The organism is Methylobacterium sp. E-012 (assembly GCF_057836545.1).
This window is the reverse complement of the sequence record NZ_JBYQEY010000001.1, coordinates 333,239-444,183: the sequence shown is the minus strand read 5'-3', so window position 1 is coordinate 444,183 and position 110,945 is coordinate 333,239. Positions and strand designations below refer to the sequence as shown.

The 110,945-nt window shown below is 71.7% G+C and carries 109 protein-coding genes and 2 tRNA genes (1 of these 111 cut by a window edge); 55 read left to right on the top strand and 56 right to left on the bottom strand.

The annotated features are described in order from the left end of the window. A protein-coding gene (gene dgcA, locus AC3IF1_RS02145; protein WP_489215483.1) for an N-acetyl-D-Glu racemase DgcA crosses the window boundary here: on the top strand, window positions 1-594 show its 3' portion. The gene continues 390 nt to the left of window position 1, outside the view; 594 of the gene's 984 nt are visible here — the last part of the coding sequence; its start codon lies beyond the left edge, outside the window; the stop codon is at window positions 592-594. A gap of 434 nt (window positions 595-1,028) precedes the next feature. Beyond that, entirely contained in the window at window positions 1,029-2,078 is a 1,050-nt protein-coding gene (locus tag AC3IF1_RS02140; RefSeq protein WP_243970102.1) for a ketopantoate reductase family protein, read from the top strand. 179 nt (window positions 2,079-2,257) lie between these two features. Here the strand turns inward: AC3IF1_RS02140 and AC3IF1_RS02135 are convergent, their stop codons facing one another. Then, window positions 2,258-2,596 carry a DUF1491 family protein gene (locus AC3IF1_RS02135; RefSeq protein ID WP_489215480.1) on the bottom strand — a complete coding sequence of 113 codons (339 nt, stop codon included), beginning with the start codon at window positions 2,594-2,596 and terminating at the stop codon, window positions 2,258-2,260. Window positions 2,597-3,073: 477 nt separating this feature from the next. Here AC3IF1_RS02135 and AC3IF1_RS02130 point away from each other — a divergent pair, with 477 nt between their 5' ends. Continuing rightward, window positions 3,074-4,207 (top strand): acyltransferase family protein, encoded by a 1,134-nt coding sequence (locus AC3IF1_RS02130; protein WP_489215478.1) that lies wholly within the window; start codon window positions 3,074-3,076, stop codon window positions 4,205-4,207. 40 nt (window positions 4,208-4,247) lie between these two features. Here AC3IF1_RS02130 and AC3IF1_RS02125 read toward each other — a convergent pair whose 3' ends face one another. Together AC3IF1_RS02125 and gcvA are read right to left on the bottom strand one after the other, a co-directional pair. After that, on the bottom strand, window positions 4,248-6,392 hold the full coding sequence (locus tag AC3IF1_RS02125; protein ID WP_489215476.1) for a helicase-related protein: 2,145 nt from the start codon (window positions 6,390-6,392) through the stop codon (window positions 4,248-4,250). Between the two features lie 146 nt (window positions 6,393-6,538). After that, the gene (gene gcvA, locus AC3IF1_RS02120; protein WP_243970109.1) at window positions 6,539-7,426 is read right to left on the bottom strand and encodes a transcriptional regulator GcvA; all 888 of its coding nucleotides are present in this window, start codon (window positions 7,424-7,426) and stop codon (window positions 6,539-6,541) included. Window positions 7,427-7,519: 93 nt separating this feature from the next. Here gcvA and AC3IF1_RS02115 point away from each other — a divergent pair, with 93 nt between their 5' ends. Next, window positions 7,520-8,752: an MFS transporter gene (locus AC3IF1_RS02115; protein ID WP_489215474.1), complete on the top strand. Its 1,233-nt coding sequence runs from the start codon at window positions 7,520-7,522 to the stop codon at window positions 8,750-8,752. A gap of 32 nt (window positions 8,753-8,784) precedes the next feature. Here the strand turns inward: AC3IF1_RS02115 and AC3IF1_RS02110 are convergent, their stop codons facing one another. From AC3IF1_RS02110 to AC3IF1_RS02100, 3 genes are read right to left on the bottom strand one after another with little or no spacing between them, the layout of a single operon-like run. Further along, window positions 8,785-10,071 carry a methyl-accepting chemotaxis protein gene (locus tag AC3IF1_RS02110; protein WP_489215472.1) on the bottom strand — a complete coding sequence of 429 codons (1,287 nt, stop codon included), beginning with the start codon at window positions 10,069-10,071 and terminating at the stop codon, window positions 8,785-8,787. A gap of 20 nt (window positions 10,072-10,091) precedes the next feature. Beyond that, window positions 10,092-10,355, bottom strand: a complete 264-nt coding sequence (locus AC3IF1_RS02105; protein WP_489215470.1) for a hypothetical protein — start codon at window positions 10,353-10,355, stop codon at window positions 10,092-10,094. 26 nt (window positions 10,356-10,381) lie between these two features. Then, the gene (locus tag AC3IF1_RS02100) at window positions 10,382-12,112 is read right to left on the bottom strand and encodes an adenylate/guanylate cyclase domain-containing protein (protein ID WP_489215468.1); all 1,731 of its coding nucleotides are present in this window, start codon (window positions 12,110-12,112) and stop codon (window positions 10,382-10,384) included. A 237-nt stretch (window positions 12,113-12,349) separates the two neighbouring features. On the opposite strand from AC3IF1_RS02100, the gene AC3IF1_RS02095 reads away from it, so the two are divergent. The 9 genes from AC3IF1_RS02095 to AC3IF1_RS02055 all read left to right on the top strand — a co-directional run bounded on the left by AC3IF1_RS02095 (window position 12,350) and on the right by AC3IF1_RS02055 (window position 21,550). After that, window positions 12,350-12,946, top strand: coding sequence for a DNA-3-methyladenine glycosylase (locus AC3IF1_RS02095; protein ID WP_489215466.1), 597 nt, complete (start codon window positions 12,350-12,352; stop codon window positions 12,944-12,946). A 144-nt stretch (window positions 12,947-13,090) separates the two neighbouring features. Continuing rightward, complete coding sequence (locus AC3IF1_RS02090; protein WP_489215464.1) at window positions 13,091-14,245, top strand: transporter substrate-binding domain-containing protein; 1,155 nt, start codon at window positions 13,091-13,093, stop codon at window positions 14,243-14,245. Beyond that, the gene (locus tag AC3IF1_RS02085; RefSeq protein ID WP_243970121.1) at window positions 14,242-14,868 is read left to right on the top strand and encodes an ANTAR domain-containing response regulator; all 627 of its coding nucleotides are present in this window, start codon (window positions 14,242-14,244) and stop codon (window positions 14,866-14,868) included. Before AC3IF1_RS02090 ends, AC3IF1_RS02085 begins: the two co-directional genes overlap by 4 nt. A gap of 170 nt (window positions 14,869-15,038) precedes the next feature. Then, the gene (locus AC3IF1_RS02080) at window positions 15,039-15,884 is read left to right on the top strand and encodes a nitrilase family protein (protein ID WP_489215461.1); all 846 of its coding nucleotides are present in this window, start codon (window positions 15,039-15,041) and stop codon (window positions 15,882-15,884) included. Between the two features lie 34 nt (window positions 15,885-15,918). Beyond that, window positions 15,919-17,073, top strand: coding sequence for a substrate-binding protein (locus tag AC3IF1_RS02075; protein ID WP_489215459.1), 1,155 nt, complete (start codon window positions 15,919-15,921; stop codon window positions 17,071-17,073). A 284-nt stretch (window positions 17,074-17,357) separates the two neighbouring features. Continuing rightward, complete coding sequence (locus AC3IF1_RS02070) at window positions 17,358-18,191, top strand: branched-chain amino acid ABC transporter permease (RefSeq protein ID WP_489215457.1); 834 nt, start codon at window positions 17,358-17,360, stop codon at window positions 18,189-18,191. Continuing rightward, window positions 18,184-19,986, top strand: coding sequence for a branched-chain amino acid ABC transporter ATP-binding protein/permease (locus tag AC3IF1_RS02065; protein ID WP_243970129.1), 1,803 nt, complete (start codon window positions 18,184-18,186; stop codon window positions 19,984-19,986). Before AC3IF1_RS02070 ends, AC3IF1_RS02065 begins: the two co-directional genes overlap by 8 nt. Next, a complete protein-coding gene (locus tag AC3IF1_RS02060) occupies window positions 19,979-20,710 on the top strand; it encodes an ABC transporter ATP-binding protein (RefSeq protein WP_243970131.1) in 732 nt (243 codons plus the stop codon). Before AC3IF1_RS02065 ends, AC3IF1_RS02060 begins: the two co-directional genes overlap by 8 nt. 6 nt (window positions 20,711-20,716) lie before the next feature. Continuing rightward, window positions 20,717-21,550 carry a DUF1028 domain-containing protein gene (locus AC3IF1_RS02055; RefSeq protein ID WP_489215454.1) on the top strand — a complete coding sequence of 278 codons (834 nt, stop codon included), beginning with the start codon at window positions 20,717-20,719 and terminating at the stop codon, window positions 21,548-21,550. On the opposite strand, the gene AC3IF1_RS02050 is transcribed toward AC3IF1_RS02055, so the two are convergent. After that, window positions 21,513-22,073, bottom strand: a complete 561-nt coding sequence (locus AC3IF1_RS02050; protein ID WP_489215452.1) for a PAS domain-containing protein — start codon at window positions 22,071-22,073, stop codon at window positions 21,513-21,515. The genes AC3IF1_RS02055 and AC3IF1_RS02050 overlap by 38 nt on opposite strands. A 196-nt stretch (window positions 22,074-22,269) precedes the next feature. Continuing rightward, window positions 22,270-24,810 (bottom strand): PAS domain S-box protein, encoded by a 2,541-nt coding sequence (locus AC3IF1_RS02045; RefSeq protein WP_489215450.1) that lies wholly within the window; start codon window positions 24,808-24,810, stop codon window positions 22,270-22,272. Window positions 24,811-25,410: 600 nt separating this feature from the next. On the opposite strand from AC3IF1_RS02045, the gene AC3IF1_RS02040 reads away from it, so the two are divergent. Beyond that, window positions 25,411-25,899 carry a response regulator gene (locus AC3IF1_RS02040; protein ID WP_243970137.1) on the top strand — a complete coding sequence of 163 codons (489 nt, stop codon included), beginning with the start codon at window positions 25,411-25,413 and terminating at the stop codon, window positions 25,897-25,899. A gap of 209 nt (window positions 25,900-26,108) precedes the next feature. Here the strand turns inward: AC3IF1_RS02040 and AC3IF1_RS02035 are convergent, their stop codons facing one another. After that, entirely contained in the window at window positions 26,109-26,465 is a 357-nt protein-coding gene (locus AC3IF1_RS02035) for a hypothetical protein (protein WP_489215448.1), read from the bottom strand. 44 nt (window positions 26,466-26,509) lie between these two features. Next, complete coding sequence (locus AC3IF1_RS02030) at window positions 26,510-27,613, bottom strand: SMP-30/gluconolactonase/LRE family protein (RefSeq protein WP_243970141.1); 1,104 nt, start codon at window positions 27,611-27,613, stop codon at window positions 26,510-26,512. Window positions 27,614-27,817: 204 nt separating this feature from the next. Between AC3IF1_RS02030 and AC3IF1_RS02025 the strand changes: the two genes are divergently transcribed. After that, complete coding sequence (locus AC3IF1_RS02025; protein WP_243970142.1) at window positions 27,818-28,042, top strand: DUF6894 family protein; 225 nt, start codon at window positions 27,818-27,820, stop codon at window positions 28,040-28,042. 304 nt (window positions 28,043-28,346) lie between these two features. Here the strand turns inward: AC3IF1_RS02025 and AC3IF1_RS02020 are convergent, their stop codons facing one another. After that, window positions 28,347-28,832 (bottom strand): hypothetical protein, encoded by a 486-nt coding sequence (locus AC3IF1_RS02020; RefSeq protein ID WP_489215445.1) that lies wholly within the window; start codon window positions 28,830-28,832, stop codon window positions 28,347-28,349. Window positions 28,833-29,000: 168 nt separating this feature from the next. After that, window positions 29,001-30,572 (bottom strand): ABC transporter substrate-binding protein, encoded by a 1,572-nt coding sequence (locus AC3IF1_RS02015; protein WP_489215443.1) that lies wholly within the window; start codon window positions 30,570-30,572, stop codon window positions 29,001-29,003. 234 nt (window positions 30,573-30,806) lie between these two features. Between AC3IF1_RS02015 and AC3IF1_RS02010 the strand changes: the two genes are divergently transcribed. The 3 genes from AC3IF1_RS02010 to AC3IF1_RS02000 are packed head-to-tail and all read left to right on the top strand — an operon-like array spanning window position 30,807 to window position 35,264. Further along, window positions 30,807-33,077 carry an ATP-binding protein gene (locus AC3IF1_RS02010; protein ID WP_489215441.1) on the top strand — a complete coding sequence of 757 codons (2,271 nt, stop codon included), beginning with the start codon at window positions 30,807-30,809 and terminating at the stop codon, window positions 33,075-33,077. A gap of 1 nt (window position 33,078) precedes the next feature. Then, a complete protein-coding gene (locus AC3IF1_RS02005) occupies window positions 33,079-33,540 on the top strand; it encodes a response regulator (protein ID WP_243970150.1) in 462 nt (153 codons plus the stop codon). Further along, window positions 33,537-35,264 (top strand): hybrid sensor histidine kinase/response regulator, encoded by a 1,728-nt coding sequence (locus AC3IF1_RS02000; RefSeq protein WP_489215438.1) that lies wholly within the window; start codon window positions 33,537-33,539, stop codon window positions 35,262-35,264. Before AC3IF1_RS02005 ends, AC3IF1_RS02000 begins: the two co-directional genes overlap by 4 nt. Before the next feature lie 152 nt (window positions 35,265-35,416). Here AC3IF1_RS02000 and AC3IF1_RS01995 read toward each other — a convergent pair whose 3' ends face one another. After that, complete coding sequence (locus AC3IF1_RS01995; RefSeq protein ID WP_489215436.1) at window positions 35,417-35,671, bottom strand: hypothetical protein; 255 nt, start codon at window positions 35,669-35,671, stop codon at window positions 35,417-35,419. Between the two features lie 289 nt (window positions 35,672-35,960). Here AC3IF1_RS01995 and AC3IF1_RS01990 point away from each other — a divergent pair, with 289 nt between their 5' ends. Both AC3IF1_RS01990 and AC3IF1_RS01985 read left to right on the top strand, forming a co-directional pair. Further along, window positions 35,961-38,393, top strand: coding sequence for a PAS domain-containing protein (locus tag AC3IF1_RS01990; RefSeq protein WP_489215434.1), 2,433 nt, complete (start codon window positions 35,961-35,963; stop codon window positions 38,391-38,393). Window positions 38,394-38,508: 115 nt separating this feature from the next. Then, window positions 38,509-38,715: a hypothetical protein gene (locus tag AC3IF1_RS01985; RefSeq protein ID WP_243971037.1), complete on the top strand. Its 207-nt coding sequence runs from the start codon at window positions 38,509-38,511 to the stop codon at window positions 38,713-38,715. Window positions 38,716-38,844: 129 nt separating this feature from the next. On the opposite strand, the gene AC3IF1_RS01980 is transcribed toward AC3IF1_RS01985, so the two are convergent. Next, window positions 38,845-39,009, bottom strand: coding sequence for a YqaE/Pmp3 family membrane protein (locus AC3IF1_RS01980; RefSeq protein WP_238249468.1), 165 nt, complete (start codon window positions 39,007-39,009; stop codon window positions 38,845-38,847). A 48-nt stretch (window positions 39,010-39,057) separates the two neighbouring features. Here AC3IF1_RS01980 and AC3IF1_RS01975 point away from each other — a divergent pair, with 48 nt between their 5' ends. From AC3IF1_RS01975 to AC3IF1_RS01965, 3 genes are all read left to right on the top strand, one after another. After that, window positions 39,058-39,384 (top strand): hypothetical protein, encoded by a 327-nt coding sequence (locus AC3IF1_RS01975; protein ID WP_489215432.1) that lies wholly within the window; start codon window positions 39,058-39,060, stop codon window positions 39,382-39,384. Window positions 39,385-39,545: 161 nt separating this feature from the next. Next, on the top strand, window positions 39,546-39,728 hold the full coding sequence (locus tag AC3IF1_RS01970) for a hypothetical protein (protein ID WP_489215430.1): 183 nt from the start codon (window positions 39,546-39,548) through the stop codon (window positions 39,726-39,728). 303 nt (window positions 39,729-40,031) lie between these two features. Beyond that, entirely contained in the window at window positions 40,032-40,193 is a 162-nt protein-coding gene (locus AC3IF1_RS01965; protein ID WP_244021839.1) for a YqaE/Pmp3 family membrane protein, read from the top strand. Window positions 40,194-40,277: 84 nt separating this feature from the next. Here the strand turns inward: AC3IF1_RS01965 and AC3IF1_RS01960 are convergent, their stop codons facing one another. Beyond that, window positions 40,278-40,907 carry a lytic transglycosylase domain-containing protein gene (locus tag AC3IF1_RS01960; RefSeq protein ID WP_489215428.1) on the bottom strand — a complete coding sequence of 210 codons (630 nt, stop codon included), beginning with the start codon at window positions 40,905-40,907 and terminating at the stop codon, window positions 40,278-40,280. A 713-nt stretch (window positions 40,908-41,620) separates the two neighbouring features. Between AC3IF1_RS01960 and AC3IF1_RS01955 the strand changes: the two genes are divergently transcribed. Both AC3IF1_RS01955 and AC3IF1_RS01950 read left to right on the top strand, forming a co-directional pair. Further along, entirely contained in the window at window positions 41,621-42,631 is a 1,011-nt protein-coding gene (locus AC3IF1_RS01955; protein ID WP_489215426.1) for a hypothetical protein, read from the top strand. Between the two features lie 49 nt (window positions 42,632-42,680). Next, window positions 42,681-43,217 (top strand): hypothetical protein, encoded by a 537-nt coding sequence (locus AC3IF1_RS01950; RefSeq protein ID WP_489215424.1) that lies wholly within the window; start codon window positions 42,681-42,683, stop codon window positions 43,215-43,217. Window positions 43,218-43,486: 269 nt separating this feature from the next. Here the strand turns inward: AC3IF1_RS01950 and AC3IF1_RS01945 are convergent, their stop codons facing one another. The 5 genes from AC3IF1_RS01945 to AC3IF1_RS01925 form a co-directional block, all read right to left on the bottom strand. Continuing rightward, on the bottom strand, window positions 43,487-43,855 hold the full coding sequence (locus tag AC3IF1_RS01945) for a hypothetical protein (RefSeq protein ID WP_489215422.1): 369 nt from the start codon (window positions 43,853-43,855) through the stop codon (window positions 43,487-43,489). An 83-nt stretch (window positions 43,856-43,938) separates the two neighbouring features. After that, window positions 43,939-44,256 carry a hypothetical protein gene (locus AC3IF1_RS01940; protein ID WP_489215420.1) on the bottom strand — a complete coding sequence of 106 codons (318 nt, stop codon included), beginning with the start codon at window positions 44,254-44,256 and terminating at the stop codon, window positions 43,939-43,941. 113 nt (window positions 44,257-44,369) lie between these two features. Continuing rightward, a complete protein-coding gene (locus tag AC3IF1_RS01935; protein ID WP_243971022.1) occupies window positions 44,370-44,735 on the bottom strand; it encodes a response regulator in 366 nt (121 codons plus the stop codon). A 168-nt stretch (window positions 44,736-44,903) separates the two neighbouring features. After that, the gene (gene hpt, locus AC3IF1_RS01930) at window positions 44,904-45,470 is read right to left on the bottom strand and encodes a hypoxanthine phosphoribosyltransferase (protein ID WP_243971020.1); all 567 of its coding nucleotides are present in this window, start codon (window positions 45,468-45,470) and stop codon (window positions 44,904-44,906) included. 193 nt (window positions 45,471-45,663) lie between these two features. Further along, a tRNA-His gene (locus tag AC3IF1_RS01925) sits at window positions 45,664-45,740 on the bottom strand. 170 nt (window positions 45,741-45,910) lie between these two features. Here AC3IF1_RS01925 and AC3IF1_RS01920 point away from each other — a divergent pair. After that, complete coding sequence (locus AC3IF1_RS01920) at window positions 45,911-47,842, top strand: chloride channel protein (protein WP_243971018.1); 1,932 nt, start codon at window positions 45,911-45,913, stop codon at window positions 47,840-47,842. A 103-nt stretch (window positions 47,843-47,945) separates the two neighbouring features. Continuing rightward, the gene (locus AC3IF1_RS01915; protein WP_243971016.1) at window positions 47,946-49,037 is read left to right on the top strand and encodes a tartrate dehydrogenase; all 1,092 of its coding nucleotides are present in this window, start codon (window positions 47,946-47,948) and stop codon (window positions 49,035-49,037) included. Between the two features lie 144 nt (window positions 49,038-49,181). On the opposite strand, the gene dxs is transcribed toward AC3IF1_RS01915, so the two are convergent. The 10 genes from dxs to AC3IF1_RS01865 all read right to left on the bottom strand — a co-directional run bounded on the left by dxs (window position 49,182) and on the right by AC3IF1_RS01865 (window position 59,060). Beyond that, the gene (gene dxs, locus AC3IF1_RS01910) at window positions 49,182-51,176 is read right to left on the bottom strand and encodes a 1-deoxy-D-xylulose-5-phosphate synthase (protein WP_489215418.1); all 1,995 of its coding nucleotides are present in this window, start codon (window positions 51,174-51,176) and stop codon (window positions 49,182-49,184) included. A gap of 43 nt (window positions 51,177-51,219) precedes the next feature. Continuing rightward, on the bottom strand, window positions 51,220-51,480 hold the full coding sequence (locus AC3IF1_RS01905; RefSeq protein ID WP_243971012.1) for an exodeoxyribonuclease VII small subunit: 261 nt from the start codon (window positions 51,478-51,480) through the stop codon (window positions 51,220-51,222). A gap of 202 nt (window positions 51,481-51,682) precedes the next feature. Continuing rightward, window positions 51,683-52,195, bottom strand: a complete 513-nt coding sequence (locus AC3IF1_RS01900) for a tyrosine phosphatase family protein (RefSeq protein ID WP_243971010.1) — start codon at window positions 52,193-52,195, stop codon at window positions 51,683-51,685. A gap of 51 nt (window positions 52,196-52,246) precedes the next feature. Then, complete coding sequence (locus AC3IF1_RS01895) at window positions 52,247-52,807, bottom strand: HD domain-containing protein (protein WP_489220301.1); 561 nt, start codon at window positions 52,805-52,807, stop codon at window positions 52,247-52,249. A gap of 38 nt (window positions 52,808-52,845) precedes the next feature. Continuing rightward, a complete protein-coding gene (locus AC3IF1_RS01890) occupies window positions 52,846-53,460 on the bottom strand; it encodes a DNA-3-methyladenine glycosylase I (RefSeq protein ID WP_489215416.1) in 615 nt (204 codons plus the stop codon). A 106-nt stretch (window positions 53,461-53,566) separates the two neighbouring features. Continuing rightward, window positions 53,567-55,711 (bottom strand): sodium-translocating pyrophosphatase, encoded by a 2,145-nt coding sequence (locus AC3IF1_RS01885; RefSeq protein ID WP_489215414.1) that lies wholly within the window; start codon window positions 55,709-55,711, stop codon window positions 53,567-53,569. Window positions 55,712-56,413: 702 nt separating this feature from the next. Beyond that, window positions 56,414-57,409 carry a thiamine-phosphate kinase gene (gene thiL / locus AC3IF1_RS01880; RefSeq protein WP_489215412.1) on the bottom strand — a complete coding sequence of 332 codons (996 nt, stop codon included), beginning with the start codon at window positions 57,407-57,409 and terminating at the stop codon, window positions 56,414-56,416. A 3-nt stretch (window positions 57,410-57,412) separates the two neighbouring features. Further along, window positions 57,413-58,018, bottom strand: coding sequence for a transcription antitermination factor NusB (gene nusB / locus AC3IF1_RS01875; RefSeq protein WP_489215410.1), 606 nt, complete (start codon window positions 58,016-58,018; stop codon window positions 57,413-57,415). Between the two features lie 11 nt (window positions 58,019-58,029). After that, entirely contained in the window at window positions 58,030-58,524 is a 495-nt protein-coding gene (ribH, locus tag AC3IF1_RS01870) for a 6,7-dimethyl-8-ribityllumazine synthase (RefSeq protein WP_489215408.1), read from the bottom strand. A gap of 227 nt (window positions 58,525-58,751) precedes the next feature. After that, a complete protein-coding gene (locus tag AC3IF1_RS01865; RefSeq protein ID WP_489215406.1) occupies window positions 58,752-59,060 on the bottom strand; it encodes a hypothetical protein in 309 nt (102 codons plus the stop codon). A gap of 107 nt (window positions 59,061-59,167) precedes the next feature. On the opposite strand from AC3IF1_RS01865, the gene AC3IF1_RS01860 reads away from it, so the two are divergent. Beyond that, a complete protein-coding gene (locus tag AC3IF1_RS01860; RefSeq protein ID WP_243970605.1) occupies window positions 59,168-59,431 on the top strand; it encodes a hypothetical protein in 264 nt (87 codons plus the stop codon). A 144-nt stretch (window positions 59,432-59,575) separates the two neighbouring features. Here AC3IF1_RS01860 and AC3IF1_RS01855 read toward each other — a convergent pair whose 3' ends face one another. The 3 genes from AC3IF1_RS01855 to AC3IF1_RS01845 form a co-directional block, all read right to left on the bottom strand. Beyond that, a complete protein-coding gene (locus AC3IF1_RS01855; RefSeq protein WP_243970604.1) occupies window positions 59,576-59,821 on the bottom strand; it encodes a hypothetical protein in 246 nt (81 codons plus the stop codon). A 153-nt stretch (window positions 59,822-59,974) separates the two neighbouring features. Then, complete coding sequence (locus tag AC3IF1_RS01850; RefSeq protein WP_489215403.1) at window positions 59,975-60,301, bottom strand: hypothetical protein; 327 nt, start codon at window positions 60,299-60,301, stop codon at window positions 59,975-59,977. A gap of 181 nt (window positions 60,302-60,482) precedes the next feature. Beyond that, window positions 60,483-61,241, bottom strand: a complete 759-nt coding sequence (locus tag AC3IF1_RS01845) for a CDP-diacylglycerol diphosphatase (protein WP_489215401.1) — start codon at window positions 61,239-61,241, stop codon at window positions 60,483-60,485. A gap of 96 nt (window positions 61,242-61,337) precedes the next feature. On the opposite strand from AC3IF1_RS01845, the gene AC3IF1_RS01840 reads away from it, so the two are divergent. The 4 genes from AC3IF1_RS01840 to AC3IF1_RS01825 all read left to right on the top strand — a co-directional run bounded on the left by AC3IF1_RS01840 (window position 61,338) and on the right by AC3IF1_RS01825 (window position 64,385). After that, window positions 61,338-61,709, top strand: coding sequence for a hypothetical protein (locus tag AC3IF1_RS01840; protein WP_489215399.1), 372 nt, complete (start codon window positions 61,338-61,340; stop codon window positions 61,707-61,709). 218 nt (window positions 61,710-61,927) lie between these two features. Next, window positions 61,928-62,458 carry a Ros/MucR family transcriptional regulator gene (locus AC3IF1_RS01835; protein WP_243970596.1) on the top strand — a complete coding sequence of 177 codons (531 nt, stop codon included), beginning with the start codon at window positions 61,928-61,930 and terminating at the stop codon, window positions 62,456-62,458. A 99-nt stretch (window positions 62,459-62,557) separates the two neighbouring features. Then, entirely contained in the window at window positions 62,558-62,818 is a 261-nt protein-coding gene (locus AC3IF1_RS01830; protein WP_489215397.1) for a hypothetical protein, read from the top strand. A gap of 88 nt (window positions 62,819-62,906) precedes the next feature. After that, entirely contained in the window at window positions 62,907-64,385 is a 1,479-nt protein-coding gene (locus AC3IF1_RS01825; protein WP_489220300.1) for a protein adenylyltransferase SelO, read from the top strand. 16 nt (window positions 64,386-64,401) lie between these two features. On the opposite strand, the gene AC3IF1_RS01820 is transcribed toward AC3IF1_RS01825, so the two are convergent. After that, window positions 64,402-64,617 (bottom strand): hypothetical protein, encoded by a 216-nt coding sequence (locus tag AC3IF1_RS01820; RefSeq protein WP_243970592.1) that lies wholly within the window; start codon window positions 64,615-64,617, stop codon window positions 64,402-64,404. A 192-nt stretch (window positions 64,618-64,809) separates the two neighbouring features. Between AC3IF1_RS01820 and osmF the strand changes: the two genes are divergently transcribed. After that, window positions 64,810-65,718: a glycine betaine ABC transporter substrate-binding protein OsmF gene (osmF, locus tag AC3IF1_RS01815; RefSeq protein ID WP_243970590.1), complete on the top strand. Its 909-nt coding sequence runs from the start codon at window positions 64,810-64,812 to the stop codon at window positions 65,716-65,718. Between the two features lie 30 nt (window positions 65,719-65,748). On the opposite strand, the gene AC3IF1_RS01810 is transcribed toward osmF, so the two are convergent. Beyond that, window positions 65,749-66,288, bottom strand: coding sequence for a YceD family protein (locus tag AC3IF1_RS01810; protein ID WP_243970588.1), 540 nt, complete (start codon window positions 66,286-66,288; stop codon window positions 65,749-65,751). After that, window positions 66,285-66,860 (bottom strand): ubiquinol-cytochrome C chaperone family protein, encoded by a 576-nt coding sequence (locus tag AC3IF1_RS01805; RefSeq protein WP_489215394.1) that lies wholly within the window; start codon window positions 66,858-66,860, stop codon window positions 66,285-66,287. Before AC3IF1_RS01805 ends, AC3IF1_RS01810 begins: the two co-directional genes overlap by 4 nt. Before the next feature lie 191 nt (window positions 66,861-67,051). On the opposite strand from AC3IF1_RS01805, the gene AC3IF1_RS01800 reads away from it, so the two are divergent. Beyond that, the gene (locus tag AC3IF1_RS01800) at window positions 67,052-67,549 is read left to right on the top strand and encodes an outer membrane protein assembly factor BamE (protein WP_243970586.1); all 498 of its coding nucleotides are present in this window, start codon (window positions 67,052-67,054) and stop codon (window positions 67,547-67,549) included. Here AC3IF1_RS01800 and AC3IF1_RS01795 read toward each other — a convergent pair. The 12 genes from AC3IF1_RS01795 to AC3IF1_RS01740 all read right to left on the bottom strand — a co-directional run bounded on the left by AC3IF1_RS01795 (window position 67,486) and on the right by AC3IF1_RS01740 (window position 77,307). After that, window positions 67,486-68,205, bottom strand: a complete 720-nt coding sequence (locus AC3IF1_RS01795) for an HAD hydrolase-like protein (protein ID WP_243970585.1) — start codon at window positions 68,203-68,205, stop codon at window positions 67,486-67,488. The genes AC3IF1_RS01800 and AC3IF1_RS01795 overlap by 64 nt on opposite strands. Window position 68,206: 1 nt before the next feature. Next, the gene (locus AC3IF1_RS01790) at window positions 68,207-70,120 is read right to left on the bottom strand and encodes a PAS domain S-box protein (protein WP_489215391.1); all 1,914 of its coding nucleotides are present in this window, start codon (window positions 70,118-70,120) and stop codon (window positions 68,207-68,209) included. A gap of 166 nt (window positions 70,121-70,286) precedes the next feature. Continuing rightward, window positions 70,287-71,378: an alkene reductase gene (locus tag AC3IF1_RS01785; RefSeq protein ID WP_243970581.1), complete on the bottom strand. Its 1,092-nt coding sequence runs from the start codon at window positions 71,376-71,378 to the stop codon at window positions 70,287-70,289. A gap of 286 nt (window positions 71,379-71,664) precedes the next feature. After that, window positions 71,665-72,513, bottom strand: coding sequence for a CAF17-like 4Fe-4S cluster assembly/insertion protein YgfZ (gene ygfZ / locus AC3IF1_RS01780; protein ID WP_243970580.1), 849 nt, complete (start codon window positions 72,511-72,513; stop codon window positions 71,665-71,667). 104 nt (window positions 72,514-72,617) lie between these two features. Continuing rightward, entirely contained in the window at window positions 72,618-72,872 is a 255-nt protein-coding gene (locus AC3IF1_RS01775; RefSeq protein ID WP_243970579.1) for a hypothetical protein, read from the bottom strand. 159 nt (window positions 72,873-73,031) lie between these two features. Next, the gene (locus tag AC3IF1_RS01770) at window positions 73,032-73,475 is read right to left on the bottom strand and encodes a TIGR02301 family protein (RefSeq protein ID WP_243970578.1); all 444 of its coding nucleotides are present in this window, start codon (window positions 73,473-73,475) and stop codon (window positions 73,032-73,034) included. After that, the gene (locus AC3IF1_RS01765; protein ID WP_243970577.1) at window positions 73,472-73,945 is read right to left on the bottom strand and encodes an NUDIX hydrolase; all 474 of its coding nucleotides are present in this window, start codon (window positions 73,943-73,945) and stop codon (window positions 73,472-73,474) included. Before AC3IF1_RS01765 ends, AC3IF1_RS01770 begins: the two co-directional genes overlap by 4 nt. After that, the gene (locus AC3IF1_RS01760) at window positions 73,942-75,093 is read right to left on the bottom strand and encodes a hypothetical protein (protein ID WP_489215386.1); all 1,152 of its coding nucleotides are present in this window, start codon (window positions 75,091-75,093) and stop codon (window positions 73,942-73,944) included. Before AC3IF1_RS01760 ends, AC3IF1_RS01765 begins: the two co-directional genes overlap by 4 nt. Continuing rightward, a complete protein-coding gene (locus tag AC3IF1_RS01755) occupies window positions 75,090-75,812 on the bottom strand; it encodes an SDR family NAD(P)-dependent oxidoreductase (protein ID WP_243970615.1) in 723 nt (240 codons plus the stop codon). Before AC3IF1_RS01755 ends, AC3IF1_RS01760 begins: the two co-directional genes overlap by 4 nt. A gap of 255 nt (window positions 75,813-76,067) precedes the next feature. Then, window positions 76,068-76,292 carry a hypothetical protein gene (locus AC3IF1_RS01750; RefSeq protein ID WP_243970575.1) on the bottom strand — a complete coding sequence of 75 codons (225 nt, stop codon included), beginning with the start codon at window positions 76,290-76,292 and terminating at the stop codon, window positions 76,068-76,070. A gap of 81 nt (window positions 76,293-76,373) precedes the next feature. After that, complete coding sequence (locus AC3IF1_RS01745; RefSeq protein ID WP_243970574.1) at window positions 76,374-76,817, bottom strand: DMT family transporter; 444 nt, start codon at window positions 76,815-76,817, stop codon at window positions 76,374-76,376. A 46-nt stretch (window positions 76,818-76,863) separates the two neighbouring features. Next, window positions 76,864-77,307: a DMT family transporter gene (locus AC3IF1_RS01740; RefSeq protein WP_243970573.1), complete on the bottom strand. Its 444-nt coding sequence runs from the start codon at window positions 77,305-77,307 to the stop codon at window positions 76,864-76,866. Window positions 77,308-78,086: 779 nt separating this feature from the next. Here AC3IF1_RS01740 and AC3IF1_RS01735 point away from each other — a divergent pair. The 7 genes from AC3IF1_RS01735 to AC3IF1_RS01705 all read left to right on the top strand — a co-directional run bounded on the left by AC3IF1_RS01735 (window position 78,087) and on the right by AC3IF1_RS01705 (window position 86,555). After that, complete coding sequence (locus AC3IF1_RS01735) at window positions 78,087-79,703, top strand: ABC transporter substrate-binding protein (protein ID WP_489215383.1); 1,617 nt, start codon at window positions 78,087-78,089, stop codon at window positions 79,701-79,703. Between the two features lie 9 nt (window positions 79,704-79,712). Further along, window positions 79,713-80,693 (top strand): ABC transporter permease, encoded by a 981-nt coding sequence (locus AC3IF1_RS01730; protein ID WP_489215381.1) that lies wholly within the window; start codon window positions 79,713-79,715, stop codon window positions 80,691-80,693. A gap of 7 nt (window positions 80,694-80,700) precedes the next feature. Then, entirely contained in the window at window positions 80,701-81,672 is a 972-nt protein-coding gene (locus AC3IF1_RS01725) for an ABC transporter permease (protein WP_489215379.1), read from the top strand. 223 nt (window positions 81,673-81,895) lie between these two features. Further along, complete coding sequence (locus AC3IF1_RS01720; protein ID WP_489215377.1) at window positions 81,896-82,987, top strand: ABC transporter ATP-binding protein; 1,092 nt, start codon at window positions 81,896-81,898, stop codon at window positions 82,985-82,987. Further along, on the top strand, window positions 82,984-83,964 hold the full coding sequence (locus AC3IF1_RS01715; protein ID WP_489215375.1) for an ABC transporter ATP-binding protein: 981 nt from the start codon (window positions 82,984-82,986) through the stop codon (window positions 83,962-83,964). Before AC3IF1_RS01720 ends, AC3IF1_RS01715 begins: the two co-directional genes overlap by 4 nt. A gap of 166 nt (window positions 83,965-84,130) precedes the next feature. Further along, a complete protein-coding gene (locus tag AC3IF1_RS01710) occupies window positions 84,131-85,099 on the top strand; it encodes a helix-turn-helix domain-containing protein (RefSeq protein WP_489215373.1) in 969 nt (322 codons plus the stop codon). A gap of 751 nt (window positions 85,100-85,850) precedes the next feature. Further along, the gene (locus tag AC3IF1_RS01705; RefSeq protein WP_489215371.1) at window positions 85,851-86,555 is read left to right on the top strand and encodes a nucleotide-binding protein; all 705 of its coding nucleotides are present in this window, start codon (window positions 85,851-85,853) and stop codon (window positions 86,553-86,555) included. Between the two features lie 17 nt (window positions 86,556-86,572). Here the strand turns inward: AC3IF1_RS01705 and AC3IF1_RS01700 are convergent, their stop codons facing one another. Then, a complete protein-coding gene (locus tag AC3IF1_RS01700) occupies window positions 86,573-87,973 on the bottom strand; it encodes a M20/M25/M40 family metallo-hydrolase (RefSeq protein WP_489215369.1) in 1,401 nt (466 codons plus the stop codon). A 225-nt stretch (window positions 87,974-88,198) separates the two neighbouring features. On the opposite strand from AC3IF1_RS01700, the gene AC3IF1_RS01695 reads away from it, so the two are divergent. The 5 genes from AC3IF1_RS01695 (at window position 88,199) to AC3IF1_RS01675 (ending at window position 92,761) form a co-directional block, all read left to right on the top strand. After that, window positions 88,199-88,723, top strand: coding sequence for a (2Fe-2S)-binding protein (locus AC3IF1_RS01695; protein WP_489215367.1), 525 nt, complete (start codon window positions 88,199-88,201; stop codon window positions 88,721-88,723). Further along, on the top strand, window positions 88,720-89,727 hold the full coding sequence (locus tag AC3IF1_RS01690) for an FAD binding domain-containing protein (RefSeq protein WP_243971074.1): 1,008 nt from the start codon (window positions 88,720-88,722) through the stop codon (window positions 89,725-89,727). Before AC3IF1_RS01695 ends, AC3IF1_RS01690 begins: the two co-directional genes overlap by 4 nt. 11 nt (window positions 89,728-89,738) lie before the next feature. Beyond that, window positions 89,739-91,991 (top strand): xanthine dehydrogenase family protein molybdopterin-binding subunit, encoded by a 2,253-nt coding sequence (locus tag AC3IF1_RS01685; RefSeq protein ID WP_489215364.1) that lies wholly within the window; start codon window positions 89,739-89,741, stop codon window positions 91,989-91,991. A 111-nt stretch (window positions 91,992-92,102) separates the two neighbouring features. Continuing rightward, window positions 92,103-92,540 carry an EamA family transporter gene (locus AC3IF1_RS01680; RefSeq protein WP_489215362.1) on the top strand — a complete coding sequence of 146 codons (438 nt, stop codon included), beginning with the start codon at window positions 92,103-92,105 and terminating at the stop codon, window positions 92,538-92,540. Window positions 92,541-92,605: 65 nt separating this feature from the next. Continuing rightward, complete coding sequence (locus tag AC3IF1_RS01675; RefSeq protein ID WP_489215360.1) at window positions 92,606-92,761, top strand: hypothetical protein; 156 nt, start codon at window positions 92,606-92,608, stop codon at window positions 92,759-92,761. A gap of 19 nt (window positions 92,762-92,780) precedes the next feature. On the opposite strand, the gene AC3IF1_RS01670 is transcribed toward AC3IF1_RS01675, so the two are convergent. The 3 genes from AC3IF1_RS01670 to AC3IF1_RS01660 all read right to left on the bottom strand — a co-directional run bounded on the left by AC3IF1_RS01670 (window position 92,781) and on the right by AC3IF1_RS01660 (window position 95,906). Beyond that, window positions 92,781-93,461, bottom strand: a complete 681-nt coding sequence (locus tag AC3IF1_RS01670) for a glutathione S-transferase family protein (protein ID WP_489215358.1) — start codon at window positions 93,459-93,461, stop codon at window positions 92,781-92,783. A 73-nt stretch (window positions 93,462-93,534) separates the two neighbouring features. Further along, window positions 93,535-95,031, bottom strand: a complete 1,497-nt coding sequence (locus AC3IF1_RS01665) for a M48 family metalloprotease (protein WP_489215356.1) — start codon at window positions 95,029-95,031, stop codon at window positions 93,535-93,537. A gap of 5 nt (window positions 95,032-95,036) precedes the next feature. Beyond that, window positions 95,037-95,906 (bottom strand): pentapeptide repeat-containing protein, encoded by an 870-nt coding sequence (locus AC3IF1_RS01660; RefSeq protein ID WP_489215354.1) that lies wholly within the window; start codon window positions 95,904-95,906, stop codon window positions 95,037-95,039. A gap of 357 nt (window positions 95,907-96,263) precedes the next feature. Here AC3IF1_RS01660 and AC3IF1_RS01655 point away from each other — a divergent pair. From AC3IF1_RS01655 to AC3IF1_RS01635, 5 genes are all read left to right on the top strand, one after another. Further along, a tRNA-OTHER gene (locus tag AC3IF1_RS01655) sits at window positions 96,264-96,340 on the top strand. A 142-nt stretch (window positions 96,341-96,482) separates the two neighbouring features. Beyond that, window positions 96,483-96,890, top strand: coding sequence for a helix-turn-helix domain-containing protein (locus AC3IF1_RS01650; RefSeq protein WP_243971253.1), 408 nt, complete (start codon window positions 96,483-96,485; stop codon window positions 96,888-96,890). 164 nt (window positions 96,891-97,054) lie between these two features. Further along, the gene (metK, locus tag AC3IF1_RS01645; protein WP_489215352.1) at window positions 97,055-98,233 is read left to right on the top strand and encodes a methionine adenosyltransferase; all 1,179 of its coding nucleotides are present in this window, start codon (window positions 97,055-97,057) and stop codon (window positions 98,231-98,233) included. A 222-nt stretch (window positions 98,234-98,455) separates the two neighbouring features. Then, on the top strand, window positions 98,456-99,232 hold the full coding sequence (gene trmB, locus AC3IF1_RS01640) for a tRNA (guanine(46)-N(7))-methyltransferase TrmB (protein WP_489215350.1): 777 nt from the start codon (window positions 98,456-98,458) through the stop codon (window positions 99,230-99,232). A gap of 364 nt (window positions 99,233-99,596) precedes the next feature. Continuing rightward, window positions 99,597-101,327 (top strand): sensor histidine kinase, encoded by a 1,731-nt coding sequence (locus AC3IF1_RS01635; RefSeq protein WP_489215348.1) that lies wholly within the window; start codon window positions 99,597-99,599, stop codon window positions 101,325-101,327. Window positions 101,328-101,345: 18 nt separating this feature from the next. On the opposite strand, the gene AC3IF1_RS01630 is transcribed toward AC3IF1_RS01635, so the two are convergent. Then, a complete protein-coding gene (locus AC3IF1_RS01630; protein ID WP_489215346.1) occupies window positions 101,346-102,215 on the bottom strand; it encodes a hypothetical protein in 870 nt (289 codons plus the stop codon). A gap of 253 nt (window positions 102,216-102,468) precedes the next feature. Between AC3IF1_RS01630 and AC3IF1_RS01625 the strand changes: the two genes are divergently transcribed. The 4 genes from AC3IF1_RS01625 (at window position 102,469) to AC3IF1_RS01610 (ending at window position 106,164) form a co-directional block, all read left to right on the top strand. Continuing rightward, a complete protein-coding gene (locus tag AC3IF1_RS01625; RefSeq protein WP_243971094.1) occupies window positions 102,469-103,068 on the top strand; it encodes a superoxide dismutase in 600 nt (199 codons plus the stop codon). Window positions 103,069-103,428: 360 nt separating this feature from the next. Then, on the top strand, window positions 103,429-104,955 hold the full coding sequence (gene murJ / locus AC3IF1_RS01620) for a murein biosynthesis integral membrane protein MurJ (RefSeq protein WP_489215343.1): 1,527 nt from the start codon (window positions 103,429-103,431) through the stop codon (window positions 104,953-104,955). A 71-nt stretch (window positions 104,956-105,026) separates the two neighbouring features. Continuing rightward, window positions 105,027-105,704 carry a haloacid dehalogenase type II gene (locus AC3IF1_RS01615; protein WP_489215341.1) on the top strand — a complete coding sequence of 226 codons (678 nt, stop codon included), beginning with the start codon at window positions 105,027-105,029 and terminating at the stop codon, window positions 105,702-105,704. Window positions 105,705-105,810: 106 nt separating this feature from the next. After that, a complete protein-coding gene (locus AC3IF1_RS01610; protein WP_409564856.1) occupies window positions 105,811-106,164 on the top strand; it encodes a hypothetical protein in 354 nt (117 codons plus the stop codon). Between the two features lie 275 nt (window positions 106,165-106,439). Here AC3IF1_RS01610 and AC3IF1_RS01605 read toward each other — a convergent pair whose 3' ends face one another. The 3 genes from AC3IF1_RS01605 to AC3IF1_RS01595 form a co-directional block, all read right to left on the bottom strand. Next, window positions 106,440-109,739, bottom strand: coding sequence for an efflux RND transporter permease subunit (locus tag AC3IF1_RS01605; protein ID WP_489215338.1), 3,300 nt, complete (start codon window positions 109,737-109,739; stop codon window positions 106,440-106,442). Between the two features lie 395 nt (window positions 109,740-110,134). Then, window positions 110,135-110,569, bottom strand: a complete 435-nt coding sequence (locus AC3IF1_RS01600) for a tellurite resistance TerB family protein (protein ID WP_243971102.1) — start codon at window positions 110,567-110,569, stop codon at window positions 110,135-110,137. 84 nt (window positions 110,570-110,653) lie between these two features. Beyond that, on the bottom strand, window positions 110,654-110,854 hold the full coding sequence (locus AC3IF1_RS01595; RefSeq protein ID WP_489215336.1) for a DUF3606 domain-containing protein: 201 nt from the start codon (window positions 110,852-110,854) through the stop codon (window positions 110,654-110,656). Between the last annotated feature and the right edge of the window lie 91 nt (window positions 110,855-110,945).

The window sequence follows — 110,945 nt, the reverse complement described above, 5'->3', positions numbered from 1 at the left end:
CCGGAGAGCATGGGCGAGGCCGCCCGCAAGGCCGCCCACCGGCCGCTCCTGAAGGTGAAGCTCGGCGGGACCGGGGACCCGGAGCGGATCGCCGCCGTCCGGGCCGGCGCGCCGGAGTCCCGGCTGATCGTCGACGCCAACGAGGCGTGGCGGCCGGAGACCGTGGAGGCCAACCTCGACGCCTGCCTGAGGGCCGGCGTCGCGCTGATCGAGCAGCCGCTGCCGGCCGACGCCGATGCGCTGCTCGCCGGGATCCCGCATCCGGTCCCGGTCTGCGCCGACGAGAGCCTGCACGACCGCGCCGGCCTCGACGCGCTCGCCGGGCGCTACGACGCGATCAACATCAAGCTCGACAAGACCGGCGGCCTGACCGAGGCGGTGCTGCTCGCCCGGGAGGCGAAGGGGCGGGGCCTCGCGATCATGGTCGGCTGCATGCTCGGCACCTCGCTCGGCATGGCGCCGGCGGCGCTCCTGGCCGAGGGGGCCGAGTTCGTGGATCTCGACGGTCCGCTGCTGCTCGCCCGCGACCGCGCGCCGCCGCTGCGCTACGAGGGCAGCCTGATGCATCCGCCGACGCCGGAACTGTGGGGATAGGGATCGCGCTGACCGGCGGATCAACCGGTCTGGGCACGGCCTCGATGACGGAGCGCCGCAGACCCCCTCTCCCGCACTGGAGAGGGGGCCGGTCGCGCTGCGTCATGAGCCGAGTGCCTTGAACGTGTGTCGCCCTTCGCCCGTGCGGGGAGGAGAGAACACCTCGGCCAGCGATCTGTGAACATCATAGCTCGTACGGGGGAGGGGACCCGCGCCGCGTTCTTTGCATCCGAGAGGCATCCGAGCGTCTCCGAACCCGCGTCTCCCATCGTCCGATCGGACATCGGAGCAGGTTGGGATCAGGTATACCAGAAGGCTTGCCTTCTCCCCGCCCCGCTGCCATCCATCGGTCAAGCGATGGGGCCGAGCGTCGACGCCCAGGACCCCGGCAGCCCGACAACAACAGCAAAACCAATATGCTGGGGAGGACCGACATGGCCAAGAACATCCTGATCCTGGGGGCCTCCTACGGCTCGCTCCTGGGCACCAAGCTCCTGATGGCCGGTCACAACGTGACCCTGGTCTGCCGCAGGAAGACCGCCGACCTGATCAACCGCGACGGCACCGAGGTCCGGATCAAGCTCCGCGACGAGAAGGAGCACCGGTCGATCCATTCGCGCGACCTGCCGGGCAAGGTCGACGCGATGCCGCCGGAGGACGTCGACGTGGCGCGCTACGACCTCGTCGGCCTCGCCATGCAGGAGCCGCAATACAACAACCACACGATCCGCGTGCTGATGATCAAGATCGCGGCAGCGAAGCTGCCGTGCCTGTCGATCATGAACATGCCGCCGCTGCCCTACCTCAAGCGGATCCCGGGGCTCGCCGCCATGGATCTCGAGGACGCCTACACCAATGCCGGCGTCTGGGACCGGTTCGAGCCGGGTCTGGTGACGCTCTGCTCCCCCGATCCGCAGGCGTTCCGGCCCCCGGAGGAGGAGGCCAACGTCCTCCATGTCGGGCTGCCGACGAACTTCAAGGCCGCGACCTTCGCGGACGAGGGCCACAACGCGCTGCTCCGGGAGCTCGAGGCCGATATCGACGCCGTCCGCCTCGACGGGCACGACGTGCCGGTGAAGCTCAAGGTGTTCGACTCGCTGTTCGTGCCGCTGGCGAAGTGGTCGATGCTGCTCACCGGCAATTACCGCTGCATCACCCCGGGCGAGCCGCAATCGATCCACGACGCCGTGCACGGCGATCTCGCCCGCTCGCGGGCGATCTACGAGCATGTCGACGGGATCGCCCGGAAGCTCGGTGCCGACCCGGCCGATCAGGTGCCGTTCGAGAAATACGCCAAGGCTGCCGAGAGCCTGCTGAAGCCGTCCTCGGCCGCCCGCGCGGTGGCGAACGGCGCCCCCTACATCGAGCGGGTCGATCTGCTGGTGAAGCTGATCTCGCATCAGCTCGGCGAGCCCAGCGCCGAGATCGACCGCACGGTCGCGACCGTCGACCGCAAGCTCGACGAGCGCATCATCGAGGGCTGACGGATCCCGTCGCGTGCGGGCCGGGCGCGACGCCGAGCGGTGTCGCGCCATCCACTCCGTCATCACGAGCGCAGCGAAGTAACCTGGGGCGAAGTAACCTGGGGCGGCCCGACACCGGTCGCCGGGGTGCCACGGGATCGCTTCGCTGGACGCGCAGAGGCGGTCAGCGGGCCTTCATATCACTCCGCCAAGTCCAGGAAATGGCGGCCCTGGCGGTCGTCGATCTCGACGATCCAGAGGTCGGAATCGAATCGGATCTCCTTGGTCAGGCGCTCCTCCACGTCGAGCGGGCTGCCGCCGGTGACGATGGCGGCGAAGCGGCGATCCCCGCTCTCCTCCGCCTCGAACAGGGCCTGGGGCGCCGGCCCGTAGAGATCGGCGCTGCCGTCGAGGCGGTCGACCTTCACGAAGATCGCCCCCGCCTCCGGCGAACCGCGCCGGCGCAGCACCGCCGGGACGCCCGCGACGCCGAGGCGGCGCAGATGGGCCGAGACCCAGAAATCGGAGCGCAGGCGCATGCGGCGTTAGACCTTTCGAGATGCCGGTTCCGGCGCGGTGACCAACGCCCCAGCGGCGATGGATCGGCCTGCACCGCGGGACGCGACGCGGGGCCGCGTCCGGGGGGCGACGAGAGTCACACAACGTCCGCCGCGTGTCTCCCTCTCCCCGCACGCCTACGGGCTACACAGGTTCAAGGCACGCGGCTCATGACGCGGCGCGACAGGCCCTCTCTCCCGTGCAGAAGAGGGGGGGGGCCTGTCGCGCCGTCCCGAACCGATCTGCGAGCATCGTCGCCCCCCGGTCGGGGCCGGTCCCGTATCCCGCCCGCGATGCGATCGATGGACGGGATCTCGCCCGGCGCTCTTAACCGTCCCGATACAGTTTCGGGGATGAACATCGATTCGCCCGTCACGGTGCAGGGAACCGATTTACTGTGCCCGGACCGGTTCGCTGCCCACGATGCAGCCCGACCCTCCGGTTGCACGGGTGGAGCGATGCGCGGCACACGGCTCGGCTATATCGATACGATCCGCGGCCTGGCCGCCCTGGCGGTCATCTACTTCCACGTCGCCGATCACCTGCTGAAGACCGGCCAGGCAGGGGCGGGGATCGAGTCGGTCCTGTTCGTGGCGCTCACGCAGTGGATCGATCTCGGGAAGGTGGCGGTGGTGATGTTCTTCGCCGTCTCCGGCTTCGTGGTCCCCTACTCGCTCGACGGGCGCAGCCGGACCCCCGTCCGGGACTTCGCGATCAGCCGGTTCTTCCGCCTCTATCCGGTCTACTGGCTCTCGATTCCGCTCGGGATCTACGCCTTCTACGTCGTGCCGGGCCGCGGCATCCCGGTGGCGACCGTGCTGGCCAACCTGACGATGCTCCAGCAATTCGCCGGGATCGAGAACGTCATCGGCCTGTACTGGACCCTGCAGATCGAGCTGATCTTCTACGGCCTCTGCGTGCTGCTGTTCTGCGCCGGGCTCCTCCAGCGGACGCGCGGCGTCGCCGGCGCCGCCGTGGCGATGCTGGGCGCGGCCATCCTCATGGCGGTCGCCCGCCACCAGCTCGGCAAGGCCCTCCCGGTGGCGCTCCCCCTCGCCCTGGCGATCATGCTCTGGGGAACCCTCTGGCGCCGCTGGCACGTCGAGGGGCAGGCGGAGGCGCGGCGCGCCGCCCTCGGCGTCCTGGCCCTGATCGTTCTCGCCGTCCCGGTCGTCTCGGTGCTGGCCTACGGGCGCGATCTCGGATTCGGCGAGACGTGGTACCGCTACACCGCCACCTACTGGGCGGCCCTCGGGCTGTTCGCCCTGATGACCACGCGCGGCCGGATCGAGGCGCCGGTCTTCGCCTGGCTGGGGGCGCTGAGCTACGGCCTCTACCTGTTCGGCCCGATCGCGCAGGAGGCGGTGAGCGCCGCCGCCCGGTCCGTGGGGCTCACGGGCCACGGCCACGCGCTGATCGCCGCGGCGATGCTGGTGGCCGTGGCCTGCGCGGCGCCGGTCCATCGCTTCGTCGAGCGGCCCAGCATCCGCCTCGGCCGGCGCCTCATCGCGGACCTCCACCGGGACCGGGCCGCCGGGGCCGTATCACCGTCCCCCGCGGGGGCTTCGTCCCGCGTCGGGACGGCGTCCTGACCGGGTCTCGCGTCGGAACCCCGCGCGCCGCAGCCGTCGGTCACCGCGCCCCGGCGCTGCGGCGGGTGCGCCGTTCCGCCTTGCGGGTCGCGGTCTCCCGCAGGTGCTGCTCGATGGCGTCGTTGGCCCGGCCGCGCATGTGCCGGATCGCCTCCACGTCGTCGAAGGTCTCGGGGAAGCGCCGCGACAGCCAGAGATAGGCGCTCGCGAGCTTCACGGTCCGCTCCTGGTAGTCGAGGGCGCCGGTGAGGTTCCCCCGCAGCGCCGGCACCGTCTGGCCGCCCGCCCGCGCCTGACACCAGCGCTCCAGCAGGCCCATGGCGATCTCGTCGCGCCGGTTGATCGGGCAGACCGAGAAGGCGAACTTCTCCTCGATCGGCAGCCGCGCCCGGTCGACCGTGCGGGCGACCTCCAGCACCTCCTCCAGGGCCGAGGGCTGGAACGGCGAGCCCGCGTAGAAGGTCGCCCGGGCGAAATGCGTCAGCACCTCGTGGAGGCTGTGCGTGCGCATCTCCGCGGCCACCGAGCGGATCGCCCCGAGATCCGGGCGGACATAGAAGCGCGTGTCGGCCGCCGGCGCCGTGGGCGCCCCCGACAGGGCGGTCCGGATCGGCTCGACGGCGACGGGGTCGGTCGCCGCCACGTAGCCGACATCCTGGTGGCCGTAGCGGCCCGCCCGGCCGGCGATCTGCCGGATCTCGGAATGGGTGAGCGCCCGCTCGGCGCTCCCGTCCCACTTGCGCACCGCCGAGAACACGACCCGCTTGAGCGGCCCGAGGTTGAGCCCCATGCCGATCGCGTCGGTGGTGACCAGCACGTCGGCCTCGCCCGCGCGGAAGCGGGCGGCCTCGGCCCGGCGGACCTCCGGCGACAGGGCGCCGTAGATCGTCGCCACCCGGTGGCCCCTGGCCACCAGGATCTCGCGGTTCTCGTGCACCGCCCGGCGGGAGAAGGCCACGACCGCGTCGCCGGGCTCGACCTTCTCCAGGGGCACCGGCGCCTCCAGCAGGAGCAGCGGCGACTTGCGGGTGAAGGGGATCACCTCCAGGGATTCGTTGGCCGCCTCCGCGGCGCGGCGGACATACGACAGGGCGTCGTCGGAGCCGCAGACGATCACGGTCCGGGCGGCGACGCCGAACAGGGCGTTGCTCCAGGCCCAGCCCCGGTCGGGATCCGACAGCATCTGGATCTCGTCGATCACCGCCACGTCGATCGGCCGGGTCAGGTCGGCGGTCTCGATGGTGCGGGCGGTGTGGGTCGGATCGGGCTCGCCCAGCACCTCCTCGCCGGTGATCATGCCGGCGCGCAGGCCCCGCTCGCGCAGGGCCTCGTAGTTCTCCAGCGCCAGGAGCCGCAGCGGCGCGAGGTAGGCGCCGGTCTCCGCCGCCGTCAGGTGCTGGAGCGCCACGTAGGTCTTGCCGGAATTGGTCGGCCCCATGTGGAACAGGATTTTCCGGTTGAGGCGCCGGGCGGCGGTGAACCGCTCGATATAGGCGCCGAAGCCGACCTGATCGCGCAGGCGGCGCAGGCGCGAGCCCTCGCGGGCCACCGCCTTGGCGTGCCGGCGCACGGGGGTGAGCGTGTCGTTCAGGGCACGGGCGAGCTTCGGGCCGTAGGTGAACACCCGGGACCGAAGCGACCGGTCCATATGGGCGATGTAGGCGGCGGCATCCGCCCCGACCTCGCGCAGGTCGACGAGGATCTGCGCCCGCAGCCCGTCCACGGGCTTGTGCAGGGCGCGGACCGCCTGGAGCGCGGTCTGCGCCACGGCGGCGCGCAGGGCCTCCAGGCGATGCGCCGGGTCGTTCCGGGCCGCCATCCGGGCGAGGATCTCGGCCGCCTCCGGGTCGGGGGCGATGTCGAGCCGCAGGTCCAGGCGGCCGTTGTCGAGGAGCGGGATCTCGGTCCGGATCAGCCACGTGATCCGGTGGTCCTTCGTGACGACGGCCCGCAGGGCGGGAATCGCCCTCCGGACCGCCGGGACCCCGGTCTCGGCGAAGACCCGGGCCGCCCGCATCGCGCGCAGCGCCCCGGCGACCCGCGCGTCCTCCACCTCCGCGCCGTAGTCGGGCAGTTCGAGATGGGCGAGCAGCCGGTCGAGATCGACGGCGTCCGGCGACAGGCCGAGCCGCCCCAGGGATTCGATCAGGCTGTCGATCGTCGGGCGGAGACGCTTGCGCGCCATGCGGTCACCTCTGGCAGCGGCGTCTCACGCCAACCCGGACGTGGTCGGGGGCGTTCCGAGCGCCACCATGCGCCGGGACGCGCCGGCGCGCCACGCCGGATTCGCCGCCGCTCCGGGTCGCTTCGCTGCGCGCGCGAGGACGACCCTCATGGCCGCCGGGCCGCTTCGGCGAGCCACCCGCAGAAGGCCCGGACCGCCGGATCCTCCGCCCGGGGCTCCGGGACGTAGGTGTAGTAGCTCCGCGCCGGCAGCGCCGGGCCGGCGAAGGGCAGGGTCAGACGGCCGGCCGCCACGTCGTCGGCGATCAGGCGCTCGGGACCCATGGCGACCCCGAGCCCGTCGAGGGCGGCCTGGAGCGTCAGGTAGAAATGCTCCAGCGTCACCGAGGCCTGGGGCTCCAGGTCCGGCACCCCCGCCGCCCGCAGCCAGTCCGGCCAGACCCGCGGCAGCGTCGCCGCGTGCAGGAGCGTGTGCCGGGCGAGCTGTTCCGGCGTCGCGAGGGGGAGGCGCCGCAGCAGTGCCGGGCTGCAGACGGGGATGCGCCGCTCCGAGAGGAACGGCTCGGCGACGTGGCCCGGGCGCGCGTCCGGGCCGCCCCGGATCGCCACGTCGAACGGGTCCGTCAGCTGCGCCAGGGGCACGTTGGAAGTGGTCAGTCGTACCTCGATCGCCGGGTTGGCCCGCTGGAACCCGGACAGGCGCGGGATCAGCCAGCGCAGGGTGAAGGTCGCCAGCGCGTTGACGTGCAGCAGGCGCGGGCGGCCCCGCTCCGCCTGCCGGGCGGTGGCGAGGGCGATCCGGTCGAGGGCGGCGCCGATCTCGGCGGCGTAGGCGGTGCCGGCCTCGGTGAGGACGACGCGCCGGTTGTGGCGCTCGAAGAGCGGCAGCCCCAGCCAGGCCTCGAGCATCTGCACCTGCCGGCTCACCGCCCCGTGGGTGACGTGCAGCTCGTCCGCCGCGCGGGTGAAGCTGCCGTGGCGGGCGGCGGCCTCGAAGGCCTTCACGGCGTTGAGCGGCGGCAGGCGGCGATGCACAGGTCAGGTTTCCTCACGCGAGCGTCAGCATAAGTCGTTTGTCAGGCGCGAACCAGGCGGCCATCCTGCGACGCCAGCACGGATGGTGACAGGATGTCCTTCGCGTCGGACCGGACCGCGTCCCCCGATCACGCCCGCCCGCAGGAGGCCCGCCAGACCCTCGCGGTCACGGGGCTCAACCACGCCCTGCACGACGGCTACACGGATCTCATCTACGTGCTGCTGCCGGTCTGGCAGGCGGAGTTCGGCCTCGACTACGCCGCCCTCGCGCTGCTGCGCTCCCTCTACAACGGCGCGCTGGCGGCGCTGCAGATGCCGGCGAGCCGCCTCGCCCAGTCCCTCGGGGCGCGGACCGTCCTGGCGCTCGGCACCCTGCTTAGCGCCGGGGGCTACGCCGTCGCGGGTGCCTCGGGCGGCCTAGTCGGCCTCGGCGCCGGATTGCTGCTCGGCGGTGCCGGCAGCAGCACCCAGCACCCCCTGGCCTCGGCGGTGATCGCCCGGGCCTACGGCCCTGGGGCGCGGGGGCCGCTGGGCACCTACAATTTCACCGGCGATCTCGGGAAGGCGGCGGTTCCGCCCCTGGTCGGGATCCTGCTGACCCAGTCGGGCTGGCGGCACGCGCTCTGGGCGGTCGCCGCCGCGGGGGTGGTGGTGGCGCTCGCCGTCGTGCGCCTGCTGCCACGTGATCCGGCCTCACGCGGTCCCGCGCCCGGCACGGCCGTCCGGACGGCCGTGCCCGCCGATTCCGGGGCGGCCGGCGGCGGCGGCTTCAGGCTGCTGGTCGCCATCGGCATGCTCGACAACGCCGCGCGCCCGGCCTTCCTGATCTACCTGCCGTTCCTGATGCAGGAGAAGGGCGCGGCGCTGACCACGGTGGGCCTCGCGCTCGCCCTGGTTTTCGTCGGCGGTGCCCTCGGCAAGGCGATCTGCGGACGCGTCGGGGCGCGCCTGGGCGTGACCCGCACCGTGATCCTCACCGAGACCGGGACCGCCCTGACGATCCTGGCGGTAATCGCGCTGCCGCTCGCCCCCGTGCTGCTCCTGCTCCCGGTCCTGGGCGTGATGCTGAACGGCACCTCGTCGGTGCTCTACGGGACCGTGCCGGAACTGGCCCCGGGGGGCCGCGTCGAGCGGGCCTTCGCGGTGTTCTACACCTGGACCCTCGGCGGCAGCGCGCTGGCGGCGCCGCTGCTCTACGGGCGGCTCGGCGACGCGGCCGGGCCGCACTGGGCGGCGGTCGCGGCGGCCGCGACGGCTCTGGCCGCGGTGCCGCTCATGCTGGCCCTGGCGCCGCGCCTCCGGGTGGCGCCCGCGCGACGGCCCTGATCGGCGCGATCCGGCGCCGGTCCCGATCGGCTTCAGGCGGCCCGAATCCGCCCGAGGAAGTCGTGGACGGCGGTGCCGAGACGCTCGGCATGGGTCGACAGCTGCAGCGCCGCGTTCAGGACCCCGTCGGCGGCCGAACCGCGCGCGCCCGCGTTCGACGCGATCTGCCCGATATTGTGCGTGACGTCCCCGGTGCTCGAGGCGGCCTGTCCGATCGTGCGGACGATCTCCTGCGTGGCGGCCTGTTGCTCCTCCACGGCGGCGGCGATCGAGGTCGTGGTCGTGTCGATCTCCCGGATGCGGCCGGCGACGCCGCCGATCGCCGCCACCACGCGCTGCGTGGCCGCCTGCATCTGGCTGATCTGCGTGGTGATCTCCTCCGTGGCCTTGGTGGTCTGGCCCGCCAGCTCCTTCACCTCCGCGGCGACGACCGAGAAGCCCCGGCCGGCCTCGCCGGCCCGCGCCGCCTCGATCGTGGCATTGAGCGCCAGCAGGTTCGTCTGGCTGGCGATCGACGAGATCACCGCGATGACGGTCCCGATCTTCGAGGCGGCCGCATCGAGGTCCGTGATCAGGCCCGTCGCCTGCTCGGCCTCCGTCACCGCGGTGCGGGCGAGCCGCGCGGAGCCGTCGACCTGCTGGCCGATCTCCGAGACGGACGACCCGAGCTGCTCGGCCGCCGATGCGACGATGCCGACGTTGTCCGACGTCTGCGTGGCCGCCTTCGCGACCTCGCCGGTGCGCTGCGTGTCCTGCTCGGCGAAGCCCGTCATCCGACGCGCGACGGCCTCCATCTCCGCCGCCGCCGCCGACAGGGCGGCGACCACCGACGACGCGTTCGCATCGAACTCGGCGATCAGCGCCTCGAGCTGCCGCGAGCGCAGCGTGCTGGAGTGAAGCGCCTCGACCTCGGCATGGATGTCGACGAGGGAGCCGCAGGCCCGCTGCGCGACGCCGGCCCGATCGAACGCGACGCCGCCCGTCGCGCGGAACCAGCGATACGTGCCGTCGGGCATCCGCAGCCGGTACTTGACGTCGTACGCGCCCCGGTTCGTGACGTTCTTGAGCGCGGCACCGAAGGCCGCGAAGGTCGGGCCGGCATCGTCGGGATGCAGGCGGCTCGACCAGGACTCCATCGTGTTCGGATACTCCGCCTCCGATTTGTAGCCGACCAGCCGGCGGAATTCGGCGCTCCACGTCCAGCGGCTCTTGGGATGCGCGGGATCACCGTTGTGCAGGATCGCGTCCCACAGGCCGACCCCGGAATGGACCTGGAGCAGCGCGAGCAGTTCCGACGTGTCCCGACGCTTTGCAAACATTTTCCGCCCCTCGATAGTGATCAATCGTCGGTGCACTTGCCGTATTCCGGCGTCGATTTTATTTTTGATCGATTAATCGAGATATCTTTTTCATTTGTGATGGAAATTTGAGGATGTGATTTCGCTTTTAGCCAGTTAAACATTGGGTATGATGCAAGATCTGCTATCACACGATTCCCTGTTGCGGAAGCGTTGCGGCCCGGGCCGGAGGGCGTGGCGGGCCGGCCGAAACGCCGTTCGGCTATGCCCTCCGGACGTACCGTCGGAGCCGTTTCGCTCGGCACCAGCGGCGCTCGGCCCCCGCGAGGCCTTACCGGCGCCCGAGCACGTTGACCCGCACGGCCTCGGAGCGGCCGTCCACCGCGACGTCGCGGATCGTCTCGGGGGCGAGGCTGGCCGCGCGGTACACCGCCTCCGACACGACCGCCACGCAGCCGAGGCCCTTGGTCAGCCCCTGCAGGCGCGAGGCGACGTTGACGGTGTCGCCGAGCGCCGTGAAGCGGGCATCGGTGGCGTCCCCCATCTCCCCGACGATCGCCGGGCCGGCATGCACGCCGATCCCGTACCGCAGGGTGTGTTCCAGGTCGGCCGCCAGCAGCCGGTTCAGGGTGGCGACGGATTCAGCGATGCGGTCGACCGCCCGCAGGGCGTCCCGGGCGGCCTGTTCGGGCTCCGTCTCCAGGCCGAACAGGGCGAGCAGCCCGTCGCCCAGGAACTGGTTGGTCGAGCCGCCCGCCTCCCGCACGGCGTCCCCGACCGCGCCGAGGAAGCGGTTGATGATGAACACGGTGTCGTAGGGCAGCCGCTCCTCGGCGAGCCGCGTCGAGCCGCGCAGGTCGACGAACATCGCCACGATGAAGCGCTCCTCGCCGGATTCCGCCCGGTCGAGCAGATCCGCCTGACGCACCCGCGGCTGCGGCGGCAGCAGCGGCACCACGGCGAGGTCGGTCTCGGGCCGGAACTGGCAGGCGAGGCGCACCCCCGGCCCGGCGGCGATCCGCTCCAGGACGGCCCGCTCGGCCCGGCCGGGGTCCGGCGCGCCGTCGCTGCCGTCCGTCACCCGGATCCGGCAGGTTGAGCACCGGCCGCGGCCGCCGCAGACGCTGGCATGCGGGATCCGGTTGCGGCGGCTGGCCTCCAGGACGCTGGTGCCCCGGGGCACCCGGACCACCCGCCCGTCGGGGTAGCTGAGCCGGACCGTCCCGCGGGTGACCTCCGCCAGGCTCCGCAGCCCCCGCGCCGCGACGAGCGCCGCCACCAGCCCCGCATAGGTCAGGAGCATCCCGTCCCGGATGCCGGCGAGCCGCGCCACCTGGTCGGGCCGCCCGACATGGACGGGCTGGAGCGCCGTCGCCCGCCAGGCCGGATCCTGCGCCAGGGCGAGGATCGCCCGGCCGCCCTGCACGAAGCCCAGCAGCGCCAGCACCGGCACCAGGACCGCGAGGGCCAGCAGCACCGGCGCCGCGCGCCCGAAGCCGGGCTTCAGCCGGAGCCAGAAATGCAGGCCCGCGCAGCCGTGGATCCAGGCGACGATCAGCACGGCCGCCTGCATCAGGCCGAGCGGCGGGGAGGCCACCCAGAAGGTGTAGAGTTCCTGCGCGTAGCCCTTGTCGAGATCCTCCGTGACGAAGGCGATCCGGGTCCCGGCGATGTGGCTGACGAGCAGCGGCGGGATGAGCAGGCCGGAGACCAGCTGCAGGATCTCGGAGGCGCGCCAGCGGAAGAAGCGGGCGGCGTAGAGGGCCTGGAGCCCGAGGAGCAGATGGGCGAGCAGCGCGCCGTACAGGAGCGTCAGGCCCAGGGGGTTGAGCCACAGGGCTGTGACGAGGTCGAGGCCGTCCTCCATGGCGGCGAGGGAGACGTTGCCGAGCGCGTGGTTGGCGAGGTGGCTCAGCACGTAGCCGAACAGCACCAGACCGCTCGCCAGCCGGAGGCGGCGCAGGGTCAGGGGCCGCCACGCCCGCGCGGCGGCCGCGGCCGGCCGCCCCTCGGCGTTCCCGTCGGCGGATCGCAGCGTCGCGACCGAGGCTGTGCGCGTCATGCTGGGAGGTCCGATGGGATCGGCCGCGGGCCCGCAATTCGCCGACCTTCGTACCAGCAAGACTTCCACCGCGTCCGATTTATTTCGCTTCGCCGGTGGAACACGGCGTCGATGTCCGCGGGCACTGCGCGCGGTCGCGGCCCGTCGCGGGTGACGGGATCGGTCGGATCGGGCCAGCCCGAAGGGCCGGCTGTGCGTTGCCCGTGCCGGATGGCGCCTGCCGGACCCGGGGACCCGATGCTGGATTTCGACTTCGCCCGACCGGCCGCCGCGGTGGCGGCGGACCTGATCGGCGCGCACCTCTTCGTCGACGGGGCGGGGGGCCGCATCGTCGAGACGGAGGCCTACGACCGGACCGACCCGGCCTCCCACAGCTTCAACGGTCCCACCCGGCGCAACGCCAGCATGTTCGGTCCGCCCGCACACGCCTACGTGTATCGCTCCTACGGGCTGCACTGGTGCCTGAACCTCGTCTGCGCGCCCGGCAGCGCGGTGCTGCTCCGGGCCATCGAGCCGACGGAGGGTCTGGCCGCCATGGCGGAGCGCCGGGGCCAGGGCAATGGCGAGAGCAAGGGCGAGCGCGAGGCGCGGCTCCTCTGCGCCGGGCCCGGCCGCCTCTGCCAGGCGCTCGGCGTCACCGGCCTGCTCGACGGGGCGCCCCTCGGACGACCGCCGTTCCGGTTCGAGCCCCGCACCCGGCCGGTCGCGGTGGTGAGCGACCGGCGGATCGGGATCACCCGCGGGGCCGGCACCCCCTGGCGGTTCCTGCTCGCCGGCTCCCGGTTCGTCAGCAGGCCGGTGCGCCGGGGCGGCCCGGGGGAGGAGGCCGCGTGACCGGGATCGCCCGGCCGGTCGGGGACCGCCGTCCGGATCGGCGGCGGTGCCCCCCGTCCGGCGGCGCCCCCGTCGGCTTTCACCCCGCGGGGTTCGTCGGGTAGGACGGGTCGGCCGCGCGGCCGGCGCCGATCGGGAGGAACCATGGCGGGCAGGGATGAGGCGGCGTGGCGGGTCGGCGTCCTGTTCTCCCGCAGCGGGGTCAGCGGCGTCACCGAGACCGAGCACTTCCTCGGCACCGCCCTGGCGATCGAGGAGATCAACACGGCCGGCGGCGTGCTCGGGCGCCCGATCGAACCGGTCTGCTACGACCCGGCCGGCGACAACGCGGCCTACCGCGTGCTGGCCCGGCGCATGCTCGGCGAGGACGGGGTCGAGGTGGTGTTCGGCTGCTCGCTCTCGGCGAGCCGCAAGTCGGTGCTCTCCACCGTGGAGCGGCACAACGGCCTGCTCTGGTACCCGTCGATCTACGAGGGCTTCGAATACTCGGAGAACATCATCTATACCGGCGCGACCCTCAACCAGAACGTCTTCGCCCTGGCCGACTATCTCCTGCAGGCGCACGGCCCGCGGATCTTCCTGATCGGGTCGGACTACATCTACCCGCGCGAGTCGAACCGTGTGATGCGCGACCTGATCGAGGCCAAGGGCGGGACGATCGTGGGCGAGCGCTACGCGCCCCTCGACGGGGACGATGCGGCCCACGCGGCGATGATCGCCGAGATCCGCCACGCCGGGCCGGACGCGGTGTTCTCCACCGTGGTCGGGCGCGGCGCCGAGCGGCTCTACCGGGCCTATGCCGGGTCCGGCCTCGACCGCGCCCGCTGCCCGATCGCCAGCCTGACCCTGGCGGAGGGCCAGATCCGGGTGATCGGCCCCGAGCTCTGCACCGGCCATGTCCTGGCGGCTTCATACTTCGCCGCCCTGGCGGGCGAGGAGAACCGGCGCTTCGTGGCCGCCTTCCAGGCCCGGTTCGGGCCCGGGCGGCCGACCAGCATGTGGTCGGAGACCGCCTACGCGCAGGTCTACCTCTTCGCCCGGGCGCTCGCGGAGGCCGGCACCCTCGACGCCGAGCGCCTCGGCGCCGCGGCCCTGCGCCAGCGCCTCGCGGCGCCGGAGGGCGAACTCGCCTTCGACGGCGAGACCCGGCACCTCTGGCTGACCCCCGGCATCGGCGTCGCCCGCGCCGACGGGCAGTTCGACGTGGTCTGGCGGGCGCGCCGGCCGGTGCGGCCCGATCCCTACCTGGCGTGGTCCCGGTTCGAGACGAACGGGCTGGAGGAGGGTGTCGCCGCGTGACCGCCTCCGCCCGCAAGATCCTGGACGACCTGAGGCGGGCCCGCGCCCTCGTGATCCATCCCCGGGACGAGGAGGGCGCCGCGCTCCTGGAGCAGCTCCGGCGCCTGGGCTGCGCGGTCTCGCTGGCCTGGCCGCCCCCCGCCGCCCTGCCGGGCGACATCGACACCCTGTTCATCCAGCTCGACGACGCCCAGGTGATGCACCTGCTGCCGTCGATCGAGGCGATCGAGCCCGCCGTCATCGCCATCGTGGCCTACGAGAGCCCGACCTCCCTGAAGGCCATCGCCGACGTCAACGCCCACGGCGTGCTGAACAAGCCGCTCCACCCGCGGGGCGTGCTCACCCAGTTCGCCCTCGCCCGCTACCGGCGCGGCTACGAGGGGCGGCTCACCAGCAAGATCAACCGGCTCGAGGAGACCATGAAGGGCCGCCGCACCGTCGAGAAGGCGGTCCGGCTCCTCGTGGAGCTCAACCGGATCGACGAGGACGCCGCCTACCGGATGCTCCGGGACCGGGCGACCGCGTCCCGGGTGCCGATGGCGAGCGTCGCCGAGGGCGTGGTGACGGCCCACGAGGCGATGAGCGGTCTCGGTCTGCGCATCGCGTTGGCGGACAAGACCTGATCGCAGCAGCGTGACGCAATTATAGTCTTGCGGTCCGTGTCTCGGGGCGTATCGTTCGACCGGGCAAGGGTGCCCCGCAGCAGGATTGCTGCACCACATCTCGGCTTTGGAGCCTCTGGTTCGCGGATGATCCGTCCGCGTCCAGGGGCTTTTTGCGTTTTGGAGCTTTCATGATCCAAGCGAACGGTCCCGCGCGCCCGCCGATACGGGTGTCCTGCATCCAGTTCGAGCCGCGGATCGGCGCGGTCGCGGCCAATATCGCCGGCGCGTCGGATCTCGTCCGCGCCGCCGCCGCCGGGGGCAGCCGGCTGATCGTCCTGCCGGAACTCGCCAGCACCGGCTACGTGTTCGAATCCGAGGCCGAGGCGCGCTCCCTCGCCGAGCCGGTGCCGGACGGCCCGACCACCCGGGCCTGGGCGGCGCTCGCCGCCGAACTCGGCGTGCACATCGTCGCCGGGATCGCCGAGGCCGCGGGCGACGTCCTGTACAACGCCGCCGTGGTCGTCGGGCCGGAGGGCTATATCGGCACCTATCGCAAGGCCCATCTCTGGGACCGGGAGAACGTGTTCTTCGCCAAGGGCGACCTCGGCTTCCCGGTCTTCGCCACCGCGCTCGGCAATGTCGGCGTCGCGATCTGCTACGACGGCTGGTTCCCCGAGACCTTCCGGCAGCTGGCGCTGGGCGGCGCCGAGATCGTCTGCATCCCCACCAACTGGGTGCCGATGCCCGACCAGCCCGCGGGCGAGGCCGCCATGGCCAACACCCTGCACCGGGCCGCCGCCCATTCGAACGGGATCTTCATCGCCTGCGCCGACCGGGTCGGGATCGAGCGCGGCCAGCCCTTCGAGGGCCAGAGCCTGATCATCGGGCCCAAGGGCTGGCCGCTGGCCGGTCCGGCGAGCCGCGACCGGACCGAAACGCTCTCGGCCCTCGTCGACCTCGACGCGGCCGGCCGCAAGAACCTGAACGCGTTCAATTCCCTCCTGCGCGACCGCCGCACCGACATCTACGGCTGAGCCGCGATCCCTTACCCTCCCAAGGAGTTCGTTCATGGTGAAATGGTCCCTCCTCGGCGCCGCCGCGCTCGTCCTCGCCGCCCCGGCCGCGCGGGCCGCCGACGGCAAGCCGATCGTCATCGGCGTGCCCGTCGGCCTCTCGGGGGCCAACAGCGTCGTGGCGCCCTCGGTGGTGCAGTCGGCCGAACTCGCGGTCGAGGAGATCAACGCCAAGGGCGGCGTGCTCGGCCGCAAGCTCGCCCTGGAGGTGGCCGACGACGCCTCCGGGGCCGCCGGCGCCCAGAAGGCTTTTGACGGGCTGATCTACCAGAAGAAGGTCGACGTCCTGATCTCCATGGAGACGAGCGCGGCCCGCAATGCCGGCCTGCCCGCCGTCACCAAGGGGAAGGTGCCGTTCCTCTACACCTCGTTCTACGAGGGGCATTCCTGCAACAGGAACCTGTTCGTCGATGCCTGGGTGCCGGAGCAGCAGGTGCCGCCGGTGGTCGACGCCTTCAAGGCGAAGGGCGCCAAGACCTATTTCCTGATCGGCAGCGACTACGCCTTCGGCCGCGGCATGCTGGGCTTCACCCGGAGCTACGTCGAGAAGACCGGCGGCAAGGTCCTCGGCGAGGAATACCTGCCGATGGACGGCAGCGACTGGACCGCGATCGTCTCCAAGCTGAAGGAGGCCAAGCCCGACGCGCTGATCACCTCCACGGCCGGGGGCGCGCCGAACGTGACGCTGACCAAGCAGCTGCGCGGGGCGGGCGTGGCGCTGCCCTTCGCCAACCTCGCCCTGGACGAGGGCACCGCCAAGAGCATGGGCGCCGACGCGGAGGGGGTCTACCTCTCGGCCTCCTACGTCACCGGGATCGACAGCCCGGAGAACAAGGCCTTCCTGGCCGCCATGAAGAAGAAGTTCGGCGCCGAATTGCGCACGCCCAACGACCTCTCGGTGCCGGAATACGAGGCGATCTACCTCTACAAGGCCGCCGTCGAGAAGGCCGGCGGCACCGAGACCGCCAAGGTGCTGGAGGCGCTGCCGACGGTGAGCTTCACCGGGCCGCGGGGCACGATCACCATGAGCAAGCAGCACCACGCGCCGCTGACCATGTATCTCGGCCAGATCCAGGCCGATGGCACGGTGAAGGTCGCCGGCACCTTCAAGGATGTCGATCCCGGCGCGCAATGCCCGAAGCTGCCGTGAGGGGACGGGGGCTGAGGAAGCCGCGCATCGCCCTCGCCGAAGAGCACCGCGCGTCTCCCTCCCCCCTCTGTGGGGGAGGGTGGCCCCCGAAAGGGGGTCGGGAGAGGGGAGCGACGGTGCAAAATGAAGCCCTGCCCCTCCTGAAAGTCGCGCCCTTTCCCGAACCCGGGCTCCCCTCTCCCGACCCCTGCTGACGCAGGGGCCACCCTCCCCCGCAGAGGGGGGAGGGGGCGCAGCGGCGCTCGCCGCGTCCCTTGCCGATCCCGCCCACCCGGAACGCCCCGATGCTGCTCACCCTCGACATCCTGACCACCGCGGCGATCCTGTTCATCGTCGCGATCGGCCTGCTGGCGATCTTCGGCGTCCTGAAGATCATCAACTTCGCCCACGGGGCGTGGCTGACGGTCGGGGCCTATTGCGCGGTGGTGACCGCCCGGCTCGGGCTCAACCCCTGGGCGGCGCTGCCCCTGGCCTTCGTGGTCGGGGCCGTCCTCGGCGGCTTCGCCGAGCAGATCATCATCCGGCCGCTCTACCGGCGGCCCCTGGACGCGATCCTGGCGACCTGGGGCCTCGGCATCGTGGTCGGCCAGCTCATCACCCTGGGCTTCGGCCGCGACGTGCAGCTCACCCCGAACCTGCTCGCGGGGACCGTGACGATCCTCGGCGTCGACTATTCCGCCTACCGCCTCGTGGCGCTGGGTATCGCGCTGGCCATCGGCCTCCTGTTCGCGCTCACCATCGAGCGGACGCGGCTCGGGCTCTCGGCCCGGGCGGTGATCATGAACGAGACGCTCGCCCGCAGCCTCGGCATCGACACCGGCCGGGTGCGCCTCGTGGTGTTCATGATCGGCGCCGGCTTCGCGGCGCTGGCGGGCGTCCTGCTGACGCCGCTCACCAGCGTCGATCCGAACATGGGCGTCTCCTGGCTGATCGGCGCCTTCATGCTGGTGATGGTCGCCGACGCCTCCTACCTCGCCCTGGCGGCGGCCTGCCTGGTCTTCGGCGCCGCGCAGGTCCTGATCAGCACCTTCGTGAGCCCGATCCTGGGCAGCATCGCCGTCGCGGTGCTCGCCGCCCTGGTGCTGCGGATCAGCCCGAAAGGATTCTCCCGTGCTTGAGAGCGTCCCCGTCGCCCGGCGCGACGCCGCGGCCCCGCGCCGGCGCCTGTCCCGCGCAGCGCCCTTCGTGGCCGCGATCCTGGCGGCCCTGGCGCTCTGGATCGCGCCGCGCGTCCTCGACACCTTCGCGGTCAACGTCCTGACCCGCTCGATGATCTACGCGGTGCTGGCCGTCACGGTGGACCTGCTCTGGGGCTTCGCCGGGATCCTGACCTTCGGGCAGGCCGCCTTCTTCGGCGTCGGCGCCTACGCGACGGCGATGATCCTCGCCGCCTACGGGGCGACGCCGCTGGGGATCGCCGCGGCGCTCGCGGCGGCGCTCGCCGCCCCGGCCCTGCTCGGCCTCGCGGTGGGGTGGCTGTCCTTCTACCACCGCTCGACCCCGCTCTACGCCTCGGTGATCTCCCTGGTCGTCCCGATCGTGGTGACGCAGCTCATCTACTCGGGGGGCGAATGGACCGGCTCCAGCAGCGGCCTCGTCGGCTTCGACGTGCTGCCCCTGGAGATCGAGGGCTATTTCCGCCTCGCCGCCCTGGTCCTGATCGCCGTCACCCTGGCGGCCTGGATCCTGGTCCGGGCCGATGCCGGGCGCGCCCTCGTGGCGCTCCGGGACAACGAGGCGCGCTGCGCCTATCTCGGCCTCAACCCGCGCCGCCTGCAGATCCGGCTGACCGCGGCGCTCGCCGCCGTGGCCGGGCTCGCGGGCTTCCTGTTCGCCAACGCGTCGGGGGTGGTCGCCCCGGAGAATGCCGGCTTCCTGTTCGGGACCGAGCTGGTGATCTGGGTGGCGCTCGGCGGGCGCGGCACGCTGCTCGGCCCGGTGCTGGGCACCATCGCCATCGACTACCTCGCGGCGAACCTCTCGGGGGATCTGCCGTTCCTCTGGCAGCTCCTCCTGGGCACGGCCTTCGTGGTCATCATCATCCTGCTGCCGGGCGGGCTCGCCGACCTCGTCGGCCGCCTGTGGCGGGCGCTGCCCTTGGGCCGGCAGGAGCCCGTGCCGCCGCGCCTCGTCGCCCGGGCCGCCGAGACCGGCGCGGCGGCGGCCGGTCCCCCGATCCTCAAGGTCGCGGGCCTCGCCAAGGCCTATGGCAGCCTCACCGTGCTGGAGGCCATCGACCTGGAGATCCGCGCGGGCGAACTCGTCAGCCTCGTCGGCCCCAACGGCGCCGGCAAGACCACGCTGATGCGCTGCCTCAGCGACGGCACCGAACCCTTCACCGGCGCCATCGCGATCGGCGGCATCCCGACCACCGGCCTGACGCCGAACCGCATCGTCGGCCTCGGGGTCGGGCGCAAGTTCCAGGTGGCGAGCGTGTTCGAGAGCCTGTCGGTGGCCGAGTGCCTCCGGCTCGCCCGGGCGCCGCATGACGGCCTGAGCCCGGTCGGGCAGGCCGAGACGCTGGGCCTGCCGCAGCCGGCCCTCGACGTCCTGCGGATGACCGGCCTCGACCGCCTGCTGACCCGGCCGACGCGGCTCCTGTCCCACGGCCAGAAGCAGGCGCTCGAACTCGCCATGGTGGTGGCGCTGGAGCCGCGCTTGATCCTGCTGGACGAGCCCACCGCCGGCCTGACCAAGGCCGAGCGCACCACCATCGGGACCGTGCTCAAGGCGCTGACCGCCGGGGGCCGGATCGCCGCCGTGCTGGTCGAGCACGACCTCGACTTCGTGCGCGAGATCTCCTCCCGCATCGTGGTGCTGCACCAGGGCCGGCTCGTCCTCGACGGCACGGTGGAAGACGTCGTCGGCTCCGAACTGGTCCGGACCATCTATGCGGGAGGCGCCCATGGCTGAGGCGGCGCGGCGGAGCGAGCCGGCGACGGCGGCCCTCGCCCTGGAGAACGTATCGAGCGGCTACGGCGCCGTCTCCATCGTGAAGGATGTCTCGCTGGCGGTGCGTCCGGGCGAGATCGTCGCCCTGCTCGGCAAGAACGGCATGGGCAAGACCACGCTGCTCAAGACCGTCCTGGGGATGGTCGCCCTGCGCGGCGGCGGGATCACGATCGGCGGCCAAGCGCTCGCGGGGCTCACGCCCGCCAAGCTGGTGGCACTCGGCGTCGGCTACGCCCCCCAGGAGCAGCCCCTGTTCCAGGACCTGTCGATCCGCGACAACCTGCGCCTCGCGGTGCCCTCCGACCGGATGCTGCCCGAGGCGCTGGAGCGGCTGTTCGGCCATTTCCCCTTCCTGAAGGACCGCCTCGCCCAGCGGGCCGGCACCCTCTCGGGGGGCGAGCAGAAGATGCTGATCCTCGGGCGCGCCCTGATGCTGCGCCCGCGCCTCCTCCTGATCGACGAGATCTCCGAGGGCGTGCAGCCCTCGATGGTCGAGCGCCTGCGCGGCGTGCTCCAGGCCGAGCGGGATTCGGGCGTGTCCATGCTGGTGGTGGAGCAGCACGTCGCCTTCGCGCTGGGGCTGGCCGACCGCTACGCGGTGCTCAAGCGCGGCGAGATCGTCGACAGCGGCCCGGCCGGGGCGCCGGAGGCGCGCGCCCGGGTCATCGACCACCTGGCGGTGTGAGGCACGATGGAACTCAACACCTTCTCCATCGCCGCCCGCTGCCCGCGGACCGGGCAGCTCGGCGTCGCGGTGGCGAGCGCCGTCCCGGCTGTGGGCGGGCTGTGCCCGTATCTCAGGGCCGGGATCGGGGCCGTCACCACGCAATCCTGGGTGAACCCCTACCTCGCCGCCCGCATCCTCGACCGGCTCGCCTTGGGCCAGGCCCCGGACGCGGCCCTGGCGGCGGCCCTCGCCACCGACGACCGGCCGGACCTGCGCCAGCTCGGGCTGGTCGACGCGCACGGCACCGGCGCGGCCTGGACCGGGGCCGGCTGCACGGCGGCGGCCGGCCACCGCACCGGCGCCGATTATGCCGTGCAGGGCAACATGCTCGCCGGGCCGGGGGTGCTCGACGCCATGGCGCGGGCCTTCGCGGACGCCGCCGCAGCCGATCTCGACGAGCGGCTGATGCGCGCCCTGGAGGCCGGCGATGCCGCCGGCGGCGACCGGCGCGGCAAGCAGTCGGCGACGCGGCTCCAGGATCGTGGCCGGCGAGGATTATCCGCTCCTCGACCTGCGCGTCGACGAGCACGCGGAGCCCGTGGCGGACCTGCGCCGCGTCCTGGAGGTCGCCCGCCGGCAGCTCGTGCCCTTCGTGGCCGGCATGCCCCGGAAGGACGGGCCGGCCGGCGCGCTGCCGGACGCGGTCGTGGCGATGCTCCTCAAGCCCCCCGCCGAGCGCCCGGGCGGGGCGCGCGATCCTGCGCGGGAACCGTGACGCCCCGCGCCGCCCAGGACCTCCGGGTCTCCGGCCCCGGTCTCGTCACGGACATCCGGGCGCCTCGAGATCCGCGAGGGTGAGCTTGGCCTGCGCGACGGTGGCGACCGTGTTCGCGATCGTCGTCAGGGACCCCTCGATCACGATGCCGCTCTCGGCCAGCGTCGGGTTCAGCCGGGACACGGTCCGGCTCAGCGCGGTCTCGTAGGCGGACAGCAGCGCGGGCTGCGAGCGGCTGACGTCGAATTGGGAGGCGAGAAGAAAGCGGACCTCGCCCGACAGCGCCTTCAGCTTGGACAGGGACAGCAGATTGACGAACGGCCGGCCGTCCTTGCGGACATTGACGATCGGCGTGCGCACCGCGCCCAGCCTTTCGTCCTGCAGGAAGGCCTGGATCCTGGCCCGGGCCTCGCGGTTCTCGGTGTCGCGCTGCAGGAGGCGGCAGTTGCGCCCGACGACGTCCACGTCCGCGTAGCCTGTCAGCTGGCGGAAGGGTTCGTTCACCAGCAGCAGCGGCGTGTCGCCGCCGGCCGCGGCCAGGGCCAGGGCGATGTGCGCGTCCTCGATATAGCGCCTGAGTTCGGTCGGGATGTCCTGCGTGTGCACGGCAGATCCTCCGTCGCCTCCGATCGGTTCGGCACGTCGCATCCGGGCCGGACGTCCCCCCGGTCCGTGATTCCGAGGATGGCGGCGCCATCCGGTTCGCGCCCCGGGCGGCGGGGCGCCGCCGCCGTCATGAGCGCCACGGTTCCCCGTGGCAATGACCGGGGCCGCGCCGGCCCGCAGGGCCCCGTCCCCGGCCTCAGCCCTCGCCCGCGATGATCCCCCGGATCCGCGTGGCGAGCGCCTCCAGGGCGAAGGGCTTGGTCATCACCTGCATGCCGGGGCCGAGATGGCCGTGGTTGAGGGCGGCGTTCTCGGCGTAGCCGGTGATGAACAGCACCTTGAGGTCCGGCCGGGTCTCGCGCGCGGCGTCGGCCATCTGGCGTCCGTTCATGCCGCCGGGCAGGCCGACATCGGTGATCAGCATGTCGATGCGCACGTCGGACTGGAGCACCTTCAGGCCCGAGGCGCCGTCCGCCGCCTCGATCGCCGCGTAGCCGAGATCCTCCAGCACCTCGGTGACCAGCATCCGCACGGTCGGCTCGTCGTCCACCACGAGGACCGTCTCGCCCTGCTCGGCCCGCGGCGCGTGGGCGAGGTCGGGCAGGATGGTCTCGCCCTCCGTCTCGCCGAGATGGCGCGGCAGGTACAGGCAGACCATCGTGCCCTGGCCGAATTCCGAGTAGATCCGCACCTGCCCGCCCGACTGCTTGGCGAAGCCGTAGATCATCGACAGGCCGAGCCCGGTGCCCTCGCCGATCGGCTTGGTGGTGAAGAACGGGTCGAACGCCTTGGCGACCACGTCCGCGGTCATGCCGGTGCCGTTGTCCGAGACGCAGAGCGTCACGTACTGCCCGGGCTCCAGCTCGCGCTCCTGCCCGGCCCGGTGGTCGAGCCAGCGGTTGGCGGTCTCGATGACGATCCGCCCGCCCTCCGGCAGGGCGTCCCGGGCGTTGAGGCAGAGGTTGAGCAGGGCGTTCTCGAGCTGGCTCGGATCGACCAGCGTCGGCCACAGGCCGCCCGCGCCCACCGCCTCGATCGTCACCGCGGGGCCGACCGTGCGGCGCACGAGCTCCATCATGCCCTCGACCAGGCGGTTCACGTCGGTCGGCTTCGGGTCGAGGGTCTGGCGGCGCGAGAAGGCCAGCAGCCGGTGGGTCAGGGCGGCGGCGCGCCGGGCCGCCCCCTGCGCCGCGCCGATGTAGCGGTCGAGGTCGCCGACCCGGCCCTGGAGCATCCGGGTCTGCATCAGCTCCAGCGAGCCGACGACCCCGGCCAGCATGTTGTTGAAGTCGTGGGCGAGCCCGCCGGTCAATTGCCCGACGGCCTCCATCTTCTGCGATTGCCGGAGCGCCTCCTCGGCCCGCATCAGCTCGGCGGTCCGCACGGCGACGCGCTGCTCCAGGGTCTCGTTGAGGCTGCGCAGGGCCGCGGTGACGCGGTCCCGCTCCGCCTCGACGGCCCGGCGCTCGTCCACGTCGAGGAGGACGCCCGGGAAGCTGAGCGGCGTCCCGTCCGGGCCGTGGTCGACGCGGCCGTTGGCCTCCAGCCAGTAATAGCGCCCGTCGGCGCGGCGGACCCGGTACTGGTGCGCGTAGGCCCCGCCCCGGGCGATGGCGGCCTCGATCGCCGCGGCGAGGCCGGCCCTGTCGTCCGGGTGGACGGTCTCCACCACCTGGGCCAGACTCAGGCCCTCGCGCCCGAGGACCGGGTCGAGGCCGAAACTCGTCGCGAAGGCCTCGTCCACGGTGAAGCGGTCGTTCGGCAGGTCCCACAGCCACGTGCCGATGATCGCGCCCGCCGCTAGGGCGAGCTGGACGCGCTCGACATTGGTCCGGGCCAAAGCCTCGCTGGCGCGCAGGGCGTCCTCCGCCTGCCGGCGCGCCGTGATGTCCCGGAACAGCACCGAGACCTGGCGCCGGCTCGGCGGCTCGATGCGCACCGCCGAGACCTCGATGGTGCGGTCCACGAGCGCGAAGTAGCGCTCGAAGCGGATCGGGACGCCGGTGCGGAGCACGCCGCCGTAGAGGTCGAGCCAGGCCTCCGCGTCGTCAGCCGGGACGAGGCCGCGCAGCGTCCGCCCGACGATGCCGGCGATGCCGGTATGGCGCTCGTAGCCCGGATTGGCCTCGACGTGGACGTAGTCGCTCAGCGGCCCGTGCGGGCCGTCGAGGAAGGTGATGACGCAGAAGCCGTCGTCAATGGCCTCGAACAGCGTCCGGTAGCGCTCCTCGCTGGCGCGCAGGGCCTGCCCGGCCTCGCGCAGATCCGTGCGGTCCTGGAGGATCTGCACGAAGCCGGCGGGGTCGCCCGCATCGTCCCGCAGGGGCATCGTCTCGCTGGCGACCCAGAGGCGCGCGCCGTCGGCACGCAGGCGCCAGCCCGTGTCCTCGGCACGGCCCCGATCCAGGGCCATGCGCATCCCGGTCTCCGGATGGCCCGCCGCCCGGTCCTCGGGGGTGAACAGGTCGGCGATCGGCCGACCCCGCATCGCCGCCGCGGTCCAGCCGAGGAGGCGCTCCGCCCCCGCGTTCCACGCGGTGACGTGCCCGTCGCGGTCGGCGGCGACGACCGCGAGCCGGGTGGTCCCGTCGAAGATCGCCCGCTGCAGCCACGCCCGCGCCGCCGCGCCCGGTGCGTCCCCCCGGGCGGCCATGCCGGCCCGGGCGCGGAGCGCGGCGGCCTCCTCCTCCAGCGCGCGGGCGCGCCGCAGGAGGTCCTCGGTCCCGGCCTCGCCCATGCTCAGGTCCCGATCCGCGCGCGGGCGCGCGGACCGGCCCACGCGCGCCGGGCGCGGCCGAGCTCGTCGGGGGTGGCGAAGGGGGCGGTCACGGTTGGGAATCGGCCTCCGGGAGGGATGGGGATGCGTCGGCGCCTTCTGCCGGAAACCGGCCCGGGGCGCCACAGCGGGCCGCACCTTTCCGGGGCCGCCGATCTGGTCCGGAGCCGGTGTGGTTTGGAGCGCAGCCTCGGGAACGGGTGCGGGCCTCGGGCGGGACCCGGCCGGCTCGGCGTGCGTGGCGGGGTGCGGCCCGCAACGGACCCTCGGCGGGTCCGCTTGCGGGCGCTGGGTGGGGCCGCGTCGAATGACCGGAACGGGCGGTTTTCCGCCGGTCCGGACCTTGGCGCGGCATTGGCACATCGGATATTGGCCGCCGCCACGCGGCGATCCGGAGGGTGGCACGAGGGGTTCCGGGTGCAGCCCGATTAGGCGCTTTGCCCGCGGTGCGGTAGCAAGGTCGGCGGTTTCAATGTCTCTGGAGCGGCTACCTCGCCATGCCGGAGCGCTCTGCAGCGCCTCGCCCTGACGAACGTAAGGCTGAGATCAGGAGCAAACCCAGTGATCGCTGACCGCAGGCCTCTCGCTGTCCTCATCGCGGAGGCTGACCAGCTCGTCCGTATGGTGACAGTTGATATGCTGGAGGATGTCGGCTTTCAAACCATCGAGGTCCGCACGGCCGCCGAGGCGCTGGCGGTGCTCGAAGGACCGACCCCGGTGCGCGTGCTGATTACGGGACGGGGCATCGTAGGCGACGGCGTTGCCCTCGCCCATCTCGTTCACCACCGTTGGCCCGGTGTTCGCATCATCGTCACCTCGGGCGCCGGGGCGGATCTTCAGCGCGAACTGCCGCCGGGCACACGCCTGCTCAGCAAGCCGTACGTGTTCGCGGACCTCATCCAGGAGGTGGAAGCCGGCCTCGCCGAGGGGCAAGAGGACCTCGCGGCCGCTCCCGTATTGCCGAGCGGAGTCCCGCCTCATACGGGATTGGAGCTGGGCAACGGCATCGGCGCCCTTGCCGCTCCCACGACCGAGCCGGACAAGACGTAACCTCGGCCTCTCCGACGGCCGAGCAGGATTTCCTGCCTCGGCGGGGTCGGTCACGGTCGTTCGGAGCCATCCCTTGGGGGGGCTGCCCTGTTCGCCCGCTTTCGAGAATGGGGCGCGTCGGCATCACGAGCTGTTACGGGTCGGAAACAGAGGGCCTGTGTCCCACCCCGGGCGGACATCGCCAAGGCCAAGCCGTTCGACCTCACACCTCAGCGCGGCCCGGCGAGGCGGCAGGCGGCCGCGCCGGCCCGGGGCCAGCCGTAATAGATCGCCTCGGCCTGCCCGGCGGCGCCGCCGGCGATCGCCGGCACGGCGGCCGTTTGCGTGGCGAGGACTGTCCCGCCCGCCCCCGTGAAGGTGCAGAGGACGCTCGCGTTCGTCACCGGGTCCGGTCCCGCGTTCCGCACCTCGACCAGGGCCCGCTGTGGCTCGTGGGAATCCGGGGGCGTGTGGAGGCGGGTCTCCTGAACGACGAGGCCGTCACCGGCCCGCACCGGCGCTGCAGGCCCGACGAGGGCGGCGACCAGGAGGGTCCGCGCCAGCCAGGAGACGTGGAGTGCCGCCATGATCGTACCCTTCCATCCTTCCGTCGCGGCCCCCGCGGCCGCGCTCAGTTGCGCAGCGGCTTGGCGTCGATCTGCATCCGGTAGATCGTCGTCGGGAACTTCACCGCCGAGGCCTCGCCGCCGTTCATCGCCGGGGTCCGGTTCATCTGCGCCGCCGGGATCCACAGGCCGCCCTGCTCGTCGATCCAGAGCGCGTCGACCCAGACCAGCCGCGGATCCTGCACGAGCGTGCTCATCGACCCGTCCGGGGCGATCTTCAGGATGCGCAGGCCGTCGGTGTCGCTCGCGTAGATAGTGCCGGCCGCGTCGATCGCGGTGCCCCCCGTCGCCACGGTGGCGGCGTGGAGCCGCACGTGCTTGGCGCGCTCGGCGTCGCTCAGGGTGGCGTCGTCGAGGTCGCGGGTCGGGATGCTGTAGAGCGGGCCCGTGCAAGCCTGATAGTAGAAGGTCTGGCCGTCCGGCGAGACCTCGAGCTGGTCGGCGTGGATGAAGAGCAGCTTGCCCTTGTCGTCCCGGAGCACCCGGCCCTGGCCGGTGAGCGGACGCTGCGCGATCGTCGACCAATGCCCGTCGAGCACCCGCCGCAGGGATCCGGTGTCGAGGTCGAGGACGATCAGCCCGGGCTGCCCGGCATCGGTCAGGTAGACGTGGCGGCCGTTGAAGCGGAAATCGTCGATGAAGCTCCTGTCGGTGGTCGCCGCCTGCAGGGGGTAGACCTTGCGCACGGCGTTCGTGGCGAGGTCGATCTGCACGAGCTTGGGGCCGCCCGGGAGCGGCGCCTCGCCCATGCCGGGGGCGCCCTTGTCGACCACCCAGAGGTCGCCGTCCGGCCCGATCCGGATGGCGTTGACCGCCACGAACGCCTTGGCCGGGTCGTCCCCGGCCTTCCAGGCGTTCCAGCCCGCGTCGGGATAGGCCACGGCCTTGCCGTCCCGCCACTCGCCGAGCTCGATCCCCGTGTCCTTGGTCTGGCGCTGGAACGGCGAGAACACCCGGCCGTCCCGGGACCGGGTGACGCCGTTGAAGACGAGGCTGTCCGACTGGATCATCGGCTGGAGGGCATCGCCGGCGGCCGGCGCCTCCGCGGCACGGCCGGGCGTCGCCAGGCCGGCCACCAGCAGGAGGGCAAGGAGTGAGGGGCGGGTCATGCGGCGTCCCGGGATGCACGGCGAAACTGTCCGCCGGAAAGCGCGGGCGGCGGGTTCCTGTTCCTCGACGGGCCGCAGGCGATCCCGGATCGCGGTTCGATCCGGGCCGGCTGCGACGCTTCGACCGGGCTGGATCCCGGCCAAATCAGAACATATAGTGAACTCAAGGTGAGGGCCGCGCGGGGCGGTCGGGAGGCGCGAGGGATGGCACGCTACCGGTTCCACTGCACCAACGGCCTCGAATGCGTGTTCGACGCCCGGGGCACCGAGATCCGCGCCGCCGCGCGCCTGACCGCCCGGGCGCGCCGGGTCGCGGCCGACGTGCGGCACACGCTGGCGAACCGGACCGACTGGTCCGAGTGGCGCGTCAGCGTCCACGATCTGACCGGACGGCGGGTCCTCGTGCAGCCCTTCGAGGCGGCCGCCTGAACCGCCCCGCAGCCAGACTCGGATTGGCCCGGGCGCGCTGTTCACACCGAGCGGATTCACAAACCGGGCAACACGGGCGCAGGACGGTGCGTGGGTCTCCCCTCTCCCGCACGGGAGCGGGGCCTGTCGTGCCTTCCCGAACCGAGGGTGTGGGTACCGTGGCCCGCAGGGGGCGGGAGGGGCATGGCGGCTCTAGACTGCCATGCCGGTGGACCGGGCGATGATCCCAAACCCGAACTGGGAATCGCGGAGCCCGGCGGGTCGCAGGGACGTCGCGATCAGCCGGGCCCCGCGCGTCCCGCCGTCACCGGCCGGCCATACCGCCCCGCGCGGACCGGATCGGGGCGCGGGCACGTCCCCGCCCGCGCCGGAGCGAATCGGGCAGGAAATCGGGATCGGTCAGGGCGGCCGCCACCACCGCGAGCAGGCCGAGATGCAGGGCGCCCGCGGCGATCGCGGGGCTGTGAAGCGCGCCCAGCACGAGCGCCCCCGCGGCCATGGAGGGCGGACCGGCGACGTAGACCGCGGTCCGCCAGGGGCCGGCGGGCCGGGCGAGGCGCCAGAAGCAGGCCGCCAGGGCCACCAACGCGAACCCGCCCTTGAGCGCCGCCATGAATCGGATCACCCGCACCAGATCGGGATCGACGGGCGTCACCGGGCTCCGAGACACCGTCCAGGCCCCGAGCAGCGCCAGGGCCGTCAGCAGGACGAGGGCGGCGCGCGCCGGGAGCGAGCATCCGTCCGCGCGCCCGGCGGCGGCCGGTTCATCGAGCGGGATCTCAGCGCGCATGGGCTCCTCCCGGACAGGGTGGGGGTCGAGCCTCGGTCGTCCGCGGGGCGATGACCGGACCGTGCCGGCGAGTGTGCGGCAGGACCCGCGAGCCGTCAAAGACCTGGCCGGACGACATGTCGGCGCAGCACAGACACGGCCGCGTCCCGCCGGATTTCGGAACGCCGCTCACGCCTTCCGGAGGTTCCAGAGGATCGGAAAGCCCACGACGCGGCCGGCGAGATTGCGCCGGTGCGCGGTCATCGACCGGTAGGAGCCGACCGGCACGTAGACCACCTCGTCGAGGGCGACGCGCTGCATGTCGGCGCAGAGTGCCCGGCGCGCCGCCTCGTCGGGGGCGGCGAACCAGGCGGTGCGCAGCGCCTCCAGCTTCGGGATCGAGGGCCAGCCGAACCAGGCATTGGCGCCGTTGGCCCGGAGCGGCTGGAGCGCGGCCGGGTCGGCATTGTCGAAGGACGAGAACGTGGTCAGCAGCACCGACCAGCCGCCCCTGTCGACGGGCTCGCGCGAGACCCGGCGCTGGATCACGGTGCCCCAGTCGCTGAGCGCCGTCTCCACGGTGAAGCCGATCCGGGGCAGGAGATCGGCCGCCACCTGGGTGATCGCCGAGGGCGCCAGGATGTCGGTCGGGCCGATCAGCCGGACCTTCGCACCGTTATAGCCCGCGGATTTCAGCAGGGCCCGGGCCTTGTCCAGGCTGCGCGGACCGGTCAGCGCCTCCAGACCGGCCTCCGTCGCCATCGGCGTGCCCGGGGTGAAGATCCCGCACCGGTCGTTGTAGTTGGCCGGATCGTCGCCCGCGACCGCCGCCATGAAGTCGCCCTGGACGATGGCCGGCAGCAAGGCCCGGCGCACCGCGACGTCGTCGAAGGGCGGGTGCAGGTGGTTCATCCGCAGGATCGCGGGATTGGTGAGGCGGTCGAGCCCCTCCACGACGATGTCCCGGTTGCGGGCCAGCAGCTGCTGAAGTTCGGGCGGCGGCTGCTCGTACCAGTCGATCTCGCCGTTCTGCAGCGCGGCCGCCGCGGTGGCGCCGTCGGCGATGATCCGCCACTCGATCCGATCGAAATGGGCGACCTTGCCGCCGGCGGTCAGGCTCGGCGCCCCGGGGGCGGGCACGTAGCCGGCGTGCCGCTCGTAGACCATCAGGCTGCCCGAGTTGAACTCGTCAGCCTTCCAGCGGAACGGGCCGGAGCCGGTGGCGTCCGTGATCTGCTTGAACGGGTCGGTGCGCGCAATCCGCTCGGGCATGATGAAGGGGGGCTGGCTCACGCTCGCCAGCGCGTTCGGGAGCAGCGGGAACGGCGTCTTGAGCCGGAACACGAGGCGCGTATCGCCGTCGGGGCTCAGGTCGTCGGTCGCCGCCATCAGCACCTGGCCGAAGCCGTTCCGCGCGGCCCAGCGCCGGATGCTGGCGACGCAGTCCCGCGCCAGGACCGGGGTGCCGTCGTGGAAGCGCAGGCCCTCGCGCAGGATGATCGTCACCCGCCGCCCGTCCTCCTCGACCCGGTGCCCGGCCGCCATCTGCGGGCGGGGCTGCAGGTCGGCGTCGAGGCCGAACAGCGTGTCGTAGACGACGTAGGCGTGGTTGCGCGTCACGATCGCCGTCGTCCAGATCGGGTCGATGGACGTCACGTTCGCCTGCGGCACCATGCGCAGGACCCGGGCGTCCTGGGCCCGGCCGACGACCGGGGCCGCCAGGGTCGCCGCGCCGGCCGCGAGGAATGTGCGTCGCTTCATCGTGGTCCTTTCGCGGGATGCATGAGCGTAGCAACCCCCGGACCAGAGCGGGCGCGTGCCACCGGCCAGGCGCGCCGGGGAATGATCGGTCCGACGCGACCGTCGGTCGCTTCCTTGAAGCCCGGCCCTTCGGCCTCGGTATCGTGCACGGAGCGGCCGGACCGCGCATGGTCAGGCCCGCGGCTCGATGTTAATGTTCGTTAGATGGTACGGTCCCCCCGAGCGTCCGTCGCAATGGGGTATATCGGTTTGGAGCCATCGAAGAACGCGGCGCCCCGGGTCGACCTGACCGCCTGCGACCGCGAGCCGATCCACATCGTCGGGAGCGTGCAGCCGCACGGCTTCCTGCTCGCCCTCGACGCGGGGAGCCTCGCGATCGTGCAGGCCAGCGCGAATGCCCCGGTCGAGGCCGCCGTCGGCACGTCCCTCCACGCGGCTTTTCCGCACCTCGCCATCATCGTCCGGCGTCATCTCGACGAGGGCGGCCCGCAGGCCGGCGCGTCCTACCTCCGCACCGTGACGCTGACCTCCGACGCCGCGCGCCTGACCTACGAGGTCGCGGCCTACCGGGTCGACGACCTCGTGGTGCTGGAACTGGAGGAGATCGACGCCGCCGCGATGGGGGTCGGCCTCGACGTGCTCACGCCGCGGCTGCGCGCCTTCGTCGAGCGGCTGCACACCGCTCGCAGCATCGAGGAACTCTGCCAACTCGTCGCGGAGGATATCCGCCACGTCACCGGCCTCGACCGGGCGCTGGTCTACCGGTTCGACCGGGACTGGCACGGCACGGTGCTGGCCGAGGACGGCAACGGCGTCCTGCCGTCCTACCTCGACCTGCGCTTCCCGGCCTCGGACATCCCCGCGCAGGCGCGCGAACTCTACCGCAGCAACCGCCTGCGCATCATCCCGGACGCGGGCTACGCGCCCGTGCCGATCCTGCCGGCGACGACGCCGGCCGGCAAGCCGCTCGACCTCAGCCAGTCCGTGCTGCGCTCCGTCTCGCCCGTCCACGTCGAGTACATGCGCAACATGGGCACGATGGCCTCGATGTCGGTGTCGATCCTGATCGACGGCGGCCTGTGGGGCCTGATCTCCTGCCACAACAGCGAGCCCAAGCGCGTGCCGCTCCACGCCCGCAATGCCTGCGACGTGCTCGCCCAGATCTTCGCCCTGCAGCTCTCGGCGCGGGAGCGCGGCGCCCAGGCTGAGCAGCGGCTGGCGCTGGGGCAGGTGCAGGCGCGCCTGCTCGGGTTCATGGCCGAGGAGGACAGTTTCGTCGACGGCCTCCTCAAGCATCCCGACGACGTCCTGGCCCTGGTGAACGCCTCCGGCGCGGCCATCGTCACCGCGGACCGGTGCCGGCTCCTCGGCGCGACGCCGGACGAGCGGGCGGTGCGCGCCCTGTACGAATGGCTGTCGGCCCGCGGCGACACCGACGCCGTCTTCGTGTCCGAGGCCCTGTCGGAGGTCATCCCCGGGGCGGCGGCCTTCGCCGACCGGGCGAGCGGGCTCCTGGCGATCTCGGTCTCGAAGAAATACGCGAGCTACATCCTGTGGTTCAGGCCGGAGGTGGTCCGGACGGTCAAGTGGGGCGGCAACCCGACCAAACCGGCCGTGCCCGATCCCGAGGGCGGGCCGGACCGCCTGCATCCGCGCAAGTCGTTCGAGATCTGGAAGGAGACGGTGCAGGGCCGCTCGCTGCCCTGGTCCATCCCCGAGGTCGAGGCCGCCAAGGACCTGCGCGCCTCGGTGCTCGGCATCGTGCTGCGCCGGGCCGAGGAACTCGCGGCCATGAGCGAGGAGCTTCAGCGCTCGAACAAGGAGCTCGAAGCGTTCTCGTACTCGGTGAGCCACGACCTGCGCGCGCCGTTCCGGCACATCGTCGGGTACTCGAACCTGCTCAAGACCCGCGAGGGGGCCAACCTCTCCGAGAAGGGCCGGCACTACGTCGACACCATCATCGAGGCCGCCTTCTCGGCCGGGACCCTGGTCGACAACCTGCTCGCGTTCTCGCAGATGGGCCGGAACGCCCTGAACAAGGTCTCGGGCGACATGAACGCCCTGGTCGAAGAGGTCCGGCGCAAGATCCTGCGCGACGTCCCCCCCGACCGGAGCATCGTGTGGGACATCGCGCCGCTCGGGCGTGCCTACGCCGACCCGGTGATGCTGCGGCTCGTCATCGAGAACCTGTTCTCGAACGCGGCCAAGTACACCCGGGGCAAGCCCGAGGCCGTCATCACGATGGGGCGCCTGCCGCCGAAGGACGGCGAGGCGGTGTTCTTCGTGCGCGACAATGGCGCCGGCTTCGACATGGCCTATGTCGACAAGTTGTTCGGCGTGTTCCAACGCCTGCACCGGGTCGAGGAGTTCGAGGGCACCGGCATCGGACTGGCCAACGTCCGGCGCATCGTCGAGCGTCACGGCGGCCGGACCTGGGCCGAGGGCGAACTGGGCCAGGGCGCGACCTTCTATTTCACCCTGCCGCTCCGGGAGGAATCGCACTGACATGGCGGGACTGAAGCCGATCCTCCTCGTGGAGGACAACCCGAACGACATCGAGTTGACGCTCGCGGCCCTGGAATCCAGCCAGCTCGCCAACGAGATCGTCATCTGCCGCGATGGGGCGGAGGCGCTCGATTTCGTCTACCGGCGCGGGCCGCACGAGCGGCGCCAGGCCCAGGATCCGGCGGTGGTGCTGCTCGACCTCAAGCTGCCCAAGGTCGACGGCCTGGAGGTGCTCGCCAAGATCAAGGGCGATCCGACGACCCGCGGGATCCCGGTGGTGATGCTGACGTCGTCGCGGGAGGAAACCGACGTGGTGCGCTCCTACGACCTCGGGGTGAACGCCTTCGTGGTGAAGCCGGTCGGGTTCGAGGAGTTCTTCGCCGCCATCAAGGAACTGGGGGTCTTCTGGGCGCTGTTGAACGAGCCCCCGCCGCACCGGGGAGGCTGGCCATCGAACGTGTGATCGGAAGCGCCGCCGGCCCGCTGCGCATCCTCCACCTGGAGGACAGCGACCTCGACGCGGAACTCATCGAGGCGGAACTGGAGAAGCTCGGCCACGCGGTGGTGATCGAGCGGGTGATGACGCGCGACGCCTTCGCGGCCGCGGCCCTGCCCGGCCGCCACGACATCATCCTGGCCGATTACGTGCTGCCGACCTTCGACGGGGTCAGCGCGCTCGGCATCGCCCGGGAGCAATGCCCGGACATCCCGTTCATCTTCTGCTCGGGCACCCTCGGGGAGGAGGTGGCCGTCGAGGCGCTGAAGAACGGCGCCACGGACTACGTGACCAAGCAGCGGCTCGACCGCATGCCCCGCACCATCGTGCGGGCCCTGGCGGAGCGGCGGGCCCGCGCCGACAAGCGGGCCGCGGAAGCCGCGCTCCAGGCGCTGAACGAGACGCTCGAGGCGCGCATCGCCGAGCGGACCCGGGAACTCGCGGAAGCCAATGCCGAGCTCCAGCGCCAGATCGGCGAGCGGGAGCGGGCCGAGGAGGCCCTGCGGCTCAATCAGCGCCTGGAGGCGGTCGGCCAGCTCACCAGCGGCGTGGCGCACGACTTCAACAATCTCTTGACCGTGATCGCCGGCAACATCGAGTTCCTGGAACGCGCGGTCTCCGACGACCGCGCGAAGCGCCGGCTCGCGATGATGAAGGGCGCCGCGGAGCGGGGGGCCAACCTGACGGCGCAGCTCCTGGCGTTCTCGCGCCGCCAGCGCCTGGAGCCGACCCCGGTGGAGCTGAACCAGACGGTCCTCTCGATGCGGGACCTGCTGCAGAGCTCCATCGGCGGGGCGGTCCGCATCGAGACGACGCTGCAGGAGGGGCTCTGGCCGGCGCTGGTGGACGCCACCCAGATCGAGCTCGTGATCCTCAACCTCGCGATCAACGCCCGGGACGCGATGGCGGTGGGCGGAACCCTCGCCATCGAGACCGCCAACGTCACCGTCACGGGGCCGCCGAGCCGGCCCGAGCAGCCGCAGCCCGGCGAGTACGTCATGGTCTCGGTGAGCGACACCGGCACCGGCATGGCGCCGGCGGTGCTGGCGCGGGTGTTCGAACCGTTCTTCACCACCAAGGAGGTCGGCAAGGGGTCGGGCCTCGGCCTCGCCCAGGTGTTCGGCTTCGTGAAGCAGTCCGGCGGCGGCATCCGCATCGATACGGTCCTCGGCGAGGGCACCTCGATCAAGGTGTACCTGCCCCGCGTCGCAACCGGCGAGGCCGACAGGCCGGCCGCGATGGCGCCCATCGACTGCGCCCTCGCGCACCCGCCCGGGAGCATGCCGGTCATCCTCGTGATCGACGACGACGGCAATGTCCGGGAGGTCACCGCGACGCGGCTGGGGGAGGCCGGGTACGCCGTGCGCGAGGCGTCCTCGGGCCTTCAGGGGCTGGCCGCCCTGGAGGCGGATCCGTGCGTCGACCTCGTCGTGCTCGACTTCGCCATGCCGGGGATGAACGGCGCCGAGGCCGCGGTCGAGATCCGCAAGCGCTGGCCGTCGCTCCCGATCCTGTTCGTCACCGGCTTCGCCGACACCGCCATCCTGATGAAGGCGGGGACCGTCGGATCGGACGGGATCGTGCAGAAGCCGTTCCGCAACGGCGAACTCGAACGCAAGGTCGCCGCCGCCCTCGCGGCGCAATTCGCCCCCGGCCTGCGGCTGGTCTCGGACCGCGGTCGCGGCGCCTGAGCCGCCGTCCGACCGCGGGGCCGGGCGGCCGCCTCGAAGTGCGGCCGGTCAGCCCGTCACCGGCCGATCGGCATCGCGGGCGCAGCAGACCATGAAAAAGGCCCCGGTCGTCGACCGGGGCCCCTCCGCGCCGGGATTCGGCGTCGGCGCGATCAGTACGAGCGCGTGTTGGTCGTCGTGGGCGCGGTCCCGGCGGAGGTGGGCACGGTCCCGTCCGTGGTCGTCGCGCGGTTGGCGCGGTGATGGCCGATCGCGCAGCCGGCAGCGGCGCCCGCCACCCCGTGCCCGACCATGTGCCCGGCCAGGCCGCCGACGACGGCGCCCTTCAGGCAGCCCTTGGCTTCGGCCTGGCCGACGCCCGCCAGGGCCGTCAGAGCGAGAAGTGAAACAGCGGTCAACATACGCATGGGGTCGCTCCTGGGATTGGATGTTGCCCAGAAACGTGGCGCACCCGCATCCCGTTCCGGATCAGGATGCGGGAACGGGGCTCCGCGCGGAATCGGGTCGGCCGCCGGCGCATCACCCGCCTGAGCCGCCCCCGGAGGCCCCCGTTGGACCAAAGTCCGGTGCAGGCAGGACCCGTTCGGACGCTTGGTCGCAGGTTCGATCACCCAGACCCGCGGCCGCGCATGCTATCGCGGCGTCCCGCGGCCGGCACGCCACGCCCCAGAGGTCGCGAGCGAGCCGACGCCTCCATTGCCCGATCGTTTCGAACACGACCGCATCGACGCGGAAATCCACCGGTCCGACCGCAGCCACGATCCGTTTTCCGCCGCCGTGCGGGCGACACGGATGCCGATGCTGATCACGGACCCGCATCAGCCCGACAACCCGATCGTCTTCGTCAACGCCGCCTTCAGCAGGCTGACCGGCTACGGCCGGGACGAGATTCTGGGGCGCAACTGCCGGTTCCTGCAGGGACCGGAGACCGATCGCGACGACGTCGACAGGATCCGCGCGGCGATCGCAGGGCGCGAGGCGATCGAGATCGATCTTCTCAACTACAAGAAGAGCGGCGAGCGGTTCTGGAATCGCCTGCTGGTCTCCCCGGTCTTCGACGCGGACGGGGCGCTCACCTACTTCTTCGCATCGCAGTTCGACGTCACGCTGGAGCGCGAGCGCCTGCGCGACCTCAACGCCGCGCTTCACAAGCGCGAGCAGATGCTCGACGCGCTGCTGCGCTCGTCCTCCGAGGTCCGCTACCGGATGAGCGCCGACTGGGGCAGCATGTTCCAGCTCGTCGGCGGCGACGTCCTCGCCGATACGACGCAGGACAACCCGCATTGGCTCGCGGACTACATCCCGCCCCAGGCGCGCGCGGCCGTCTCCGCCGAGATCCGGCGCGCGATCGCGACACAGTCTCCGTTCAGCCTCGAGCATCAGGTCCTTGCCGCCGACGGGACGACCGGCTGGATCATGTCGCGCGCCGTACCCGTGTTCGACGGGCAGCAGGCGATCACCGAATGGTACGGGGCCGCCACCGACATCACCCACCGCAAGCGGAGCGAACTCGCCGCGCGCGACCGCACCCTGTCCCTGCAGACGCAGGTCGCCGACCGGACGGCGCAGATGCGCCTCTACGGCGACATCGTCCAGTCGAGCGCCGCCCCGATCTGCGCGTTCGATACGGGCTACCGGCTGATCGCGTTCAACCCGGCGCATAGCGACGCGTTCTTCCGGATCTTCGGCCACAGCGTGGCGCTCGGAGAGGTCTTTCCGGACCTGTTCCCGCCCGACCAGGCCCCGGTCATGCGCGCGCTCATGGACCGGGCCCTGGCCGGGGAATGCTACACCGTGACGGAGGCGTTCGGGGACCCGAACCTCGCCAAGCCGGTCTGGGAAGTCTCCTACGCGCCCCTGCGCGACGCCGAGGGCGCGGTGATCGGCGCGTTCCACTTCGCCAAGGACATCTCCGAGCGGCTGCGCGCCGCGGCCGAACTGGCCGAGACCCAGGACGCCCTGCGCCAGTCGCAGAAGATGGAGGCGGTCGGCCAGCTCACCGGCGGCCTCGCGCACGATTTCAACAACCTGCTCGCCGGCATCTCGGGATCGCTGGAACTGATGCAGGCCCGCATGCAGCAGGGGCGGTTCAAGGACGTCGAGCGCTACATGGCGGCCGCCCAGGGCGCGGCCAAGCGGGCGGCGGCCCTGACCCATCGCCTGCTGGCGTTCTCGCGCCGCCAGACCCTCGATCCGCGGCCGACCGACGTGAACCGGCTGGTGCTGGACATGCAGGACATGATCCAGCGCACCGTCGGTCCGTCGATCGCCCTCCAGGTCGTCGGCGCGGCGAGCGTCTGGCCGGCGCTGGTCGATCCGTCGCAGCTCGAGAACGCGCTGCTGAACCTGTGCATCAACGCCCGCGACGCCATGCCGGAGGGCGGACACATCACGGTCGAGACCTCCAACAAGTGGATGGACGGACCGGCCGCCCGGCAGCACGACGTGCCCGAGGGGCAGTACCTCGCCCTGTGCGTGACCGACACCGGGACCGGCATGTCGCAGGAGGTGATCGGCCGGGTGTTCGAGCCGTTCTTCACCACCAAGCCGCTGGGGCAGGGCACCGGCCTCGGCCTGTCGATGATCTACGGCTTCGCGCAGCAATCGGGCGGTCAGGTCCGCATCTATTCCGAAGTCGGTCACGGCACGACCGTGTGCCTCTACCTGCCGCGCTACCACGGCGCGGTGCCCGGTCCGCGCGCCGCCGCGACGCCGCCGAAGTTCCCGCGCTCCGAGCAGGGGGAGACGGTCCTGGTCGTCGATGACGAGCCCACCGTGCGCATGCTGCTCACCGATATCCTGGACGAGCTCGGCTACACGGCGATCGAGGCGGCCGACAGCGCGGCCGGGCTGAAGGTCCTGCGATCGGACGTGCGCATCGATCTGCTGGTGACCGATGTCGGCCTGCCCGGCGGGATGAACGGCCGCCAGATGGCCGATGCCGGGCGCGAGACCCGGCCGGACCTCAGGGTGCTGTTCATCACCGGCTACGCCGAGAACGCCGTCCTCGGGCCCGGCCAGCTCGGGCCCGGCATGGCCGTGCTGACCAAGCCGTTCGCCATGGAGACGATGGCCACCCGGATCCGCGAGATCATCGAGGCCGACAAGGAGCAGGCACGCCGGCCGTAGGCGCCTGTGTCTTTCGGGGCGCAGGGGAGGGGTCATCCACGGCGCTCGGGGGGGCGCCGGGATCCGATCTCCGGCGCCGCCGTTTCATCCAGACGCGGACCATGGAGACCCGGCGATGCGCGCGGCCCCCAAGCAGGCACAGGGCCGATACGATGCCGGCCTCGACCGGTGGGTCCGGCCGCGGGGGGCTCGGGACCGCGCGGCCAACGACAACGCGGCACCGGACCGGGCCGAGGCCCTCACCGTCGCCATCGGCCAGGCCAGTGCGGCGATCGCCGGCATCTGCGGGATCGTGGCGATCGCGCTGATGATCACGCACTGAGACGCGCGATGCTCCGGGCTTCGACCCCGAACATCGCCCGTTCGCTGCCGCGAAGCGGGCTCGCCTCCTGTCCAGCGACGGACCCGCAGGGTGCCCTTCGTTCCGCCGGTCGTGATCCGCGGCGGTCCGTCAGGCCGCGCTCTCGCGCCGGGTGACCACCAGGGCCCAGATCGTGGCCGGGATCCAGCCGATCAGCGTAATGTGGAGGAGGATGCACAGGATCCCCTGGAGGACCTTCCCGCGCAGGAACATGGCGAGCCATGGCGCGAGGATGCAGATGATGATCATGACCATGGCGGTATCGGGTCTCCAGCGACGCTGACGAACCGTCACACCGCCGAGATGTTCCCGCCCCTCACGTCATCGCGGCCGCATCGCGCGACCCCTGATCGCGCGTGTGGGTCCGCCCGCGACGGGCGCGCCAAATATCCTGTCGACAGCTTCGACGGGTTGGAACCGTCGCGCTTCGCCGCGGTAGACTTCCCGTCCTGGTTCGGTGCGGAGGCCATCATGATGGCGCTCGGGGTGTTCTGTGTCATGGCCGGCGCCGGCATGGCTGCCGGTTCCCTGTGGTCGCCGCGCTACCGCGCGATCCTCGAAGTGATCGGCGGAAGCCTGTTCCTGGCCGGCCTCGGTTTCGCGGGCGCGGACTTCGCACTGGCATCCTGACGCGACGACGACGCGCAACCGGAAGTCCGGCGCGGATACGGCTCGGCCGCGCCTGCCGGGGATCGCCCTTGTCGCACGCGGATATTTCGCGTCTCCGATCCGTTGTACTAATCCGCGCGATGGTTGGTCAGTCCTGCCGCTGGCGGACGAGGATCACCAAGATGACTATTCTGATGGCTATTGCCCTCGCTGTCGCGTCGGTCGGCGTTGCGACGACGGTCTCGGCTTACCGGTTCGCCCCGGTCTCCTCCCGCATCGCGGGCTGGGACGTCGCCTTCGTGAGCGGCGTCAGCGCTGCGGCCCTGGGTGGTCTCGGTGCGCTCGTGCAGGTGTTCACCGCCTGAGCGGGGTCTCGGCATCTCCCGCCGCATGCCCTGATGCGGCGTTGCCGCCGCGCCGGCCAGGCGCATTTTGGCCCGCGGGGCCGCGCGGCGGGCATCAGCGGCTCGATGCGACCGTCGCCGGCTCAGGGCCAGTGTCTCTACTTGCGGACATGCGGCCGCAGGCCGTGCGATGCCGGGATGGAGCCAGACCGCCCCGTCCGCCCCGGACGCGCGCCGCGGCACGCCTCACAGGACGGCTGGAGGCGGAGGGCTACCTGAATTGCGGCGGGTGCCTATGTCGGTGGTCAAGGAGCTGTCCGACCCATGATCATGATCATCATCTGCTTCCTCGCGCCCTGGCTCGCCATGTTCCTGCGCGGGAAGGTGATTCAAGGCATTCTCTGCATCATCCTCCACCTGACCATCATCGGCTGGATCCCCGCGACCATCTGGGCCCTGGTCGTCACGCGCCGGGAAGCCGCCTGACGGGCGCACGCTGCGGGGACCCGACGTCTCCCGCCCATCCGCCCGGAGCGGGCCGGCGGCGGAGGTCGGGCCCTCCGGCCGCGATCACCAGCCGTCCCGGATCGACGGCTCGGCGAGGGCGAACGTGTCATCCCCCTGCCGCCAGGAGTCCGCGGATCGTCCCGTGATCGTCGCCACGTAGGCGCGTGTCTCCTTCGGCAGTGGCGCCCGTCCGGCGAGCCAGTTCCTCACGCGCTGGGGGCCGGCATTGTAGGCGGCCGCCGCCAAGCCGAGGCTGCCGAACGCCGCGCGCTGTTCACGCAGGAACGCCGCCGCCTTGGGTATCGCTTCGAAGGGGTCGAAGGGGTCGGTCAGGCCCCGCTCGGCCGCGGTCGCGGGCATGAACTGCGCGACGCCCTGAGCCCCAGCGCGGCTGACCGCGCGGTGGTCGAGCCCGCTCTCCTGCTCGAGGAGCCGGAGGAAGAAGTCGACCGGCAGGCCGCTGGCATCGGCCGCCTGCCCGATGAACGCCCTCAGGCGCTGTTTATCGCCATAGAAGGCGTTCAGCCACGTATCCTGAAGCGCGTCATCGACCTGCGGGATCGCGGCCTCTGCGGTGTCGGCCCGCATGCGGATCCGAATGAAATCGGCGGTCACGCCGTCGAGCGACATGATCACGACGAAACAGGGCGGCCGCGGTGCCGGCAACACCAGGGCCGCGACCGGCGCGACCACGCCTGCCTCCGGTCGGGGAGGAGGGACCGTCAGCCCGGCTCCCAACAGTGCCGCCACTGAAAAAACGACGGTTCGGGCGGCGGTTCGGGGACGCGGCCCGACGAGCCCGTTGGGGTCGCCGCCCGGGATTTGCGCCCGGAACCGAGGCTGAGCGATCGATCTCGGAGCCTGCATCCTCGCCTTGGCGCGCGCGGTTCGGGCTGCCGTCGGCGTGCAGCCATCCTGAAGACCGGTGGATCTTCAGCTTTATCTACCACAGCAGATCCGGAGAACGGTAATCGGCGCTGGACCGAGGTTCCAATCCTGTTGATTGTGGTGACCCGGCAGCGAGGCCTTTGCTGCCCGCGCCCTGCGGCATCCCCGGCGCGGCATCCCGGCGTCCGATCCAGGCAGCGGGCGAACGTGATCCCGCGGACATCGCGTGTATTCGCGCGGACAGTGCCGGGGGGCGAGGGTCCTCGATCGGTATGGCGGCGGCGGGGATGCGCGATCGGAACATGCTCGGGCACCGCGAGGGCCTGTCGGTGCGAAGGATCTGAAACGTCCGAAGCACCAAGCCGCGTCGGCGCGGCCCGATCGGTATTCGCGCGTGGCCAAACCTTAATCACCGCCGCCTTGAACTGTTTGTCCCCCAACGCAGTTTCCAGGATATGGTACGTCGTTGCCCAGCTACGGTGGGGGACCTGCAGCCCGTCGGCGTGCCGAGACACCTCATGGTCGTCCGGCGCGACGATCACCTGTCGTCCTGGGCCACGATCTCGATTTCCTGCCTGTCGACCCTGGCGTTGCTCGCCTCGGGCGCGGCCTGGCTGGGGCCGCGCAACGGCTGGATCCCACCGATGTCGTCGCGCCGCACGGCCTCGGTCATGCCCGCCGGGTCGCCGCAGCCGGCCGTCTTTCCGTCGTGGGTCGAGGTCCCGCACCTGGCACGGGACCCATCGGCCGGGGACGATCCGGAGGCTCCCCCGTCCGCGGAGGGGCCCCGCACCTTCCTGGATCCGAACCCCGCGGATGCGGCGGAGCCGCCCGCATCCCTGCCGCCCCGGGCCAATCCGCGCCAGCCGCTGATCGGCCGCGCACCCCTCGATGCGGCGCGTCTGACGCAGGAACAGCCGCCCGCCTGGACGGAACGCACCGGATTCCGGGACATCGCCACGGCGGTCCCGCCCTCCGCGGTCGCGACCCTCGAACCGGACGCGCCGCAACCGCTGCAGGGTCGCGCCGAGACGGGGACGACGCGAACCCGGCCGGCGGATCCGACGCCCACGCCGATCCTGCCGCCCGGGCCGGCCCAGGCGCGGCCTCCGACCGAGGTCGTGGTTCGTCCCGCGCCGACGGTCGCCGCCGCACCCCCGCCCGGACGCGTGGCGACACTCGGCCCGGATCCGGCACAGCCGGTGGTGGATCGAACGATCCCGATCACGCCGCCGCGCGAAGCCGGGGGCGTGGTCGCGCCGATCCTGAACCCCGGACCCGCGCGCCACGCGCGGTCGCTCAGGCGGCCCCGCGCTGCAGCGGTGGCGGCCGCGCGGGCCCGGGTGCCGTACCGCGACGCCGAGCAGACGGCGAGCATCACGGGGGCGCCGCGCGCGCTCCGTGCGCGGATCGATGCCGGCGCGGTCGCCTACGCCACGATCCACCGCGGTCGCTCCGCCGCCCCGGCGACCGCGCCCGCGCCGTCCGCCGTGTGGACGCTGCCACCCGCCCTTGCGCCGTCGGATTAGATCCATGCCGCGGCCCCCCGTTCACCCCCCGCGAAGAAGGAGAGCCGTGATGTTCCGTCGTTCGATCTGCTGCGCTACCCTCGTGTCCGCCCTGGTCGGGCCCGCCCTGGCCCAGGAGGCGGCTGCCCCGCCGGACAGCTCGGCCGCCACATGGCAGATGCCCTGGCAGATCGCACCGATCGGGCCGGCCTCGACCGCGGCCGGCGAGCAGACCATCCTGTCGATGGTCCCCGGCACCGGTCTGGTGAAGGGCACCTCCGCGGCCCTGCAGACCATCGGCCAGCCGCTCGCCGAGGTTCCGGGCCGCAACCGCACGGTCGAGACCTGCCGCAGCACCGTGATGAGCGAGGCCACCAAGGCCGGGGCGAAGCAGGTCGAGGCGGTCTCGGTGGGGGCGGACCGGACCGACAAGAAGGGCGACTACTTCGCGCCGGTGCTGTTCCGCATCACCTACGAGCGGCCCATGATGTACGAGGTGCGCGAGGCGGCGATGATCTGCGTCGTGAGCCGCAAGGGCGCGATCGTCGACGCCTATATGCCGGCCGATGAGGCCGTCCTCACGCAGTGGACGGCGCTCGGCCACTAGAGCATCGCCCCGGCTCCGATACCCGGTCGAGGTCGCTGCGCGGGATCGCATGCCGACCCGATCCCGGGGATTCCAAAGGGATCATCCCTTTGGCGGGGTCCCGGGGCAGAGCCCCGAGGCTTTCGCAAGGCATGCGCCCCGCGTCCGCGAAGGGTCTCGGACCGCACGAAACCACGGCTCGGCTTGCCGATCCTCGGTCCCGGTGCGACGGCCCCCGTCGCACCGGCCGCCGCCCGACCTGAAGGGCGGCTGCGTCCGGCCCCGTCGCCTCAGTGACCTGAGCCACGCATCAGGCTCTTGAGGCGCTGGTCGGCCCTGTCGAGGCGGTCTGCGATGCCCCGCCGGATGCACCGGCCGATGGAATCGCCCGCATAGAACCCGATCGTCTGCTCCTGATGCCGGCAGGACAGGACGGGCGGCCAGGCCATCACCCCCGCCACCACGAGGAGCACCACCACGCTGTCGACGGCGAGCCAGCCCTTCCAGCCGAGCCGAAAGCCGCCCTGGCCTGGGCGGCGGCGGGACCCCCGCCGACGGGACGGATCGGGTCCGACCCGCGCCATGCGGGCGCGGAACTGGGCTTCCTCGAGCCTGTCGGGGGTGTCGCCGGCTGCGGGGAGGAGGGGGCGGCTGGACATGGCGCGCTCGCGGGGTCGTCAGGTGCGGATCGGACGGGATTCGGGCCTCGTCCCGGATGCCGGGCGCCGAGGGCCCGGGCGGCTCATTCGGTGATCCGCTTCAGGAGCGCGAAATTGTCCTGCACGGACGTGACGCTGCCGAACATCGCGTGCCGGGCGCAGGCGCCGGTCCCGAGGAGCCCGAGCCAGCCCGCCGCCGGGGGGCCGCTGCAATCGGCGTAGCTGCCGTAGAGGAACAGCGCCACCGGCAGCGCCAGCAGGCCGAACTTCACGCAGGCGAACAGACGCCCGAAGATGCCGCGGCGCGCGCGGGGCGGCGCGTCGTCCTCCGCGTCCCAGCCCGCATCCTCCGGATCCCATCCGTGGCGATCCGCGTCGATGTCCCGATCCTGGCGGTACATGGCAAGTCTGGCCTCGGTCTGATCCGGTCAGACACGGTGCCATGCCTTCGTGAAGCTTGGCCTAAGGCGAATGTTTAAGGTTGCCTGAACGCCGACCGCGCGTCCGCCAGGGGTCAGGCGGCCAGCGCCCGTCTCACCGTCGCCCGCAGGTCCGCCAGCGAGAAGGGCTTCGTCAGCACGTCGGTGACGATGGCATCGAGTCCGCGCGCCCGCTCGCGCTGGTCCGCGAAGCCGGTCATCAGCAGGATGGTCAGGTCCGGGAAGTCGCGCTTGGCCGCCAGCGCCAGGGCGATGCCGTCCATGAGCGGCATGCGGATGTCGGTGAGCATCAGATCGAAGCCGCCATGGGCCTCGTTGAGGCGGTCGAGCCCGTCGCTCCCGTCGTTGGCGGTGACGACCGCATGCCCGTCGATCTCGAGACCTCGCTTGAGGAAGCCCCGGACGGTCTCTTCGTCATCCACCAGGAGGATGCGCGCCATGTGGTCCCGTAAACGTCCCCGCCCCGCGAGCCTCCCGCCGTGACGACGTCAGACCCTCCGACGCACGACAGACGCAGACCGATCCGCACCATGTCAAGATGGGGCGCGGTCAAAACCGCCGGATCGTCGCGGCCCGCGGCGAAAATGCCGCGCCGGACGGATGTCCGGCTACGGATCGAACAGATCCGGATCCCCGCTGCCGAAATCGACCACGCCGACGAAGGGCAGCTGCCGGAAGGCGTGGGCCGCGTCCATCCCGTAGCCGACGACGAACACGTCGGGGCAGGTGAAGCCGACGAAATCCGCGTCGATGGTCACGGCGCGCTTGCCGGGCTTCTCCAGCAGCACCGCGGTCAGCACCCGCCGGGCGCCGCGCGCCATCAGCAGGTCCTTGGCGAAGACGACGGTCCGGCCGGATTCCAGGATGTCGTCGACGAGCAGCACGTCCCGCCCGCGCACTTCGCTCTGCACGTCCCGCAGGATCTCGACCTGCCCGCTGGAGACCGTCCCGGTGCGGTAGCTCGACAGGTGGACGAACTCGACCTGCGGCGCGAGCCCGACCCGGTGGAGCGCCCGCAGCAGGTCGGCGGCGAACATGAAGCTGCCCTTGAGCACGGCCACGACCAGGAGATTCTCCGGCCGCGCCCCCAGGATCTCCCGGGCGAGCTCGTCGTTGCGCTTGGCGATGGCGGCCTCGTCGAACAGGGTTCGGACGCGCCGTTCAGGGATGCTCATCTCACGTGTCCCGGAAGTCCGGCCGCGGGACGGGACCCGCCGCCGCGCTCGGCACCGGTCTTAGCCTCCCCGGATCGCGGGGGAAACCGCGGATGCACGACGGCGCCACCGCAGCGTCACCGAACCGACCGCCCCCGCACAAGCAAAAGGGGCCGGCGATCCGCCAACCCCTTGCGCTGTCGAGCTGAATGGATGGTACCACCGCCCCGGCTCGAACGGGGGACCCCCAGATCCACAATCTGGTGCTCTAACCAACTGAGCTACGGCGGCACTGGCGGGCGGTGTATCGTGGGCCGCGGCGGTTTTCAAGCGATGTGCGCCGGGTTGTGCGGGTCGGCGCCCCGGATCGGTGGACGCAGGCCGGGTTCGGCCCCTAAGTGAGGCCGCAAGGCCGAGCCGTGATCCGGCGGTCGGGGCGGACCGGGGTGAACGGACGGACCGTGAGCGCGCGACAGCCAGCGGCGGCCAAGGGCGGGAACCAGGCCCCCGCGGACCGGTCGGCGGACGCGCCGGCCCGGAATGCGGCCGGGCCGCAGGGACGCCGCCGTCGCCGCTGGACCGGCGCCGGCATCGTCCAGGCGCCTGGGCAGCTGCGCAGCCTCGTCCGCCGGAGCGAGGGCGGCCTCATCGCGCTGGCGACCCTGGTGGGCTGCATCGCCGGGGTGGCCGTCTCGGGCATGAACTGGGCCACCCAGAGCCTGCGCGAGCTGCTCTTCCTCCTGCCGCCGGGGATGCGGCTCAGCGCGGCCGACACCGTCTCGCCGGTGCTCCTGCTCGTCGGGCCCTGCCTGGGCGGCGGGCTGCTCGGGCTCGTGATCGTCGCGGCAGGCTTCATCCGCGGCCCGCGCAAGCGCCCCGCCATCGATCCGATCGAGGCGAACGCCCTGCATGGCGGCCGCCTGTCCCTGCGCGACAGCCTCTACCTCGCCCTGCAGAACGTCATCTCGAACGGCTGCGGCGCCTCGGTGGGGCTGGAGGCTGGCTACACGCAGCTCGCCTCCGGCCTCGCCTCCCGACTCGGGATCGCCTTCGAGGTGCGCCGGAGCGACCTGCGGACCCTGGTCGGCTGCGGGGCCGCGGGGGCGATCGCGGCGGGCTTCGGCGCGCCGCTGGCCGGGGCCTTCTACGCCTTCGAGCTGATCATCGGCACCTATTCCATCGCCACGCTGACCCCGGTGGTGGTCGCGGCGCTCTGCGGCAACCTGATCGCGCAGTCGCTGATCGAGACGCAGCCGCTGGTCGATTTCGGCGACGTGCAGGCGATCACCACCTCGCACGTCACCAGTATGGAGATCCTGCCGAGCCTCGCCCTGGGGCTGGTCTGCGCGGGGCTCGGCATCCTGATCATGCGCGGGGTCACCCTGGTGGAGCGGCTGGTCCAGGCCTCGCGGGTGCCGCGGGCGGCGGCGCCGGCCCTGGGCGGGCTCTGCGTCGGGGCGCTGGCGCTGCTGGCGACGCCGCAGGTGCTCTCGGGCGGGCACGGCGCCCTGCACCTGCACTTCGCCGCCGAGGGGCAGGGACACGGGATCGCGGCGCTGGCCGGGCTGTTCGCCGCCAAGGCGGTGGCCTCGGCGATCTCGATCGGCTCCGGCTTCCGGGGCGGCCTGTTCTTCGCATCCCTGTTGCTCGGGGCCATCGCGGGCAAGCTGTTCGCCGCCCTGGCTCCCGCGCTCGTGCCGCCGCTGGCGGGATTCGGACTCACGCCGCTCGCCTACGCGGTGATCGGCATGAGCGCGCTGGCGGTGGCGGTCATCGGCGGGCCGCTGACCATGACGTTCCTGACCCTGGAGATCACCGGCAGCCTGCCGATCACCGGGCTGGTGCTGGCGGCGGTGATCGCGTCCTCGCTCACCGTGCGCAAGACCTTCGGCTACTCCTTCGCCACCTGGCGCTTCCACCTGCGCGGCGAGAGCATCCGCAGCCCCCACGATGTCGGCTGGATCCGCTCGCTGACCGTGGGCCGGCTGATGCGCCGCGATCCCGGCACCGTGGCGGTGGACACGCCGCTGCCCACTTTCCTGCGCGCCCACCCCCTGGGCTCGCCCTCCCGGGTGATCGCCGTGGACGGGCGCGGGCGCTATGCCGGGATCGTGAACGTCCCCGAGGCGCATGCCGCCGCGCGGGAGGCCGATGCCGCGGCGCAGCCCGTGCTGGTCGACCTCCTGCTGCACGGCGCGGATTTCCTCACCCCGGGCATGAACGCCAAGGACGCCGCCGCCGCCTTCGACCGCACCGAGAGCGAGGCGCTGGCGGTGGTCGACGGGCCCGAGACCCGCCGGGTGCTGGGCCTGCTCACCGAGAGCCACACGCTCAAGCGCTACAGCGAGGAACTCGACCGCCAGCGCCGGGCCATGGCGGGGGAAATCGACTGATTGTCAGGCCGGGGTGTTGACCGGATACCGGCGCGGACCAATCACCTGACGCCGACGACCCGGGCTCAGCGAGGCCCGCTCTTCCGAAACGCGTGGAGGATTCATGCCCGGTCCAGAGACCAGCCAGCAGCGCCGCTACCGCATCGCGGTGATCCCGGGCGACGGGATCGGCAAGGAGGTGGTGCCCGAGGGCGTGCGCGTGCTGGAGCAGGCCGCGAAGCGGCACGGCTTCGCGCTCCAGCTCGACTGGTTCGATTTCGCGAGCTGCGACTACTACGAACAACACGGCCGGATGATGCCGGAGGACTGGAAGGCGCAGATCGAGACCCACGACGCGATCTATTTCGGCGCCGTCGGCATGCCGGAGCGGGTGCCCGACCACATCTCGCTCTGGGGCTCGCTGATCCTGTTCCGGCGCGAGTTCGACCAGTACGCGAACCTGCGCCCGGTCCGGCTGATGCCGGGGGTGAAGTGCCCGCTCGCCGACCGCAAGCCCGGCGACATCGACTTCTGGGTGGTCCGGGAGAACACCGAAGGCGAGTACTCGAACGCGGGCGGGCGGATGTTCGCCGGCACCGACCGGGAATTCGCCCTGCAGGAGACGATCATGACCCGGCACGGGGTCGACCGGATCCTGAAATTCGCCTTCGAGCTCGCGCAGAAGCGCCCGAAGAAGCACCTGACCTCGGCCACGAAGTCGAACGGCATATCGATCACGATGCCGTACTGGGACGAGCGCGTGAAGGCGATGGCCGAGGGCTACCCGGACGTGCGGTGGGACCAGTACCACATCGACATCCTGACCGCGCATTTCGTGCTGAACCCGGACCGGTTCGACGTGGTGGTGGCCTCCAACCTGTTCGGCGACATCCTGTCGGATCTGGGGCCCGCCTGCACGGGCACGATCGGCATCGCGCCGTCCGGCAACATCAACCCGGAGCGGGTGCACCCGTCCGTGTTCGAGCCGGTCCACGGCTCGGCCCCCGACATCGCCGGGCAGGGCATCGCCAACCCGATCGGGCAGATCTGGTCGGGGGCGATGATGCTGGAGCATCTCGGCGAGCACGCGGCGGCGGCCGAGATCGTCAGCGGGATCGAGCGGGTCCTGTCCGAGCGGACGCTGCGCACCCGCGACCTCGGCGGCAATGCCGACACGCAGGCCTGCGGCAAGGCGGTTGCCGAGGCTTTGGGGTAGGGACGGCTTTTCCCATCCACTCTCCTCATCCTGAGGAACCCTCCGGAAATCGTGAGACCGCTGGAGGGCTCCTTCGAGGGCTACGCTGCGCTTCGGCACCTCAGGATGAGGGAATTGGACTGGATGGACGCTGAGTTCGAAAACTCAGCCCGGGCGGCGGCGCACGCTCACCACGTTGCTGGCCGCCTCGGCCTTGCCGGCCGCGGCCGGCAGGGTATCGAGCGCCATCCTGACGATGGCGGCGGCGTCGAGCCCGGCCTCGGCGTACATCTTCTCCGGGCTGTCGTGGTCCTGATAGGTGTCCGGCAGCGTCAGGGTCCGCACCCGGACCCGGCCCGCATCGAGCGCGCCCCGCTCCGCCAGCAGGTGCAGCACCATCGCCCCGAACCCGCCCCGCGAGCCCTCCTCGATCGTCAGAAGCACCTCGTGGTCCCGCGCCAGATCCAGGATCAGCGCCTCGTCCAGCGGCTTGGCGAAGCGCGCATCCGCCACGCTCACCCCGACGCCCTGATCCGACAGCGTGTCCGCCGCCTTCAGCGCCTCGGACAGGCGCGTGCCCAGGCTGAGGATCGCCACCCGCGCCTCCGCGTCCCGCCGCACCACCCGACCCTTACCGATCGGAAGCACCTCGCCCCGCTCCGGCAGCTCGACCCCGACCCCCTCGCCGCGCGGGTAGCGCAGGGCGATCGGGCCGGAATCGTGCGCGTGGGCGGTCGCCACCATGTGGACCAGCTCGGCCTCGTCGGAGGCCGCCATCACGGTCATGTTCGGCAGGCAGCACAGATACGCCAGGTCGAAGGCCCCGGCATGGGTCGCCCCGTCCGCCCCGACCAGCCCGGCCCGGTCCAGGCAGAACCGCACGGGCAGGTTCTGCAAAGCCACGTCGTGCACGACCTGGTCGTAGGCCCGCTGCAGGAAGGTCGAGTAGATCGCCACGAACGGCCGGTAGCCCTCGGTGGCCAGGCCGCCGGCAAAGGTCACCGCGTGCTGCTCGGCGATGCCGACGTCGAAGGTCTTGTCCGGGTGCGCCTTCCCGAACAGGTCGATCCCGGTGCCGCCGGGCATCGCCGCGGTGATCGCCACGACCCGGTCGTCGGCGTCGGCCGCCTTGATCAGGCTCTCGCCGAACACCCTTGTATAGGCCGGGGCGTTCGGCTTGGCCTTGGCCTGGACGCCCGAGACCACGTCGAACTTGACCACCCCGTGATAGCGGTCGGCGCTGGCCTCGGCCGGGGCGTAGCCCTTGCCCTTCCGGGTGACCACGTGGAGCAGGATCGGGCCGTGCTCGGCGTCGCGGACGTTCTTCAGGACCGGCAGCAGCTGGTCGAGGTTGTGCCCGTCGACCGGCCCGACATAGTGAAAACCCATCTCCTCGAACATCGTGCCGCCGCCGACCACGAGGGAGCGGGCATATTCCTCGGCCGCGGCCGCGCGCTGGTAGAGCGCCTTCGGCAGGAGCTTGCCGAGCTGCTTGGCGGTCTCGCGCAGGGACTGGTAGGTGCCGCCCGAGGCCAGCCGCGCGAGGTAGCCCGACATCGCGCCCACCGGCGGGGCGATCGACATGTCGTTGTCGTTGAGGATCACGATCAGGCGCGAATGCAGGGCGCCGGCATTGTTCATGGCCTCGTAGGCCATGCCGGCCGACATCGAGCCGTCGCCGATCACCGCGATGGCGTTGCGGCGCGTCACGCCGCGGCCCTTGGCCTTGGCGGCGGCCGCGTCGAGGTCGCGGGCGACCGCCATGCCGAGCGCGGCCGAGATCGAGGTCGAGGAATGGGCCGCGCCGAACGGGTCGTAGACGCTCTCGGAGCGCTTGGTGAAGCCCGACAGGCCGCCGCCCTGGCGCAGCGTCCGGATGCGGTCGCGGCGCTCGGTGAGGATCTTGTGCGGGTAGCACTGGTGGCCGACATCCCAGACGATCCGGTCGTCGGGGGTGTCGAACACGTGGTGCAGCGCGACCGTGAGTTCGACCACGCCCAGCCCCGAGCCGAGGTGTCCGCCGGTGACCGAGACCGCGTCGATCATCTCGGCGCGCACCGCCTCCGCCACCGCCGCAAGCTCCGATTCCGGAAGACGGCGCAACGCCGCCGGATTCGGGACACGGTCGAGAAGTGCGCTCTGCTCGGGGGTAATCGCCACGGCATCAACCTCTAACGGACGGGATCGGTCGGACCGCCGAGCCTCAGGACATATCGAGCGGGGCGACGCCCTCGGGCCGCCCGTCGGAGCCGTGGGTGATCCGCTGGATCCGCGCCTCGGCCCGCTTCAGGAGCGCCTCGCAATGCTTCTTCAGCACCTCGCCGCGCTCGTAGATCGCCACCGACTCGTCCAGCGGGACGTCGCCCCGCTCCAGCCGGCGCACGATTTCCTCGAGCTGTTCCAGCGCCTTCTCGAAGGGCAGGTCGCCGGCGGCCGGGGCCGCCTCGGGTCTGCTCACGGTCATCCCAGATACTTCCTTTGGACAGGTTCTACGGCGCCAGCCCCCACCGCCACAACCCAGGCAACCGGGGGGCACGGCGGCCGAAAGCCGTTTTGGCCCGGCGCGGCGACGTTTCCGCCACACTGTCCGCCACGCTCGCCCCCCGGTCGAGACCGCCGCCCCGCCGTCGTCCAGGGGCCGCCGCCGGGTCTGTCTGCGCGGCCGGTCACGTGAGCGTGAGGCAGAACGGCACGCCCTCGAAGGCGTCCGCGCCGCGGCCGATCCGCTCGATCGCCGCCACCATGCGGCCGGCGCGGCCGAGCATGCGGTCGGCGATGGCCACGAACAGGGGGTTGGGCGTCGCGGACGGGGAGGCCGCCCGCAGGGCCTCGGCGATCGCGCCCTCGTCGCGCTCCGGTGCCAGCGCGCAGGCCGCGATATAGGCCGCCGCGGTCGAGCGGCTGATTCCGGCATAGCAATGGATGACCAGCGGCTGCGCCCGGGGCCAGGCCCGGACGAAGGCCAGGATGCCGGCGACATGGTCTTCAGCCGGCAAAACGTGGCCCTCCCGCGGGGCCGCGATATCGCTGACCCCGATCACCACGTGGTTGTCGGCCGCGATCAGAGCGGGTCGCTCCAGGGGCGTTCCGACATTGACGAGCGTGAGCACGTGGCTCGCGCCGGTGGCGGCGACGGTCTCGGGCAGGCGCGAGAGCGGGCAGACATGGAGGGTCGACATGATGGGCGCGCCTCTGCCGTGCGATCGTGACGGATCGAGGGCGGAGATCCGTCAGCCCGGGCGGAGCGTGTGGAACCGCGCGCGGAATCGGGCCTCGGCCTCGGCGGTGGGCCAGGGCTCGGCCAGGGCGACGACCGCCTCGGGCAACTCTTCCGGCCGGCCGAAATGGAGCGCGGCCTCGTCCGGGGCGAAACCGGCGAGCCGGACCGCCTCCAGATGGGCCGCGACCCGGTCGGCCCGCTTCACCAGCCGGGCGAGGGCGGGCGCCGGGGCTGGCAGGTCGAAGCGGCGGCGTATGGCGTCGAGCAGGCGCAGTTCGACGCCGCGATAGGCGTCGCCGATCGCGGCCTTCAGCGGGGAGATGATGTCGCCGACCACGTATTCCGGGGCGTCGTGCAGGAGCAGTTCCAGGCTGTCCGGATCGGTGCAGCCCGGGGCGAAGTGGCGGCCCACCGCCTCGACCAGCAGGCTGTGCTGGGCCACCGAGAACACGTGCGGGCCGCGGGTCTGGCCGTTCCAGCGGGCGACCCGGGCGAGCCCATGGGCGATGTCGGCGATCTCGATGTCCCGGGGCGCGGGATCGAGGAGGTCGAGCCGCCGCCCGGACAGCATCCGCTGCCAGGCCCGGGGCGGCGGGCTGTGCGCCGGGCTCACGGCGCCCGCCCGAGCCCGGCGCAGGGCCCGTGCCGATGGCAGCCGACGAGGTGATCGTTGACCATGCCCTCCGCCTGCATGAAGGCGTGCACGATCGTGGGGCCGCAGAAGGAGAAGCCCTCCGCCTTGAGGGCCTTGCCGATGGCGCGCGACACCGGCGTCTCGGTGGCGATCTCGGCCCGGCTCCGGGCGCTGCCCTGGACCGGGCGGCCGTCGACGAAGTCCCAGAGGAAGCGGGAGAAGCCGGGGCCGCTCTCCTCGATCCGCAGCCAGGCCCGGGCCCCCGCGATCGTCCCGAGGATCTTGGCGCGGTTGCGGATGATGCGGGCGTCCCCCATCAGACGGGCCACGTCGTCCTCAGTGAAGCGGGCGATCCGCTCCGGGTCGAAGCCCGCGAAGGCGTCGCGGAAGCCGTCGCGGCGGCGCAGGATGGTGATCCAGGACAGGCCGGCCTGGAAGCCGTCGAGGATCAGCTTCTCGTAGAGCGCCCGTCCGTCGCGCTCGGGCACGCCCCATTCGGTGTCGTGATAGGCGACGTAGAGCGGGTCGAGGCCCGCCCACCAGCAGCGGGGGCAGCCATCGGGATGCGCGATCAGGCCGGTCTCGGACATCGGACCGGTGTAGCGAGAACAGGAGAGGAACGCCACCGCCGAGCCGGGGCGGGTGCCGGCGTACGCGCATCGCGCCGGGTAGCGGACCCGGCGCGGTTCCCGCCTCTCAATAATGCGCCAGCACCGCCAGCAGCAGCAGGGCGATGATGTTGGTGATCTTGATCGCCGGGTTCACGGCCGGTCCCGCCGTGTCCTTGTAGGGGTCGCCGACCGTATCGCCGGTCACCGCCGCCTTGTGGGCGTCGGAGCCCTTGCCGCCGTGGTGGCCGTCCTCGATGTACTTCTTGGCGTTGTCCCAGGCGCCGCCGCCGGAGGTCATCGAGATCGCCACGTAGAGGCCGGTGAGGATGACGCCGAGCAGGCTCGCCCCCACCGTGGCGAAGGCCTGGCTCTTGCCCGCGATCAGCTGGATCACGAAGAACAGCACCACCGGCGACAGGACCGGCAGCAGCGAGGGCACGATCATCTCCTTGATCGCCGCCCGGGTCAGCATGTCGACCGCCCGCCCGTAATCCGGCCGGTCGGTGCCCTGCATGATCCCGGGCTTCTCCCGGAACTGGCGCCGGACCTCCTCGACCACCGCGGCCGCCGCCCGGCCGACCGCCGTCATGGCGATGCCGGCGAACAGGAACGGGATCAGGCCGCCGAGCAGCAGCCCGACCACCACGTAGGGGTTGGACAGGGAGAAATCGACGCTGACGCCCTGGAAGAAGCGGTACTGCGTCGGGCTCGCATTGGCGATGAAGTAATTCAGGTCCGACGTGTAGGCGGCAAACAACACCAGGGCGCCGAGGCCGGCCGAACCGATCGCGTAGCCCTTGGTCACCGCCTTGGTGGTGTTGCCGACCGCGTCCAGGGCGTCCGTGGACTTGCGCACCTCGGCGGGCAGGCCGGCCATCTCGGCGATGCCGCCGGCATTGTCGGTGACCGGCCCGAAGGCATCGAGCGCCACGATGAAGCCCGCGAGCGCCAGCATCGCGGTGACCGCGATGGCGATGCCGAACAGGCCGGCGAGCGCGTGGGTCGCGATGATGCCGGCCACGATCACGAGGGCCGGGAGCGCCGTCGATTCGAGCGAGATCGCCAGGCCCTGGATGACGTTGGTGCCGTGGCCGGTGACCGAGGCGTCGGCGATGGATTTCACCGGGCGGAAGTTGGTGCCGGTGTAGTACTCGGTGATCACCACGATCAGCGCCGTGATGGCGAGCCCGATCACCGCGCAGCCGAACAGCCCGCCCGACGTGAAGGTCACCCCGGTGGAGGTGGTGAAGGACGTCGAGAAGCCGCCGAGCAGGGTCAGGTTGACGATGGCGATCGCCACCACGGACAGCAGCCCCGCGGTGATCAGGCCCTTGTAGAGCGCCCCCATGATCGACTGATTGGCCCCGAGCCGCACCGCGTAGGTGCCGGCGATCGAGGTGAGGATGCAGGCCGAGCCGATCGCCAGCGGGTAGAGCATCATCGGCTCGAGCACCGCCCGGCCGCTGCCGGTGGGTCCGGAGAAGAAGATCGCGGCCAGCACCATGGTGGCCACGACGGTCACCGCGTAGGTCTCGAACAGGTCGGCCGCCATGCCGGCGCAGTCACCGACATTGTCGCCGACATTGTCGGCGATCGTGGCCGGGTTGCGGGGGTCGTCCTCCGGGATCCCGGCCTCGACCTTGCCGACGAGGTCGCCCCCGACATCGGCGCCCTTGGTGAAGATGCCGCCGCCGAGCCGGGCGAAGATCGAGATCAGCGAGGCGCCGAAGCCGAGCGCCACCAGGGCGTCGATCACCTCGCGGCTCGACGGGTCGAGCCCGGCGCCGCGGGTGAGGAACAGGTAATAGAGGGCCACCCCCAGGAGCGCGAGCCCGGCCACCAGCATGCCGGTCACTGCCCCGGACTTGAACGCCATGTCGAGCCCGGCGCCGAGCGAGGTCGCGGCGGCCTGGGCGGTGCGCACGTTGGCCCGCACCGAGACGTTCATGCCGATGAAGCCGGCCGCGCCGGACAGCACGGCGCCGATCAGGAAGCCCACCGCGACCTTGATCCCGAGGAACACGGCGAGCAGCACGAACAGGACCACACCGACCAGGCCGATGGTCGTGTATTGCCGGCGCAGGTACGCCTGCGCGCCCTCCGCGATGGCGGCGGCGATCTCCTGCATGCGCTGGGTGCCGGCGTCGCGCCGCATCACGTCGAGGATCGTGATGATGCCGTAGGCGACGGCACAGAGCCCGCCCACGATGATGAGGATCAAGGGAATCATTCGACCGTCCTTGTTCTTATCGTGCCTGGCGGGGGCTTGTGCGTGTCGAGCGTGGCCGCTGAGAGCGGTCACGGGATGTGGCGCGCGGTTTTGGGGCTTTCCTTCCCAGAACAATGCCTTGATTGCCAAACTTCGCCGGTGAGCGCAAACGCTGTCTTGCACTTCGTTGCAGCGCGAAAACTGGAAGCCGCGCCGCGCGATAGGCAGGCGGTGACGATCGAGAATTATTCTGCCGGTTTTTCGAGCCGATGGCCGTGATCGGATGCGGGCCCCATGGGCGGCGGATGAGGGCAATGGTCGGGTGCAAGCGCGTCTCCCTCCCCCCTCTGCGGGGGAGGGTGGCCCCCGAAGGGGGTCGGGAGAGGGGAGCGACGGTGCAGAATGGGACTGCGCGCATCATGACGGTCGCGCCCTGTCCTGAAGCCGCGCTCCCCTCTTGCGGGACTTCGTCCCGGCCCGACCCCGCGGGGGGGGGAGGGAGGGCGCAGGTCATTTCTGGAGCAGGCCTGAAGTTCAGCCGGAGCGATACAAAACCCGATGTGTGAATCTGGTCGCCGCTGCGGGGGAGGGAGCGCGCGCGGGGCCGGCCGTTGCCCGCATCCGGAAGCGATGTGTGACCGTCCTAGGGCTGCGGGAGACGGCCGCTCGCCGGTGTCGCGCCGCGGCGTGATGGCGGCCCAATCGGGCCGCGCGGGTCCGGCCTCAGAAGTGGCTGAAGGCCCCGGTGGCGAACACGCGGGCAGCCCCGTCGCCCGACTCGAAGCGGGGCGGGCCGTCGCCCGCGGTGACCGTGCCGATGGCGGTGAGCGGCACCCCGGCCGCGGCCGCATCGACCCGGAACGCGTCGAGCCCCTCCGGCGCCACCGTGCAGAGGATCTCGTAATCGTCGCCGCCGGTCAGGACCGTGTCGATCAGGTCCGGCTCCGTCGCGCAGGCGGACCGGGCCGCCTCCGAGAGCGGCACCGATTCCACCGCGATCCGGGCCGAGCGGCCCCCACCCAGCATCTTGGCGAGGTCGCCCGCGAGGCCGTCGGACACGTCCATGGCCGCGGAGGCGTGGCGGCGCAGGGCGGGCGCCGCGGCAAGGCGGGGGCGCGGATGCAGGTAGCGGTCGGCCAGCGCCGCCCGCAGCGCCGGATCCAGGCCGGCCGCCCAGGGCGCAGCCGGGTCCAGGCGCAGGCGCAGGCCGAGGGCGGCGTCGCCGATCGTGCCGGTGACGCAGATCCGGTCGCCGATTCGGGCATGGGTCCGCCGCACGATCGCGCCGGCCGGCACCTCGCCGACCATGCTGATGCCGATCAGCGCCGGCCCGCCGGAGCGCACCGTGTCACCGCCGAGCAGCGGGCAGCCCGCCGCAGCGGCTGCCGCGCCGAGCCCCGCCGAGAAACCGGCGAGCCAGTCCTCCGTCCAGTCGTCGGGCAGCGCCAGGGTCAACAGGAAGCCGCGCGGGACCGCGCCCTTGGCGGCGATGTCGGAGAGGTTCACGCCGAGCGCCTTGCGGGCGATGGAGGCGGGCGGATCGTCGGGGAAGTAGTGGAGTCCGGCGACCACCGCGTCGGCGGTGAGGACGAGGTCGTGGCCGGGGGACGGCGTCAGGGTGGCGGCGTCGTCCCGGAGTCCGTCCGCGCCCGGCCCCGCCAGGGGGGCGAAGTAGCGGGCGATCAGCCCCTCCTCGGAGGAGCGGGCCGGGCCCGACACGGGTCAGGCCTTCTCGGCGGGCGGCCGCGTGGGGAGGGGCCTGGACGAGCCCGGCTTGCCGGACCCCTTGCCGGACCCCTTGCCCGAGCCTTTGGCGGCCGCGACCTCGCCGGGCCGGACCTCCCGGGCGACCCGGTCGAGCACCGCGTTGACGAGGCCCGGCTCGTCGGCGGTGTAGAAGCTGTGCGCCACGTCGACGTATTCCGAGATCGCCGCGCCCACCGGCACGTCGGGCCGGAACATCAGCTCGTAGGCCCCCGCCCGCAGGATCGCCCGGAGCACGATCTCGATGCGCCGGAGCGGCCAGCCCTGGGCGAGCGCCTGGTCGAGCTTCTGGTCGATCGCCCGCTGCTCCGCGACGGTGCCGCGGAGCAGGTCGCGGAAGAACGCGGTCTCGGCCTGGGGATGGACGATGCCGTCGATCTCCCGGCCGATCCAGAACGCCTCGAACTCGGCCAGCGCGTCGAGGACGCCCTTGCCGGAGATGTCCATCTCGTAGAGCGCCTGCACGACGGCGAGGCGGGCGCCGGTGCGCGGGCTGATCGTCGCCGTCCCGGGGGCCGCGCCGGCGGCGGCGCCCTCCGGCGGGGTGTCGGTCGTCCCGGTCATGTCGGTATCCGTCATCGCGGGCGCACTGCCTCGGCCGCGCGTTTGAGGGCGAGCACGCCGAGGGCCGCCTCGGCCGCGCCGCCGCCCTTGTTCATCTCGGCCACCCGGGCGCGGGCCAGCGCCTGCGCCTCGGTCTCGACGGTGAGGATGCCGTTGCCCAGCGGGATCCGGCGGTCGACCGAGAGGTCCATCAGCGCGCGGGCGCTCTCGCCGGCGACGATGTCGTAATGGCCGGTCTCGCCGCGGATCACGCAGCCCAGCGCCACCACGGCGTCGTAGGGCACCGCGTCGAGCAGGATCGCCACGGTGGCGGGAATCTCCAGGGCCCCGGCCACGGTGACCACGGTGGCGTGCGCCGAGGCGGCCGCGATCGCCGCGCGGGCGCCGGCCAGGAGTTCGTCGGCGATCGCCTCGTAGTAGCGCGCCTCGACCACGAGGATGCGGGCCCCGGCCAAGGCCGGATCCTGGGGCTTCGGCGCCGTGTCGGCGCGGGTATGGGCGACCATGGCTCTCGTCCGGCCGGACTATCGGGGGGCAGGCGTGCGGTGCGACGGGCGCCCGCATGGGTGAGGACGGTTAGACCGAAGCGGCCGGCGCCACAAGCGGGGCGCGGCGGTGACCCGCCGGTGGAGGATCCGCGCCGTGCCGGGCGTAAGGCGCGCGCCTCTGCCCCGGTGGACTGCCCCGTCCAACCAAGGGCGGCCCGCCCCGGGGACCTTCGCGTTCCGCGGCCTCAGGGGCCGTCGCCGGCCTCCGGGGCCGGATCGGGGCCGTCAATGGACCTGGCGAGTTCGGTCAGCACCTCCTCGACCATGGGCGGCCAGGGCGCGTTCTCATCATCCATCAGCCGCGCGGCGCCGACCAGGGCGGCGATCTGCTCCTCGTAGACCGGCCGCCCGACGAGTTGCGCGTAGCGCACCCGGGCGGCGAGCGCCGTCGCCAGGCGCTGGACCTCCGCGAGCTTCGCGTTCGGCGCGCGGATGCCGTCGCCGTTGCCCATCCCGTCGCCCCCTTCCGACCGTCGCTCGTCCTCATAGGCCATGGCCGGCGCGCCGTCAGGTGGCCCCGTGCCGAACCGGCCGGCGGGAACTTCCGGCGTCCGGAGGCGTCGGTTCCACACACAGACGCTTGCCGTTTCAGGAGCTTCCCATGCGTATGTCGACGATCTTCGCGGTGACCGCGGCCCTCGCCCTCGGCTCCGTGCCCGCCTGGGCGGATCCCGCCAGCGAGACCGGCACCGGCGGCGGCCCGACCTCTACCGCGAAGGCCCCGCACACCGCCGCGACCGGCCAGACGGTGCCGAATCCGGGCGCCCTCAACCCGAAGGAGACCGGCAGCATCGATCGGCGCAGCGTGAACGAGCGGCAGGACGACGCAATCACCCGTGGCATCTGCATCGGCTGCTCGCGCTAGCGCGTCGTCCCGAAAGCGCACACACCGTACCCGGCCTCAGTGTCCGGCACGGTGTGCGCGTCCCGGCGCCGCGTCCCACGGCTTTGGGCAATCGGACCGGCGGCGCGGGTTAGGCGCCGGCGACCCGCGGCAACCTGGGCTCGCTCAGCTCTCGGCCCGCAGGCTCTTCACGATCCGGCCCGCGATCTTGCGCACGGCCGCGTCGTCCCGCGCCTCGCCCTCGGCCTTGTCCCAGAGGTGGTCGAGGCTTGCGTCGAGTTCGTCCAGCAGTTCCGGATGACGCTGGGCGAGGAAGCGGATCGTCCCGAACAGCAGGTGCTCGGTCGCCATCTCGCGGCGGCGGGCCTCGACGACTGGGTCGAGGGGCGGCGTGGGGGTGTGGTCGGTCATGCGGGCCCAACGATCGGTCGGCGGTCCGGTTCGGCACGGCCGGCGCGGTGCGACGCCGCAAGAGACGGGTGATCGGTCACGGACAGCAAAGGCCACCGCGCCCGGTTGGCCGGGCCCGCCGGGCGCACGGGGGTTGACGCGTGATCCGCGCGCTCAGCGGCGCAGGGCGCCGATCCAGGCGGTCAACGGCTCCACGAAGGCCGCCCAGGTCCGCGACCAGACCGTCCCGGGCCGTCCGTCCTCGGCCGGGCGGCCGGACATCAGGGCCGCCACCAGGGCGTCCTCGCTGGGCTTGCACTCGTCCAGGGCGTTGCGCTCGTTCCCGGCGCGGCTCTGCCCGGCGGGCTGATGCGCCGCGGAGTCGCGCAGGCAGCGGTGCCAGGCCCGTTCCAGCGCGCGCGGGTCGGCCGGATCGGCCGCCGCGTTCGCGCCCGCCGGGACGGCGGTCACGAGGAGGAGCGCGCACAGGGCCGGGACCACGCCCGGACGCGTCCAGCCCGGGAGCCACCGAAAACCCCTGTCGTGACGCGCCCGTCCCCGCCGAACCGTGATCCAGGTCGACGGAGAGCGCGTGAACACCGTCCTGCGCATCCCCGTCCTATGCCCCAGGGCCGTACCGTCCGGATAGAACGGATCGGCAACAGTCGCGCGCGCTCGGCGGTCAGCTGTCCCGGCGCGCGCGGGCCGCCCGGCAGCCGTGATCCATCAGTTCCTCGGCGCTCGCCTCCGGCATCCTGTAGGCGAGGACGATCATGCCGGCCCGCTCGTCGTCGGGGTCTGCCGAGACCGCCGCGAAGCTCGCATCGTGCAGCCGCCCCCGCCAGCCCGGCACGCGCGCCAGGGCCTCGAACGGGTTGAAGCCCTCGACCGCATCGGCCGGCACCCGCAGGGCGAGATAGCGCTCCTCCTCCAGGGGGACGGGGAACGGGGCCCAGCTCTCGCCGACGGCCGGGCCATGCGCCTTCAGGGCCGCCATGACGCTGCGGTGCAGGCAATCGAGATGGATGTGCAGCTGATCCTGGCTGCGGCCCCCCACCGAGTTCACCTCCAGGCCGACCGCCGCGACCGGAAGGCGGCCCGGGAGGGCGTCCGACACGAAGTGCCGCGCGTCGAGCGCCGCCCGCCAATAGGCGGCGCCGCGGGGCCCCTGGAGCACCGGCGCCTCGATCCCCGACACGTTGTCGGTGGGCATCACCACCGTATGGGTCGGCTGACCCGGCGCGCGCAGCACCGCCGTCCCGGGCCGCGCCCCGTCACCGAGATCGACGGACAGGCAGGGGAAGCTCCGGCCCGCGGCCTTCTTGGCGAGGACGCAGCCCTGCAGCGCGACCCACAGCACGTCGCGCACCGGGTTGGCCGCGTCGGCGGCCGGCATCGACGTGAAGGCGAGCAGCGTCGCGAGGACCAGCATTCGGCGCATGAGCAGGCTTTCCGGTCCTCGGCGGCCGTTAAGCGACAGGCAACGGCTCGCGGACATTGTATGCCGAAGCCGTCAGTATGAGGTTACGGAACGTCGATGCTTCGATTGGACACGCAGCGGCTCGTCCTGGTGCGCATCGCCGCCTGGATCCTGGTGGCCTTCATCGCCGCCGTCACCCTGGTGCCGATCGGCCTCCGGCCGGTGGTGACGGCCAATCCGAGCCTCGAACGGATCGCGGCCTACGCCCTGGCCGGGATGCTGATGATGGTGGGCTATCCGCGGCACCGGTTCCAGATCCTGATCGGCAGCGTGCTCCTCGCCGGCGCCCTCGAGGCGGCGCAGACCCTGACCAGCACCCGCCACGGCCGGGTCGAGGACTTTTTCGTGAAGGCGGCCGCCGCGCTGGCCGGCGTGGTGGCGGGTCTCGCCGTCGCGGCCCTGCGCCCCCAGGGCCCGGCGAGCGGGTAGGCACCTGTCCGAGCCCGCGTGCGGAGGCGGGACCCGGTGGAACGCGCATTCCCATTGTAACCGAGTTTATCCAACGCCGACGCCGCCATTGACTTATGTTATTATTTTTGGTTGAACCGGTATATAACGACCAGGATCAGTTATAATCGATCAGGTGTGCCCTTGACTAATGGCAAGGGACGCCACGTTCATGGTGTACTCCCGCGAGAGAGGCGCCGATGGAAGACACCACATCAATCCCGAACCATGACCAGATCGATTTCGTCGAACTGACCGCCGACATCGTCTCGGCTTACGTAGCCAACAACTCCGTCCCGATGCCCGACCTGCCGACGCTCCTCTCCGGCGTCCATGCCGCGCTGACCGGATTGGGCCAGGGCTCGGCCCCGGCCGAGCCGGACTTCAAGCGGCCGACGCCCGCGCAGATCAAGAAGTCGATCACGCCGGACGCGCTGACCAGCTTCATCGACGGCAAGCCCTACAAGACGCTGAAGCGGCATCTCACCGGCAACGGCATGACGATCGAGCAGTACCGCCAGCGCTACGGCCTGCCGCCCGATTATCCGACGACGGCGTCGAGCTACTCGGCGATGCGGGCCGAATTCGCCCGGAATGCCGGCCTCGGCCACAAGCGGAGGGGCTCGGCCGCCAAGCACGCCGACGCGTCCGAGACCGTGGCGGCGTCGCCGGAGGCGGCCGGCAAACCCGCCAAGGGCCGCAAGACCAAGAAAGCCGACGCGCAGGTCTGAGCGCGTCGGACCGGCGGTTCCGGATGGGGCCGGGGCAGCCCGCGGCCGGAACGACGCGGGCGGCCGGCCGTTGCCTCCCCGAATGCCAGGGAGCCCCGCTTGAACCGAACGATCCTCGCCCTCCTCCTCGCCGCCACGACCGTGGTCGGGCTTCAAGCGTCGACCCGGGCGCAGGACCGGACCGGTTCCGGGGCGGAGCCGAAGACCGAGACCGCGGTCAAGCCGGACGCCGACACCCACGAGCCGGGCAAGACGGCCACGGAGGCCGTGACCAACCCCTCCGCCGTGCCGCCGACCGAGGGCGCGGTCGGCACCGGCAAGCCGCCGGCCACGCAACCCCCGTCGGCGCCGGGTCGATAGGCCGCCCCGCGCGGGTCGAGGTCGGTCGCCCCGCGCATCCTGGACGGTGGCCGCGCTTGTTCGCGGGGCGGCCGCTCCATAGATGCCGATCATGATGTCATTCCCCTTCGACAACAGCTACGTCCGCCTGCCGGAGCGCTTCTTCGCGCGCCGGGCGCCGACGCCGGTGGCGGCCCCCCGCCTGATCCAGGTCAATCGGACGCTCGCCGGGGAACTCGGCCTCGATCCGAACTGGCTGGCGGGCTCCGAAGGCGTTGCGGCGCTCGCGGGGAGCAGCATCCCGCCGGGCGCAGACCCGGTCGCCACGGCCTATGCCGGCCACCAGTTCGGCCAGTTCGTGCCGCAACTCGGCGACGGCCGCGCGGTCCTGCTCGGCGAGGTGGTGGGCCGCGACGGGCGCCGCCGGGACATCCAGCTGAAGGGCGCGGGCCCGACGCCGTTCTCCCGGAGCGGCGACGGGCGTGCGGCCCTCGGACCGGTGCTGCGCGAGTACCTCGTCAGCGAGGCCATGGCGGCGCTCGGCATCCCGACCACCCGGGCGCTCGCCGCGGTGGCGACGGGCGAGCCCGTGATGCGCGAGACCCCGCTGCCCGGCGCGGTGCTCACCCGGGTGGCGGCGAGCCACATCCGGGTCGGCACCTTCCAGTTCTTCGCGGCCCGGGGCGACGTCGAGGCGCTGCGGGCGCTCGCCGACCACGTCGTGGCCCGGCACTATCCCGAGGCGGCGCAGGCCCAAAATCCCTACCGGGCGCTGCTCGACGGCGTCATCGCCGCCCAGGCGGCACTGGTCGCGCGCTGGCTGCTCGTGGGCTTCGTCCACGGGGTGATGAACACCGACAACATGTCGGTCGCCGGCGAGACGATCGATTACGGGCCCTGTGCCTTCCTGGATGCCTACGATCCCCGGACGGTCTACAGCTCCATCGACCGGGCCGGGCGCTACGCCTACGGCGAGCAGCCGCGCATCGCCCTCTGGAACCTGACGCGGCTCGCCGAGACCCTGCTGCCGCTGCTCGCCGACGACGAGACCGAGGCGGTCGCCGCCGCCGAGGCCGCGCTCGCCGGCTACGCGCCGCACTTCGAGGCGGCCTATCACGGCGGCCTCGCCCGCAAGATCGGTCTCGGCGACCTCCGGGAGGGCGACGCGGCGCTGGCGGGCGACCTCCTGCGGCGCATGGCCGATAACCAGGCCGACTTCACCCGCACGTTCCGAGCCCTGTGCGAAGCGGCGGAGCGGCCGGCGGGCGACGGCGCCGTGCGCGACCTGTTCGTCGACCCCACCGCCTATGACGATTGGGCCCCCCGCTGGCGGGCGCGGCTGGCCGAGGAGGCCCGCGATCCGGCCGAGACCGCCGCCGCCATGCGGGCGGTCAACCCGGCCTTCATCCCGCGCAACCATCAGGTCGAGGCGATGATCGCGGCCGCCGTCGAGCGGGCCGATTTCGCGCCCTTCGCGGCGCTCCTGGCGGTCCTGGCGCGACCCTACGCGGACCAGCCGGACCAAGCGCGCTTCGCCGAGGCGCCGGAGGGCGGCGGGGTGGGCTACCGGACCTTCTGCGGCACCTGACGCGCCCGGGGCGCGCTCAGGCCTGCGGCCAGGTGTAGATCTCGTGGACGCTGCCGTCGGTCCGGAACCAGTGCACCCGGGTGGCCGGGTTGAAGCCGTGATCCCGATACGAGGTGGCGATCACCGACACGAGCGAGGCCGCCATCGAACGGTCGTGGATGTCGTAGGCCAGGAGCTGCGGTGAGCCCCCGTCGGTTCGGGCAAGATCGCGGACGAAGATCGAATACGACATGTCGCTGACTCGGCTCGATCTGAAACAACCTTTCCCTTCATATATCGCCAAGATCGCGGCCGTTCATTGCAGCCTCGTGTAAAGGTTAAGGGATATTCATCGGATTTCGACGATTTGATTGAACCTTCACCAACCGGTATCCGCTTCAGGCCGCGGGCAGTCCGGGCGGCGCGGACAGGAGGGGTCGGGCCGATGGCGAAGCGGATCCTCGCGGGGCTCGTCGCGCTGCTCCTCGCCCTGTCCGGCGCGCGGGCGGGCGCCGTCGTGGTCGCCTCCAAGCTCGACACCGAGGGCGGGGTTCTCGGGAGCATCATCCTGCAGGCGCTGAACGCCCGGGGCATTCCGACGGTGGACAAGACCCAGCTCGGGGCCACGGCGATCCTGCGCCAGGCCCTGCTGGAGGGCCAGATCGACATCTACCCGGAATATACCGGCAACGCGGCGTTCTTCTTCGGCCGGCCGGACCTCCCGGTCTGGAAGGACGCGGCGGCGGCCTACGAGACCGCCCGGACCCTGGACCTGAAGGCCAACGACCTCGTCTGGCTGACGCCGGCCTCGGCCAACAACACCTGGGCGATCGCGGTGCGGGCGGAGATCGCCGAGGCCGCCGGCCTGCGGACCATGAGCGATTTCGGCCGCTACGTGGCCGGCGGCGGGGCGATCAAGCTCGCGGCCTCCACGGAATTCGTGAGCACTCCGGCCGCGCTCCCGGCCTTCGGCCGGACCTACGGCTTCGCGCTCCGACCGGACCAGCTCGTCATCCTGGCGGGCGGGGACACCGCCGGCACGATCGCCGCGGCGGCGCGGGGTACCTCGGGGACGAACGCCGCCATGGTGTTCGGGACCGACGGCAGCCTCGCCGCCGCCCGGCTCGTGGTGATGGATGACGACCGGGGCGTCCAGCCGGTCTACCAGCCCGCGCCGGTGGTCCGGGGGGCCGTCCTCAGGGCCCATCCGGAGATCGCCCCGGCGCTCGACCCGATCTTCCGCGCCCTCGACCTCGTCACCCTGCGGGACCTCAACGGCCGCGTGCAGCTCGGCGGCGAGCCGGCCGCGTCGGTGGCGGCGGATTTCCTCAGGCGGAGCGGCTTCGTGCCCTGAAGCCGCGGGGTCGAGGGGGCGGACCGGCGCTCAGCCCCCGCCGTCGCGGAGCCTGCGCAGCCCGGCGAGGGGGCCGGCGTCGTCGCCCGCCACCACTGGCTCGAAGGCGATGCCGGGCTTGCGCGGATACGGATCCAGCCCCAGCGCCAGGAACTCGGCGGTGAGCGCGCCGAAATCGATGCGGCCGCCGACGAGGGGGTCGGGGATGTCGGCATCCTCGGCATCGGTGCCGGCGAGCTGGTCGGTATCTGTGAAGACGACCTCGACCGGTTCGCTGACCGGCCCCTCGAACGGTTCGAGGCTGACGGTGCAGACCTGAGTCACCAGGGCCTCCACGGTCCCCGTCACCGTGAGGCGGCTGGTGGAGCCGGTGATCGCGAACCGCCCGACCAGATCGCGCAGGCCGGGGATGCCGAAATCGGCCGCGAGCGCGGCGCACTCGGCCGGGCTCGCCTCCACGGTGACGGCGCCGCGCCCCTGGGGCAGGCGCTCGACATTGACCCAGCGCACGAGCGGTCCGCTGTCCCGCACGCCGTCTTGGGCGATCTCCCGGCGGCTGTCCCGGCTCATGCGATGCCTCCCGTCGATCCTCCGGCCGGAACGGCCGCCGCGGTGATGCCGTCCGGCTCTGGAAACGGTGGCCCGGCCCCGAGCAGGCCGTCGAGGTCGGCGCCCGACAGTTCCGCGTCGGCCGCCTGCACGTAGGCGGCGAGGCCCGCCCCGTCGCCCGCCCCGCCGAGGACGTTGCGGACCAGCGCCGCGCGCAGGGCCTCGCCGTCGCCCGCGTCGAGGGCGGAATCGTAGCCCGCGGCCCGGCCGTAAAAGGCGGCCCCGAGCTTCTTCATCCGCTTGGCCACGCCCATGTCGCCGACGCCCAGCTCGCGCAGGGACGCGTCGAGCTGGGTGAAGACGGAATTCACGAGATCCTGCGCCACCTCGGCGGCCGGATCCGGCAGCCGGTTCAGCCGCCGCAGGACCAGGATCGCGTGCAGGCACAGGGCCTCGAAGCGGCCCTCCACGGTGTCGGGCACGCCCAGGCGCGTATAGAGGCCCGGGCGGCGGGCCGCCATGCTCAGGGCCAGGTGCAGCCCCTCCACGGCGCGGCGCCGCGCATGCGCCCGCCTGAACAGCCGCGCGATCATCGGTGCCACGCCCCGTTGGGGTGCGACGCCCCGATGGGGTGCCACGCCCCGGCGGCCTGTGGCCAAGCTTGCCTTGTCAAAGCCATAACCCCGCGGTACGGCAACCCACGCCCAGGGCGCAAGCGTCGTCGGAGTCCTGTGCCGGCGGTGTCGGTCGCGCCCCGTCCGTTCACACGTTCTCTGGGGGCCCGATGCGGCGCCGTCTCGTTCAGTCCTTCGCGCGCCTCGCCCTGGTCGGCCTTGCGGGAGCCGGGCTGTCCGGCTGCATCGGCGAGGAGCTGCGCCACGGCTACCAGGTCGATCAGGCGGCCCTCGCCACGATCAAGCCGGGCATGAGCCCCGAGCAGGTCCTGCAGATCCTGGGCACGCCCTCGACCGTGTCCACGGTGGGCAACAAGTCCTGGTACTACATCTCCCAGAACACCCGCCGGACGATCATGTTCATGGGCGAGCAGGTCGAGGACCAGAAGGTCACGGCCGTCTACTTCACCGCTGCCTTCAAGGTCGAGCGTGTGGCGCTCTACGGCCTCCAGGACGGTCGGGTGTTCGACTTCATCGAGCGCACCACGCCCACCAGCGGCGCCGATCGGGCCTTCCTCAGCCAGCTGTTCCGCGGCCTGACCCGCTACGAGCCGTTCGGCAGCGGCAACGGCGCCAGCGTCGTGCCGGGCGCCAACCGCGGTATGTGAACCGGAGTGCCCGCCAGCAGGCGGGCGATCTCCGCAGGTTCCGAGAACAGGTATTCGGGTCCCTGCGCCGCCAGCGCCTGCGGGTCCGTATAACCCCACGCCACCGCGCCGAACGGGCAGCCAAGGGCCCGGGCCGCCTCTAGATCGCGGATCTCGTCGCCGATGCACAGGGCCTGCGCCGGCGCCACGCCCCGGCGCGCGAGGAGCCGCCGCAGCCGCCGCGCTTTGCCGAACAGTGCCGCCCCGCAGGCATAGGTGTCGATGAGGGCCGTATTGTCCGGCCCGAGCACCCGTCTGACCGTGTCGGCGCGGTTCGACGACAGGATCGCCATCGGCACGCCGGTCCGCGCGAGGCCGGCCAGCATCTCGGGCACGCCCGGAAACAGCGCGATCTGCGCCGCGTCGCGGGCCGCCAATGTGTGCATGTGGCGGGCGATGAACGGCAGCTTCCAGCGCGGGATGCCGAGATGGGCCACGATCGCGCGGGCCCCCTGGAGGCGTAAGCCCTCGACCTCGTGCGCCTCGACCTGTCGGAAGCGATAGCGCGCGGCGACACCGTTCATGACCGAGCAGAACCAGTCGAAGCTGTCGGCCAGCGTCCCGTCGAAGTCGAGCACGACGAGGCGCGGCCCGGCGCCGTCCATCCGACCGGCCATCTCAGGCCCGGAGGTTCTCGATCGGCACGCTGAGCCGCATCAGGAGGCCGCCGGGGGCCCAGTCGTGCTCCAGCACGCCGTCGAGCTGGCCGGCGACGCTGCGCTCGGCCAGGACCGTGCCGAATCCCTTCCGGGAGGGCGCGCCGGTGACCGGCGGCCCGCCCGCCTCCTGCCAAGTCAGCGTGTAGCGCCCCGCCTCCCGGCACCCGCTCAAGGAGACGCCGCCCGCCTTGGTGGAGAGGCCGCCATACTTCATGGCGTTGGTGGCCTGCTCGTGCATGATCAGCGCGAGGGCGGTGGCGGTGCGCTCGCCGATCTCGGCATCGTCGCCGGAAATCGCCACCCGCGCCTGTCCGCCCTCCTCGTAGGCGGCCATGATCAGACGCATCAGGCCGAGCACGGTCTGACCCGCCACCGCGGGGGCGCTGTCGGGGGAATGCGGCCGGACGTATTCGTGGGCCCGCGCCAGGGCGCCGAGCCGCTCGCGGAAGGCCTTGGCGAAGGGCTGGGCCGCGGGATCGCTCCGGGCGGTGAGCGCGGCGAGGCCGCCGACCACGGCGAAGATGTTCTTGATCCGGTGCGACAGCTCTCGGATCAGCAGGTCGCGGGCCTCCTCGGCGCGCTTGGCCTCCCGGAGGTCGCGGGTGACGGTGGCGTAGCCGACCTCGGTCCCGGTCGGGTCGCGCACCGGGAAGATGTTGTAGAGGACCGCCACCGGCTCCCCCGTGCCGAAATGCCGGAAGGCCAGTTCGCCCTCCCAGAACCCGTCCCGGCGCATCGCCGGCATCACGGTCTCATCCAGGATGCGGCGGCTGTCGTCGGTGAAGAAATCGGGGATCCGGTGCCGGCGGGCGACCGCGAGATCGGGCAGCCCGACGAGGGACAGGGCCGCCTCGTTGAGATGGGTGATCTCGCCGTCGAGCGTCGAGAGGCCGATGAAGTCCTTCGAGGTCTCGACGATGGCGGCGAGCTTGCGCGCCTCGGCCTCGGCCCGCTTCAGGTCGTCGATGTCGGTGCAGGTCCCGAACCAGCGCTCGATCTGCCCGGCCCCGTCGCGGATCGGCATGGCGCGGCCGAGCGTCCAGCGATACGCGCCGTCGCGATGGCGCAGGCGGTACTCGATCTCGTAGGGCTCGCCGGTGGCCAGCGAGTGGCGCCAGCGTTCCCAGGCCAGCGCCTGATCGTCGGGAAGGAACATGTCGTTCCAGCCCTCGCCGTCGGTGGAGCCGTAGGGCACGCCGGTGAACTCGTACCAGCGGTCGTTGTAGTAATCGTGGAACCCGTCGGGCCGGGTGGTCCAGACCATCTGGGGCATCGCCGAGGTCATCACCCGGAAGCGGCGCTCGCTCGCGGCGACCTCCGCCTCGCGGCTCGCCACCTGGGTCAGGGTCCGGCGATGCTCCAGGAGGTTCGAGATCTGGCGCGCCAGGGCGGCGAGCGTGGCGGTCTGATCCGAATCGAGCCCCTCCGACCGCGGCACCCGGTCGAGCACGCACAGGGCGCCGAGCGGGACGCCGCGCTCGCCCCGGATCACCGCGCCCGCGTAGAAGCGGAAGCCCTCGGGTCCGGTCACCAGGGGGTTCTGGATGGTCCGGGGGTCGGCGGTCAGGTCGGGGATGACGAGCAGCGCCCCGGCCTCGATCGTGTGGGCGCAGACTGAGCAGTTGATCGGCAACTCGCGCTTGCCGAGTCCGACCTCCGACTTGAACCATTGCCGCTCGGCATCCACCAGGCTGACGAGGGCGACCGGCGCGCGGCAGACATAGGCGGCGACCCGCACGAGATCGTCGTAGAGCGGCTCCGGCTCGGTATCGAGGATCGCGAGGTCGTGCAGCTCCGCAAGCCGATCCGCGGTGCTCCAGGCGCCGACTGTCGGTTCGAGGGCCGCGATCGCGTGAGGTGCCGGCAGATCCATGTCCGGCTCCAAATAGGGGCCTCGGGCGCAGCTGCCTAGATGTGACCGCATAGGACCGCCGCGCCTTCGACCGGCGCGGCGATCGTCCCGGGCCTGGGGCGCCCGGAGCCGTCCCCGCTCCGATCGCGATTGGGAACGGCTCCGAGCCTTTGCTTTGGCGTGCGCCCTACGCGGCGCGAGCCTCGCCGAGGGTCGGATAATCGACGTAGCCCTCCGGGCCCTGGCTGTACCAGGTGGCGGCCTCGTCCTTGGCGAGGGGGGCGCCTGTGGCGATGCGCTCGACCAGGTCCGGGTTGGCGATGAAGGTCCGCCCGAACGCGATGGCGTCGGCGTCCCCGGCATCGAGCGCCTTCTGACCGCTGATCCCGTCGTAATCGGCGTTCAGGATCATCGGATTGCGGAACACGCGCCGCATCGCCGGGGCGATCGGCGGATGGTCGGCCTTGCCAAAGGTGCCGTCGGGACCCGGCTCGCGCATCTCCAGGAAGGCGATGTCGATATCGGCCAGCGCCTGGGCGGCGGCCACGAACAGCGGCTCGGGATTCGAATCGTTGCAGCCCTGGATCGCGCCGTTGGGCGACAGACGCACGCCGGTGCGCTCGGGGCCCGCAACCTTGGCGACCGCCTCGGTCACCTCGCGCAGCAGCCGCACGCGGTTCGCGATGGACCCGCCGTACTGGTCGGTGCGGTGGTTGGTGCCGTCGCGCAGGAACTCGTCGATCAGGTAGCCGTTCGCGGCGTGGATCTGCACCCCGTCGAAGCCGGCCGCCAGGGCGTTGGCGGTGGCGCGCTCATAATCGGCCAGCAGCCGCGGGATCTCGGCGACCTCCAGCGGACGCGCCTCGGCATAGGGCTTCTTGCCAGAATAGGTGTGGGCCTGGTCCGGGGCCGTGGTGGCCGAGGCCGAGACCGGCTTCTCGCCGCCGAGGAAGTCCGGATGGACCAGCTGGCCCATATGCCAGATCTGGCAGACGATCTTGCCGCCCCGGTCATGCACCGCCTTCACGATCGGCCGCCAGGCATCGACCTGGGCGTCGGACCAGATCCCCGGCGCGTAGGGCCAGCCGAGGCCCTCTTGGGAGATGCCGGTGGCCTCGGTGAGGATCAGGCCGGCGCCGGCGCGCTGGGCGTAATACTCGGCCATGATCGGGGTCGGCACGTGCTCACGCGTGCCGCGGCCGCGGGTGAGCGGGGCCATGAAGATCCGGTTCTTCGCCTCGATGGCGCCGACGCGGATCGGGTCGAGCAGGGACGGCATGGGATACCTCGTTCTGGTGCGGCGCGGGCCGCATCCGGTTTGTTCCGGCGCCGAGGTGGCGTCGCGGCGCGGTGATGCCAAGGTGCACTGCAGCATCGCGGGTCGGTCCGTGCGCGAGCGCACGTCTCGGCAGAGCGGGATCGGCCCGGCTTTTTCGATCTGCGGTGTGCCGCGTCGCCCCGTAGCGGCCGCAGTGCGGCGGGGTCCAGGCACGAACACCCGGCTGCTTCTGGACGCCCGGATCCGGATGGGCCGGGCGGGCGGTGGAAGCCTGTCCGTTAAATCCTCACCCCGCCCTGGTCGCCGCCTCCGGCATCGGGAAGGTCGCGTAGGCGGGCCGTTCCAGCCTCACGGGATGCTCGCCCGCCCGCGGCGTCTCGCCGGCGTCACGCGCATCGCCCAGCCGGTCGATCCGGACCAGGGCGAGGCCGCGCGGGCCGGCGACGCTGCCGGTGGTGCCCAGGACCTTGCCGCCCGCCGTGATCTCGGTGCCCGGTGCGGGAACGCCGTCCGGGTAGGCGGCCGCCAGGATGCGAGTCCGGGCGGTGCCCCGGTGCTGCATCCGCGAGACGACCTCCTGGCCGACATAGCAGCCCTTCCGGAAGTCGACGCCGCCGAGCTGGTCCATCAGCGCCTCGTGCGGGAACGCGTCGCCGAAGGCGTAGTCGCGCCCGCCCTCGGGGATGCCCAGCGCGATCCGGTGCGCGTGGTAATCGGCCTCCGCGGCATCGGCCGAGAAGGCGCCCGCGGCGGCGTAGAGCCGCGCGCCGAGATCGGGGTGGCGGGAATCCGCGACGGGCTCGGCCGCCGCCGGAGCGGCGCCGTCCCAGGCGACCGCGACCGCCACGGTGGGGTCGGCGGCGATCACCGCCTGGGCCCGCAGGCGGTAGAGCGTCAGGCGCTTGGCCAGATCCGCGGCCCGGTCCACCGGCAGGTCGAACCGGAATCCGTCCGGGATCCGCGAGACGAGGAAATCGAACAGGATCTTGCCCTGCGGCGCCAGCAGGGCCCCGAGCCGCGCTTCTGCGGGCTGGAGCGTCTCGACGTTGCAGGTCAGCACGCCCTGGAGCAGCGCGGCGGCGTCCGGGCCGGTGACGGTGACGAGGGCGCGGTCCGGCAGCAGGGCGACGGGCATGGCAGGCGGTTCCTTACGCGACGGGGGCGGTCCGGCGTGCCGGCCCGCGGAGCCGGGAGGTAAGCGCTGCCCGCCCGCGCCTCAACCGCCCGCGCTCCGGGTCTTCAATGCTGGAGGGTCGTGGTGAAGGCACCCCCGCGGATGCGCTCGGGGAAGCCCTCCGCGTAGCGAGCCGTGGCCTCCTCGCCGTAGGTCATCACCAGTTCCTGGAAAGCGGCGAACAGGGCGGCCTGCGCCATGCAATCCCCGTCGAGCCCGTCGAGACAGCCTTCCGCGAACGCTTCCGAGACGTAACTCAGCGCGACGCGCTTCTCCTCGACATCGACCTCGACGGGGGCGGTGTGAGAGATGTGCTGCATGACCCGATACTTCCATTGCGCCGGGCCCAGGACCCGGCGGACACAACGGATGATAAGCAGGTCCCGGCGGCTCGGCCAGCCGGGAATTTCGGATCGGTTAACGCGAGGGCTCAAATCTGATGCTTCGCCGGCATCGGCGCCGGGTGTGTCGCCCCTGCATCACCCCCCGAAACGCCCGGCCAGGGCATGCGACAGCCGGTCGCCCTCGGCCACGTAGCGGGCGGCCGCCTCGTGCGCGGCCGGGGTGCAGACCCGGTAGGTCAGCGCGTAGCCGCGATAGCCGCGGTTGTAGGCGCCGGCCAGCCGGTCGCGGCGGGCGGGCGTCACGCCCTCGGATTCGATCAGCGCCTTCATCCGGGCCGGCCAGTCGGCGGCGTCGGGCGCCGCGCAGAGGCCGCGCAGGAAGGCCAGGGCGCCGATGACCTCGGACATACGCATCAGGTCGCGGTCATACGGGGCAGGGACGTCGGCGGGGGCGTTCGCCTCCTTGGAGGCCTCCTTCGGAGCCTCCTTGACGGGGGCGCGCCCTGAGCGCTGCTGCGCCTGTGCCGGCCCGGCGAGGAGCGCGAGCAGGCACAGGATCGTGGCCGCCGGTCGCCTCACGCCGTCGCCCCCCCGTCCCGGCGCCGCGCCGCGACCCGCGCGAAGGCCTCGCGCAGGGTGTCGATCAGTCCCGGCGTGGTCGACAGGGCGGCGACCTCGGCGAGGCTCGCCCAGCGGGTGCCCAGGGCCTCGGGTCCGGCCACGGGCTCGCCGCCGCACCACAGGGCGGCGTGCGGGTGAACGACGTAGTGGTGCCGGGCGCGGCCGGCCTCGTCCCGGACGATGATCTCGGTGGGCGCGAGCACGCCGACCATTTCGGCCGTCAGCCCGACCTCCTCGGCCAATTCGCGCAGGGCCGCCGCCGCCAGGGATTCGCCGGCCTCCACGAGGCCGCCCGGCAGGGTCCAGACGCCCCGCATCGGCTCGTTGGCCCGCGCCGCCAGCAGGACGCGATCCTCCCGGATCACCGCGATCGACGCGCCCACGAAGGGCCGCGCCGGGAACAGCCGGCTCTCGGCCTCGGCGCTCACGGCATTCCCCCGTCCGGGGCGACCACGGCCACCCGGCCGTCGGCGAGCCCGACCACCAGCCGCGCCGCCGCCCCCTCGCCGAGGACCACGATGCCGGTCGCGGCCGGGGCGGGCAGGGGCACGCGCAGCCGCGCATGCAGCCCGCCCCTGGCGGTCACGAGGGCGATCTCGGAGCGGCCCGCCACCGGCAGGACGAGTTCGGGGACGCCGCCGGCCGGAACCGTGACGGCGAGATCCGCATCGCCCGCGCCGGCCGCGTAGCCCGTTTCCTCTCCGGCGGGCTCGATCCGGTCGGGGTGCAGCGTCCAGAGCTGGAGCGTGCCCCGGGCGCTGACCGTGGCGGCCTGGAGATCGCCGGACCCGGCGAAATCGGCGATGCCGGCGATCTTCAGGGGCGGCCCGGGCTGCGGCGGCGTGCGCGCCGTGACGGTCCAGGTTCCGCCCGCGTCCGGTCGGCCGATCAGCGCGAGCTCGCCCGACTCCGCCCCCGACAGGGTCGTGGCCAGGAGGGCCGGCCGGTCGGCGAGGCGCAGCAGGCGCGGCCGCAGGGGCGCGAACAGGGCCGCGCCCCCCGCCGGCACCGTGACGGTGGCCACCGGGACGGGCTTCGGATCCGTGCTGACCGCCATCGGCTGGCGCTCGCGGATCGTCAGGACGGCGGCGGCCTCGCTGCCGTCCGGGGCGCGGGTCCGCCCGGTGAGATAGGCGCTCAAGGGCCCCGAGAGCGCCCGGCGCGTGCCCGGGAGGGCGCCCCGCGGCGTCTCGGCGGCGCTCAGCCCCTCGACCGCCTCGCGGCCGATCGGCCTCACCGTGACGGTGCCGTCCGCCAGGGCGAGCACGGCGCCGCCCGCGTCGCCCCAGACCACGGCGATCGGCGCGCTCTCCTCGTCGCCGGCCGGCCGGCCGACCTTGGCGCCGGCGATCGGCAGCAGCCCGGAGGTCGCCACCGACACGGCGGCCTCGCTCCGGGAGCCGCGCAGGGCGCGCACCGCGAAGGGCAGGTCGAGGATCCGGATCCCGGATTCCGCCCGCACGGCGACGGGCGCCGCGCACAGGAGCAGGCCCAGGACCAGCGCCCGGCCCCGCCGTCCCGGCGGCGAACCGTCGCCCGCGGCGGCCACGCCCGAGGGGGCACGCGATCCGGTCAAACGTGCTGGCCGCCGTTGATGTGGAGTTCCGCCCCGTTCACGTAGGACGAGGCCTCGGTGCACAGGAAGTAGATCGCCTTGGCGACCTCGTCCGGGGTGCCGAGCCGGCGCTGCGGGATCTGCTCCACGAGCTTCTCCGTGCCCGGCGACAGGATCGAGGTGTCGATCTCGCCCGGGGAGATCGCGTTCACCCGCACCCCGAGCGGCCCGAAATCGGCTGCCATCTCCCGGGTCAGGCCGGCGAGCGCGGCCTTGGAGGTGCCGTAGGCCGCCCCCGCGAAGGGATGGACCCGGGATCCCGCGATCGAGGTCACGTTCACGATCGACCCCCGCGCCCGGGCGAGTTCGTCGCGCAGGCCGCGGGCCAGCAGGATCGTGGCGAAGACGTTGACCTGGAATACCCGCTGCCACCCGTCGAACTCGGTGGCCAGCGCGCCCAGGCGCTCGCCGTTGGGGCCCTTGGGCGAGATGCCGGCATTGTTGACGAGCGCGTGCAGCACGCCGCCCTCGGCGTCGAGCCGCCCGCGGACCTCCTCGACGGCGCGGACGGTGTCCTGCGCGTCCGCGAGGTCGACCTGGAGATGGTCCTCGGGACCCATCTCCCAGGGGCAGTTCTCCGGGAAGGGGTGGCGCGAGCAGGTGATCACCCGCCAGCCCGCGGCCGAGAATCGCTTGACGGTGGCGTGGCCGATGCCCCGGCTCGCCCCGGTGAGCAGCATGATGCGCCGGCGTTCGTTGACGGGGAGGGCCAAAGCCGTAAGCCTCGCTGGCGTTAAGGATCGCGGCCCGCTCGGACGCGGGGCGTGCCGGTGAGGCTCAACGGTCTAGGCGCAGTGGGGCCGGAAATCCAGAGCGTGCCGGGCTCGGGGCGGGGAGGGACGGCGCGCAGACCAGCGCGGAGCGCATGCCTGCGCTCACGCCCGGCCGCTGCCCGGCCCCGGACACCGGCGCCGGGTCGGCGTCCTGTCCGGCCCTCAGCTGATCTGGATCGGCGCGTGCTTGCCGTCATGGGCTGCGCCCGACTCCAGGCTCGTCGTCTCCGCCGCATGCTGCTGGTCCCGCTGCGGCGGCGCGTAATCCGCGAGCGGGCGCCACGGCGCCGCCGGCACGCCCTGGCGGAAGCCGCCCGGCTTCAGGAACAGCCACACGGCGACGGCCATCCAGGGGACGACGAAGAAAACGAACGCGGCGATTCCCACGGCGTGCCTCCCGGCGGGGGTGATGACGGGGATCAACGCCGCGGCCGCGGATGGGATCCCGCCCGGGGCGGTCGTCGGCCCTCAGAACCGGGCGACCAGGCCGACGCCGCCGATCATCAGGACGCCGCCGAGGATGCGCCACAGGCTGGCCGGGTGGACCTTGAAGCCCACGAGGCCGAAATGGTCGAGCAGGATCGAGGTGATCACGCCCCCCGTGACGATCAGGCCGAGGAAGGCGGCGGCCCCGATCGTCTTGGACAGGTAGAGCTGCGCCGCCGTCAGCCCCGCGCTCATCAAGCCGCCGAGCCATGCCCACCAGGGGACCTGCGCCAAGCGGTCCGCCCCCGGCAAGCCGACCTGCCCCGTCACGAGCATGATCGCCACGATCGTGGCGATGCTGACGAGGAGGCTGACCACGCCCGCGAGGAGGGGCCGGGCGAGGGATTTGGCGAGGCCCGCGTTCTGGCCGGGCTCGATCGCGGTGGCGATGCCCGCCAGCAGGGCGAAACCGTAGAGGAGGAACATGCTCGGATCCTGACTGGGCGGGGCGTGGGATCGTCGGCGGGGCCGGTCAGGACACTGCCACCAGGGCGACGCCCGCAACCATCAGGACACCGCCGAGGAGGCGCCAGCGGCCGGCGGGACGGCGCTCGAAGCCGACGAGACCGTAATGATCGAGGGCGATCGAGCCGATCACGCCCGCCGTGATGACGCAGCCCAGGAACGGCGCAGCCCCGACCTGCTCCGAGACGTAGAGCTGCGCCAGGACGACCGCGGCTCCGAGGATGCCGCCCGGCCAGGCCCACCAGGGGACGTCGGTGGCGCGCTCGGCGGTCGGCTGGCCGTACCAGCGCAGGATCGCCATGGCGCCGAGGAAGCAGGCCACCGCCAGCGCGAAGCAGAACAGGCCCGCCAGCATCGGCTGCCCGGTCGACTTCGCCAGCGTGGCGTTCTGGCCGGGCTCGATGGCGTTCGCGATGCCGGCCAGCAGGGCCAAGCCGTAGAGATACCACATGGGCGGTCTGTGCTGTCCCGGCGTGGACCCGCCCCTGCGCCGCTGGGCGCGGCCTGGGCAGCCAATGGTCCAACCCGCCGCCGCTGCGGATGACCGCATCGCGACGGCGGGACGACCCGGGACAGATCGCCCCAGGGGCGGCACCGCCCAGGGTTTCGCGCGCCCCGCGACCGGGCCGCGGTCGTCCCGGTTGGGCTTGCCGCGACCCTGCGGCTGGTCTCGGCTCTGGAGCGTGCTCCGGGGGCCGGACGGGCTTTGGCTGCGGCGCTCAGACCGCGCTGCCGGTGTGGCGCAGAAGGGACCGCGGCGCGCGTTCCCGCGCCACCCCCACCCCCGGCCCCTCCCAGCCAGGGTTACGGTGTTCACGGATCGCGTTCCGGACGGTGGGCCCCCAACAGGAAGCTCGGTCCAGAACGGGCACGCGCCCTCCCTCTGCCCTTTGCGGGGGAGGGTGGCCGCCGAAGGGGAGCGGGAGCGGGGAGCGACAGTGCAGGATAGGACTGTGCCCGTCATACCGATCGCGCCGTTTTCGGAGCCTGAGTTCCCCTCTTGCGGGACTTCGTCCCGGCCCGACCCCTGCTGACGCAGAGGGCACCCATTGGGGCCGCCCTCGCCCGCCGGGGGGGGGCAGGGCTGTGCCTCCGGCTGGCCCCCTGGTCCGAACCTTGCTGTGGGCGCGGCGTGCGCGCCGTTTGCCGAGGCGCGGTGTCGGGTCTAAGCCTCAACCACCGCGCACGCGGGGCGGCTTGTGCTCAACTTCGACGGTCCTGGAGTTCCGATTGTCCCGTTCAGCCCTGAAGACCCTCGCCCGCGGCGTGTCCGCGGCGGCGGTCGCGACCCTCGCGCTCGCCGCGCTGCCCGCGCAGGCCGCCAACGTCTTCCGCTTCGCCTTCCAGGGTGATCTCAAATCCCTCGACCCGTACTCCCTCAAGGAGAGCTTCACCGAGGGCATGCAGCAGGCGGCCTACGAGTCGCTCGTCACCCTCGACAAGAACCTGAAATTCGCCCCCGGACTCGCCGAATCCTGGGAGACGCCCGAGCCGACCCGCTGGCGCTTCCACCTGCGCAAGGGTGTGAAATTCCACGACGGCTCGCCCTTCACCGCCGACGACGTGCTCTTTTCCGCCCAGCGCGTCCGGGCCCCGGGCTCGAACTTCACCACCAACGTGCCGGCCGACGCTGAATTCGTGAAGGTCGACGACGCGACCGTCGACATGGTGCTGAAGAAGCCGAACCCCATCGCCATCGCCCAGTTCCCGACCTGGCTGATCATGTCGAAGGCGTGGTCGGAGAAGAACGGCGTCGTCCAGCCGACACCGCCCAACGCCAGCAGCCCGAGCTACGCCACCCTGCACGAGAACGGCACCGGCCCGTTCGTGGTCGCCGAGCACCAGCCCGGCGTGAAGACCGTGTTCAAGAAGTTCGACGGCTACTGGGGCAAGGTCGAGTCGAACCTCGACGAGGCGGTGCTGACCACCATCGCCAACCCGGCGACCCGCGTCGCCGCGCTGCTCTCCGGCGAGGTCGATTGGATCGATCCCGTACCGCTGCAGGACCAGCAGCGGGTCAATGCCAGCGGCACCGCCATCGTGATGGCCGGCCCCGAGCTGCGCACGATCTTCCTCGGCATGGACCAGGACCGGGACGAGCTGAAGGATTCCTCCGTCAAGGGGAAGAATCCGTTCAAGGACATCAAGGTGCGCGAGGCCTTCTACCTCGCCATCGACGAGGACACGATCGCCAAGCGGGTGATGCGCGGGCAGGCGGTGCCCTCGGCCCTGATGATCGCCCCGAGCCTCTACGACCGCGGCGCCGAGTTCAAGCGCCCGGCCACCGACCTCAAGAAGGCCAAGGATCTGATGGCCCAGGCGGGCTACCCGGACGGATTCTCGCTCACCATGGATTGCCCCAACGACCGCTACGTCAACGACGAGGCGATCTGCCAGGCGGTGGTCTCGATGCTCGCCCGCATCAACGTCAAGGTGAACCTCAACGCCCAGCCGAAGGCCAAGTACTTCGCCAAGGTGCTGGCGCCGGCCTACGACACCTCGTTCTACCTGCTCGGCTGGACCCCGTCGTCGCTGGACAGCCACAACATCCTCTACGAGATCGTCGGCTGCCGGAAACCCGGCGACAAGTCGGGCCGCGGCAGCTGGAACCTCGCGGGCTATTGCGATCCGAAGATCGATGCCATCGCCGACAAGGTCGAGGCCGAGACCGATAAACCTAAGCGCGATGCCCTGATCAAGGAGGGGTTCGACGTCCTGAACGCCGACTGGGGCTACATCCCGCTGCACCAGCAGGCCCTGGCCTGGGGCGTCTCCAAGAAGGTCCATCTGACCCAGCGCGCCGACAACCTGCTCCTGCTCTACTGGGTCTCGAAGGATCCCCAGTAGGGGCCGGGCGTGCTCGCCTTCCTGCTGCGCCGGGTGATCCAGGCGGCCGCCGTGCTGGCGGTCGTCGGGCTCATCGCCTTCGCGATGTTCCGGTTTGCGGGCGATCCCGTGAACCAGATCGTCGGGCCCGACACCACCGTAGCCGAGCGGGCCGAGATCCGGACGAGCCTCGGCCTCGACGATCCGGTGCTGGTCCAGTTCGCCCGCTACGCCGGCCGCGTGGTGCAGGGGCAGTTCGGCATCTCCTATCAGTTCCGGCAGCCGGTCTCGCAGCTGCTGGCCGAGCGGATGCCGGCGACCCTGGAACTCGCCTTCTGCGCCACGCTCTTCGCCCTGGTGGTCGGCGTGCTGATGGGCGTGTATTGCGCGCTCTACCGCGAGTCCTGGCTCGCCGGGCTGTTCCAGGCGGTCTCGCTGATCGGGATCAGCCTGCCGACCTTCCTGATCGGCATCCTGCTGATCTACCTGTTCTCGGTGACGCTCGGCTGGCTGCCCTCCTACGGGCGCGGCGACACGGTGCGGCTGGGCTGGTGGACCACCGGCTTCCTCACGACCTCCGGGCTCAAGGCCCTGATCCTGCCCTCCGTGACGCTGGGCCTGTTCCAGATGACCCTGATCATGCGGCTGGTGCGCGCCGAGATGCTGGAGGTGCTGCGCACCGACTACATCCGCTTCGCCCGGGCCCGCGGCCTCTCCACCCGGGCCGTCAACCTGCGCCACGCCCTCAAGAACACGCTCGTGCCGGTGATCACCATCGCGGGTCTCCAGCTCGGCTCGGTCATCGCCTTCTCGATCATCACCGAGACGGTGTTCCAGTGGCCCGGCATGGGCCTGCTGTTCGTCCAGGCGGTGCAGAACGTCGATATCCCGATCATGTCCGCCTACCTGCTGCTGGTCGCGCTGATCTTCGTGACCATCAACCTCGTGGTCGACATCCTCTACACCGTGGTCGATCCGCGCCTGCGGCTCTCGTCCACGCGCACCGCGTGAGGATGGCATGAGCGGATACGACCTCGACGCGGGCGACGCCCCGCCAGTCCCGCTGCCGGAGGCGGCGCCCTCGCGCATCGCGCGCTGGCGCGACTCCGACCTGCTGGCGAGCTTTCTGGGCTCGAAGACCGCCGTTGCGGCGCTGGTCGCCACGGTGCTGATGGTCGGGCTCGCCTTCGCGGCGCCGCTGGTCTCGCCGCAGAACCCCTACGACCCGGCCCAGCTCGACCTGATCAACTCCAACCTGCCGCCGATCTGGCAGGCGGACGGCCAGGCGCCCTATTATCTCGGCACCGACGACCAGGGCCGGGACGTGCTCTCGGCGGTGCTGTACGGCCTGCGCCTGTCGCTGATCGTCGGCGTGCTCGGGGTGGTGACCTCCGGCATCCTCGGCATCGCACTGGGATTGGTTGCCGGCTACGCGGGCGGAGCCGTCGACACCCTGATCATGCGGGTCGCCGACGTGCAACTCACCTTCCCGGCGATCCTGATCGCCCTGGTGGTGGACGGCGTCGCCAAGGCGAGTTTCAGCAGCGCGCTCGATGTCGGGCCGCTGATCGGGCTGATCGTGGTCTCGATCGGCCTGTCGTTCTGGGTGCAGTACGCCCGGACGGTCCGCTCCTCCGTGATGGTCGAGAAGGGCAAGGACTACGTCCAGGCGGCGCGGCTGATCGGCCTGTCGTCGCCGGTGATCCTGGTCCGCCACGTCCTGCCGAACGTCACCGGCCCGGTCTTCGTGATCGCCACGATCAACCTCGCGCTCGCCATCATCACCGAGGCGACCCTGTCGTTCCTCGGCACCGGCCTCCCCGAGACCATGCCGTCGCTCGGCACCCTGATCCGCACCGGCAACCGGTTCCTGTTCTCCGGCGAGTGGTGGATCGTGGCCTTCCCGGGGGTGGCGCTCGCCGGGCTGGTCATCGCCATCAACCTGCTGGGGGATTGGCTGCGCGACGCGCTCAATCCGAAGCTGCAATGATGATCACGACGCGTTGGTCTGGGCTGAACGCCTCTCCCTCCCCCCTGTGCGGGGGAGGGTGGCCCCTGCGTCAGCAGGGGTCGGGAGAGGGGAGCGCGGTTTCCGGAAAGGACGTGCCGGGTGCTGAAGCCCGCAGCGTCGCGCTGCCCCTCTCCCGACCCCCTTCGGGGGCCACCCTCCCCCGCAAAGGGGGGAGGGGACGCACACGTCGGGGCCGGGCGGCATGATGGAAACAATCCTCTCCGTGCGCGACCTCACGGTCGCTTTCGACACCCGCCGCGGGCCGCTCACCGCCATCGACCGGGTGTCCTTCGACATCCACCGCGGCGAGATCCTGGGGGTCGTCGGCGAGTCCGGGGCCGGCAAGTCGGTGACCGGCTCGGCGGTGATCGGGCTGATCGACCGCCCCGGCCGGATCGCCGGCGGCGAGATCCTCTTGCGCGGCGAGCGCATCGACACCCTCTCCCCCGAGGCGATGCGGCGGGTGCGGGGCCGCCGGATCGGCATGATCTTCCAGGACCCGCTGACCTCCCTGGACCCGCTGTTCCGGGTCGGCGACCAGATCGTCGAGACTCTCCGCACCCACACGGACCTGTCGGGCCGGGCCGCCCGAACCCGCGCCATCGACCTCTTGGCAGAAGTTGGCATCCCGGCCCCCGAGCGGCGGATCGACGGCTATCCGCACGAATTCTCGGGCGGCATGCGCCAGCGGGTGGTGATCGCGCTGGCGCTCGCCGCCGAGCCGGAGCTGATCATCGCCGACGAGCCGACCACGGCGCTGGACGTCTCGGTCCAGGCCCAGATCATCACCCTGCTCAAGCGCCTGTGCCGGGAGCACGGCACCGCGGTGATGCTGGTGACCCACGACATGGGGGTGATCGCCGAGGCCGCCGACCGGGTCGCCGTGATGTATGCCGGGCGGGTCGCCGAGATCGGCCCGGTCGCCGCCGTGATCGCCAAGCCGCACCACCCCTACGCGGTCGGCCTGATGGGCGCGATCCCGACCCTGTCGCAGGAATCCGACCGGCTGAGCCAGATCCCCGGCTCGATGCCCCGGCTGACCGCGATCCCGAAGGGCTGCGCCTTCAACCCCCGCTGCCCGAAGGTGTTTGCGCGATGCCGCGTCGAGCGGCCGGAGCCGCAGGCCGTGGAGGCGAGCCGGGTGGCCTGTCACCTGTACGATGCGGCCGCCGCTCTCCCCTCCCCCCTGCGGGGAGGGGCCAAGGGTGGTGCAGACGGCACCATGACGTCCGATCCTGCACCACCCCCACCCTCGATCCCTCCCCGCAAGGGGGAGGGAAGGATCGCGCGATGACGGCCTATGTCGAGGTCACCGACCTGCGCCGTCGGTTCGACGTGTCGAAGCCCTGGCTCAACCGGGTGCTGGAGCGCGAGCCCCGGAAATTTCTCACGGCTGTCGATCAGGTCGGCTTCACGATCGAGAAAGGCGAGACCTTCGCGATCGTCGGCGAATCCGGTTCCGGCAAGTCGACGGTGGCCCGGATGGTGGTCGGCCTGCTGCCGCCCTCGGCCGGCGAGGTCCGCATCACCGGCATCTCGATGACCGATCCCCGGGAGGCGGCGGCCCGGCGGCGCCTGCGCTCGCGGATCCAGATGATCTTCCAGGATCCCTACGCCTCGATGAACCCGCGCTGGCGCGTGGGCAAGATCATCGCGGAGCCGATCCGGGCGTTCAACCTGATCCAGGGGGAGGGGGCGATCCGCGCCCGGGTCGGCGAGCTTTTGGGGCTCGTCGGCCTCCACCCGGACGATTCCAAAAAATACCCGCACGAATTCTCCGGCGGCCAGCGCCAGCGGGTCGCCATCGCCCGGGCGCTGGCCAGCCAGGCCGAGTTCCTGGTGGGCGACGAGCCGACCTCGGCGCTGGACGTCTCGGTGCAGGCGCAGATCCTCAACCTGATGCGCGACCTGCAGGACCGGCTCGGGCTGACCTACCTGTTCATCTCCCACAACCTCGCCGTGGTCCGCCACATGGCGACCCGGGTGGGGGTGATGTATCTCGGCCGCCTCGTCGAGGTCGCGGCCGCCCGCGACCTGTTCGCAGCGCCCCGCCACCCCTACACGCGGATGCTCCTCGACGCGGTGCCCGACCTCGCCCATGTCGGCCGGGCCCGGGTGCCGGTCTCCGGCGAGATCCCGAACCCGATCGACCCGCCCCCCGGCTGCACCTTCAACCCGCGCTGCCCGCTGGCGAATGACCGCTGCCGCACCGAGGTGCCGGCGCTCCGCGACGGCGTCGCCTGCCACGCCGTGCAGGAGGGGCGGGCCTAGAGCCTCGTCCCGCAGCAAACCCCCGCCTCCGGATGGGGGGCGGGTTCGCTCCGCCCTAGCGTGCGGCAAACCCGGTCGCGACGGTCACGTCCGGCCGGACAGGAATGCTGTTTCTGAAACCTCGCGCGGTTGCGCGTTACAGAAATCAGGTTCATACGCTGATGTGATGCATAATATCTTCACCACGGATCAAGTACAAGAGGGGGACCGATTCAGACACTGGCGGAATGTCAGTGAAGAGCGTCTGGTTCCGATGGATCAGGTCTACATCGGAGACGGACCGTTCCATGCCAGCGTCGACGCCGCAACGATCGGAAACTTGGAGTTCACCAAATTCTCATTAAGCAACCTGAGATCGAATTCGACGCCGCGTTCGTTTCGACACGAAAATAGTAAAACGGACGTGCTTTTCGTCAGCTTGGTACTCGCAGGGTCGGTATCGGCAGATCAAAATGATCACGTCAGCACGGAAAATGCTGGCGATTTTAGTATACGAGACCACAGTATGCCCTGGACGATCGAGCACGCTGGATACAGCGAGATGCTGGCGATCCAGATCCCGCGGGATCGGCTGGAGGGCATGCTGGGGACATCCCGCCGCTTCACCGGACTGACCGTGGACGGCACCCTGCCGACCGCGACCCTGACCCGGTCGTTCCTGTGCAACCTCGCGCGCGTGGGCGAGGACTTGGCGCCCCACGCGGCCGAGCGGATGGTCTCGGTGGGCATCGATCTCATCATCGCCTGCTTGGCCGGGCGCATGGCGAAGGAGCCGCCCAAGGCGCTGCACGGGACGCTGACCGTGCAGCGCGCCAAAGCCTACGTGGCGGCGAACCTCGGCGACCCCAACCTCGATCCGTCGCAGGTCGCCGCCGCCATGGGGGTCTCGCTGCGCCACCTGCAGGCGCTGTTTCGCGCGGACGGGCGCAACATCGCCGGCTGGATCTGGCAACGGCGGCTCGAAATGGCCGCGCAGCGCCTGTCCGATCCCGCCTGCCTCAACGTTCAGGTCGGCGAAGTCGCCTATCGCTGCGGTTTCGCCGACCAGGCTCACTTCTCCCGCCGCTTCCGGGACCGCTACGGCGTATGTCCGCGCGAATACCGCCACGCGGCGCTGTCTCAGGCCGCGCCCTGACGCGGGCGGCCGGCCCCGGAACGTCGCCGCTTGGCCGGATCGCCGCGTCGATTGCGGGTGCCGCCGCTGAACCCATCCCGGGCGACGGCGCGGAAGTCCGGCCCGCGCGACGGATCCGTCATGGCGTACCGGATCCCGATGGGGTGCGCCTGACCCATTCGGTTCGGATCCGGACGGTCGGGCCGGTCCGCCGCGGCGATTCGGGACAAACGGGCCCGAGCGAATAGCCCGAGCCGAGATATGATTTCGTCGCTTAATATTGATCTACGCAAATCGAACTTCGATGACCGTACTTACTACGGTTCGTAAAGTCGATATTCCGGTCGATCTTCTACGAACACAGATTATAGCGCGTATTGATTGAAAGACTTGACGGGCTTGCGCGGATCACGCTATGGCCAGTCCAATATCTCTCCTGTGCGAGATGTGGCGCAGAGGATCTGGAGGCACGATCCGTGATCCTGAAAAAGATCACGCCGGGGTCGGGTTCGATCTTTGCCGAGCGCAATCTTGATGCCTCTTCCACATGGACTTGAGCGGGTCCGGATGGACCAGGTGCCGACGACGGGGATGCACGTTATCGGCGTCGTGAATTCCGGGCTACGATCACGGGACGGGGGTCGCGAGTCGCGGCTTCGGGGTCTCGGCTCCGGAACCGGAGCGCGTCCGCTTCTCCCCGTCGGGCAGGGACGGCGGTTTCTCGGTCCCGCGATCGGCGCGGCGGCCGGACCCAGAGCGACAGGTAGGGTGCATGGATCCTGAAGGATCCGGGACTGGGCCGGGGGCCTCGCCCCGACGGGCCGACCGGCCATTGCGGATCCTCGCCGTCGCCGTCCAGAAGGGCGGCACCGGCAAGACCACGCTGGCCGCATCCCTGGCCGTCGCCGCCGCGGAGGCCGGCGAACGCGTGACCGCGCTCGACCTCGACCCGCAGAATTCGCTGGCGGGTTGGGGCACCCTTCGGACGAACGGCTCCGTCGCGGTCGACCGGGTCCAGCCCTGGGAGATCGGGCAGCTCACGGCGATCCTGGACCTGCTCGCCGCGCAGGGCACCACGCTCGCCGTCCTCGACACCGCCGGCAGCGCGACCGGGCTCGCCCCGGCCCTGAAGACCGCCGATTTCGTGCTGCTGCCGGTGCGGCCCTCCCGGCTCGACATCGTGGCGGCCCGCCCGACGCTCAAGGCCCTGGTCGGCGTCGGATTGCGCGGCCGGCTGGCCCTGGTGCTGAACCAGTGCCCGCCGCCGCCCTCGCCGCGCACCACCACCTATGCCGACCAGTTGCGCGCGCTGGGTGTGCTGGCCGAGCCCGGCATCATCCACCGGGTCGACCATCAGGACGCCCTGGCCACCGGGCTGGGCGTGACGGAATACGCCCCCGGTGGCCCGGCCGCGGAGGAGATCCGCGCCCTCTGGGGCTGGATCGACGTGAAGATGCGGGCGATGGCCGCGCGCTGATCCCAGCGCTGGTGATCTCAGCGCTGCTGATCTGAGCCCTGGCCGAGGGCCGCTAGAATCCGCGCCCAGGAGCGCGTGCCCTTGTGGAAGCTCGTCAGGTCGTACTTCTCGTTGGGCGAGTGGATGCGGTCGTCGTCGAGGCCGAAGCCGATCAGCAGGGTGTCGCGGTCGAGGAGCCGCTTGAAGTCCCCGACGATCGGGATCGAGCCGCCAGCGCCCACGGTCACGGCCGGCACGCCCCATTCCTCGGCGAGCGCCGCCTTGGCGGCCCCGAGCTGCGGCATGTCGAAGGGCAGGCTGATCGCCCGCGAACCCTTGTAGGTGATCACCTCGACCGTGCAGTCGGAGGGCACCCGCTCCCGCACGAAGGCCTCGAACGCCTGCGCCAGCACCTTCGGATCCTGGTCGTCCACGAGGCGGAACGAGATCTTGGCCGAGGCGGTGGAGGCGATCACCGTCTTGGTGCCCTCGCCGGTATAGCCGCCGATGATGCCGTTGGCGTCGCAGGACGGGCGCGACTGCACCAGCTCGATCGGCATCCGCCCGCGCTCGCCCGCGGGCTCCTTCAGGCCGATCGGCCCGAGCAGCGCCTCCGGCGTCAGGCCGAGGCCGCGCCACTGCTCCAGCACCTCGGGCGGGCGCTCATGCACGCCCTCGTAGAAGCCCGGGATGGTCACCCGCCCGTCCGAATCGTGCAGGTCGGCGATGATCCGGGCAAGCACATGGATCGGGTTGCGGGCGGCGCCGCCGAAGAACCCCGAATGCAGGTCGCGGTCGGCGCAGGTGACCTTCACCTCGAAATAGGCGAGGCCGCGCAGCGACGCGGTGATCGCCGGCGTCCGCCGGTCCCACATGCCGGTATCGCAGACCAGCACCACGTCGCAGCCGAGTTTTTCGCGGTTGGCCGCGACCCATTCCGGAAGCCCCTGCGAGCCGCTCTCCTCGGCGCCCTCGATCAGGATCGTGACGCCGCAGGGCAGCACGCCGCTCATGGCGATATGGGCCCGGCACGCCTCCACGAAGGTCATGACCTGACCCTTGTCGTCGGAGGCACCGCGCCCGACGATTTTTTTGCCACCTTGGCCATCCTCGACGATGCGCGGCTCGAAGGGCGGCGTCGTCCAGAGGTCGAGCGGGTCGACCGGCTGCACGTCGTAATGGCCGTAGAACAGCACGTGCGGCGCGCCGGGCTTCGGCTTGGTCGCGAGCACCACGGGATGGAGCGAGGTCTCCTCCACGGCGGTCTCGAAGCCGAGCGCCGTAAGGTCCTGGGCGAGCCACGCGGCGGCGGCCCGGCAATCGCCGGCATGGGCGGGCTCGGTGGAGATCGACGGGATCCTCAGGAAGGCGAACAGCCGCTCCAGGGCGTTCTCCAGGTCCGTGTCGATGTCGTTGAGGATCGCGTCGAGCGCGGCCATCGGGATCTCCGGGATGCGGCGGGGATGTTTTCGAGACGAGGGTTACCCGAGGCGAGGCGGGCGCGGCAACGCCCGCCTCGCCGATCGCTGAGACCGATCGTCCTCGGAACAGGCGCAGATTGGAATGGTTATCGACGGATCTGGCTGCCCGGCCCATGCCGCTGCCACCCCGGACTGATCCATTTCCTATCCGGCCCCGCGGCCGGCCCAGATCGTGGACACACCATGCTGTTAGAAAAAAGCCCGCCGGTGCGGGCCGATACCGGCCTCGCCATCACCCTGACGATCAACGGGCAGCGCCGCGAACTCCAGGTCGCGCCCTGGACCACGCTTCTCGACCTGCTCCGCGAAAAACTCGACCTCACCGGCACCAAGAAGGGCTGCGACCACGGCCAGTGCGGCGCCTGCACGGTGCTGGTGAACGGCATAAGGGTGAATGCCTGCCTGACGCTGGCGGTGATGAAGGACGGCGCCGAGATCACCACGGTCGAGGGTCTGGCGGGCCTCGGCGCGAGGGCGGGCAGCAACGCCCTCCACCCGATCCAGGAGGCGTTCATCGAGCACGACGCCTTCCAGTGCGGCTACTGCACCCCGGGCCAGCTCTGCTCCTCGGTCGGCCTGCTGAACGAGGGCCATGCCCACACCCGGGACGAGATCCGGGAGGCGATGAGCGGCAACATCTGCCGCTGCGGCGCCTACACCAACATCGTCGACGCCATCGAGGACGTCCTGCAGGGAGCCGGCGCATGAACCGCTTCGATTATGTCCGCGCCGGCACGGTGGCGGAGGCGGTGCAGGCCTATGGGGCGGGCGCGCGGTTCATCGCCGGCGGCACCAACCTGATCGACCTGATGAAGTACGAGGTCGAGAAGCCCGGCCGGCTGATCGACATCACCCGCCTGCCGCTGGACCGGATCGAGGATCACGCGGGCGGCCTGCGGCTCGGGGCGCTGGCCACCAACGCCACGGTCGCCTACGACGAGAGGGTCGCCGAGCGCTATCCGCTCCTGCGCAACGCCATCCTGGCGGGGGCCTCCGCGCAGCTGCGCAACGCCGCCTCCACGGGCGGCAACCTGCTCCAGCGGACCCGCTGCTACTATTTTTACGATACGGCCACGCCCTGCAACAAGCGCGAGCCCGGCTCCGGCTGCCCGGCCATCGGCGGCGTGAACCGCATCCACGCGATCTTCGGGGCGAGCGAGAGCTGCATCGCCACCCATCCCTCCGACATGTGCATCGCGCTCGCCGCCCTGGAGGCGACCGTGCAGGTGAGCGGTCCGCAGGGCGATCGGACGATCCCGTTCGCCGAGTTCCACCGGCTGCCGGGCGACACGCCGGACCGAGACACCACCCTCGCCCCGGGGGAGATCGTGGTCTCGGTCGACCTGCCGGAGAGCCGGTTCCCGCAGCACTACACCTACCTGAAGCTGCGCGACCGGCTGTCCTACGCCTTCGCGTTGGTCTCGGTGGCGGCGGGTCTCGAACTCGACGGCGACACGGTGAAGACCGCCCGGTTGGCGCTCGGCGGCGTGGCCCACAAGCCCTGGCGCAACCGCGAGGCCGAGGCCCTGCTCGCGGGCAAGCCCGCCACCCGCGAGAGCTTCCAGCAGGCGGCCGATCTCATCGTCGCCGAGGCCAAGCCGCAATCGGAGAACGGCTTCAAGATCGATCTCGCCCGGCGGGCCATCGTGCGCGGCCTCGAACAGGCCGCCGCCGGCACGCCCCAGTCGCTCAGCGACAAGCGCATCCAGTAGGCACCCCCCCGATGACCCAGACCTTCAGCTCCACCGGCCGCGACACCTTTGTGGGCAGCCCGCGCAGCCGCATCGACGGACCCGCCAAGGTCACCGGCCTCGCCAAATACGCCGGCGAGTTCGCCGCCCCCGATCTCGCCTACGGCTATGTCGTATCGAGCACCATCGCCAAGGGCCGGATCGCCGCGATCGATGCCACCGCGGCCGAGGCGGTGCCGGGCGTCCTCAAGGTGATCACCCACGAGAACCGGCCCCGCACCGCCTGGCGCGACAAGAACTTCCAGGACGCGGTGGCCCCCCCGGGCTCGCCGTTCCGTGCCCTCTACGACGACCTGATCGTCTATAGCGGCCAGCCCGTCGCCCTGGTGGTGGCCGAGGATTTCGAGACCGCGCGCTACGCGGCTTCGCTGGTTCATGTCCGCTACGAGGCCCAGGACCACGCCACCGACATCAAGGCCCTGCGCGGCGGCGCCTACGATCCGCCGGAGAAGCGCAGCGGCATCAAGCCGCCGCCCGAGCCCTGGGGCGACGCCGACGCCGCCTTCGGCCGCGCGCCGGTCCGCGTCCAGGGCGACTACCGGATCGCCAACGAGCACCACAACCCGATGGAGCCCCACGCCTCGACCGTCGTGGTCGAGACGGACGGGACCTACACGGTCTACGACAAGGTCCAGGGCGTCTCGAACAGCCAGCAGTACCTCGCCGGGGTGTTCGGCCTGAAGCCCGATCAGGTGCGGGTTCTCAATCCCTATCTGGGCGGCGGCTTCGGCTCGGGCCTGCGTCCGCAATACCAGCTTTTCCTGGCGATGCTGGCCGCTCAGGAGCTGAAGCGCTCCGTCCGCGTGACCCTGACCCGCGACCAGATGTGGTCCTTCACCTACCGGCCCGAGGCGCTCCAGACCATCGCCCTGGGGGCCGAGCGCGACGGCACCCTGACGGCCCTCCGGCACGGCGCCGTGCAGGGCACCTCGCATTACGAGGACTACCAGGAGGTCGTGGTGAACTGGTCGGGCGTCCTCTACCGCTGCGACAACGTTGCCCTGACCTACGCCCTGGCCAAGCTCGACACCGCGACCCCCGGCGACATGCGCGCGCCGGGCGCGGTGAGCGGGGTCTTCGCCATCGAGACCGCCATGGACGAGCTCGCCTACGCGACCGGGATGGATCCGATCGCCCTGCGGCTCAAGAACTACGCGGACTCGGATGCCACCGCCGGGGGCAAGCCGTTCGGCTCGAAGGAGCTGAAGAGCTGCTTCGCGCAGGGCGCCGAGCGCTTCGGCTGGGCCAAGCGCAGCCCTGAGCCCCGCTCCATGCGGGACGGGCGGGAGCTGGTCGGCTGGGGCGTGGCCACGGGCGTCTGGGAATCGATGATGATGCAGTCGAGCGCCATCGCGACCCTGACCCCCGACGGGCGGCTGACGGTGGGCAATTCCACCGGCGATATCGGCACCGGCACCTACACGATCCTCACCCAGATCGCCGCCGACACCCTCGGCCTGCCCATGGAATCGGTGACCACCAAGCTCGGCGACACCCGTCTGCCCGAGGCTCCGGTCGCGGGCGGCTCTTGGACCGCGGCCTCCTCCGGCACCGCCGTGATGAAGGCCTGCCGCAACGTCGGCGAACAGGTGTTCAAGCGCGCCCGGGCCATGGAGAACTCGCCCCTGGCCAACGTCGATTTCGACCGCGCCGTGTTCGCGGACGGCCGTATCTCGGTCGCGGGCGATCCGAGCCGCAGCGTCGCCCTGGTGGAGGTGCTGAAGGCGGCCGGACTCGACAAGGTCGAGGCCGTCGAGGCGGCCGGGCCCGACAAGGACTTCAACAAGACCTACGAGGCCTACACTCACTCGGCGGTCTTCGTGGAGGTGAAGGTCGACGAGGAACTGGGGCAGGTCCGGGTGACCCGCGTCGTCTCGGCGATCGCCGCCGGCAAGGTGCTGAACCCCAAGACCGCGCGCAGCCAGATCCTCGGCGGCGTGGTGATGGGGATCGGCTCGGCGCTGGAGGAGGAGTCGATGCTCGACCACCGCGTCGGCCGGTTCATGAACCACAATCTCGGCGAGTACCACGTGCCGGTGAACGCCGACATCTACGATATCGACGTGATCTTCGTGGACGAGGAGGACAAGGCCAACCCCCTCGGCGTGAAGGGTCTCGGCGAGATCGGCATCGTCGGCACGGCGGCGGCGATCACCAACGCGGTGTTCCACGCCACCGGCAAGCGGGTCCGTGACCTGCCGATCACGATCGACAAGCTGCTGTGAGGAGGGGCGGCCGATGTTTCACGGGAAACATCGGCCGCCTGTGAGCCTTGCGATTCGGTACGCGAAGGCCGTCGCGGGCACCGAGCGGCGATCGTCCCGCACGAGATCCCCGTGAGCCACCTTGTGCAATCCTGGCGCTTCTGGGCGCTCGCCGCCGCGGGCTTCGCGGCGCTCACCGCGATCCTCGCCAAGGTCGGGGTCACGGGCGTCCAGTCCGATGTCGCGACCTTCGTGCGGACCGCGGTGATCCTGGTCTTCGCCGGGGCGATCGTCCTCGGCTCCGGTCAGGCCGGGGGCCTCGCGCAGATCTCCGGCCGCAGCCTCGTCTTCCTGGTCCTGTCGGGGCTCGCCACCGGGGCGTCCTGGCTGTGCTACTTCCGGGCGCTGTCGCTCGGCGATGCCGCCCGGGTCGCGCCGATCGACAAGCTCAGCGTCGTTCTGGTGGCGATCCTCGGCACCACCCTGCTCGGCGAGACCCTGAGCCTCGCCGCCTGGGCGGGCGTCGCGCTGATCGCGGCGGGCGCCGCCCTCGTTGCCTCGGGCTGGTGAGGCCGCGCACCGAACCGTTAACCCGATCCGCGCATGCTGCAGGTCCCTCGCGAAAGGGGACCATCATGGATTGGGTCTACCGCGGCTTCGAGACCTCGCTCCTCGGTCTCGCCCTGGGCCTCGGCCTCGCCGCCTGCCTGACGCTCGGCACCGGGCGTCTGCCGGCCGACACGCTCTCCGTCACCCTGCCGATGCTCACGGTGACCGCCCCCGCGCCCTGAGGCGGGGGGCGGCCGGTCGTCAGGCGGCGCTCGGGACGGCGCGGAACATGAAGCTCCGGGCCTCGGCGTCCATCTCCGCCTTGAACGTATGGCGGCCCTTCAGGGCCTCCGCGGCCTGGGCGGCCGGCCGGGCATTGACGGCGTCGAGGTGGCGCTTGACGTTGGGCAGATCCGCGAAGGCGCCCTCGCCGAGGATGAACGGCACCATCCGGGCCCAGCCCCAGACCGCCATGTCGACGATCGTGTAGGTCTCGCCCAGCATGTATGCGCGGTCGGCGAGCCGCCGGTCGAGGATGTCCCAGTGGCGGCGCGCCTCGAACGCGTAGCGCTCGGTGGCGTAGGCGCCGCCGTCCTGGGCGAAGTGGCGGAAATGTACGCACTGGCCGGAGAATGGCCCGATGCCGGTGGCCACGAACATCAGCCAGGACAGCATCTCGCCCCGCACCGCCTCGCCCTCGGGCAGGAACCGGCCGGTCTTGCCCGCGAGGTAGAGCAGGATGGCGTTGGAATCGAACACCGTCACGTCGCCATCGGCGATCGTCGGCACCTTCCCGTTCGGGTTGAGCGCCGTGTAGGCGGGCTCGAACTGCTCGCCCCTGCGCGCATCGACCGGAACCGGCTCGTAGGGCAGGCCCATCTCCTCCAGGCAGAGGGCGACCTTCATCGGGTTGGGGCTGAGATTGTAATAGAATCGAATCACGGCGCTCTCCCTGAACGACCCCGGCAGGATGTCCGGAGTCGGGTCCCGCACAAGCCGCGGCCGCGCAGGACGGCTATTCCGTCACGATCTTGTAGCTGCGGCCAGGCACCAGCGCGGCGCCCCGCTCCAGGCCGTTGAGGACGAGGAACCGGTCGAGCGCCCGGTCCGGCACCGCCATGCGGCGGGCGAGATCCTCGGCGGCGGTCGAGGTCGCCGGCACCACCTGCAGCCGCAGGGGGCGCAGGACGGCCTCGTCGGGCGAGATCGGGCCGAGGGTCTCGATCCAGCGGCGGAAGTCCGGCTCCGGATCGGCGGCGCCCTTGGCGGCCATGATCATCCGGTAGGTCGAGTCGCCGATCCGGATCGCCGCGAGGCGGAAGGTCCAGTCCTTGCCCCGCGAGAGCGCGAAGGCCGCCGGGTGGCCGGACACCTCCCGGGTCTCGAAGCCGGCCGGATCGAACGCGTCGTTCCAGCTCGCCTTCAGCACCGCGTCGAGGGGCTGACCCTCCTTGGCCTCAATCTGGTCGAACAGCAGGCGCCGGCTGCCGTCCGGGGTCGTGCCGAGCACCGCCGAGCGGGTGTTCTCCAGGGCGAAGCCATCCGGCACCTCGAAGGCGATGCCCAGGCCCGGATGGATGAAGCGGTGGCCCCGCACCGCGCCATCGCGGGGGTTGTCGCCGTAGGCGAGCCCGTCCACCGCGGCGAGATAGGCGGCGCGGTCGTCGGTGCCGATGCCCGGCGCGCCGATGCGGCGGGCCGCCCGGGTCACCTGGGTGACGCGCTCGGCGGTGCCCGGATGGGTCGCCAGCATGTCGGGCTCGTTGGCGCTGCCGGCCGCCTTCAGCCCGGTCGAGCGGTTGAGGGCGGTGAGGAAGCGGCCGGCCGCGAACGGATCGTAGCCGGCCTTGGCCAGGGTGCGCACGCCGGTGGCGTCCGCCTCCAGCTCCTGCTCCCGGGAGAAGCGGGCCAGCGCGAAGCGCGACTGGTTCTGCAGCTGCGCCCCGGTGGCCGGGTCGTTCAGCACGTCCGCCACGACCCGGCTGACCAGGGCCGAGCGCAGTTCCAGCTCGCTCCGGGCCGTGGCGTGGTTGAGGGTGACGTGGGCCATCTCGTGCGCCAGCACGGCCGCCACCTCGGAGGTGTCGCTCGCCAGCGCCACCAGCCCGCGGGTGACGTAGAGCCGGCCGTTCGGCAGGGCGAAGGCGTTGACCACGGGGGAATCGAGGAGCGTCACCACGTAGGCCTGGTCGGGCCGGTCGCTCGCCTTCACGAGCCGGTCGGTCACCTCGGTGAGCATCCGCGTGACGTTGGGCGCGCGTGCCTCGCCCCCGAAGGAGGCCACCAGCTTGAGGTGGTCGGCATCGGCGACGCGCTCGCGGCCGGTGGTCCGCGGCGCCTCCGCGGGCACCCGGATCACGGCCGGCTGCACGGTCGCGGCGGTCTGGTCGGCCACGCAGGCGCCCAGGGCGAGGCCCAGGACCGCGCACACGGCCAAGGCCCCGGCCCGGGCCGCCGCCGAACCGGGCGGGAACCGTCCCGCCACCCGAAACACCCCCGTGATCCCGCCCATCGCGATCAGCGCCGCAGCCCCCCGTCCGTCTCCGGCCCGGCCTCCGGCCGGTCCGCCTCGCCCAGCACCTCGATGGCGTCGGCACCGGCCTCCAGGGTCGGCCCGCGCCGGACGTCCAGGATGCCGCGCACCCGCACGGGCCGGCCTTCGAGCGAGGCCGCACTCAAACCACGGGCGCGCACCATTCGCCAAGTGCGTTTCGATACCGTGACCGTTAGCCCGTCCGCGCCCCGGGGCGCGAAGTCGAGATAGGTCCGGGCGCCGCGCTCGCCGACATGGCGCAGCCGGCCCTCCACCACCGCGAAGCGCCCGGCGAGGGCCCGCAGCGCCGGACCGTCGGTCGCGGCCGGAACCGGCGCGCGCCACAGGCCGAGCCCGTTCCTCCGCGCGGCGGCCTCGACCAGGCGCAGGGCCGGGCGGCAGAGCGAAACGGCCTCGTTCGCGTCCGCGAAGGCGAGGCCCGCGCCGATCAGGCCGCCCGCGAGGTCCGCGTCGCCCTCCGCGACCTGGATGTCGGCCCGCCTCCGGTCCCAGCGGTCGGGCGGCCCGCGCGGCGTGACCACGAGGGCGGCACCCCGCCGGGCGTCGAGCCAGGCCCGCGCCGCGGCGGCGGCCTCCGGCGCGTCCGGCCACCGCACGGAATCCAGCACGACCCGGGCGCCCGACGCGAGGCGGATCTCGCCCCGGAGCCCGATCCCCTCGAGGATCTCGGCGCGCGCCGGTTCCGCCAGGCACTCCGATGCCCCGGCCCGCGGCGCCGCCCGGGCCGGGAACCCTGCCAGGAATGCCGCCACGAGGGCCGCCATGAGCGCCGCTATGAGCGCCGCCGCCAGCGTTCCCCCGATCCGCCCCGCCGATCCCGCATGTCCGCGCATCGAACACCCCGGGACATCATGCGCCCTGAACGCGCCCTGTCCACCGGGCGTGTTGGCCTGCGGCGGTGAGGATGCTAAGGAGACGGCGGTTGTCTCCGTAGCTCAGCTGGACAGAGCACAGGTTTCCTAAACAGGCTCAATTGGGCGTCGCGCCGGGAAACCGCGCGGCGGATCCGCTCAAAGTCGGGGAAAGCTTCCGGCGCCGGCGCTTCGTCGTCCGGCACCCTGCCGATCCCGAGCCAAGCCCGCGCGGCGCGTCCGCGTCCCGTGGGAAGGTGTAGAGACTAGACGGGCGGCACCTACCGGCCGGGCGCGAGCCCGGCCCAGGGTGAAGGGATAGTCCAGGCCACGAACGCGGTCCTCGGGGCGCGGCGGCGAAAGCCGAAGTGGTATGAAACCTGGGGTCGCAGGTTCGAGCCCTGCCGGGGACGCCATCATTCAAATCCAGGGATGCCGCAGGTCCCGGCGGCCCGGGCCGATCGTCATCCGCAACGACGGCGTACCGGTGACAAGATCCCTGGTCCGCGCTAAGCTTCGCTGCCGAGAATCAGGGCAGAGGGGGTGGGCGAGCACTTCATGGCGGGTCAGAAAACCGATCAGCGCGACGTTTATGTCGGACAGCGCATTGCCGAGCAGCGGCGGAAGGCATCCCTGACGCAGCGTCGCGTTGCGCAAAGCTTCGGTATGTCTGCGGCTCAGCTCCAGAAATACGAGAAGGGCACCAACCGGATCAGTGCCGTCCATCTCGATATCTTCTCGCGGATGACCGGAGTACCGATGGATTACTTCTTCAAAGGCATGCCGCGCACGGATGACTTCATCGCACCGGGTTTCGGCGAGCGGGAGCAGGCGTCCCTGTCCGAAGGCGGCCTGAAGGGATTGGCCGAGGTCGTGGGACGCCACATCACGGAGAATTTCACCGAGGAGACCCGCCGCGACGTCGCCGACGCCATCCGGGCGCTGGAGAGCAAGCTCGGCGGGTAAGTGGTCGACCGCAGGGCGGGCGTTTTTCCACTCATATCGTCCGTTATAGCGGATCCGTTCGGCGATCCGGCTTGACCGGGCTCGGACCGGGTGCGAGAACCGCGGCCCCAAGAAGGGTCAAGCGCCGCGATCGCGCCGGCGTGCTCTGCAGCCGAGGGCGTCCGATGCCGCGTTCCAACTACCTGTTCACCAGCGAGTCCGTTTCCGAGGGGCATCCGGACAAGGTCTGCGACAGGATCTCGGATACTGTGGTCGATGCCTATCTCTCGGCGATGCCCGAGGCGCGGCTCGGCGTCGAGACGCTGGCCACCACCAACCGCATCGTGATCGCCGGCGAGGTCCGCGGGCCGGATTCGGTGACCTTCAAGGATCTCGAGGCCCTGACCCGCGAGGCGGTGAAGGATATCGGCTACGAGCAGTCGGGCTTCCACTGGAAGAACAACGACGTCGCCATCCACCTGCACGCCCAGTCGGCCGACATCGCCCAGGGCGTCGACGCCGCCGGCAACAAGGACGAGGGCGCGGGCGACCAGGGCATCATGTTCGGCTACGCCGCCGACGAGACGCCCGAGCTGATGCCGGCGCCGATCTTCTACGCCCACCGGATCCTCAAGGACCTCGCCGACGCCCGTCGCGCCAAGCAGGGCGATGCCGCCAAGCTCGGCCCCGACGCCAAGAGCCAGGTCACGGTCCGCTACGAGAACGGCCGCCCGGTGGAGGTCACGCAGATCGTGCTCTCGACCCAGCACCTCGACGAATCCCTGGACTCGGCGGACGTGCGCGCCATCGTCGAGCCCTACATCCGCAAGGCCCTCCCGGAGGGCTGGGTGAACGAGGGCACGGCCTGGCACGTGAACCCGACCGGCAAGTTCGTGATCGGCGGTCCGGACGGCGATGCCGGCCTCACCGGCCGCAAGATCATCGTGGACACCTACGGCGGCGCGGCGCCCCACGGCGGCGGCGCCTTCTCGGGCAAGGATCCGACCAAGGTCGACCGCTCGGCCGCCTATGCGGCCCGCTACCTCGCCAAGAACGTCGTGGCCGCCGGGCTCGCCCGTCGCGCGACGATCCAGCTCGCCTACGCGATCGGCGTCTCGAAGCCCCTGTCGATCTACGTGGACCTGCATGGCACCGGCACGGTGGACGAGGCCAAGCTCGAAGCCGTCCTGATGGACGCCATGGACCTGTCGCCCCGCGGCATCCGCACGGCGCTGGCCCTCAACAAGCCGATCTACGCGCGCACCGCGGCCTACGGCCATTTCGGCCGCGCCCCGGAGGCCGATGGCGGCTTCTCCTGGGAGCGCATCGACCTCGCCGACAAGCTGAAGTCGGCGCTGGCCTGAGCCTCGGCGCCAAGCCCGCCGGACACCCGGCGGCCTTGGCGCGACCGCCGACGCATCCGCCAGCGCACCGTCCCGGATCGGAGACGGTGCGCTGGCGTTTTTCTGAGGGCTGGTTTCATAAGGTCCGGGACCTTTTGCGGGTGCCGGGCAGAGCCCTGCTTCGAGGCCGCGCGCCCCTTTGAAACCCGTCCTGGCCCGCGCCGGACGACGCGTTGGAAACCGATGTCTGACCTGAACGGAGGGCCCGGTCGCGAGGCCGGAGAGCCGGAGCGTGCCTTCTTTGGGCGCCGCAAGGGCAAGCGCCTGCGCGGTCAGCAGGAGCGGCGGCTCGCCGACCTGCTTCCCGCCCTGCGGGTCGACCTGCCGCCGGAGAACGGACCGCTCGATCCGCGCACACTGTTCCCGGCCCTCGGCGGCGACCCGGAGGCGGTCTGGCTGGAGATCGGATTCGGCGGCGGCGAGCACCTCGCCGCGCAGGCCGAAGCCCATCCCGGCATCGGCATCATCGGGGCCGAGCCCTTCGTCAACGGTGTGGTGAAGCTGCTCGCCGCGATCGAGGCGCGGTCCCTGCGCAACGTCCGCATCCGCGACGCGGACGTGACCGCGCTGCTGGCGCGCCTGCCGGATGCCTGCCTGGATCGGGTCTACCTGCTTTATCCCGATCCCTGGCCGAAGCGCCGCCAGCGCAAGCGCCGCTTCGTCTCGGACGGCTCCCTCGCCGAGATCGGCCGTGTCCTGAAGGATGGCGGCCTGTTCCGCTTCGCCAGCGATATCGACGATTATGCCGGCTGGACCCTGGTCCGGGCCGCGCGCTGCCCGGTCCTGACCTGGACGGCGCGGGCTGCGTCGGACTGGACGCGGCCCTTTCCGGGCTGGCCCGGCACCCGCTACGAGGCCAAGGCGCTGGAAGCGGGCCGGCGGCCGACCTACCTGGAATTCGCCCGCCTGCCGCGCGGCTCTCGGGCGCTCGCCGCCGGAGTGGAGACCGGTTCGGCGTAGGCGAGCGCGGAGAATCAAGGACTTAGGGCCGTTCGCGATGGCAACGCGGTCCGGAACGGCTCTGGGGCATCGTCCCGAAAGAGGGCCGCCGGCTATCAGAAAAAGACGAGACGGTTCAGAAAGTTAGCGCGTCGTGCCGGTTCGGATATCCGGTACGATGTGCTAGGAAACGGCCTGGCGTGCGGTCACGCACCGAACCACCTTCCGCGGCGGCGGGCCCGCGGGGATCGGCCGCCGCATTCCCGGAGGACACCTTGCCACGGCTAGGCTCGGGCGCCATCCTGAAGTGCGGTCGCGGCTCGCGCCAGGCGCGGGGCCTTCCCCCTGCGGGAGCGCGCCAGGGCGCGGTCGAGGATTCGTTCAAGTGAGTGAGCGGGTGGGGCAGGGCTCGGCGGCGGACGATCCGTATCGCATCGGCTTCGAGGAGGCCGCGATCGGCCTCCTCGTGCTGTCGGCGGACGAGACCGTGATCGTCGCCGCCAACCGGACGCTGCACGACCTGGTCGGCTGGGCGCCGGGCACGCTGCCCGGGCAGGCGGCCGCCGCGCTGCTCGGGGAAGGGTCGGGAACCGAAGGGCCCGGGAGTCTTCGCGCCGGCCTCCAGTATTGGCGGCGCGCGGATGACAGCCCCCTCGACGTGCGGGTGCGCCGCACCGGTCATACCCTCGTGGTCGAGGCCGTCGACGTGGACGTGGCCGCCCATTCCGAGGCGAACCGCGAGGCGCTGGCCGCGGCCGGCCTCGGGGAATGGCGCTGGGAGCGGGCGACGGGCCTGCTCACCCTGTCGCGCCGGGCCGCGCGGATCCTGGGCCGCCCGCCGGGCCGCTCCGTGTCGTGGGACGCGCTGAAGACCGGCCTGTCCGAGACGGAACTGGTCCGCCTGAGCGCGATCATCGCGGAGGCGAGCGCGGCCGGCGAGCCTTACCAGTTCGACACCCCCACGACGGTGGCGGGGCGCACGGTGATCCTGCGGGTCCGCGGGCAGGCCGTGCCGGGCCCCGACGGCACGCCCGCCAGCATGGTCGGGATCATCCAGGACATCACCACCCGGGTCGAGGCCCGGGACGAGATCCTGTCCCGCGACCAGCGCCTGAGGGTCGCGACCACGATCGCCAAGCTCGGGATCTTCGAGTGGCACATGCTCGAGGATCAGGCGATCTGGGAGAACGAGCACATGTACGAGATCTTCGGGCATGCGCCCGAGGACGGCACCATCGGCAAGGCCGAGTTCCTCAACGACATCCTCCATCCGGAGGACCGCCCGGCGGTGCGCAAGGCGATCTCCCGGGCCCTGCGGGAGGACGGGATCCTGCAGATCGGCGGCCGCATCCGGCGCAAGTCGGACGGCGTGTGGCGCACGATCGACATGGCCGGCCGGTTCGAGCGCGACGCCCCCGGCCGGCTGCCGCGGCGCCTGATCGGCGTGGTCGCCGACGTGACCGACCGGCGCATCGCCGAGGAACGGCAGAGCCTGCTGATCCGCGAACTGCACCACCGGGTGAAGAACACCCTGGCCACCGTCCAGGCCATCGTCGGCTCCACGGCGCGGACGGCGTCGAGCATCGAGAGCTTCTACGAGGCCTTCGTCGGGCGCATCAAATCGCTGGCCCACACCCATTCGGTGCTCACCGAGGACACGTGGCAGACGGCGTCCCTGGCCAACCTCCTGCTCAACGAGCTGAAGCCCTACGCCGAAGTTGCGCAGGAGGACGGCGCCGAGGGCCGCATCAGCCTCGAAGGACCGGCGATCGACCTGCCCTCCGAGGTCGCCGTGCCGATCGGGATGGCGATCCACGAACTGACCACCAACGCCGCCAAGTACGGGGCGCTCTCCAACCGCACCGGGCGGGTCGCTGTGGAATGGTCGCTGGAGCCCGGCGGCCCGGCCGGCATCCTGCGCTTCTCCTGGCGGGAGACCGGCGGTCCCCGGGTCGCGCCGCCGAGCCGCCAGGGCTTCGGGTCGCGCCTGCTGCAGCGGGTGCTGATCACGCAGGTCCAGGCCGAGGTGGTGACCGACTACGCCCCCGGCGGCTTCTCCCTGACCATGCGCGCCCCGATCCCGCCGCGCAACGACAGCCTCAACCCGCTGGTGTGACCCGCCCGCGGCGGCCCCTCAGGCCGCGCCCCGCGTGCCGGACTCGCCGCCATTGTCCACGAAGGCCTTCAGCTCATCGAGGGACGCGAAGGTGAAGCGGCCCTGCGGCGTCTCCGCCTCGATCGATCCGTTCTCGAACATCACGTAGGTGTTGCCGCCGGAGGCGTAGCGCCCGACCACCGTGCGCGCGTCCGGCTTCGGGGCGGGCGGCGCGGGTTCGGGCACCGTGTCGAGGCTCGGACGCAGGGACGGCTCCGGTTCCGCAGGGGCCTCGGGCGCGGCGAACAGATCGTCCTCGGGGGCGGTCACGGGCGCGGGCGGGGGCGTCTCGGATCTGGACACGTCCGGCCTGGGCACGTCCGGCTTGAGCCCATCGAGCTTGAGCCCGTCAGGCTTGGGCTGGAGGATCGGCGCCCGCGCCAGGGATGGCGGCGCGGCGGGCATCGGCTCGGCCCGGGTCGGCGGCTCGATCGGCGGCGGGGCCGGTGCGGGCTCCGCGTCCGTCCGGACGTCCAGACTCGGCGCGATCCGGGAACGTTCCGGATCGAAGGGCGGCTCGACCACCGAGGGCACGATGAAGGCCGGGGCGGTGGGCATGAGCGGCGGCGGCCGGATCCGGCCCTCCTCGGCGGAGGCGGCGACAGTGTCCCGCACCCCGGATGCCGGGGCCTGCTCGATCGCCCGCGCGACGCGCCGGAAGGCGAGGGCGAGCACGCCGAGCCCGAGCAGGACGGCCCCCGACGAGGCCGCCACCGAGCCCGCGATCACCATCGCGAGGCCGCTCTCCAGACGCACATAGGGGAAGCCCTGGATCACGGCGGCGCAGCCGCCGATGATCATGGCGGCGGCGAGCGCGAACAGCGCAGCGATCATGATACTCTCTGGCACGTGCCGGCTCCCAGCCGGCGCTCAAGGCGTGGCCTACAGTAAGGCCTGGCCGTCATATTGCAAAACCATACGGCGATATCCCCCGGGATACCGGACTCCGCCGCCGCCCGGCGGTCCGCGATCCCGGAACTTCGCGCCCGCCCGACCGCGCCCGGCGTTGCCCTCGCGCGGCCCCCGACTTACCTAGCGGTCTCTCGACTCGGGCACCCCCGCCGGGACCGAGGCTGCCCCCTGCCAAGCGGAGACAGACGCGATGACCTTCACCCTGCCGGAACTGCCCTACGCCTACGACGCGCTCGGGCCGTACATGTCGAAGGAAACCCTCGAGTTCCACCACGACAAGCACCACAAGGCCTATGTCGACACGGGCAACAAGCTGCTCGAGGGCACCGATCTCCAGGGCAAGAGCGTCGAGGAGATCGTCAAGGCCGCCTACAACACCAATCAGCCGCTCTTCAACAATGCCGGCCAGCACTACAACCACATCCACTTCTGGCAGTGGATGAAGCCCAACGGCGGCGGCGCCATCCCGGGGGCGCTCGCCAAGAAGATCGACGAGGATCTGGGCGGTGCGGAGAAGTTCAAGGCGGACTTCATCCAGGCGGGCATCGGCCAGTTCGGCTCGGGCTGGGCGTGGCTCGCCGTCAAGGACGGCAAGCTCGCGATCATGAAGACCCCCAACGGCGAGAACCCGCTGGTCCACGGCGCCAAGCCGATCCTCGGCGTCGACGTGTGGGAGCACTCCTACTACATCGACTACCGCAACCGCCGGCCCGACTATCTCAAGGCGTTCATCGAGAACCTCGTGAACTGGGAGCACGTGGAGAAGATGTACGCCGAGGCGCACGCCTGAGGCGGCTTGGAGCCGTGCCCGATCGCGTCGCAATCGTGCGCGGCTCCTAGCCCTTGGTGTGACGCGCTCTCGTGCGCCGAACCGGTATCCACTTCGGCGGAGAGCGCTTGAGCGGCTGCCGTGGGCCCTGTGTCCGCGGCACCCTTGAGGTGACGGATGAAACCGGCTCTTGATGCGCCCGACGCCGGATGACCCGGTGAAAAAAGGTTCGGCCATTCCTTTGTTGCGCGACGCTTCCGGCTTCACCCCCTCCCCCCTTTGCGGGGGGAGGGAGAGGCACGGAGCCGGTCACTCCTATTCTTCAACGTCGGGTGCTTCCGGCAGTCTGCTACGGCAGCCGTCCCGGCGGCATCCCCGCCCATGATCCGCTCCATCCTCTCGGTCGGCGGCTGGACCCTGGTCTCGCGCGTCACCGGCTTCGCCCGCGACGTGGTGATGGCCGCCGTGATGGGCGCCGGCCCGATGACCGACGCCTTCGTGGTGGCGTTCCGGCTGCCCAACCATTTCCGCGCGATCTTCAGCGAGGGGGCGTTCAACACCGCCTTCGTGCCGGCCTATGCCGGGCTCGCGGAGGCGGGCGCCCCGGGGGAGGCGCACCGCTTCGCCAACCGGGTCTTCACCCTGATGCTGATCGTGCAGCTCGTGCTGCTGAACCTCGCCCTGCCGGCGATGCCCTGGGTGGTGCGCGCCCTGGCGCCGGGCTTCGCGGAGGACGGCGCGCGCTTCCAGCTCGCGGTGGCGCTGACCCGCATCACCTTCCCGTACCTGCTGTTCATGACCCTGGTGACGCTGCTGTCGGGCATCCTCAACGCCCACCGGCATTTCGCCGTGGCGGCCGGGGCGCCGATCCTGCTCAACCTCGCCATGCTGGCCGCCCTGGGGTTGAGCGCCCTGTTCCCGAACGCCGCCTACGCGGCCGCCTGGGGCGTCGCCGTCTCGGGAGTGCTCCAGTTCGGCCTGCTCTGGTGGGGCTGCCGCCGGGCCCGGGTGATGCCCGACCTCGCGGTGCCGCGGGCCGATCCGGCGCTGAAGCGGTTCTTCGCGGTGCTCGGGCCGGCGGTGATCGGCTCCGCCGGCTTCCAGATCGCGGCCTTCGCCGACACGATCATCGCCAGCTGGCTGCCCACCGGGGCGGTCTCGGCGCTCTACTACGCCGACCGGCTCTACCAGCTCCCCTTCGGGGTCATCGCCATCGCGGCCGGCACCGTGCTCCTGCCCGAGATGAGCCGGCGGATCGCCGCCGGGGACGTCGCCGGCGCCCACGCGGCCCAGAACCGGGCGGCGGGGTTCTCCCTGGCCCTGTCGGCGCCGTTCACCGTGGCGTTCCTGACCATCCCGGGCCTGATCATGGCGGCCCTGTTCCAGCGCGGCGCCTTCAGCGCGGAGGATGCCGCCCGGGCCGCCGCGGTGCTTGCCGCCTACGGCTTCGCGCTGCCGGCCGTGGTGCTGGTGCGCAGCGCGGTGGCGAGCTTCTACGCCCGGCAGGACACCAAGACCCCGCTCTGGGCCTCGCTCACGGCGATCCTGGTCAACGTCGCCCTGAAGCTCTGGCTCACCGGCCCCTACGGCGTCACCGGGCTGGCGCTGGCCACCGCAGTCAGCCAATGGGTGAACCTGGTGCTGCTCCTCGTCCTGGCCAGGCGCCGGAACTGGACGGCGCCGGGGCGGACCCTGGGCCTCACCGTCGCCGGGGTCGCGCTCGCCTGCCTGGGCCTGGCGGCCGTCGCGGTCTATGGCGAAGGGCTCGCCCAGACGCTGGTGCCGGCCCTGCCGCACGGGCGTGAGCTCGCCGTCCTGGCGCTGCTGGGGCTGGCCGGGGCCGTCGTCTATGGCGGGCTGCTGGCGGGCCTGCTGCACCTGTTCGGCCTGCGCCTGCGCCGGGCCTGAGCGGACCGCGTCGGGCTCGCCATCGGGCGTCCCGGCCCCAGATCGGGAAAGAGCACCCAGTGAGGACCGCCATGACCGACGCCAAGGACCTGCTCGCGGGCGTGAAGGCCGTCCTGTTCGACGCCTACGGCACGCTGTTCGACGTCAACGCCGCGGTCCAGCGCTACGCCGCCGCGGTCGGACCGGACGCGGCCCACCTCTCCGAGGTCTGGCGCAACAAGCAGCTCGAATACAGCTGGACCCTGTCGCTCATGGGCCGCTACGCGGCCTTCTGGGACCTGACCGTACAGGCCCTCGACCATGCCCTGGCGCTCCATCCCGGGGTCGATCCCGGCCTGCGCGAGCGGCTGCTCGACGCCTATCGCGACCTCGACGCCTATCCGGAGGTGCCGGGCGTCCTGGCGGCCCTGCGCAAGCGCGGGATCCGCACCGCGATCCTCACCAACGGCAACGCCGCGATGGTCGACCGGGCCGTGGCCTCGGCGGGTCTCGCCGACCACCTCGACGCGGTCCTGTCGGTGGACGACGCGCAGGTGTTCAAGACCCATCCCGACGCCTACCGCAGCGCCCTGACGCGCATGGCGGTCGGGGAGGGCGACGTCCTGTTCTGCTCCTCGAACCGGTGGGATGTGGCCGGGGCCCGCGCCTTCGGATTCCGGACGGCCTGGATCAACCGCAAGGGGCTGCCGGACGAGTACGCCGATCTCCCGCCGGCCGTCGTGGTCGAGAGCCTCGACGGGCTGCTCTGAGTCCGTCCGGCCGGACCGATCCGTTTCCCTGGCACACGATCGAATTGGGCCGCTTCGGGGATTTTTAATCCTCCCGGTGTTGGATCATCCCCAACACGAACGGGAGATGTTGCGCGTGTCCTTCAACGGTTCCTTCACGATGATCCGCGCCGGGGCCGCCGCCCTCGCCGCGACCCTGGTTCTCGGGGCCGTCGCCCCGGCCACCGCCCGCGACCAGACCGGCGCCATCGTCGGCGGCCTCGCGGCCGGCGTGGTCGGCGGCGTGGTCGGGAGCGCCCTCATCAACGGCGCGAACCCGCCCCCGCCGCCGCCGGAGTACCGCCCGCGCCGCGTCGTGGTCGAGGAGCCCGAGCCCGTCGTGATCCGCGAGCGCCGCGGCCCGATCTGCCACTACGAGCGCCGCAAGGAATGGCTCGGCGACGGCGAGTTCACCTATCGCCGCGTCGAGGTCTGCGAGTAGGTCCCGCCGACCCGGCGTCCTGTCTCTTGCGCAGGGCTGTGGCGGTCACACATCGCTTCCGGATGCGGGCAACGGCCAGCCCCGGGAGCGTCTCCCCCGCTGAGCTACGGGCGACACAGGTTTGAGGCACCGGCCCTGTTGCAGGCCGCGACCGGTCCCCTCTCCCGCTCCTGAGAGGGGACCTGCGCCTTCTGCGCACATGGCATGATCACGGCGACGGTCGAACCCCGTGTCGTCCGTAGCCCGCAGGCGGGAGGGCCGTGCGTTTCCGCGCGTCAGGCCGCGGCCTGGCCCTCGGCCCGGTGATCCGCCCCGAGGTAATCCTGCACCGGCTGGGCCGGGCCGCCACGCATCAGCACGTAGAGGAACGGCACCAGCAGCAGGGTCGCCGGGGTGGCGAAGGCGATGCCGCCCATCACGGCCCGGGCCAGCGCGGCGTTCTGCTCGCCGCCCTCTCCGGTACCGAGCGCCATCGGGATCAATCCCAAGAACATCGCCGAGGCGGTCATCAGCACCGGCCGCAGCCGGGTCTCGCCCGCGGTGATCGCCGCCTCCAGGGCGCTGCAGCCCGTGGCCTCCCGGTGCTCCTTGGCGAAGGTGACGAGCAGGATCGAGTTCGCCGAGGCGATGCCCACGGACATGATCGCCCCGAAGATCGACGGGATCGAGAAGGCGGTGCCGGTGACGAACAGCGCGAAGGTGATGCCGCAGAACGCCATCGGCAGGGCGGCGATGACCACGAACGGGTCACCCCAGGTCTGATAGTTCACCGCCATCAGGAGATAGACGGCGATCAGCGCGACGCCGAGACCGAGCTCCAGGCGGAAGAAGGCCGAGCGCATGTTCTCGATCTGGCCGCGGACCGCGATCCTGTCGGGCGCCTCCAGATTTTTCTGCTCGTCCTGGACGACCGCATCGATGTCGCGGGCGACCGAGCCGAGGTCGCGATCCTGGACCGCCGCGTAGATGTCGAAGGTCGGCTGGATGTTCACGTGGCTGATCATGGTCTGCGTCGGCGTCCGGCGCAGGTCCGCGAGGCTGGAGAGCAGCGTCAGCACCCCCGGACCCGAGCTCGAAGTCGCGGCGGCGCGCACGAACATCGGCGTGTTGCGCAGGTCGGTGAGCGAGGCGTTGCGGTATTCGGGCGTCTGCACCCAGAGCTGATACGGGATGCCGGTCTTGGGATCGGGCCAGAAGTTCGGCGTCACCTGGTAGCTGCCCGACAGGGAGATGTTCATGTTCTGCGCCACCTGCTGCTCGGTGAGCCCGAGTTCGGAGGCGAGGCGCCGGTCGACGTCGACGTAGAATTGCGGCTCGTTGACGATCTGCTGCAGGTGGACGTCGACGAGGCCCTTGGTGTGCTTCAGCCGCTGGACGATGCGCTGGGCGACCTCCAGGTCCTTCTCCGGGTGCCGGCCGGAGACCTGCACGTCGATCGGGGTGATGACGCCGAAGTTCAGGATCTGGGTGATCATGTCGGCCGGCTGGAAATAGACGGTCACGTCGGGGAAGCGCTTCATCAGCACCTCGCGCAGGCGCTTCGTGTAGCCCGCCACCGAGCCGTGGCCCTCCTTGAGGCTGACCAGCATCTGCCCGTCGTTGTAGGAGACGAACGAACCGTCCGAGAAGGCGAAGTTGTAGTTGTTCGACGGCAGGCCGATGTTCTGGAGGATCTGATCGATCTCGTCCGGCGGGATCACCGCCCGGACCGTGTCCTCGACCTGGGCGAAGACCTGCCGGGTGGTCTCGATGCGCATGCCGGTGCGCGTGCGCAGATGCATGGTCATCTGGCTCGCCTCGATCTGCGGGAAGTAATCCTGCCCGACGAAGACGAACAAAGCCCCGGTCATCGCCAGCACGACGCCGACGACGCCCAGCGTGACGATCCGGTGGCCCAGCACCGCGTGCAGCAGGCCGACATAGCCCCGGTGGAACCGCGTGAAGCCGCGCTCGAAGCCGGCATGGATGCCGCCGAACAGCCGCATCAGCGGGGCGCCGACGAGGCCGACGGCCCGGGCGATGCGGCCGCGCCGGGCCGGCGCCTCTCGGTTCTCGTCCCGATCCTTGTCCCGGTCCTTGGCGTGGTTCTGGCGGTATTCCGGCGCCACGATCACGTCGATCATGAGCGGCACCAGGGTCCGCGACAGCAGGTAGGAGGTCAGCATCGCGAACACCACCGCGAGCGCCTGCGGGGTGAACAGGTATTTCGGCGTGTCGGTGAGGGCGAAGACCGCCGTGAAGGCCGCGCAGATCGACAGGGTCGAGATCAGCGCCGGCTTGGCGATGCCGGCGGCGCCGTGGACCACGCTCTCGCGGAACTCCTCACCCTCCTCGAACAGCCGGTAGGTGTTCTCGATCGCCACCGTGGCGTCGTCCACCAGGATGCCGACCGCGAGCGCGAGCCCGCCCAGGGTCATCACGTTGATGGTCTCGCCGAGGGCTGCCAGCACGGCGAGCGAGGTCATTACGCAGAGCGGGATCGAGATCAGCACGATGATCGTCGAGCGCCAGGAGCCGAGGAACAGCAGGATCGCGAGCCCCGTCAGGGCGGCTGCGGTCAGGGCCTCGTGGAGCACGCCCTCGATGGCGTTCGAGACGAAGACCGACTGGTCGAACAGCTGCTTGACCGAGAGCCCCTCGGGCGCGGCCGCCCGGATCGTCGGCATCGCCGCCTTGACGTTGTTGACGACGTTGAGCGTCGAGGCGTTGCCGTTCTTGATCACCTGCATCAGCACGGCCTGCTGGCCGTCGGCGCTGACGACGTTGACCTGCGGCGGCCCGCCGTCGCGGACGTAGGCGACGTCGCGCATCAGCACGGGCTGGCCGGCCACCACCTTGATCGGCGCGAGGTTGAGGGTCTCGATCGAGGGCGGGGTGGCGTTGAGCTGGACCGGATATTGCTGCTCGCCGATCTTGGTGAGCCCCGACGGGACCGTCAGGTTCTGGGCCGTCATGGCGTTGGTGACGTCGAGCGGCGTCAGGCCCAGCGCCTGGAGGGCGTTGAGGTCGAGATCGACCATGATCTGCCGCGGCGCCCCGCCGAACGGCGACGGCAGGGTCGAGCCCGGGACCTGCGCGAGGGTCTGGCGGATCCGGTACTGGGCGTAGTCGTAGACCTCGTTCAGGCTCTGCTTGGCCGAGGTCAGGGCGAGCTGGATCACCGGGACCGAGGAGGCGGAGTAGCGCACGATCACCGGCGGCTGCGTGCCGGTGGGCATCACCGCGCGGATCGAGTTGGTCGAGGAGACCACCTGGGCGATGGCGAGATCGATGCTGACCGAGGGGTCGAAGTAGATCCGCTGCACCGCCGTGCCCTGGAGCGTCGTCGACTCCATGCGGCGGATGTTGTTGACGTTGTTGGAGATGCCGTACTCGGCATAGGTGGTGATGCGCTGTTCCATCTCCGGCGCGGACAGGCCGGTATAGGTCCAAACCACCACGACGACCGGGATATCGACGACCGGCAGTACGTCCTTGGGCGTGACGAGGATCGCGCCGACGCCGCCGAGCATCATCAGCACCGCGAGCACGTAGGTCGTGATCCGGAACTTGAGGGCGTAGAGGACGAGGCCCATGCGGTCTCCGCCGGCCGGCACCGGGCCGGATTCTTCGCATCGCGTGCCGGTACATCGGACACCCGAATTGATTCGCTATCATGTCCGGCCAGGCAAAAAGCGTGCGGCTTCGCCGCAGGGGTGCCTTCCGCATCCGCCCCGCGACCGGGCCCGGCCTATGCCGCGGAGCGACGCTCCGGCGCCTTCACGGCCCGGCAGATCGCCCTCAGCGCCGATCGGACGGGACGTCGGGCGGCGGCGCCCGGATCGGGACCCGCGCCGCCACCGGCCCGACCTCGCGGGCCAGGGCGCCGGCGAGCGCGTCCGGTGCTCGCGTGCGCGATCGACCAGCGTCGGGCCGAAGGCGATCTCGCCCCTCCGACGAACCCAAACGGCTCACCCGCGCCTGAAAGCCCTCACCGCAGCAGCGCGGACTTGTCGACGTGCAGGGCGGCGGCGATCTCATCGAGCGACGTGTGCTCGACCGTGCTGATCCCGTCGATATCGGCCACGTCGGCGCCGATCAGGAACACGTCCTGGCGCTGCTCGATCGGTCGCTCGGCGATGGCGGCCACGAGGCGCAGGTTCTCGAGCCGGCCGGCCCGGGTCTTGGCCCGGGCGATCGCCTCGTAGAGTTCCTGCTCGACGCGCAGGGTGTCGTAGGATTTCTCGAGGATCGGGTTGGCGCGGATCCCGGTGATCGCCGACTCGATCTCCTCCTCGGCCACGTCCCCGTCCGCCACGATGACGTTGGCCGCGGAGGAGACCGCGGCCTGCAGGAAGACCGCGTCGCCCGCATACGACATGATCGTGCGGCCGAACCGAAGGATGGCGTCCTGGAAAATGCTCATGCCGACCTCCCGTGGGACCGGAGATGGCGGATATTGTGGCCGCCGAGTCAAGCTCCGGCCGAGCTTGTCCCGGGGATGGGCGCCTCAGATGGCGGGCTCGTGGCCGGGCCAGTCCCGCCCGAGATGGGCCGCCACGCGGGCCGGATCGTCGCCCACCGCCGCCACCGCGGCCTCGACCCGCTCCACCGGCACCATGAACCGGCGCGCCCAGTAGGCCCGCTCCCAGGCATGGGTGACGTTCACGGCCCGGGGCTCCGTCTGATCCTGTGCACGCTCGTCGGTCATCGGCCCTTCCGCGTTTCGCGAGGGCCGGCCGGCCCTCCGGCGTGGAGAACGCCGGCCGGGCCGATCGGGTCCGACGACGGCAGACGCGCGT

Coding starts and splice junctions, on each gene's coding strand:
- AC3IF1_RS02130 (WP_489215478.1), top strand. CDS start 3,074: ATGCGCGGCACACGGCTCGGCTATATCGATACGATCCGCGGCCTGGCC.
- AC3IF1_RS01795 (WP_243970585.1), bottom strand. CDS start 68,205: ATGGCCGGTCGGATGGACGGCGCCGGGCCGCGCCTCGTCGTGCTCGAC.
- AC3IF1_RS01840 (WP_489215399.1), top strand. CDS start 61,338: ATGCTTCGATTGGACACGCAGCGGCTCGTCCTGGTGCGCATCGCCGCC.
- AC3IF1_RS01965 (WP_244021839.1), top strand. CDS start 40,032: ATGATCATGATCATCATCTGCTTCCTCGCGCCCTGGCTCGCCATGTTC.
- nusB (WP_489215410.1), bottom strand. CDS start 58,018: ATGACCGGGACGACCGACACCCCGCCGGAGGGCGCCGCCGCCGGCGCG.
- AC3IF1_RS02090 (WP_489215464.1), top strand. CDS start 13,091: ATGGCGGGCAGGGATGAGGCGGCGTGGCGGGTCGGCGTCCTGTTCTCC.
- AC3IF1_RS01615 (WP_489215341.1), top strand. CDS start 105,027: ATGACCGACGCCAAGGACCTGCTCGCGGGCGTGAAGGCCGTCCTGTTC.
- AC3IF1_RS01675 (WP_489215360.1), top strand. CDS start 92,606: ATGGATTGGGTCTACCGCGGCTTCGAGACCTCGCTCCTCGGTCTCGCC.
- AC3IF1_RS02020 (WP_489215445.1), bottom strand. CDS start 28,832: ATGCGCGCTGAGATCCCGCTCGATGAACCGGCCGCCGCCGGGCGCGCG.
- ribH (WP_489215408.1), bottom strand. CDS start 58,524: ATGGTCGCCCATACCCGCGCCGACACGGCGCCGAAGCCCCAGGATCCG.
- AC3IF1_RS01820 (WP_243970592.1), bottom strand. CDS start 64,617: ATGTCGTATTCGATCTTCGTCCGCGATCTTGCCCGAACCGACGGGGGC.
- AC3IF1_RS01995 (WP_489215436.1), bottom strand. CDS start 35,671: ATGCGTATGTTGACCGCTGTTTCACTTCTCGCTCTGACGGCCCTGGCG.
- AC3IF1_RS01715 (WP_489215375.1), top strand. CDS start 82,984: ATGACGGCCTATGTCGAGGTCACCGACCTGCGCCGTCGGTTCGACGTG.
- AC3IF1_RS01775 (WP_243970579.1), bottom strand. CDS start 72,872: ATGCAGCACATCTCTCACACCGCCCCCGTCGAGGTCGATGTCGAGGAG.
- AC3IF1_RS01710 (WP_489215373.1), top strand. CDS start 84,131: ATGCATAATATCTTCACCACGGATCAAGTACAAGAGGGGGACCGATTC.
- murJ (WP_489215343.1), top strand. CDS start 103,429: ATGATCCGCTCCATCCTCTCGGTCGGCGGCTGGACCCTGGTCTCGCGC.
- AC3IF1_RS02025 (WP_243970142.1), top strand. CDS start 27,818: ATGGCACGCTACCGGTTCCACTGCACCAACGGCCTCGAATGCGTGTTC.
- AC3IF1_RS01665 (WP_489215356.1), bottom strand. CDS start 95,031: ATGGGCGGGATCACGGGGGTGTTTCGGGTGGCGGGACGGTTCCCGCCC.
- AC3IF1_RS01805 (WP_489215394.1), bottom strand. CDS start 66,860: ATGATCGCGCGGCTGTTCAGGCGGGCGCATGCGCGGCGCCGCGCCGTG.
- AC3IF1_RS01940 (WP_489215420.1), bottom strand. CDS start 44,256: ATGTACCGCCAGGATCGGGACATCGACGCGGATCGCCACGGATGGGAT.
- AC3IF1_RS02100 (WP_489215468.1), bottom strand. CDS start 12,112: ATGACGCGCACAGCCTCGGTCGCGACGCTGCGATCCGCCGACGGGAAC.
- AC3IF1_RS01725 (WP_489215379.1), top strand. CDS start 80,701: ATGAGCGGATACGACCTCGACGCGGGCGACGCCCCGCCAGTCCCGCTG.
- AC3IF1_RS01740 (WP_243970573.1), bottom strand. CDS start 77,307: ATGTGGTATCTCTACGGCTTGGCCCTGCTGGCCGGCATCGCGAACGCC.
- AC3IF1_RS02015 (WP_489215443.1), bottom strand. CDS start 30,572: ATGAAGCGACGCACATTCCTCGCGGCCGGCGCGGCGACCCTGGCGGCC.
- AC3IF1_RS01860 (WP_243970605.1), top strand. CDS start 59,168: ATGCGTATGTCGACGATCTTCGCGGTGACCGCGGCCCTCGCCCTCGGC.
- AC3IF1_RS01700 (WP_489215369.1), bottom strand. CDS start 87,973: ATGGCCGCGCTCGACGCGATCCTCAACGACATCGACACGGACCTGGAG.
- hpt (WP_243971020.1), bottom strand. CDS start 45,470: ATGAGCATCCCTGAACGGCGCGTCCGAACCCTGTTCGACGAGGCCGCC.
- AC3IF1_RS01625 (WP_243971094.1), top strand. CDS start 102,469: ATGACCTTCACCCTGCCGGAACTGCCCTACGCCTACGACGCGCTCGGG.
- AC3IF1_RS02075 (WP_489215459.1), top strand. CDS start 15,919: ATGGTGAAATGGTCCCTCCTCGGCGCCGCCGCGCTCGTCCTCGCCGCC.
- AC3IF1_RS02055 (WP_489215454.1), top strand. CDS start 20,717: ATGGAACTCAACACCTTCTCCATCGCCGCCCGCTGCCCGCGGACCGGG.
- AC3IF1_RS01915 (WP_243971016.1), top strand. CDS start 47,946: ATGCCCGGTCCAGAGACCAGCCAGCAGCGCCGCTACCGCATCGCGGTG.
- AC3IF1_RS02005 (WP_243970150.1), top strand. CDS start 33,079: ATGGCGGGACTGAAGCCGATCCTCCTCGTGGAGGACAACCCGAACGAC.
- AC3IF1_RS02070 (WP_489215457.1), top strand. CDS start 17,358: ATGCTGCTCACCCTCGACATCCTGACCACCGCGGCGATCCTGTTCATC.
- AC3IF1_RS01835 (WP_243970596.1), top strand. CDS start 61,928: ATGGAAGACACCACATCAATCCCGAACCATGACCAGATCGATTTCGTC.
- AC3IF1_RS01685 (WP_489215364.1), top strand. CDS start 89,739: ATGACCCAGACCTTCAGCTCCACCGGCCGCGACACCTTTGTGGGCAGC.
- AC3IF1_RS01785 (WP_243970581.1), bottom strand. CDS start 71,378: ATGCCGTCCCTGCTCGACCCGATCCGCGTCGGCGCCATCGAGGCGAAG.
- AC3IF1_RS01755 (WP_243970615.1), bottom strand. CDS start 75,812: ATGCTGCTCACCGGGGCGAGCCGGGGCATCGGCCACGCCACCGTCAAG.
- AC3IF1_RS01705 (WP_489215371.1), top strand. CDS start 85,851: ATGGATCCTGAAGGATCCGGGACTGGGCCGGGGGCCTCGCCCCGACGG.
- AC3IF1_RS01650 (WP_243971253.1), top strand. CDS start 96,483: ATGGCGGGTCAGAAAACCGATCAGCGCGACGTTTATGTCGGACAGCGC.
- AC3IF1_RS01745 (WP_243970574.1), bottom strand. CDS start 76,817: ATGTTCCTCCTCTACGGTTTCGCCCTGCTGGCGGGCATCGCCACCGCG.
- ygfZ (WP_243970580.1), bottom strand. CDS start 72,513: ATGCCCGTCGCCCTGCTGCCGGACCGCGCCCTCGTCACCGTCACCGGC.
- AC3IF1_RS01865 (WP_489215406.1), bottom strand. CDS start 59,060: ATGGCCTATGAGGACGAGCGACGGTCGGAAGGGGGCGACGGGATGGGC.
- AC3IF1_RS01985 (WP_243971037.1), top strand. CDS start 38,509: ATGCGCGCGGCCCCCAAGCAGGCACAGGGCCGATACGATGCCGGCCTC.
- AC3IF1_RS02125 (WP_489215476.1), bottom strand. CDS start 6,392: ATGGCGCGCAAGCGTCTCCGCCCGACGATCGACAGCCTGATCGAATCC.
- metK (WP_489215352.1), top strand. CDS start 97,055: ATGCCGCGTTCCAACTACCTGTTCACCAGCGAGTCCGTTTCCGAGGGG.
- AC3IF1_RS01975 (WP_489215432.1), top strand. CDS start 39,058: ATGTTCCCGCCCCTCACGTCATCGCGGCCGCATCGCGCGACCCCTGAT.
- AC3IF1_RS01935 (WP_243971022.1), bottom strand. CDS start 44,735: ATGGCGCGCATCCTCCTGGTGGATGACGAAGAGACCGTCCGGGGCTTC.
- AC3IF1_RS01595 (WP_489215336.1), bottom strand. CDS start 110,854: ATGACCGACGAGCGTGCACAGGATCAGACGGAGCCCCGGGCCGTGAAC.
- AC3IF1_RS02115 (WP_489215474.1), top strand. CDS start 7,520: ATGTCCTTCGCGTCGGACCGGACCGCGTCCCCCGATCACGCCCGCCCG.
- AC3IF1_RS01810 (WP_243970588.1), bottom strand. CDS start 66,288: ATGAGCCGGGACAGCCGCCGGGAGATCGCCCAAGACGGCGTGCGGGAC.
- AC3IF1_RS02045 (WP_489215450.1), bottom strand. CDS start 24,810: ATGGGCGAGGCCGGGACCGAGGACCTCCTGCGGCGCGCCCGCGCGCTG.
- AC3IF1_RS01980 (WP_238249468.1), bottom strand. CDS start 39,009: ATGGTCATGATCATCATCTGCATCCTCGCGCCATGGCTCGCCATGTTC.
- AC3IF1_RS01610 (WP_409564856.1), top strand. CDS start 105,811: ATGTTGCGCGTGTCCTTCAACGGTTCCTTCACGATGATCCGCGCCGGG.
- AC3IF1_RS01900 (WP_243971010.1), bottom strand. CDS start 52,195: ATGTCGACCCTCCATGTCTGCCCGCTCTCGCGCCTGCCCGAGACCGTC.
- AC3IF1_RS02140 (WP_243970102.1), top strand. CDS start 1,029: ATGGCCAAGAACATCCTGATCCTGGGGGCCTCCTACGGCTCGCTCCTG.
- AC3IF1_RS02095 (WP_489215466.1), top strand. CDS start 12,350: ATGCTGGATTTCGACTTCGCCCGACCGGCCGCCGCGGTGGCGGCGGAC.
- trmB (WP_489215350.1), top strand. CDS start 98,456: ATGTCTGACCTGAACGGAGGGCCCGGTCGCGAGGCCGGAGAGCCGGAG.
- AC3IF1_RS01800 (WP_243970586.1), top strand. CDS start 67,052: ATGCGGCGCCGTCTCGTTCAGTCCTTCGCGCGCCTCGCCCTGGTCGGC.
- AC3IF1_RS02110 (WP_489215472.1), bottom strand. CDS start 10,071: ATGTTTGCAAAGCGTCGGGACACGTCGGAACTGCTCGCGCTGCTCCAG.
- AC3IF1_RS02030 (WP_243970141.1), bottom strand. CDS start 27,613: ATGACCCGCCCCTCACTCCTTGCCCTCCTGCTGGTGGCCGGCCTGGCG.
- AC3IF1_RS02060 (WP_243970131.1), top strand. CDS start 19,979: ATGGCTGAGGCGGCGCGGCGGAGCGAGCCGGCGACGGCGGCCCTCGCC.
- AC3IF1_RS01790 (WP_489215391.1), bottom strand. CDS start 70,120: ATGGATCTGCCGGCACCTCACGCGATCGCGGCCCTCGAACCGACAGTC.
- AC3IF1_RS01855 (WP_243970604.1), bottom strand. CDS start 59,821: ATGACCGACCACACCCCCACGCCGCCCCTCGACCCAGTCGTCGAGGCC.
- AC3IF1_RS01945 (WP_489215422.1), bottom strand. CDS start 43,855: ATGTCCAGCCGCCCCCTCCTCCCCGCAGCCGGCGACACCCCCGACAGG.
- AC3IF1_RS01885 (WP_489215414.1), bottom strand. CDS start 55,711: ATGATTCCCTTGATCCTCATCATCGTGGGCGGGCTCTGTGCCGTCGCC.
- AC3IF1_RS02010 (WP_489215441.1), top strand. CDS start 30,807: ATGGGGTATATCGGTTTGGAGCCATCGAAGAACGCGGCGCCCCGGGTC.
- AC3IF1_RS01950 (WP_489215424.1), top strand. CDS start 42,681: ATGTTCCGTCGTTCGATCTGCTGCGCTACCCTCGTGTCCGCCCTGGTC.
- AC3IF1_RS01905 (WP_243971012.1), bottom strand. CDS start 51,480: ATGACCGTGAGCAGACCCGAGGCGGCCCCGGCCGCCGGCGACCTGCCC.
- AC3IF1_RS01895 (WP_489220301.1), bottom strand. CDS start 52,807: ATGCTGTCCGGGCGGCGGCTCGACCTCCTCGATCCCGCGCCCCGGGAC.
- AC3IF1_RS01845 (WP_489215401.1), bottom strand. CDS start 61,241: ATGCGCCGAATGCTGGTCCTCGCGACGCTGCTCGCCTTCACGTCGATG.
- AC3IF1_RS02080 (WP_489215461.1), top strand. CDS start 15,039: ATGATCCAAGCGAACGGTCCCGCGCGCCCGCCGATACGGGTGTCCTGC.
- AC3IF1_RS01720 (WP_489215377.1), top strand. CDS start 81,896: ATGATGGAAACAATCCTCTCCGTGCGCGACCTCACGGTCGCTTTCGAC.
- AC3IF1_RS01970 (WP_489215430.1), top strand. CDS start 39,546: ATGACTATTCTGATGGCTATTGCCCTCGCTGTCGCGTCGGTCGGCGTT.
- AC3IF1_RS01695 (WP_489215367.1), top strand. CDS start 88,199: ATGCTGTTAGAAAAAAGCCCGCCGGTGCGGGCCGATACCGGCCTCGCC.
- AC3IF1_RS01690 (WP_243971074.1), top strand. CDS start 88,720: ATGAACCGCTTCGATTATGTCCGCGCCGGCACGGTGGCGGAGGCGGTG.
- AC3IF1_RS01660 (WP_489215354.1), bottom strand. CDS start 95,906: ATGCGCGGACATGCGGGATCGGCGGGGCGGATCGGGGGAACGCTGGCG.
- AC3IF1_RS01955 (WP_489215426.1), top strand. CDS start 41,621: ATGGTCGTCCGGCGCGACGATCACCTGTCGTCCTGGGCCACGATCTCG.
- AC3IF1_RS01890 (WP_489215416.1), bottom strand. CDS start 53,460: ATGTCCGAGACCGGCCTGATCGCGCATCCCGATGGCTGCCCCCGCTGC.
- osmF (WP_243970590.1), top strand. CDS start 64,810: ATGGCGAAGCGGATCCTCGCGGGGCTCGTCGCGCTGCTCCTCGCCCTG.
- AC3IF1_RS02035 (WP_489215448.1), bottom strand. CDS start 26,465: ATGGCGGCACTCCACGTCTCCTGGCTGGCGCGGACCCTCCTGGTCGCC.
- AC3IF1_RS02135 (WP_489215480.1), bottom strand. CDS start 2,596: ATGCGCCTGCGCTCCGATTTCTGGGTCTCGGCCCATCTGCGCCGCCTC.
- AC3IF1_RS01600 (WP_243971102.1), bottom strand. CDS start 110,569: ATGAGCATTTTCCAGGACGCCATCCTTCGGTTCGGCCGCACGATCATG.
- AC3IF1_RS01605 (WP_489215338.1), bottom strand. CDS start 109,739: ATGGGCCTCGTCCTCTACGCCCTCAAGTTCCGGATCACGACCTACGTG.